The following is a 114,267-nucleotide window of genomic DNA, read 5'->3' on the forward strand; positions in this document are numbered from 1 at the left end:
CGCGGGCGGTGGGTCCGATGCAGTTCTTGCCGGGGACGTGGGGGGTGTATGCGGCGGATGGTAATGGGGACGGGGTGGCCGATCCGCACAATGTGTTCGATGCGGCGTTGGCGGCGGGGAAGTATTTGTGTTCGGGGGGTTTGGATCTGCGGGATCCGGCGCAGGAGTTGCGGGCGGTGTTGCGGTACAACAACTCGATGGCGTACGCGGCGAATGTGTTGAGCTGGGCTCGGGCGTATCGGTCGGGTGGTTCGCCGACGCAGGTGCGGGTGTCGCCGGATCTGGTGGCGCCGGGGTCGTTGCCGCCGGTGGGGCCGGGCACGGACATGACCGCGGTGCGCACCACCACCCCGACCACGGATCCGGCCGGACAGTATCGAGCGCCCCGGCCGCGACCGCAGCCGACGCAGGTGATGATCACGCTTCCCGGTCTGCCGCCGATCCCGTGCGGGATCTTCTGCCCGGCTCCAGCGCCGGTGAATCCCTGTGTCGGGCAATCGGTTCCCGCTCCGATGCCGTTCCCGGACCTACCCGGAACCGCCCGCGTACCGCTCGCACCGCAGCAGCCTTACAGCGCCACACCGGCCGAGCCGCGCAACCCGGGTTCCACCGATCCCGCCGGGGCGGACAAACCCGCGGAGGCCGCTACAGCGGGACAACCCGGCACCGCAGGACAGCCTGCTCCCGCAGGACAACCCGGCACACAGGACCAGCTCGCCGCCGGATGCGGACAGCCGGACACCACGCTCGCCACCGCCGAACCTGCCCCCATCCCGGGTGACCTACCCGCCCGCGACAACGAGTCTCGCCGCGAATCCGAACCCGCCGCCACCACCACACCACCCGCACCGGAACCCGAATCGGCGACCGCCGCCGAACCCACACCCACGCCGCCGCCCGGAATCACCCTGCCGTTCGGCATCGTCATCCCCCTTCCCGCGCCACCCGCGCCCCAGCAGTGATTCAAACCTGGCATCAGATCACGAAGCAGTAACAAAAAGATCTCGGATGCGGTACCCTTCCCCTTGGTTCCGTAACAAAGGGCTCACAGCGAGCCATGGGAGGGTCACCACACCGTGGGGCGTCATCGAAAACAACCGCCTGCCACCGTTCGACGGAGTTCCGTCATCGCGTTGACCGGATTGGTTCCCGCAGGGCTCGTATCCGTCACGGCCGCCTCCGAGGTAGGCGAGGCAGCGCCGCTCGCGACCGCCGTCCATACGCCGGAGGGCCAGGACGTTCAGGGCGCCGCGCAATCGATGGTCGAGCCCGTCGCCGGGACCGAATTCCTCGCTCACGCAATGGCCAAGGCCGCGCCCACGGCGACGCCCGTGGTGAAAACCGTTGCGCTGCCCAGTGGTCGGCAGGCCGCCGCCATGCAGGCCGGGCCGCTTGGTGTCCCCGGCATCGCCGTCGCCGCCTATCAGAACGCGGAACGGGTCCTGGCCGCCGAGAACCCGGTGTGCGGCATGCCGTGGTCGCTGCTGGCCGGTATCGGCCGGGTCGAGTCCACCCACGCGTACGGCGGCAAAGCCGACGCCGACGGCAACCCGCTCAGCCCCGTCTACGGGCCCGTGCTGGACGGTTCGCTCAACGGCAACCACGTCGTCCGGGATTCCGACGACGGCGCGCTGGACGGCTTGGACAGCTACGACCGCGCGATCGGCCCGATGCAGTTCCTGCCCGACACCTGGAAGCGCTACGGGGCCGACGGCAACGGCGACGGCATCGCCGATCCGCAGAACCTCTTCGACGCCGCGCTGACGGCGGGGAGGTACCTCTGCGACGGCGGCCTGAACATGCGCGACCTGGCGCAACAGTCCAAGGCGATCCTGCGCTACAACCACTCCATGGCCTATGTCGCGAACGTCATGGCATGGGAGACCTCCTACAGCACGGGGGTCGCACCCCGGGCCGGAGACCTGCCCAAAATTTGACACGCCTAAAATTCCGGCCATGCCAGTGGTTACGGAATCGGATGTGCGGGGTGCCCTCGCGAAGGTCGACGACCCGGAGATCCGCAAGCCGATCACCGAACTGGGCATGGTGAAAAGCGTCGTCATCGGCGCTGATAGCGATGTCCACGTGGAGATCTATCTGACGACGGCGGGCTGCCCCCTGCGCACCGAGATCACGCAGCGGGTGAGCAAGGCCATCGCCGACGTGCCTGGTGTGGGCGCCGTCAGCGTCGACCTCGACGTGATGGACGACGAGCAGCGCACCGCACTGCGCAAGCAGCTGCGCGGCGACTCCGCCGATCCGGTCATCCCCTTCGCCCAGCCCGGCTCGCTGACCCGCGTCTACGCCGTCGCCTCCGGAAAGGGCGGCGTCGGCAAGTCCAGCGTGACGGTCAACCTTGCCGCGGCCATGGCCGCGCGTGGCCTGTCGGTCGGCGTGCTGGACGCCGACATCTACGGTCATTCCATCCCGCGCATGCTCGGCACCGACGCCAGGCCGACGCAGGTGGAGCGGATGATCATGCCGCCGGTCGCGCACGACGTGAAGATGATCTCGATCGCGCAGTTCACCCAGGGAAACACCCCCGTGGTCTGGCGCGGCCCGATGCTGCACCGGGCGTTGCAGCAGTTCCTCGCCGACGTGTTCTGGGGCGACCTCGACATCCTTTTGCTGGATCTGCCGCCGGGCACCGGCGACGTCGCGATCTCCATCGCACAGCTGATCCCGAACGCCGAGATCCTGGTCGTCACCACCCCGCAGCCCGCCGCCGCGGAGGTGGCCGAGCGGGCGGGCGCGATCGCGTTGCAGACCCGGCAGCGCATCGCGGGCGTGGTGGAGAACATGTCCTGGCTGGACCTGCCGGACGGCACCCGGATGGACCTGTACGGCTCCGGCGGCGGGCAGGCCGTCGCCGACCGGCTCACCCGCGCCGTCGGTGCGAGCGTGCCGCTGCTCGGCCAGATCCCCATCGAACAGGCGCTGCGCGAAGCGGGCGACGAAGGTACTCCGATCGTGCTGCGCGATCCGGAGAACTCGGCCGCCAAGGCCCTGCTGGAGGTCGCCGACAAGCTCGCCGTCCGACGTCGCGGCCTCGCGGGCATGTCGCTCGGCATCGACACCACCCGGCATTTGTAGGGCCACGCGCGAGCCCGACTGTCGGTGCTCGCTAATAAGCTCGGTCCCATGCTCACCATGCTGTTGTACGTGCTGATCGTCGGCTTGGTCGCCGCGGTGCTGTTCCTACTGGCCAGTGCGGTGTTCGGGCGGGCGGAGGAACTCGGGCCGCTGCCGGAGGGTACGACGGCCACCGTGCTGCCGGTGGAAGGGATCACCGGGGCGGACGTGCGCGCGTTGCGATTCCAGCAGGTGGTGCGCGGCTACAAAGCCGGAGAGGTGGATTGGGCGCTGGCCCGGCTGGCCGCGCGGATCGATGAGCTCCAGCACCAACTGGCCGAGGCGCAGGCCGCGCGATGGCAGACGCCGATCGCGCCGGAGTCGAAATGAGCGCCCTCGCCGACGACGGACTGATCCGCTGCGCGTGGCCGTTGGATTCCCAGCTCTACCGGGACTATCACGACTACGAGTGGGGCAAGCCCCTGCACGGCGACGACGCGTTGTTCGAACGGCTCTGCTTGGAGGCGTTCCAATCCGGGTTGTCCTGGCTGACCATCCTGCGCAAACGCCCGGCCTTCCGCGCGGCGTTCGCAGATTTCTCGATCGCGCGAGTCGCGGAGTTCGGTGCCGACGACGTCGCCCGGCTGATGGCCGACGCCGGCATCGTCCGCAACCGCCTCAAGATCGACGCGGCCATCGCCAACGCACGCGTCGCGCGTGACCTCGACGTCAGCTTGGACGAGTTGCTCTGGTCGTTCGCCCCGCGGCCGCGCCCGCGCCCGCGCTCCGGCGCCGAGGTGCCCGCCACCACGCCCGAATCCACCGCCATGGCAAAAGAATTGAAACGGCGTGGATTCCGGTTTGTCGGACCGACCACGGCGTACGCCCTGATGCAGGCGACCGGAATGGTCGATGATCATGTGGCCGACTGCTGGGTGGGCAGCGCCCGGCCCGAGACAGGCCGACCGGTCACTTTTTGAACTCAGCTATCCGTCCCTATCGGCGATAGGGAAGAATGGGACGGGTGTAGCTCGCCAAACGCCGGCGAGCTCGCTGGTTGGTGACAACTGGAGTTCCAAAAAGTGCGCAAGGACCGCGCAGATCTGGAGGGAGCAGAGGATGGCGGCCATGAAGCCCCGTACCGGGGACGGTCCCCTCGAGGCAACCAAAGAAGGGCGTGGAATCGTCATGCGGGTTCCACTCGAGGGTGGCGGGCGTCTGGTCGTCGAGCTCACGCCGGACGAAGCAGCGGCGCTCGGTGACGAACTGAAGAGCGTCACGAGCTGAGTGGCCCCGGCTGAGCACTCGGCCCTCGCCGACGCGGCCGACGTCCTGGCCTGCCCGGAATGCCTGCGGGCGCACCGGGATGCCGCGTCGCTCGCGCTCGAACCGCGGGATCGAGCACTGCGCTGCGGTCGCGGCCACAGTTTCGACGTCGCCAGGCAGGGCTACGTCAGCCTGCTGACCGGTGCGTCGACCAAGATGACCGGGGACACCGCGGCCATGCTCGACGCCCGCGCCGCCTTCCAGAGCGAGGGCCACTTCAGGCCGATCGCGGACGCTGTGGCGCGCGCCGCCACGGCGCGCCGGACGGACGGTCCGGTGCTGGAGGTCGGCGCGGGCACCGGCTACTACCTCGCCCGGGCACTCGACGCCGCTCCCCCGGCTGTCGGCATCGGGCTGGACGTGGCCAAACCCGCCGTCCGGCGATGCGCCCGCGCGCACCCGCGCGCCGCGGCGGTGCTGGCCGACGCGTGGCGCGGGTTACCGATCCGCGACGGCGCGCTCGCCTGCGTACTCTCCGTCTTCGCCCCGCGCAATCCCGGCGAGATCGCCAGGGTGCTCACCGAGGACGGTCGCTTCGTTGTCGCCACACCCACCGAGCGCCACTTGGGCGAACTGATCGAGCCGCTGGACATGGTGCGGGTCGACCCCGACAAGAACAGCAGGCTCGACGCCGCGATGACGGGACATCTCGAACCCGTGGACCGGACATTGATCGAGTATCCGATGACGCTCGCCAGAACCGATGTCGTACATGTGGTCGGCATGGGTCCGTCCGCGCATCACGCGGCCGCCGGAGCGGAGCGTCTCGCGCGGCTGCCGGAGACCGTCGAGGTCACCGCGTCGGTCGTCGTCGGCACCTACCGCCGGGCGGCATGATCGCCCGGCTCAGCCTTTTCTGACCTCGTCGTAGACCGCGACCGTGCGCGCCGCGATGCGTGACCAGTCGAATTCGGAGATCGCGCGCTCGCGCCCCGCGGCGCCCAGCCGAGCGGACAGCTCCGGATCACCGGCCACTTCGTTCACGGCGGCGGCGAGTCCGTGCTCGTAGTCCTCGGCTGCGCCCGCGTCGTAGTGCACCAGTCGGCCGTTGCGGTCGTCGACCACCTCGGGGATGCCGCCCACGTCGGAGGCGACCACCGCGGTCGCGCAGGCCATCGCCTCCAGATTGACGATGCCCAGCGGCTCGTACACCGACGGGCACACGAACAGTGCCGACGCGGCGAGAATCTGCCGGATCCGCTCGGTCGGCAGCATCTCGCGCACCCAGAACACCCCACCGCGCCGCTGTCGCAGCTCCTGGACGGCCGTGGCGACCTCGTGCTCCAGCTCCGGCGTGTCCGGCGCGCCCGCGCACAGCACGAGCTGGATGTCGGGGTCGAAGTCGCGGGCGGCCGCCAGCAGGTGGCCGACGCCCTTCTGGCGCGTGATGCGGCCGACGAAGGCGACGAGGGGAAGGTCGGCCCGCACGCCGAGTTCGGTGAGCACCGACGGCTCGCCGCCCGCCGGGGGGCCGGGATGCCAGACCGCCCCGTCGATGCCGTTGTGCACCACATGTACACGGTCCGGGTCCACCGCAGGGTAGGCGTCGAGCACGTCGTGGCGCATGCCCTCGCTCACCGCGATGACGGCGTCGGCGTGCTCGACGGCGTTGCGCTCCGACCAGGACGACAGCCGGTAGCCGCCGCCGAGCTGCTCGGCCTTCCACGGCCTGCGCGGCTCCAGGGAATGGGCGGTCAGCACGTGCGGGACGCCGTAGAGGGCCGCGGCCAGATGGCCGGCCAAGCCGCTGTACCAGGTATGCGAGTGCACCACGTCCACATCGCCCACCGCGTCGGCCATCCGCAACTGGGCGGACATCATCTGCAGCGCGGCGTTGGCGGCGTAGAGCGACGGATCCGGTTGGTGGACCACGGCATCGGCGCGGTCGACACCCATGCAATGCACGGTCACCTCGCACAGTTGACGCAAATGCGCCGTCAACTGCGTGACGTGCACCCCGGCCCCCCCGTACACCTCGGGCGGATACTCGCGGGTCAGCATCGCGACGCGAAGCCGGTCCCGTTCGCCGGAATCCACCGGCGAACGTCCGCCATCCGTGCCGAAACTCACCGATCCAAACTAAACGTTCGCGTCCGCGGCGGCCACTCACGGGCGCTTCACCCGGTAGTTTGGCAGGTGTGAGGAGCCAGCCGCACGTACTCGGAATCGTGCTCGCCGGTGGTGAGGGCAAGCGACTCTTTCCACTCACGGCCGACCGCGCCAAGCCCGCCGTCCCGTTCGGCGGCGCCTACCGTCTCATCGATTTCGTACTCAGCAATCTGGTCAACGCGGGTTTCCTGCGGCTGTGCGTGCTCACCCAGTACAAGTCGCATTCGCTCGACCGGCACATCTCGCAGACCTGGCGGTTGTCCGGTTTCGCGGGCGAGTACATCACCCCCGTGCCCGCCCAGCAGCGGCTGGGACCGCGCTGGTACACCGGCAGCGCGGACGCGATCCTGCAATCACTGAACCTGATCTACGACGAGGACCCGGAATACATCGCGGTTTTCGGCGCCGATCACGTCTACCGGATGGACCCGGAGCAGATGGTGCGCCATCACATCGATTCCGGTGCCGGTGTAACCGTGGCCGGCATCCGGGTGCCGCGCAGCCAGGCGAGCGCGTTCGGCTGCATCGATAGCGACGAGTCCGGCCGCATCACGCAGTTCCTGGAGAAGCCCGCGCATCCGCCCGGCACCCCGGACGACCCGAACGTCACCTTCGCGTCCATGGGCAACTACGTCTTCACCACCAAGGTGCTGGTGGACTCGATCCGGGCGGACGCGGACAACTCCGACTCCGACCACGACATGGGCGGCGACATCATCCCGGCCCTCGTCGCGGCGGGGCAGGCCGGTGTCTACGACTTCGCCGACAACGACGTGCCGGGCGCCACCGACCGCGACCGCGGCTACTGGCGCGATGTCGGGACCATCGACGCGTTCTACGACGCGCACATGGACCTGGTCTCGGTGCATCCGGTGTTCAATCTCTACAACCGTCACTGGCCGATCCGCGGGGCGACCGAGAACCTTCCGCCCGCCAAGTTCGCCCAGGGCGGCCTGGCGCAGGAATGCATCGTGGGCGCGGGCAGCATCCTGTCGGCCGCCACCGTCCGCAATTCGGTGCTCAGCGGCAACGTCATGGTCGACGACGGCGCCACTGTCGAGGGGTGCGTGCTCATGCCCGGCGTGCGGATCGGGCGCGGCGCGGTGGTACGGCACGCCATTCTGGACAAGAACGTCGTCGTCGGCGAGGGCGAGATCATCGGAGTGGACCTGGCGCGCGACCGCAGCCGCTTCGCCGTGAGCAACGGCGGTGTCGTCACGGTCGGCAAGGGCGTCTGGGTGTAGTACCGCCTGGATCGGGCTAGGGCGCGCCCGGCTCGGGCGCGGGCGAATTGATGCAGAACGGCGCGCAAGGGCCCGGGGTGCGTGGCACGGTGGATTTCGAGGCGCCGCCGAAATCGGCGGTACTCACCAAATAGACCACCAGCACGGCGAACAACAGCACCGCGGCGAAAGCGATCATGGTCCGGCCCCAATGAATCGGCTTCGGACGACGCTCGTCTTCGTCCCAGAGAAACATCATCATCACCATGCCGCACCCGCCTCCGGATCCACTCGGAACATGACTTCCACCAGTATCGGGGATCTTCGGTCTTTCGCGGCATCATGCGCCGAACCGTGCTCGTTCGGTGGCTGTTTCGCGAACGCCGGCGGGTGGTGCGGCTGCGATGAAGAAACGGCACGGCGGCCAGGAATTCCGGAAAAACTTCGGCGGCAGGCCTATTCGGCCGGAGTACGCGCGCGGTCGACAGCGGGATTACGGGGCGGGCGGGGCGACGTTCTGGGTGCAGAACGGCTCACAGGGACCGGGGGTAGGCGTGGTTTTCGCCGGGCCGGTGTCGAAATCGGTGTTGCTCACCACCACCATCACCAGCACCGCTCCCAGAATCACGAGCAGCAGGGCCATCATCGTCGGCCGCAACCAACTCGTGCGCCGTTCGGTCACGACTTCCCCCATAGCCGCTACTTCGAGGGGTGTTAGTTCACGCATAACTGTTTTCCTCACTGAGTTCTTTCTCAGCGCATACCCCGGATTCCGGGGTGGAATCAGACTGCTCCGCGAATCGCTAACCGCGTGAGGCGCAAAGCAATCCGTCGCCGACCGGAATCAGCACGCAGGTGAGTTCCGGATTCTCCGCGACGGCGCGGGTGGCGGCGCGCACCGCCTGCGTGGCCGGATCACGTTGCGCCGGATCGGGTACGCGCCCGCCCAGCAGCGCGTTGTGCAGCAGGATGGCGCCGCCGTCGCGCAGCAGCCGCACGGCCTGAGCGACGTACTCCGGGTGCTCCAGCGGCGCGGCGTCGATGAAGACCAGGTCGTAGGCGCCGTCGGCCAGCCGGGGCAGCACGTCCAGCGCCCGCCCGTTGATCAGGCGGGTGCGCGCGGGCGGGATGTCGGCGGCGCGGAACGCCTCCTTGGCCGCGCGCTGGTGTTCCGGCTCCGAATCGATGGTGGTGAGCGTGCCGTCCTCGCGCATGCCGTCGAGCAGCCACAGGCCGCTGATGCCCGCGCCGGTGCCGACCTCGACCACCGCGCGCGCACCGAGCAACTGCGCGTACATGCTCAGCAGCGCACCCACCGAGGGCGGCACGGGTATCGCGCCGAGTTCGGTGGCCCGTTCCCGCGCGCTGACGAGGATTTCGTCTTCCACGACGGATTCCTCCACATAGGCGAGATTCCGCTCCAGATTCGATGCCACGGGTATGAGGCTAACGCCGGGCGGGTGATCTCGGCGTTCCGGACAACACGCGCCGCCCGCCATTTCCGCCGCCGGTTTTCTCAGGTGACCCTCAGCATCTCCATAACCCGGCCATATCAGGACCAGAAAGAGTATGGGCATCGCAAGACCACCGACCGTGCATTAACACGGGACGCGGGAACAACGACATACCGGTTGTCGGTTGTATCCGTACGTGACGGACCGTAGACCCGGCCCCGAGCGAGTTCCCGACGTTTGCGGTCCCTAGTAGGAGGTAGCCCCATCCACATGGTCGATGCGGCGCGCGAATACGCCACCCTGCCCGAGCAGATCCTGCCGGTCGAGGCCGAGTCCGCCGAGGACGCGGTCGAGCTGACCGGGACTGCTGCCTTCGATGCCACCGGCGACCGGTCGGCGATGCCCACGTGGGACGAACTCGTCCGCGAGCACGCGGACCGGGTCTATCGCCTGGCCTACCGACTCTCCGGCGACGCACAGGACGCGGAGGACCTCACCCAGGAGACGTTCATCCGGGTGTTCCGTTCGCTGTCGAATTACCAACCGGGCACCTTCGAGGGATGGCTGCACCGCATCACTACCAACCTGTTCCTGGACATGGTGCGCCGCCGCAACCGGATCAGGATGGAAGCGCTGCCCGAGGACTACGACCGGGTGCCCGCCGAGGGCCCGGGGCCGGAGCAGGCCTACCACGACGCCCGGCTGGATCCCGACCTGCAATCGGCTCTGGATTCGCTCGCGCCGGAGTTCCGCGCGGCCGTGGTCCTGTGCGATATCGAGGGGCTGTCCTACGAGGAGATCGGCGCTACGCTCGGCGTGAAACTGGGCACTGTGCGCAGTCGGATCCACCGTGGACGCCAAGCCCTGCGCGACTACCTTGCGCATAATGGAAGTGAGCAGCGGTTCGCCGCTGACGCGAACATAGGGTGATTCGTCGGAAGCCGGCATCGCCCGAACATCGGTCGATGTCGGTTGGAAGGGTGAGCACCGAATGAGTGGCGACTTCAGCACGTCCGGTCGTCGTCCGCCCCGTTTTCGCCCCACCGAGCATTTGGCGAGCGAGGCGATCGCGGCGTACGTGGACGGTGAGTTGCGGATGAACGCCTACCTGCGTGCCGCTCAGCACCTCTCGCTGTGTCCCGAATGCGCGGCCGAGGTCGATGCCCAGCAACAGGCGCGCATCGCACTGCGGCACGCAGGCCAGGTCGCGATTCCGACCGGGCTGCACGACAGCCTGACCAAAATTCCCCTCGCGGAGTTGCCCGGCGGCGCGTCCAGTGGCCGGACGCCCGCCCCGACCTCCGGTCAGTCCGGGCGTAACGACGCGGTTTTCGGGTTTCTGACCGATTCGTTCACCGCGACCCGGTGGACCACGTGGTGGCGCAAGTAGAGTTTCCCGAGTGACCACCGAATCGACGAATTCCGGATCGGCCGACACCTCGGATTCGGCGGCCAACCGCGGGAATCTCCGTCCTCCGGACGCACCCGTGCTCGGTCCGCGCCCGGTCTACCGGCCCCATGTCGACACGCACACGGCGCGGGCCTTCCGCAGACCGTCCGGCCTGTCCGGTTCGTTCGCCGAGCCGCTGCCGCTCCGTAAGGCGGGCGCGGCGCCGCAATCCGGTCCCGAACTGCAGAACCGTCCGCCCGACGCGGTGCTGGCCGAGGCTTTCGGCCGTCCAGAAGGCTCCAGCGAACTCCTGCAGCGCGATCCCGACGCGGCCGGTGGCCAGGCTCCCGCTGCCGGACCGGCCGATCCATGGCGCGACCCGGAGGCGGTCGCCCGCCTCGGAGCCCCCGCGGTGCCCACACCCAAACCGCAGGCGCTGCCGCAGGCCGAGAAGCTCAGCGCCCGCGAAGTGCTGTTCGGCTCCCGAGTCGCGCCCAAGGCGCTGGCCCTACTCGCGCTCGTCGCACTCGTCATCGGCCTGCTCGGCGGGCTGGTCGGCCGCCTGACCGCGGAAACCGCCTCGACGCTGACCTCCCGCAAGGTGGCCCTCGAACAGGGCGGCGACGGAAACCGCCCGCACGGCCTGATCGCAAAGGTCGCCAACGCCGTGTTGCCCTCGGTCGTCTCCATCCGCGTGACCGTCGGTGAGAACGGCGCCACCGGCTCCGGCGTGGTGATCGACGGCGGCGGCTACGTCGTCACCAACAACCACGTCGTCTCGATGGCCGCCCAGGACAAGACCAACCGATCCGCGATCCAGGTGCAGTTCTCCGACGGCACCAGGGTGCCCGCCCAGATCGTCGGCCGCGACCCGAAGACCGACCTGGCCGTCCTGAAGGTCGATGTGAAGAATCTCACCGTCGCTCAGCTCGGCAAATCCGGCAACGTACAGGTCGGCGACGACGTGCTGGCCATCGGATCGCCGCTCGGCCTGAGCAAGACCGTCACCTCCGGCATCGTCAGCGCCTTGCACCGCCCGGTGAAACTGGAGGGCGAGGGCAGCGACACGAAGGCCGTGATCGACGCCGTGCAGACCGACGCGTCGATCAACCCCGGTAACTCCGGTGGCGCTCTGGTGGACATGGACGGCCGGGTCATCGGCATCAACACCGCCATCCGCAGCGAGACCGGCGGCTCGGTCGGCCTCGGCTTCGCCATCCCGGTGGACAAGATGACCGAGGTCGCGCAGACCTTGATCCGTGACGGTGTGGTGCACCATCCGACCATGGGTCTGTCCCTCCGCACCAAGACGGTCGCCAATGACGTCATGAGCGGAGCCGCGGTGGCCGACGTGTCGCCGAACGGCCCGGCCGCGCGGGCGGGCATCGTCGAAGGCGATGTCATCGTGCGCGTCGGCGATCGGGAGGTCACCAGCTCCGACGAGTTCACGGTGGCCGAACAGTCCAGCAAGATCGGCCAGACCGTGGTCGTCCAGCTCATCCGCGACGGCCGCCGAGTCGACGTCCCGGTGACCCTGGAATCCGACTAGCAGTTCCCCGCGCCAACTAATAACGCAGAACCCCAATTATTTTCGCTAGACGCCGCAAAACCGCGGCGGATAGAGTCACGCTGTCGAAATCCAGCAGCACGGGGAGGGCTGTGATGCGTCATCTCGCCATTTTCATTCTCGGATCCACTATGGCGGCGGTCGCCACCGTGGGGCTGTCCGCGGCACCGGCCGGCGCTACCACGAACGACACTTACGTCGACTGGTTCGACTGCCGCCCGGGTGGAGGGCACACCGCGGTCGCGACGGACGGCGTGGAGTACTGCTACGGCGGCATACACAACGGCAAGACTGTGATCTACCCCACATAGATTCCTTTTCTTGTACGTGCGGTGGGTGCTGTACGGCCTGGAAAAGCCCGGACAACACCCACCGTTCATTTCCCGGTCGGCTATCAATGGACGACCCGCTGACCGGGCCAGGTAGCCTGGTTACGTGTTCAGCAACATCGGCTGGAGCGAGATGGTCATCCTGCTCGTCGCCGCCCTCGTGATTCTCGGCCCGGAGCGCTTGCCCGGTGCCGTGCGCTGGACCACGCGCAGCCTGCGGCAGGTGCGTGATTACGCGAGTGGCGCCACGTCTCAGCTGAAAGAGGAATTGGGGCCGGAGTTCGAGGATCTGCGTAAACCGCTGGCCGACCTGAACCAACTGCGCGGTATGACGCCGCGGGCGATGGTGACCAAACATCTTCTCAACGGCGATGATTCGCTGTTCCGGGATTTCGACAGCGCGCTGCCCGATCCCAAGGACCTGTACAGCACGAACAGCGGGATGCCGGACTATCCGATGCCCAAGTTGGATAAGCCGTTGGAGCGCAACGAACGTCCTCCGATCGACACCGACGCCACCTGAACGTCAAGAAGACTAGACACATTGAGCTGTTCAGCTGTCTAGACTTCGCACATGTCGGCCGATGACGTGGCGCGCGTGTTCGCGATCGAGGACAAGGTCGAGCGACTGAAGGCGGCCACCGACGGGGTGGCGGCGGCCCAGCAGACCATCAACGAACTGACCAGGATTCGGCGTGCCGTGATCCGGGAGCTCCATGCCGAAGGCTGGACGTTCGCCAGAATCGGTGCGGCGGCCGGGCTTTCCCGGGCCCGTATCCACCAGGTGAGTACGCAGGGACCCGCGCCGGAAGGACTGTTCTTCGGGCACGGCTCGCTCACCGTGCTCGTCCCGGAGGTGCGCGCAGGGCGGGTGATCGGCGCGCCGGATCCCGCGGCGCCGCAACGATTGGCCGAGCTGCTACGCGAACTCGGTTTCAGCGTGGCGGTCGAGCATTTCCTACCGGGCCGTCCGGTCGATTTGCGGCGGGACGGCTTGATCGTGCTGGGCGGGCCGGAACTGTCCCCGAGCTTGCGTCAGTTGGTCGCCGCGGACCCACGATTGCGCCGCGCCGTAGCCATAATGGGTGACGCGCGCCGGGGCATCGAGGACCGGGCGGCCCGACGGGTCTACCGGCCGGGCGGACCCGAACCGCACGACATCGCCTACCTGGGCAGGCTTCCCAGGCCCGACGGGCGGGGCAGCGTATTGATGATCGACGGCATGCATCCGCCGGGCTCGCTCGGCGCGATCCGGCTGCTCGCCACCCGGCTGGCCACCCTGCACGAACGAGCGAGCAATCACCTGTTCTCCGTGCTGATCGCCTGTCGCTTCGACCGTGCCACCGGCGAACCGCTGGAGGCCGAGCTGCTCACGCCGGTCTACCGCCACGATCCCGAGAACAGATCGCCCGCAACGGGTCTGCGCCGCTGAGCCGCGACCCGGGTGAAGGCGCTGCGGATCCGCCCCGAGATGCCCGGCGCGTCGGACATACTGAGACAACGGATTTCAGCAAATATCTGGTCATCATGACCGAGCGCAGAACGCGCGCAATCAGCGCAGCAGAAAATGACTCGAGCCGCCGAACGGGCACCACTAGCTCTGCTGATCACCTGTTCACAGCGACTCTCTCGACTTAAAAAGCAGCCGCACATTATGTGCCCCAGGTCACCACCCCTCCCCCGAGTGCGTTCATACGCGGATGATTGAATAGCTGGACGATAACCGCTCTCCGAGAAACGGCCGCGTGAGGCGTCCGGCAAGGAGGAAATCGTGAATCCGCTATTGCTGATCGGCGGGGCCGTCCTGGCGGTGGGCCTGGTCGGCCTGATCATCAGTGTGCTGCTGCGGCCGACCGGGTCGAAGGCTCATGTGACCGTCGCCGATCTCCAGGCCCGGCTCGCGCGGGAGCAGTCGGCTCCGTCACCCGAGGCGGACGGCCCGGTGGACGGTGAACCGGAATCCGGCTCGCCGAATACCGACGCCGAGTCGGTCGATCCCGGGCGCGAGGAACGCGAGCAATCCGGCACCGAGGCCGACGAGCCCCGTGACGCTGCCGCGGATTCGGCGACCGAGGACGATGCGAACCAGGTACTGCTGCCGGATCATCGTCGCCGCAACCAATAGCCTTCGGTTAACCAGCGGCCGGCACAGCGGAAATTCACCGATTTCTCGGGCTCAACGCGCTGCGGCCGGACCCGATGCGCGAAGCGCCGGCGCCAAGCGCGCGGCACTCGGGTAATTGCTCACCCTGCTGTCACACGAGTCGGTCACGTCGGCACACGTGGTGGAACGATCAGCCCCGGACCCCGGGAGTTCGAAGCCGCGTTGACCGGTCCAGCGTCCACGGCCACAGGCCGTCGGATACGCCGAGGCAGTCGTCCTGACGTCGGGGCATACAGTGCGGAACAGCGACGGGGACTCGGCGCGCGGACGAGACGGCCACCTCCCTCGTCGCCCAGGTTCCGGCCGAGCGCGGCGGCACTCCACTTCCCCGATGCAGCGCATCGAGGGGACCCATTCGCCGGCTGATCAGCTCGAAGTTCGTACGTGTGGCGGATTGGACCGCCGGTCGGCGGGAATACCGGCCCCAGAGCCGCACATACCGGTCGGCGGCGCGTCCAATCCCACTTGCACGACGCGCTCACTCGGCCCACACTTGATTTGCTGAAAATTAACTGCACGTTGGTGACGGTGCGTTGCGCTTCGGCCCCGCCACGTTCTGCCCGGCCCGCCCCACCGAGAGGAGAAATGCGCCGTGACCGCCACCCAGATCGCCGTCCTCTGCTCGCTCGTCGGCGCGGCGAGCCTGCTCGCCACCATCGGGTTGCTGCACGGACCGGCGAACCGGCGGCGCCGGGTCGGCGTCACCGAGCACGTGATCGCGGAACAACTGCCCGCCCCCGCGCTCCCGGTCTGTCCGATCGGCAGGCCGCAGCGACTACCCGTCGAGCCCTTGACGGTGGCGGAGGCGCACGAACTCATGCAGCGCCACCGGATCTGTGAACCCTCCGAGTGCGTCTACAAGTACGCGGCCTTCCGGACTCTGATCGAGGCGGGATACATGCGCGACCCGCATGCGGAAGGGGCCTGACCGCATCCGCATGCGGCGCGAGAACGGATCAGGCCGCGGCGCAGGCCGGCCGGAGGGTGTTCATCGGCGGGCGGTCCAGCAGGGAGACCTCGGTGCGGTGCGCGGTGAACTCGTCGCCGATCAGCGGGAACTGGGTCAGCGCGGCGCCGGAGTCCTGGATACCGCTGCGACCGAGCACGGTGCCGAGGATCTGGCGGCTCATCACCCCCAGGTCGGCCAGCGGACGGTTGCGATGTGTGCGCACACCCAGGTTGACCTGGCCGATCGCGGACATGCCGAGCCGGTCGTAGGTGTCGAGCAACAGCCCGATCTCCACCCCGTAGCCCGGGGCGAACGGCACCGAGGTGAGCAGTTCGCGGGTGCCCGCGTACTCGCCGCCGAGCGGCTGCAACACCTGCGACAGCTCCGGTCGCAGCGCGGCCAGGAGGGGCCGGGCGACCAGTTCGGTGACGCGGCCGCCGCCATGCGCGTCCACCGCGCCGCCTTGCCGCAACGGCCTGCGGTAATACGCTTTGGCCAGGTGCATGTCGTCCACCGTGAGCAGCGGACCGAGCAGCTTCGGCACGAAGGCGGGATCCGGGTCGATGAGGTCGGAGTCGACGAAGGCGATCAGATCGCCGCTGGTCACCGCCAGCGAGCGCCACAGCACTTCGCCCTTGCCCGCAACCGGCTCCAGCTCCGGAACCGCCTGCTCGCGGCTGATCACCTCGGCGCCCGCGGCGCGGGCCCGCTCCGCGGTGGCGTCGGTCGAGCCGGAGTCCAGCACGATCAGCTCGTCCACCAGTGTGCCGAGCAGCGGCCGGATGCTGGCCACCACGTCGGCCACGGTCCGTTCTTCGTTCAGCGCGGGCAGCACCACCGACACGGTGCGCCCGGCTTTAGCGGAGACGAGTTCGTCCACGCGCCAGTTCGGGGTGTCCCAGGTATTGGTCGTCGCCCAGGCGGGCTCACGGTGTTGAAATGTCATGCCAGACCTCGCAAGGTTCGTGCGGGGGGCCGGATGCCCTGGATAGCGGCGATCATGTCCACGACCCGCCGGGTCGCTGCGACTTCGTGGACACGAAAAACTCTGGCGCCTGCCGCCGCCGACCACGCTGTCGCCGCCAAAGTGCCCTCCAGCCGTTCGGAAAGACCGACACCTAGAGTCTCCCCGATGAAATCCTTGTTGCTCAGCGCCATCAAGACTGGCCATCCGGTTTTTACAAGAACGTCGACTCGGCGCAACAGTTCGAGACCGTGATAAGTGTTTTTGCCGAAATCATGCGTCGGATCGATCAGGATCGAATCCCGGCGCACTCCCGCGGCGAGCGCTTCCTCGGCGGCCCGCACCACGGTTCCGGTGACCTCCTCCACCACGTCGGTGTATCGGACGCGGTGCGGCCTGGTGCGCGGCACCGCGCCACCGGTATGGCTGCACACCACACCCGCACCGTGCGCGGCGGCCACCGGAACGAGATCGGGGTCGGCGCCGGCCCAGGTGTCGTTGATCAGATCCGCCCCCTCGCCCACCGCCGCCAACGCAACATCGGCGCGCCAGGTGTCGACGCTGATCAGTAGCTCCGGGTACTTCGCGCGAATGGCCGCGACGAACGGCACCACCCGGCGCGTCTCCTCGGCCGCGTCCACCGAATCACCCGGCCCGGCTTTCACCCCGCCGATGTCGACGAGATCGGCGCCCTCGTCCACCGCGCGCGCCACGGCATCCATGGCCGCCGCATCGGTGAACGTGGCGCCGCGGTCGTAGAACGAGTCCGGGGTGCGGTTCACGATCGCCATCACGAGCGCCCGATCCGTCGCCACCGGCCGCCCGCACAGCGTGGGAAGCGGGGCCGCGGTCGAGCTGAACATGTCGCTCTCCCGCCTCTCCGCGAATCAGGCCGTACAAATCAGGAGACAGGGATCGCGGACAGGTCGTGTCGCCGGGGCTTGGGCGTACCCCACGAGTGACCCGTGTGCTCACGAAACCAGTGGTCTCCTAATTCTCAGACCGTACCAGTCGAGTGCCACAAGATCAGCCAGCAGTCCTCTGGCGGAGGTGGGGGAACCACCGCCACCAGCTCTTTTCCGCAGATGGCCGTCAGTTCTTCGGGGCGCGGCCCGCGGCTACGTCGGCGGCGTAATCGGCGTAGGCGGGGATGTATCCCTCGGTGCGGCCCGCGAGCACGTACAGCGTGCTGTCGGGATCGTCGGCGTAGCCCTGCTTGCGCAGGTCCACCTTGCGGCTCTTGAACGTCGAAGTCTGTTCCAGCTCGTGCACGATGCGAATGAACAGCGGCACGGCGTAACCCGGCAATTGGTCGTAGGCCAGCTTCGCCACCGCCGCACCGTCGAATTCCGCGCCCGGATGCAGCGTCACCGCGGCCATTCCCGCCTTGCCGTCGGTTCCGGGGATGTCCACGCCGTAGACCACCGCCTGCTCGATCGACTCCGCCTTGCTCAGCGCGCCCTCCACTTCGGTGGTCGCCACGTTCTCCCCCTTCCAGCGGAACGTGTCGCCGAGCCGGTCCACGAACGCGATGTGGTGCCAGCCCTGGTCGCGCACCAGGTCGCCGGTGTCGAACCAGACGTCCCCGGATTCGAAGCCGTCGCGCACCAGCTTGGCCTCGGAGGCGGCCTTGTCGGTGTAACCATCGAACGGGGAGCGGTCGGTGACCTTGGCCAACAGCAGGCCGACGCCACCGGTGCCGACCCGGCGCAGGCGGCCGTTCTTGTCGCGCTTCGCCTTTCCGGTCTCCTCGTCGTACTCCACGACGGCATACGGCAGCGGACCGAAACCCGCCGTCCGGTCCACGCCGAATGCGTTGACGAAGGCGATGTTCGCCTCGCTCGCACCGTAGAACTCCACGATGCGCTCGATGCCGAACCGGGACTTGAACTCGTCCCACAATTCCGGACGCAATCCGTTGCCGACGGCGAGCCGGATCAGGTGCTGCCGGTCGGTCGGCTCGGCCGGCTGGTTGATCAGGTAGCGGCACAGTTCGCCGATGTAGATGAACGCCGTGGCCTGTTCGCGAATGACCTCGTTCCAGAACCGGGACGCGGAGAAACTCCGGCCGAGGGCGAACGTGCCGCCCGCGGCCAGGACCGCGGACAACGCGACCGTGAGCGCGTTGTTGTGGTACAGCGGCAGGCAGCAGTACAGGGTGTCGTTGCCGCGCAAGCGGATTCCCAGGCCACCGAGTCCGCCCATGCTCTTGGTCCAGCGCAGGTGGGTCATCACGCTGGCCTTCGGCAGTCCGGTGGTGCCGGAGGTGAAGATGAGGAACGCCCGCTCGCGCGCGGTGACCTCCGCACAGCTCGGCGGGTCGCCGTCGTCGGCGTCGCGGGCCGCGTCGCGGAGTTCGTCGGCCGCGAGCACGTTGGCGGGCGGTTCGGGCAGCGAGTCGATCGCCTCGGCACACTCCGCGCCCACCACGTTCAGCACGCTGTCGAGCAGGCCGAGGCTGTGCGCCAGCACCTGGTCGCGCTGATGATGGTTGAGCAATCCGACGGTGGCCCCGAGCTTGACCGTCGCCAGCACGACGAACAGGGTTTCCGGCCGGTTGGTCATCAGCACGCCCACCACGTCGCCGCGCCGCACCCCGCGCGCGGCGAGCACGCTCGCGTACCGGTTCACCTCCGCGTTGGCCTCGCCGTAGGTGTAGCTCGCGCCCTCGAACCGCAGGAACAAGCGGTCCGGATGCCGGTGGGCGTTGCGCTGGAAATACAGCCCGACCGACGACTTGGATTCCGGCGTCACGAGCATGTTCAACGCGTTGCGGAGCATGCCGGGCGCGTCAAGCGCCATCGCGGGGAGATGCCGGGCGAGGTCGACCAAACTCACCGTCGAGCGGGCATCGGTGCTCACGTCTTCAGCTCTCCTCACGGGGTAGGCGCGCCTCCAACGCCGCGAAAGCGGACGGGAGATCGGTCACCACGGTAATCCGGGACAACGCTGTCTGGGGCACGAACTTCCGCTCGTACAACTCGTCCAGCCAGGAGAACAACCCGCGGAAGAATCCATTGGGATCCAGCACAACAACGGGTTTCTCGTGCTGTCCCAGATATCCGCCGGTCCAGGTTTCGAAGAACTCCTCGAGTGTGCCGATGCCGCCGGGCAGGGTGAGGAAGGCGTCGGCGCGGTCCTCCATCACCTGCTTGCGCTGGCGCATGGTGTCGGTGACGACCAGTTCGTCGGCGTCGACGTCGGCGACCTCCCGGTGCACCAGGTGCTTGGGGATCACACCGATGGTGTTCGCGCCGCCGGCGCGCGCCGCGGTGGCGATCGCGCCCATCATCGAGACGTGACCGCCGCCGGACACCAGTTGCCAACCGCGCCGGGCGATCTCGGTGCCCACCCGGGCGGCCAGCGAAAGATAGTCCTGGTCGGTCGTGCTCGCCGAACAGTAGACACAGACGGCGAAAGGCCGCTCGCTCACCACTGATCCTCCGTCCCGATCGCGTCCTCGGCGCCGCCCGCTATCGCGGCCGCCTGAATGATGTTCACGACCTCCTCGACGCTGTCGGTCACGTGCAGCAGTCCGAGGTCGCCCGGAGAGATCTTGCCGGACCCGCCCAGCGAATCGCGCAACCAATCGACCAGCCCGGACCAATACCTGGTGCCGAACAGGATGATCGGGAACCGGGTGATCTTGTGGGTCTGCACGAGCGTCAGCGCCTCGAACAACTCGTCGAGCGTGCCGAAGCCGCCGGGCAGGCAGATGAACGCCTGCGAGTACTTCACGAACATCGTCTTGCGGACGAAGAAGTACCGGAAATTGATGCCCAGGTCGACCCAGTCGTTGAGGCTCTGCTCGAACGGCAGCTCGATGCCGAGACCGATGGAGTAGCCGCCCGCCTCGCATGCTCCTCGGTTGGCCGCCTCCATCGCGCCGGGACCGCCGCCGGTGATCACCGCGAAACCCGCCCGCGCCAGCGCGGCGCCGATGGCGAGTCCGGCCTGGTACTCCGGGTGGTCGGCGGAGGTGCGCGCCGAACCGAAGACCGTCACCGCTCGGGGCACCTCGGCGAGAGCGCCGAAGCCCTCGACGAACTCGGCCTGGATGCGCAGCACGCGCCACGGATCGGTGTGCACCCAGTCCGTGTCGCCGCGCTTGTCCAGCAGATTCCGGTCGGCGGTGCTGACGCCGTCGGCACGGTCGCGGCGGAACATGATCGGCCCGCGGAACTTCGGTCTCGACTTCGGTTCGGGGGCGACCTCACGGTCCGCGGCGTCGGTGGACATGCGTTCCACGCTACCGCCCGGCAAGAGGGACTCACGGGCCGGACGAGAGAAGTCGTCCGACGTTCAGCCGGACGCAGGCAGGGCGAGACACCATCGCAATCTCGGCGCTCGAGGCGCACGTCACCGTGCGAATCAGGCGGGCGGCGAGTCGGAGTCGGGCACCCGCGATCGCGGCCATCAGCGGGAATCGGGCCGCGTGGCCGGGTCGGCAGCAGCCGAACCTCCAGCCGCGCCGCTGCGCGCCCGAAGCCATCCAGGTGCACTCGGACGGGCTCGCCGGACCTCTTCGACCTCTGATCGACGCCGTCGCGGAGATCGCCACGAACGAGATCACGCGGACGGACGGGCGCGGGAAGTTCGTGCCCGGTCGATCACGCGCGCGGCGGCAGTACGGCGGTCGCGACGATCCCGGGCCGGATGCGGCGGCACCCGCGGGTCCGCACCCGCCGTTCAGTCCGGAGTGCCGCTCAGGTAGCCGCGCAGCATGGCGGTGACCGCGCTGATCTGGTCGACGGGAACGTGTTCGTCGCGCTTGTGCGCGAGGTTTGGATCGCCCGGACCGAAGTTGACGGCGGGGATGCCGCGGGCCGCGAAACGCGAGACGTCGGTCCAGCCGTACTTCGCGCGCACACCGCCGCCGCCGTGGCGCTGTACCGACGCGATCAGGTCCTTGGCCGCCGGAGCCGTCAGCCCCGGCAGCGCGCCCGGCGCCGAGTCGGTCACTTCGAAGGACAACTCGAGCCCGGCGAAGACCTCGCGCACGTGCTCGACGGCCTGGTCGACGGTGCGGTCGGGCGCGAAACGGAAGTTGACGTCCAGTTCGGCGGCGTCCGGCACCACGTTGCCCGCCACGCCGCCGGCGACCCGGACCGCGGACAGTCCCTCGCGATAGACGCAGCCGTCGATGTCCACTTCCCGGGCGCGGTAGTCGGCGAGCCGCTGCAAGACCGGGGCCAAGCGGTGAATCGCGTTGTCCCCCAGCCATGCTCGCGCCGAGTGCGCGCGCACGCCCGAGGCGCTCAGCCGCACGCGCAGCGTGCCCTGGCAACCGGCCTCGATCCAGCCGCCGGACGGTTCGCCGAGCACCGCGAGGTCGCCGCTGAGCCAGTCGGGCAGGTCGCGTTCGATGTGCCCGAGGCCGTTGAACTCGGCGGCGATCTCCTCGCCGTCGTAGAAGATCAGGGTCAGGTCGTGCACCGGATCGGCGACGGTGGCGGCCAGATGCAGGAAGACCGCGTCGCCGGATTTCATGTCCACCGAGCCACAGCCGTAGAAGACCTGTTCGCCTGTCGGGCCCACCGCGAACCGGCCGGGCACGTTGTCGGCGATCGGCACGGTGTCCAAGTGCCCGGCCAGGATCACCCGGGTCGGCAACCCGCGGTGGGTGCGTGCCAGCACCACGTTCCCGTGCCGGAGGATCTCGAAGCCCGTCGTCTGCTCCACCAGTGCCCGCTCCACCGCGTCGGTGATGGCGGCCTCGTCGCGCGAGACGCTCGGGATGTCGACGAGGGCGGCGGTCAGTGTGATCGGGTCCGCATGCAGGTCGATGGTCACGCGCTTCACCCTACGACCGGTCACCCGCGAGGCCCGCCGGTACCGGTCGGTGTGCCGCCGCATCGTCCGGGACCGTCATCGTGCGCCGGCATCTCGCCGGAGTCGTCCAGGCGATGGTGCGGTCATTCTCGGCCCAGACACTGTTCGGCGTGCGACAGTGCGGCCACCGTCGCGCGTATCTCCGGTCGGCGCAGTGGTCTCGTTGATCGGGCGATCGAGCGTCGGCGCGACTGCTGACCAGGGCACTCGGCCGACCGGTCCTGGAGCTGGACGCGTATCGAGCCTGGTGATCGCGGGTCTCCGGAGCAGCCGCACCATTGCCGGTCGCGGGTCGGTAACCTCTAGGCCGTGAGTATCCAGGGAGCAGCAGCAATCGGTATCGCCAACGTGACCGCGGACGGGACCGTGCTGGACACGTGGTACCCGAACCCGCAGCTGGGCGAGTTCGCCGAGACCGGCAGCAAGCGGCTGGACGAGGCGCCCGCGGAGTACGCGGCTCTGCTCGGCTTCGACGACGCCCGCGGGGTCGACGTGATCGCGGTGCACACCACGATCGCCGACCTGTCCGCCGCCCCGGTGGACGCGCACGACGTCTACCTGCGCCTGCACCTGCTCTCGCACCGCCTGGTCAAGCCGCACGAGGTGAGCCTGGACGGCCAGTTCGGCCTGCTCACCAACGTGGTGTGGACCAACCACGGCCCCGCCGCGGTGGATGGCTTCGAGGCCACCCGCGCCAAGCTGCGCGCCCGCGGCCCCGTCACGGTGTACAGCGTGGACAAGTTCCCGCGCATGGTCGACTACGTGCTGCCCTCCGGCGTCCGCATCGGCGACGCCGACCGGGTCCGCCTCGGCGCGCACCTGGCCTCCGGCACCACCGTCATGCACGAGGGCTTCGTGAACTTCAACGCGGGCACCCTCGGCGCGTCCATGATCGAGGGCCGCGTCTCCGCGGGCGTCGTGGTCGGCGACGGCTCCGACATCGGCGGCGGCGCGTCCACCATGGGCACCCTCTCCGGCGGCGGCACCACGGTCATCTCCATCGGCGAACGGTCCCTGCTCGGCGCGAACTCCGGGCTCGGCATCCCCCTCGGCAACGACTGCGTCCTGGAGGCCGGCCTCTACCTCACCGCGGGCACGAAGGTCACCACACCCGACGGCACTCTGGTCAAGGCCGCCGAACTCGCAGGCCGCGACAACCTCCTCTTCCGCCGCAACTCCACCACCGGCGCCGTCGAAGTAGTCCCCCGCAAGGGCACCGGCATCGAACTCAACGCCGACCTCCACGCCAACGACTGAACGTTCCGCGAGTGGCACATGGTTGTGCCACTCGCGAAGTTCGGATCAGGCCGAAGGCGCTTCCGAGAGCCCGAAGGCGATGACTCGGTGGGGATGGATGCGGATCATTTCGCGGGAGACGCCGGGGATGTACGGGTCGACGTCGGTGAGTGCTTCGGCGGTGCCGCGGATCTCGAGGCAGCGGACGCGCCACGGTTGGACCGACGCGACGTCGTCGACGACGAAGGCGACGTGGTCGTTGGTGGCGAGGTTGCGGAATTTCCACGAGTCGCCCATGTTCCAGCCCGCGATGTCGATGGTGCCCAGGTCGGCGTTGTAGCGGAAGCCGACGGGGTTGTTCTGCGGGGTGCCGTCGGGCCGGACGGTGGCCAGCCGGCCCAGCCGCTGGGTGTGCAGGTAGTCGATGTGTTCGGTGGTCAGAGTCGCAGTCATGCGCCGACCGTAGAACCTCTACCTAACTCGAGGTCAACCCCGCGGTCAGCCCAGCTTCTTCTTCTGCACCTTGCCCATGGCGTTGCGCGGCAGCGCGTCGACCACGCGGATCTCGCGCGGGCGTTTGTGCACCGAAAGTTCTTCGGCCACATGGTCGATCAACTCACGCTCGGTCGCGGCGCCGCGCAGCACGACGAAGGCGGTGATGCGCTGGCCGAGATCGTCGTCGGGCAGGCCGACCACCGCGGCTTCCGCGACCGCGGGGTGACCGAGCAGCACCGTCTCGACCTCGCCCGCGCCGACCCGGTAACCACCGGACTTGATCAGATCCACCGATTCCCGGCCGACGATGCGATGAAAGCCTTCCGGGTCGATGGCGGCGACGTCGCCGGTCCGGAACCACCCGTCCTCGGTCCAGGTCCGCGCGGTCGCCTCCGGGCGATTCAGGTAACCGTCGAAGAGCATCGGTCCGGACACTTCCAAGCCCCCGATGCTCTCGCCGTCATGCGGCACCGGAGCACCGGACTCGTCCCGGATCCGGGTGCGCACACCGCGCACCGGCAACCCGACCCAGCCCGGCCTGCGCTCACCATCGGCCCGGGTGGACAGTGTGATCATGGTTTCGCTCATGCCGTAGCGCTCGACCGGCGCGTGCCCGGTCAACTCGCGCAATCGCTCGAAGACCGGCACCGGCAGCGGCGCGCTACCGGAAACCAGCAGCCGCGCGTCGGCCAATTGCTTCGCCGCGTCGGGGTCGTCGACCACACGCGACCACACGGTGGGCACGCCGAAGTACAGCGAACCCTTGGCCGCCGCGTACGCCTGTGGCGTCGGCTTACCGGTGTGGATCAACGGACTGCCCACCCGCAGCGGACCGAGCAGGCCGAGGATCAGCCCGTGCACATGGAACAACGGAAGCCCGTGCACCAGCGTGTCACTCGCGGTCCAAGCCCATGCCTCGGCCAGGGCGTCCAGACCCGCGGCGATCGCGCCGCGACTGAGTAGCACGCCTTTGGGCAGGCCGGTGGTTCCCGAGGTGTACAGCACGAAAGCCGTGGTGGCCGGGTCGGGTTCGGGGTAGGTGTGCCATGACCTGGCGTGCCGCCGCACCGGCACCACGGGTAGGTCGGCGTCCTCCGGCGCTTTCCCCAGCCACGCCTGAGCGCTCGAATCGGCGAGGATGTGCGCCCGTTCCGCGGTTCCGGAGTCCGGGGGCACCGGAACCACCGTGACGCCCGCGATCAGGCAGCCGACCACCGCGAGCACGGTTTCCACGGTCGGCTCGGCGAACACCGCCACTCGTTCCGCGCGCGCGACGCGTTCGGCCACCGAAGTGGCGGCGCCCAGCAGATCGCTGCGGGAGAGGGTGGCGCCGTCGATGGTGACGGCGTCGGGGATGTCCGCTCCGCCTGCGACGGCGAGCGGGTTCAGGGAGCTGAGCAGCAGCGGCGGACCGAACGGCATTCGCTCACGCTACTTCGCCGGATCAGCGGCGGTGTCGCGGCATCCCGCGCCGACCGGCGTCGAATGTGACGGTTGACACTCCCGCTGACGTGGTGAGAACGTTGGTGCATAGCTTTCTCGGCACTGCGAGGTCGACGATGACGAGGCCACTTTCCGCGACGCATCGTCCCGAATCGCCGGACTCCTTCGACATCGGGCGACACCTCGACGGCGTGGCCGGCCTGTTCGGCGGCGTCGCGAACGTCATCATGCAGCTGAGCGCCCCTCCGGTCGGTTACGGCGTGCTGGAGAGCACCGTCGACAGCGGAAACGTCATGTTGCATCCGGTCAAACGGCTGCGCACCACGTTGACCTACCTTTCCGTAGCGATGCTCGGCACCGACGAGGAACGCGCCGCCTACCGAGAAGCGATCAACGTCTCGCATCGCCCGGTCCACTCCACCGACTCGAGCCCGGTGCACTACAACGCCTTCGATCCCACCTTGCAACTCTGGGTCGCGGCCTGCCTGCATTGGGGAGCGCGGGATCTGTACGAGCGCATGCACGGCCCGATGGACGAAGCGACGGCCGACGCGTTCTACCGTCTCGGCGCCAGGCTCGGCACCACCCTCCAGATGCCCGCAGCGATGTGGCCTCCCGACCGCCGCGCCTTCGCCGAGTACTGGAGCGCGAATCTCGCGGCGACCAGCATCGATCCGACGGTCCGTGCCTACTTCGACGACCTCATCGACCTACGCATGCTGCCGCGACCCGCGCAGCTGGCTTTCGGGCGCCTGCACCGCTTCTTCGTGACCGGATTGCTGCCCCGGCACCTGCGCGACGAGATGGGTATGACCTGGACCGACCGCGACGAACGCGTACTCGGCCACCTTCTGCGCGCCGTCGGGGCCGCCGAATCCCGGCTACCGCGAACGATCCGCGCTTTCCCGCTGAACGCCTATCTCCTGGATATGCGCATCCGGCGTCGACTCGGCCTTCGTCTCGTCTGAGCCAACCCTCGTTTCATTCCAGTTACTGGTGGGCAATCGCATCTCGTATTGCTGATCGTGCCTGCACAGCGCCGTCCGACGCGACGTGACGCCACCAGCCAGGAGGAAACGATGGGCTACCGAACGACGTTGACCGCGCTGATCGCCTGCGGGTTCCTGGCGCTGGCCGCGCCGGTCGCCCGTGCCGATGAATCCGCCGAAACGGAAGTGGCCGCGGTGCCGCCGCGCACGGCGATCTCCGTACGCACCTCGGTCGGCATCGGCTGGGGAACACCGAACGAACACGAGTCGCGCTCCAGCCTGTCGCTCTCCAAGCTCTTCCTGGCCGACTACGCCCTGCGCCACGGCGACGGCTCGGCCGAGGACCGCATGCTGGGCGAGCAAATGATCCGCTACTCAGACGATGGAGCCGCGACCGTGATGGAGGCCAAGTATCCACAGGCCATCGCGGCCATCGCCGCCGAATACGGCCTCGCCCAGACGGTGCCAGGACCCAGTTGGGGCGCGGGGGCGACCAGCACGGCGAACGTGTCCGACTTCCTCGCCACCAAATTGCGCACCGATCCCGGATCACCGATCTTCGGATGGATGGCCGGAGCGGGATCGACGGCCCGAGACGGCACCGAGCAGAACTGGGGCACGGCACGATGGCCCTTCGTCCAGGGCAGCAAATGGGGCTGGTCGGATTTCGGCGAGCCGGAGGTCGCCTCGACGTCCTACGGCCCCGGTTTCGCGGTGACCGCGCACACCCACGGCACCGCGGCCGAGCAGACCGCGGATGTCATGGCCGCGCTCGGGGCGATGCTCTTCGGCCTTCCGCAGCACCGCTGAAGTCAGCGCACCCGGAAGGACACCACGACGTGGTCGCGGGCGAACTGCCGGATCGATGCGTCGTCGCCGAGCGGGATCACGGTCTGCGGGGTCAGCGCCAGTGACAGCGCGGTGCGAGCGATCATCTCGGCCAGCGGCTCCGGATCGTATTCCGGCAACTTGCCTTCCCGCTGCAACCGCGTGACGAACTCGGCCAGGTAATCCCGGCCGAGTTCGATGACCGGCGCGCCCTGGGTGGTGAGGTACGGCAGCACGAGTTCGGGCTCGGTGGCCAGCAGCCGGTGGATCAGCTGGTTTCCTCGTAGGCCGTTGATGAACGCGGCGAAAAGTTCGACGATCTGGTCCTCGGCGCTCGCGTCGCGATCGACCTGACGCTGGAGCGCGGCGTCGACCTCCTGGATGAAGTCGCGCGTCTGCCGCAGTCCGACGGCCCGGATCAGATCGGATTTGCTCGCGAAGCGGCGGTAGAGCGTGGCCAGCGACAATCCGCCGCGACGCGCCACTTCCACCATGCTGGTGCGCTTGATACCGAAGTCGAGGAACGCCAGCAGCGCCGCGTCCAGTACCCGCGCCTGGTTGCGATCCTCCGGGGCGGCGCTGCGCACCAGCGGCAGCAGCCTGGTCAGCCTGGCCATACCTCAACCCTATCCGCGACAGCGACACGATGACACTTTCAGCATTGCACACCATCACCGCCTACCCGCGGCGATTGACAGCTCACCGAGTCGATGAGAAAGTTAGGGCATTATCTTCTCATCGACCGATTCTCTGGGATCGGGCGGACACGAAAGACGAGGTCGACGATGACCGCGCCGCTGCGCACCGCCGAGCACGAACCGGATCCGAGCCAGACCCTCACCCCCGAGACGGTCGCGCAGTACGTCGACGGCGTCGCCGCGTTCCTCGGCGGCGCGGCGAACGTCATCATGCAGTTGAGCCTGCGCCCGGTCGGCCGCGGCGTGCTGGAGAGCACCGTCGACAGCGGCAAGGTCACACTGCACCCGATCAAGCGGCTGCGCACCACCCTCACCTACATCGCCGTGGCGCTGCTCGGGTCGGATGACGAACGCGACGCCTACCGGGAGGCCGTCAACGTATCGCACCGGTCGGTGCGCTCCACCGCCGCGAGCCCGGTCAAGTACAACGCCTTCGACCCGAATCTCCAGCTGTGGGTCGCCGCGTGCCTGTACTGGGGCATCGATGACCTCTACACGCGGATGCACGGCCCGATGGACGACGCGACCGCCGACGCCTTCTACACCTACGCCGCCCGCCTGGGCACCACCCTGCAGATGCGGCCGGAGATGTGGCCGGTGAATCGCACGGAGTTCCAGCGGTACTGGGACGAGAACCTGAAGCAGCGCGGCATCGAGCCGGAGCTTCGGGACTACTTCAACGGTCTGATCGACCTGAAGATGATGCCGCGACCGGTGCAGGTGGTCTTCGCCGGATTGCAGCGCTTTATCGTCACCGGCTTGCTTCCGCAGCACCTGCGCGACGAGATGGGCATGACCTGGACCGACCGCGACCAGCGGCGGTTGGACCGGCTGCTGCGGATCCTCGGAGCCGTGCACGGTCGGCTGCCCGCGGCGGCACGCATGTTCCCGCTCAACGCCTATCTGTTCGACCTGCGCAGGCGCCTGCGGCAGGGAAAGCCGCTGGTCTGATCACCTCTCCATGTGCGGGTAGCGGAAGTCGACGGGCGGCACGAAGGTCTCCTTGATCGTCCGCGGCGCGACCCAGCGCAGCAGGTTCAACGGCGAGCCCGCCTTGTCGTCGGTGCCGGAGGCGCGTGCGCCGCCGAACGGCTGCTGCCCCACCACCGCACCCGTGGGCTTGTCGTTGACGTAGAAGTTGCCCGCCGCGAAACGCAGTGCGGCGTCGGCCTCTTCGATCGCGTACCGGTCCTGCGCGAACACCGCTCCGGTCAGCGCGTAAGGCGCAGCCGACTCGACTTCGGCGAGTATCGCACTGTAGGAGCCGGGTTCGGCGTCGTCGTAGACGTACACCGAAAGGATCGGGCCGAAGTACTCGGTGGCGAACGATTCGTCGTGCGGATTGTCGGTCAGGAATACGGTCGGCCGGACGAACCAGCCTTCGCTGTCGTCGTAGGTTCCGCCGACCGGGATGGTGACGCCCGCGTCCGCGGCGCGCCGGATGGCCGCCGCATTCTTGTCGTACGCGCGCCGATCGATCAGCGCTCCACCGAAATTCGACAGATCCGCGACGTCGCCGTAGCTCAGCCGGTCGGCGTCGTGCAGGAACTCGTCGCCCATCGCGCGCCAGACCGACCGCGCGATGTAGGCACGTGAGGCCGCCGAGCACTTCTGACCCTGATACTCGTAGGCGCCGCGAATCAGGGCGGTGCGCAGCGCGCCGGGGTCGGCCGAGGAGTGCGCGACGATGAAGTCCTTGCCGCCGGTCTCCCCCACCAGGCGCGGATAGCCCTGATACCGACCGATATTCGCGCCCACTTGCTGCCAGAGGTACTGGAACGTCTCGGTGGAACCGGTGAAATGGATACCGGCCAGCCGCGGATCGGCCAAGGCCACCTCCGACAGTTGCACCCCGTCGCCGGTGACCATGTTGATCACGCCGGGCGGCAAGCCCGCCGCCTCCAGCAGCCGCATCGTGTGGAACGCCGACAACGTCTGCGTCGGCGACGGCTTCCACACCACCGTGTTGCCCATCAGCGCGGGCGCGGTCGGCAGATTCCCGGCGATGGCGGTGAAGTTGAACGGTGTGATGGCGTAGACGAACCCTTCCAGCGGCCGATAGTCCATCCGGTTCCACACCCCGGCGCTGGAGCCGGGCTGTTGCTCCAAGATCTGCCGCGCGAACGCGACGTTGAACCGCCAGAAGTCGACCAGCTCGCACGGCGCATCGATCTCGGCTTGCTGGGCCGACTTCGACTGCCCGAGCATGGTGGCCGCGGCGATCGTCTCCCGCCACGGCCCGGCCAGCAGGTCCGCGGCGCGCAGCAGCACCGCGGCGCGCTCCTCGAACGGCAGCGCCCGCCACCCCGGGGCGGCGGCCATCGCGGCGTCGATGGCTCCGTGCGCTTCCGAATGGGTGGTGTCGGTGTAGGTCCCCAGCACGTGCCGATGCCGATGCGGTGTGACGATGTCGTGCCGTTCGCCGAGGCCGGGTCGATGCTTGCCGCCGATGACCAGCGGCACGTCGACGGGTTCCGCGGACAGCTCGGCCAGCTTGCCGAGGAGTAACTCCCGTTCGGGGCTTCCCTGCGCGTAGGAGTGCACCGGCTCGTTGCCGGGCGTGGGGACAACCGTGACAGCGTCCATACCTCAGGCTAGCTCGCCGGGCAGGGCGAGCGCGGGCGCCGACACGCCTCGCTGTGCCCGTTGCGCGACCGCGGCCTCGAGCGATGGCCGCGCCCGCGCGCAGCGACGACGAAGGTGTCAGCCCGCGGCGAGCCGTTCGGCCGCCGCCGCGATCCGCTCGTCGGTCGCGGTCAGCGCGATCCGCACGTGCTCGCTCGCGCCGGGGCCGTAGAAGTCGCCGGGCGCGGCGAGGATGCCGCGATCGGCCAGCCATTCCAACGTGGTCCGGCACGGCTCACCACGCGTCGACCACAGATACAGGCCGGCCTCGGAGTCATCGATCCGGAAACCCGCGGCCTCCAGAGCCTTTCGCAACACGTCGCGCCGGGCGCGGTACCGCTCGCGCTGGCGCGCCTCGTGCGCGTCGTCGCTGAGCGCGGCGGTCATCGCGGCCTGGATCGGCAACGGCACCATCATGCCCGCGTGCTTGCGCACTTCGAGCAGTTCCGCGACCAGCTCCGGGTCGCCCGTCACGAATCCGGCGCGATAGCTGGCCAGGTTGGAGGTCTTGGACAACGAATGCACGGCCAGCAGGTTGGTGTGGTCGCCGTCGCATACCTCGGGGTCGAGCAAGGAGACGCCGCGACCCTCCCAGGTCAGTCCCAGGTAGCACTCGTCGGAGGCGACGATCACGCCGCGCTCCCGCGCGAAGGCGACCACCTTGCGCAGATGTTCGACGCCGAGTATCCGGCCGGTCGGGTTGGACGGCGAGTTCACGTAGATCAGCGCGGGCGTCTGCGGACCGAGCCGGGTCAGTCCGTCCGCGCGCAGCACCTGCGCGCCCGCCAGCAGCGCGCCGACCTCGTAGGTGGGGTAGGCGACCTCGGGGATGACGACCAGGTCGCCCGAGCCGAGCCCGAGCAGCCGGGGCAGCCCCGCGATCAGTTCTTTGGTGCCGATCGCGGGCAGCACCGCCGCTGGCTCGAGTCCGGTGATCCCGTAGCGCCGCTTCAGCGCGTCGACCGCGGCCGCGCGGAGCTCGGGGGTGCCATGCGTGGTCGGGTAACCGGGGACCGCCGCGACGGAGTTCAGCGCCGTCCGGATCAGCGGGTCGACCGGGTCGACCGGAGTGCCGACGGACAGGTCGACGATCCCGCCGGGGTGGGCGGCCGCCTTCACCTTCACCGAAGCGATGGTGTCCCAGGGGAAATCGGGCAGCAGACTGCTGACCCGGCCACGCGGTGACACGTCAGGTCTCACTCACTCGCCATCGGGGGCAGTTCCTTGATGAACGGCGGGTCGTAGTCGACCTTGCCGACCTTGGTCGCGCCGCCGGGCGAGCCCAGCTCGTCGAAGAAATCGACGTTGGCGTTGACGTATCCGCTCCACTGGTCCGGGGTGTCGTCTTCGTAGAAGATCGCCTCCACCGGGCACACCGGCTCACATGCACCACAGTCCACGCATTCGTCGGGATGGATGTACAGCATGCGACCACCCTCGTAGATGCAGTCCACGGGGCATTCCTCGATGCATGCCTTGTCCTTCACGTCAACGCACGGTTCAGCGATGATGTACGGCACTGCCGCTCTCCTAGTCTGTCCTCGCCTGCGGGATAGTCCGCCCGGCGAAACCCTATCCCGGCAACCACACGTTACTACTGGTCAGCCTGCCCTAACTTCGGGGATCGCGCACGCCGACGCGAGGCCCGATTCGACTCCGCCACCCGAGGTACGCGCTGGGGGCCGCGTTGTGGGAGGTAGCGCCGGAGCGTGCCACGGCGGGTCCGGTATTGCGCCGGTCCCGGCTGCCCGCGGCCGACCGGAAATCCGATCGCACCGCGGGCTGGAACCTATCGCCGTCGCCGCGCCGCCCGGCGCAGCTCCCTCGTCAGTCGACCAATACCGCCTGAAGCCCCGGAGCGGCCGACAACCGCTTGTGCTTCGGGACGCCGTAGGTCGTCGTCCGTTCCCGGGCCGGTCGTCCGATGCCGGAGGCGATCTCCACCAACTCGGCGACCGTCTTGGCCGAGCCGTGCTGCGAGCCCGCCATCCGGGAGATGGTCTCCTCCATCAACGTGCCGCCCAGATCGTTGGCGCCACTGTTGAGCATCACCCGCGTTCCGGTGGTGCCCAGCTTGACCCAGCTGGTCTGGATGTTGTGGATCCGGCCGTGCAGCATGATCCTGGCCAGGGCGTGCGCGGCGCGGTTGTCCCGGTTGGTCGGCCCGGGCCGCGCGGCGCCCGCCAAGTACAGCGGCGCGCTCTGGTGCACGAACGGCAGCAGCACGAACTCGGTGAAACCGCCGGTCTCGTCCTGGATTCCACGCAGCACCCGCAGATGCCCGACCCAGTGCTTCGGGTTGTCCACGTGGCCGTACATCATGGTCGAACTGGACCGGATGCCCACCTGGTGCGCCGTGGTGATCACCTCGATCCACGCCGAGGTGGGCAGTTTGCCCTTGGTGAGCACCCAGCGCACCTCGTCGTCCAGGATCTCCGCGGCGGTGCCTGGGATGGTGTCCAGGCCCGCCTCCTTCAGGGCGACCAGCCACTCCCGGACGCTCTGGCCGCCGCGCGAGGCGCCGTTCACGATCTCCATCGGGCTGAAGGCGTGCACATGCATCGACGGCACCCGCTGCTTGACCGCCCGCACCAGATCCGCGTACCCGGTGACCGGCAGGTCGGGGTCGATGCCGCCCTGCATGCACACCTCGGTGGCGCCGTCGACATGCGCCTCCCAGGCCCGGTCGGCCACCTCGTGCGTGCTCAGGGTGAACGCGTCCGCGTCGCCCTTACGCTGGGCGAACGCGCAGAACCGGCACCCGGTGTAGCAGATGTTGGTGAAGTTGATGTTCCGGTTCACCACGTAGGTGACGTCGTCGCCGACGGTGTCGCGGCGCAGTTGATCGGCCAGCGCGGCGACCGCGTCCAGCTCCGCGCCGTCCGCCGTGGCCAGCGCCAGATACTCGGCGTCGCCGAGCCCGGCCGGATCGCGTTCGGCGGCGCGCAGCGCGGCGAGCACGTCGGAGTCCAGCCGCTGCGGAACGGCGACGGCGAGATCGCGGGCCTGTTCACGAATGGTGTCCCAGTCGCCGAAGGCGCCCACGATGTCCTGCCCGAGGGCAGCGTCGCTGCGGGCCTCGGTGTTGCGGCCCTCGGTGTCGATGGCGGTGTTGAGGTCGACGCGTCCGGCCGACTCCCAGGACTCGTCCGGCTCCTGCCAGGGCAGGCCGACCGGGATCGCGTCCGGATTCGCCAGCCCCGTCACCGGGTCGGTGAGCGCGGCGACGTGCGCGCCGATCCGCGGATCGACCCACGGATTACCCGCTCGCACGTACTTCGGGTGCGCGGAAGTCCGCTCGACCAGCTGATAGCCCGCCGCCTCGGTGATCTCCCGCAACGTGTCCAGGTTCGGCCACGGCCGCTCCGGGTTCACGTGGTCGGGCGTCACCGGCGAGACGCCGCCCCAGTCGTCGATGCCCGCGTCGATCAGCGCGCGGCACTCGGCGTGCGAGACCAGGTTCGGCGGCGCCTGCACCGGCACGTCCGGCCCGAGCAGCACGCGGGTGACCGCGATGGTGGCGAGGAATTCGTCCAGGCCCGCGTCCGGCACGTCCCGCATGGCGGTGTCGTCCTTGGCGCGGAAGTTCTGCACGATGACTTCCTGGATGTGCCCGAAAGCCTTGTGCTGCTTGCGAATCGCCATGATCGACTCGGCCCGCTCCGCCATCGTCTCACCGATGCCGACCAGGATCCCGGTGGTATAGGGCACCGAGAGCCGTCCCGCGTCGGTGATCGCCCGCAGCCGCACGGCCGGGTCCTTGTCGGGGCTGCCGTAATGGCAGTTGCCCTTCTCGGTGAACAACCGGGCCGAGGTGGTCTCCAGCATCATGCCCATGGACTGCGCCACCGGCTTGAGCCGCGCGATCTCCTCCCACGACATCACGCCCGGGTTCAGGTGCGGCAGCAGGCCGGTCTCCTCCAGCACCATGATCGACACGGCGCGCAGGTAGTCCAGCGTGGAGTCGTAGCCGCGCTCGTCGAGCCACTGCGCGGCCTCCGGCCAGCGATCCTCGGGCCGGTCACCCAGCGTGAACAGCGCCTCTTTGCAGCCGAGGGCAGCGCCCCTGCGTGCGATGTCGAGCACCTCGTCGGGTTCGAGGAACATGCCCTTGCCCTCGGCGCGCAACTTGCCGGGCACCGTGACGAAGGTGCAGTAGTGGCACTTGTCCCGGCACAGCCTGGTCAACGGGATGAAGACGTTGCGGGAATAGCTGATCGTCTTCGGACGCCCCGCGGACGCCAGCCCGGCGTCGCGCACCCGCGCGGCGCTGCGACAGAGGTCGGCCAGGTCGTCGCCGGTCGCGTGCAGCAGCACCGCGGCCTCGTCCACGTTCAACGTGACACCGTCGCGGGCCCTGCGCAGCGCCCGGCGCATGGCCGATGGACTGGGCGGCGCGGATGGGACGCTCGGGTTCGGTAGGTCGGTCACGCCCTCGATCATGCGCTACACATCCGGAACTGTCTCCCTCCAGTGCTGGTTGCGACGAAGCGGACGAGTCACGGCTCCGCTCGCCACGGAGCCCACACGGGGACGTGGAGCACCGTTGAGCGTTGACAACTGTGCGGTACCCGAGGCTATTCCGGGGCACCCGCGCCGCGCGGCCCGCGTTCGGTCGTCGAGCGTGGCCTCGGTGAGCGCCGCCGATTCGACCGTTCCGGCACACCAGACCCTCGCAGGTGAGGCCGGGGGCCAACTCCTCGGCGACCGCCCGATGCGCCCGAAACGGTTGTCACACAACGAGGCTCATTCCCGGTAGAAAGCCCTCTGCGACCCTCGCGCTCACCCGTCCGCCGGGTCCGCGCCGTCGCGGTAGGCCGCTCACCATCGACCGCGACGGCGACCGCGTGATCGTGCAACGATTGGCGGCATGTCGCAGCCGCGCACGATCATGGCCGATCCGGCCTGGCGCCCCAGTCCGAAGGCGAAGCTTCTGTGGACTGTGCAGGCCGTCCTGACGTGGGTGATCCCGTTCGCGGCCCTGCTGGTGTGGGCGGTGGTCGACTCCGCGCATCGCGGGTGGCAGCTGGGATTCTTCCTGGTCGCGCTCGTGCCCGCCGCGCTGAACATCGGTGTCGCGCCGTGGTGGCGGTACGCGGTGCACCGCTGGGAGGTCACCGACGATGCGGTCTACACCCGGGTCGGCTGGCTCACCCAGGAGAGCCGGGTCGCGCCGATCTCCCGCGTGCAGACCGTCGACACCGAACGCGGTCCGCTCGAACGCCTGCTCGGATTGGCGACCGTCACCGTGACCACCGCGTCCTCCGCGGGCGCGGTGCAGATCGGCGCGCTCGACCTTCCGGTCGCCGAGGAAACCGTGGCCCGGCTCACCCGGATCGCCGCCCAGCACCGCGGAGACGCGACATGAGCCCCGAGACGACCGGCGCCGAGCAGGACGGGCCGCCCTGGCAGCGGCTGGACAAGCGGATGCTGCTGGTCCATCCGATCACCGAAGTGGTGAAGTTCATCCCGGTGCTGATCGGTTCGGTGATCCTCGGGACCAGCAGCGGCAACCACGTGTGGAGCGTCATCCCGCTCGCGTTGATCGTCGGGTTCGCGCTGACCCGCTGGTTCACCACGACGTATCGGGTCGGGCCCACACACGTGGAATTGCGCACCGGGCTGCTGGAACGCAAGAAACTGTCGGTGCCGCGGTCGCGGATCCGATCGGTGGACATCGAAGCGGACCTGCTGCATCGGGCTCTCGGCCTGGCGGTGCTGGCGATCGGGACCGGCCAGCATGCCGAATCGGGCGAGAAGTTCAAGCTCGACGCCCTGGATGCCCGCGTCGTCCCGCCGTTGCGCGCCGCGCTGCTCGCCCATACGGCGGCCAGGGTGGGTCCGGACGAAGAACGAAAAGAGCCGCAGCAGAACAGCTCCGGTGGTTTCACGGCCCCGCGTACCCGGGCGGGAGAGATCGGGCACTGGAGTCCGGCGTGGGTGCGCTACGCCCCGTTGTCGCTGACCGGGTTCGCGATCATCGCGCCGATCGTCGGCTTCGCGCTGCAATACGGGCTCGGTGAGATCGTTTTCCGGTCCGACGCGGTGCACGACGTGGAAGACGGCGGCGTGCTCGTCCTCGCGCTCGCCGCGGCCGCGCTGCTGGGCGTCATCGTCGTCGTGGTCAGCGCTGCCGCGTGCGCGCACTATCTGACCACCTATTTCGGGTTGCGCGTCCGCGACGACGGCAAGACCTTGCAGCTGCGCCACGGCCTGTTCACCACCCGCCAGATCACCCTCGATCGAGCCCGGCTGCGCGGAGCGACGGTCTCCGAACCGCTGCTGCTGCGCCTTGCGGGCGGCGCCGAACTCGAGGCGATCATGACCGGGCAGAACCCGCGGCAGCGAATCCTTCCGCAGGCCCCGCGTAGCGCCGTGGAGCACACCCTCGGCCATCTGCTCGCCCCAGAGGAAGTGCGAGACAACGAGTTTCCTGTCCAGCCGGAGGCGAGGCCCACCGGTTCGGGCGCGGCGGACGCGCACACCGTCCCGGCGCCGGGCAGCGCCCCGCTGATCGCACACGGTCCGGCCGCACGGCGACGCAGGCATACCCGCGCGCTCGCGCCGGTCGTGCTCATCGCCGCCGCGCTGGTCGTCATCTCCCTTGCTGGACAGCACTATTCGCCGTGGTGGTGGCTACTGCCGGGCCTCACGCTCGCCCTCGCGCTCGCCCTCGCCGAGGACCGCTATCGCGGCCTCGGACACGCGGTACTGCCCCGCACAACCACCAGCCCAACCTGGCTGATCACCCGGTCCGGATCACTCGACCGCGACCGCGACTGCCTCGAGGCCCCCGGCATCATCGGCTGGACAGTGCGTCGAACCTTCTTCCAACGGCGTGCCGGGGTCGCTACGGTCGTCGCGGCCACCGCGGCGGGCAAGAAGCACTACTCCGTGGTCGACCTCCCCGCCGACCGAGCATGGGAACTCATCCAAGCCGTCACACCAGGGCTGCCCGGCACCCGCTGAACCCGCCCCCAGTGTCGCTGATCGGTTGCCGAGCGGCGGCGGAGTTCAATGGACGCTGTGGTGACCAAGACCGAGCCGCACCATACGGAGCCGCGGATCGCCGACCGCCGGGTTCGGCAGATGCAGCGAGCGGACAAGTTCCGTTTGACCGCGGTGGGCGGGCTCGCCGCGCTCTCCCTGGACGCGTTGTCCAGCGTGGCCTACGGACCAGAGGCGATCGTGCTGGTGCTGGTCGCGGCGGGCGCGGCGGCCGTCTCCTGGACGCTGCCGGTTGCCTGCGCGATCGCCGCGCTGTTGCTGGTACTGGTGCTCTCCTACCGGCAAGTGATCGCCGTGCACCCGGACGGCGGCGGCGCGTACGCGGTCGCCAAGAAGCAGCTCGGCAGGCCCGCCGCGCTGCTCGCGGCCGCCAGCCTGGTCGTGGACTACGTGCTGACCGTCGCGGTGAGCCTCGCCGCCGGCGCGGCCAGCCTGGCCAGCGCCTTTCCCGCCCTGGCCCACGAACTGCTACCGATGACGCTGATCGGCCTCGCGGCGCTGACCGTGATCAACCTGATCGGAGTGGCGGAATCCGCGCGGGTGCTGATGGGGCCGACGATCCTGTTCGTCGTCCTGATCGGCGGTGTGATCGTTGTCGGGCTGCTTCGGCCGGAGCCGGTCGCGATGATCGGCGGCGACCCGGGTCCGATCGAGCCGGTCGAGGCGCTCGGAATCGTCCTGCTGCTCAAGGCCTTCGCGGCGGGATGCTCGTCGCTGACCGGTGTGGAAGCGATCGCCAACGCCGTGCCCGCTTTCCGCACCCCCGCGGTGCGCCGCGCGCAGCACACCGAGGTGGCGCTGGGCATCCTGCTCGGCGCGATGCTGCTCGGCCTGGCCGTGCTGATCCGCGAGCACCACGTCACGCCGCGCCCGGATGTGACCATCTTGGCCCAGCTGGCGGCGGCCGCGTTCGGCACCGGCTGGCTGTTCTACCTCACCAATCTCGCGGTCACCGCGGTGCTGCTGCTCGCGGCGAACACCAGTTTCGGCGGGCTCCCGGTGCTGCTGGCGCTGCTGGCCAAGGACCACAGGGCGCCGTCGCTGTTCGCGCTGCGGTCGGAGCGTCCGGTCTTCCGGTACGGGGTCACGGCACTCGCCTTGCTGGCCGGGCTGGTGCTGCTGGCGGTCGACGCCGAAACCCACCGGCTGCTGCCGGTTTTCGCGATCGGCGTCTTCATCGGGTTCACCATCAGCCAGACCGGTCTGGTGCTGCACTGGTGGCGAGTGCGCGACCGCGGGTGGTTGCCGCGCGCACTGCTGAACGGATTCGGCGCGACGCTCACCGCCGTCGCGGGCGTCGTCTTGCTCGCGGAGAAGTTCACCGAGGGCGCGTGGCTGCTGCTGCTCATCATTCCCGCGCTGGTTGGCCTCTTCTTCCGGATCGAGAACTACTACGCCGGCGTCGCGCGTCAGCTGCGACTGCGTGAAATCCCGCCGCCGCCGAGACCCGCGCCGGAGGCCAAGGAGTTGGTGGTCGTCCCGGTGGTCACCATGAGCGAGGTGACCTATCGCGCCTTGGAAGCCGCGCTGCGCATGCGGGGCGAGATCGTCGCGGTGGCCGCGGACATCGATCCGGCCACGACCAAACGGCTCAGCGCCCAATGGAAGGAGTGGGATCCCGGTGTGCCGCTCGCGGTGCTCCCCTGCCCGCATCGCAGCCTGGTGTCGACGCTCGTCGGCTACGTCCGCAAGCAGACCGCCGCCGGGCTGGGTGTCACCGTGCTGCTGGCGCATGTCGAAGCCCGGCACTGGTGGCAACGCCCGCTGCACAATCCGCGCGGACCGGTGCTCACAGCCGCGCTGCGCGTTCGCACCGAGGCCGTGATCGCGACCCTGGCGGTCCGGCTCGCGTGAGTCAGCGGCGGCCGAAGACGTGCGCGTTCGCCTGGATGTAGAGGTAGGCCAGCGGCGGCAGCAGCCCGGCGAACAGCAACAGCGCCGTCCGCCAATCACTGCCGAGCAGAATGTCACCGCCGGGCCCGGCGCTCGCGCAGACCAGGAAGCCGAACGCCCATGCGACCAGCGGAAGGCCCAGCAGCGCGGGACGCCGGGTCACTGTTCGCGCACCCGCGACGAGCAGCACGTTCACCACTCCCGCCACCGCGGCGGAGACCGGGAAAACGACCGAGCCCAGATAGGTCGGCAGGTAGAGCACCTCGAGCGCAAGGGTGAGCAGAGCGTCCACGATCAGGATCGCGAGGATCACCGAGCCGAGGAGGCCTACGGGGATACGGGTGGCGCCGGATGCCACGGGAGCGCGATCGCCTGCGTGGTCGTCGATCTTCGTCGTCACGGCACCGGCGGGTAGCCGAGGAGGGTCAACAAGTGGCTCTGCATGTCGGCGAACGCGTACAGCACCGTCATATACAGGTCGTGCTGCTCCTGCCAGTGCGGCCGCATGCTGTCGACGAACGCCGCGATCGCGTTCTGGACCTCCCAGTTGTACATACTGCCGAGTCTATTCCGGCGCGATCGGGCGCACGATCAGTTCTCCCGGTCGGCAGGCAGGGCGGCGACCACCGGAGGTTCGCCGGTCGGGTCGCCACGCTGCGCCGCTATGGCCAGCACTCGTTTACGCGCGGCGAACCAGCCGACGATCAGCGCGGGGACGATCAGGGCGATGGTCGCGACGGTCCAGGTCCCCACCGGATAGTCGAACCCCGTCAGCACGACGACGAAGAACAGGAACACCAGCGTGAGCAAACCGGTGTAGGGCGCGCCGAACATGCGGAAGGCGGGCCGCTGGATGCGTCCCCGGGTGGACCAGCGCCACAACTGCAGCTGGCACAACACGATGGTGGCCCAGGAGGCGACGATGCCGAGCGACGCCATGTTCAGCACGATCTCGAACGCCTGATCCGGGACGATGCCGTTGAGCGCGATGCCGACCAGCGCGATCAGGCTGGTGAGCAGGATGCCGCCGTAGGGAACGCCGTTGCTGCCCATCACCCCGGTGAATTTCGGCGCGCTGCCGTTGATCGACATCGACCGCAGGATGCGGCCGGTCGAGTAGAGGCCGGCGTTCAGGCTGGAGAACGCCGCGGTCAGCACCACGAGATTCATCACGCTGCCGATGCCAGGGACGCCGAGCATGGTGAAGAAGGTGACGAACGGACTCTCGTCGGCCGTGTACCGCGTGTACGGCAGCAGCAATCCGAGCAGGACCAGCGAACCGACGTAGAAGACGGCGATCCGGACGATCACCGAATTGATCGCCCGTGGCATGACCTGCTCCGGATGCTCCGTCTCCCCCGCCGCGGTGCCGACCAATTCAACAGCGGCATAAGCGAATACGACACCGGACACCACCACGACCAGCGGCATGACGCCGGTCGGGAACAGGCCGCCGTGATCGGCGATCACGCTGGTCCCGGTCGCGGCGCCCTGCACCGTGAAGCGGCCGAGCAAGAAGATCGTGCCGACGATCAGGAACGCGCTGAGCGCGAATACCTTCACCAGCGCGGCCCAGAACTCCATCTCACCGAACCACTTCACCGAGATCAGGTTGACGCCCAGCACGAGGACCAGCGCGATCAGCGCGAGCAACCATTGCGGAACGGCGGAGAACCCGGACCAATAGTGGAAGTACTGCGCGATCGCGGTGGTGTCGGCGATGCCGGTCATCGACCAGTTCAGGAAGTACATCCAGCCCGCGACGAACGCCGCCTTCTCACCGAAGAACTCGCGCGCGTAGGAGACGAACGACCCGGACGACGGCCGGTGCAGGACCAATTCGCCGAGCGCGCGCAGGATGAGGAACGCGAAGAACCCGCACACGCCGTAGACCAGGAACAACCCGGGTCCGGCACTGGCCAGCCGCCCACCGGCGCCGAGGAACAGGCCGGTGCCGATGGCGCCGCCGATCGCGATCATCTGTAGCTGGCGCGGCTTCAGACTCTTGTGGTATCCGTGGTCCTCGATGCTGAGGTGGGCGTTGTCGCCGCGCGCTGTCATGAACCGACGGATCCTCCGTTTCGATGTGCCGAGATCACGCCGAACCGTACCCGCCGCGCCGATACCGCCAACTGCCAGCCCTGGGGGTACAGGAGCTCGCTGCCCGGACAAGTTCCGAAAACGGCGGGCGAATTATGTGAAATGTCCGGAAATCGCGGGTAGCGGCCGCACCGCCGCCGGCGGGATCCGTCACTCCGGGGCGGCGAACAAATCGTGCTCCCGCCCGTCCGGACCGAGCGGACCGCGCCGACCCCGCACCAGGATGAAGTGCTCCTCGGGCAACACCGGCTGAGCGATACCGTTCGACAAGGCGAATTCCCGGCCGGACGGCGCGACCGTGACCTGTGTGGCGTGCGCCCGCAGCGCGGCGCGCTTGGCCGAAAGCACCTCGGAGACGTCGATCGTGGTGGTCACCGCGTCGCTGGGCACGCTCGCCAGTTCGCCCTCGGCGGGCAGTCGCCAACCGGGCGGCAGCGCGCCGGGCAGGCCCGCGGCCGTGCGCCGGGCCAGCGCCGCGGTGTGCAGACGCAGCATGTCGGCGTCGGTGACGGTCCAGTAGTACTTCGGGACATCCCAGCCTTCGCCGGCGGCGGCGTGCACGGCGGCCGTGGTGATCTCGTGCGCCCGGATGTGGTCCGGATGGCCGTAGCCGCCGTTCGGGTCGTAACCGACGACCACGCGCGGCCGCAGACGAAGGACGACGTCCGTGAGAGCCCGCACCGCCTCGTCTCCGGAGCGCACGAAGACGCGCGGCTTGTTCGCGGCGGGTGTGCCCGCCATTCCGGAGTCACGCCAGCGTCCCGCGCCCCCGAGCAAGTGCGGCGGACCCGCGCCCAGCGCGTCCAGCGCGCGGGTCAGCTCCAGAATGCGATAGCCGCCGAGCTGGTCGGCGTGATCCGCCGCGAGCAGCGCCCAGTCGTCGCCGATCACCTCGCCCTCCTCACCGAGGGTGCAGGTGATCACGGTGACCGGCACGCCGCGACGGCGGTAGTGCGCGATCGTGCCGCCGGTGGTGATGGACTCGTCGTCCGGGTGGGCGTGTACCAGAAGCAGCCCACCGGTCTCCGCGGTCACGGGATCCTGCGCCACATGGACGCGTCGCCGAAGATCCCGACCTGGATCGCGCCGCTGAGCGAGGCGCCGTCCAGCCGAGGACCGGACGCGGCGACGGCGTTGTCCTGCACGATCGGCAGCACGGTCGCCATGGCCCACAGTTTGGGTTCGGCCTCGGCGAGCACCCGTCCCACGTCGCCGCCCCGCAGGGCGTCGTCGATCGCGGGTTGCAGGGTCGGATCGCACACGCCGGACAGGTTGCTCGGCGCCCGCTGCGCCGCCTCGGCGATGGCCTGCGCCGGGCCGGTGACTCCTGGCAGCGCGGGCGGCGGGCAGCCATACCTGGAAGCCAGCACGGTCGCCGGATCGGAACCGGCCACCTCCCAGCCGACGATCGCGTCGACCGTGCCCTCGAGCAGTTCCTTGCCGTACAACTCGTCGGCGGCGACACTGCGCACCGTGGCGTCGATGCCCGCGCTGCGCAGCTGGTCGGCGGCGGTATTGGCCACGGCCAACGCGGTGGCGTCCCGGTCGACCGCGCCGATGCGCACGGCCAGCGGCTTGCCGTCCTTGCCGACGGTGCGCGGCTGCGGGGCGGGCGAGGTCGGGGAGGTCGCCGGCGGCGGCTCCGGCGCCCGGCCGTACCCCGCGGCGGCGAGCAGCGCGAACGCCTCCTCCGCCGATGGACGCGGCGGAGCGGTCGGGGCGTATCCGGGATCGGATGGTGCGAGCACCTGCGCGCGCGCCGGTTCCACCCAGTTGCCGGTCTGCGCGCCGACCGTGGCCAGCAGGGCAGGGTCCAGCAGGGCCAGCACGCCCGAGCGGACCCGGGGATCGCTCAAGTCGCCTTTGCGTCCGTTGAGCGCCATCTGCAGCACTCGCGACTGCGGCATGATCGTGGTGCGCACGGAGGGAATCGCCCCCAGTTGCGCCTGGGTCGCCACGCCCCCGTGGACCAGCGCCATCTGTACGTCGCCGGTGCGCAGCGAGCCCGCCAGCTGCGCGGTGGTGCCGCCGCGGCGGAGCAGGATCTGGCCCGGCATCGCCGGTGTGCCCCAGAAGCGGTCGTTGCGTTCCAGCAGCATCTCGTCACGGCCCGGGTCCGCCGAGCGGATCCCGAACGGCCCCCCGGACACCCGGACACCGCTGACCTGACCGTTCATCCCCCTGGCGAATCCGCCGGGCGCGTCCTTGAGCAGATGAGACGGCAGCAGATCGGTGAACAGCTCCCGCCAGCCGGGGTAGGGCTGCGTCATCACGACGGTGACCGTCTTGCCGCCCGCCGACGAATTGACGTCCGAGATCATCCGGTAGCCGGCCGGGTCGACGACGCCCGGCTCGGAGATCATCTCCTGCCACAGGTAGCGGAAGTCCTCGGCCGCGATCGGCGCGCCATCCGACCAGGACGCTTCGTTGCGCAATTTGTAGGTGATCGTGAACGGTTCCTGCGCGGTGACTTCGGCGGAGACCAGCAGCGACGAATCCGGCACCCAGGCCGTCGTCCCCGGCCGCGCCGGATCGAGCACCGGCCGGAACGGACTCGGCAGGACCAGGGAGGCGATCGCCGAGGTCGCGGCGGATTGGTCCGAGCGCAGATGCGGGTTGAACGCGGTGCCGATGGTGTCCAAAGCGACGACGACGGTCGTCTCCGCGGGCTTGACCGGTGTGGTCTTCGGACTGTCGGTGCTCTCGATGGGCGGCGGCGGATTCGCCGCACAGCTGCTGATCAAGGTCAGCACTGCCACGGCCGGCAACAACGTGCGCCACGCTGCGCGTTTTCCTGCGCCCACTTTCACGCTCGGGAACTCTACCGTACGGTCGAGTCCGTTCCCAGATTCCTGCTGACCAGCGCGGAAACAACGCGGTCGAACGGATATGCGTAGCGCGGAAACACAGCAGCGTCGCAGGGGCGTGACATCACCCATACAAACCGTGTCGAACCTCGGCAAATATTCGGCGTACCGTCGCGGCACAATAGCCCGACGCACCGCAATCCGTATGCGCATCGGTGTCGTTTACGCAACCACACGCGCTGCCGACTCGGACATGAAGTGAACATTTGCGCCGACACGCCGAACGAGAGACGAATTCTTTTCGTCGACCATCCGGCCGACACGGCCGAAAACCCACACAGGTGCTGGCCCAACCACGCGTCGAGGCCCCTCGGTAGCATCAGAAAGCTCATTGCGCGCACAGCTCTGGATGACCACGGGTGCCGACAATATAAAACAGGCGAACGGCACAGCCAATTATTTCCCCCGGCACCACTACCCTCATGACGGGTAGTGGTCGACAATTACCACTTTTTCAAATAGCCGTCGCCTCGGAAACTTATTCCACGAGAACGAACCGATTTCGGACCCGCATACCAAGGGCCGAGACGATCACAAATCGAAATTACCGACAACGAAACCGATCAGCCCTCGAATATGTGGCACCGGACTTCACCAGCGCACGCATCACGGGGCCGTCTCGAATTTCTCCCGATTGCCACCATGCCTGGTGATGCGAGGAATTGCGATCACACCCGAGGAGCCCGAGTCGAACGCGAGGCTGGCGGTACACCCGCACGATGCGAGCGCCCGCGACTGCCCGACCAGCGGTTCTGCCCGGTATTCGGCGCCACCCGCGGTGACACCGAATACCGTGGCACACAAGTTGTTACAGCGCCGCGCGGTCGCGCGCCTTGCGCCGGGACAGTTCCCGTGCGCGCTCGTTCTGCCCGAGGACCACCTTGCGCACCCGGACCACCTCCGGGGTGACCTCAACGCACTCGTCGGCGGCGCAGAACTCCATGGCGCCTTCGAGATCCAGCTGCAACGGCTTGGCCAAGGTCTCGATCACGTCGGCGGTGGAGCTGCGCATGTTGGTCAGCTTCTTCTCGCGCGTGACGTTGATGTCCAGATCCTCCGCGCGCGGATTGACGCCGACGACATGCCCCTCGTAGGTGTCCGCGCCCGGCTCCACGAAGAACTGCCCGCGGTCGGCCAGCTGGATCATCGCGAACGGCGTCACCGAGCCCGACCGGTCGGAGACCAGCGAGCCGGTGTGCCTGGCCCGGATCTCGCCCGCCCACGGCGCGTAGCCGTGCGACACGGCGTTGGCGATGCCGGTGCCGCGGGTCTCGGTGAGGAAGTCGGTGCGGAAACCGATCAGGCCACGGGAGGGAACGATGAACTCCATCCGCACCCAGCCCGCGGCGTGGTTGCTCATCTGCACCATCTTGCCCTTGCGGGCGGCCAGCAACTGGGTGATCGCGCCGAGGTACTCCTCGGGGCAGTCGATGGTCAGCTCCTCGTACGGCTCGTGCACCTTGCCGTCGACCTGCTTGGTGACCACCTGCGGCTTGCCGACGGTCAGCTCGAAGCCCTCCCGGCGCATGGTCTCGACCAGGATGGCCAGCGCCAGCTCACCGCGGCCCTGCACCTCCCAGGCGTCCGGGCGCCCGATGTCGAGCACGCGCAGCGACACGTTGCCGACCAGCTCCTGGTCCAGGCGCGCCTTCACCATGCGGGCGGTCAACTTGTGCCCTTGCACCCGGCCGACCAGCGGCGAGGTGTTGGTGCCGATGGTGACCGAGATGGCGGGCTCGTCGACGGTGATGCGCGGCAGCGCGACCGGATCATCGATGTCGGCGAGGGTGTCGCCGATCATGATGTCCGGAATGCCCGCGATGGCGACGATGTCGCCCGCCACCGCCAGCTCGCCCGGCTTGCGCTCCACGCCGACGGTCTGCAGCAGTTCGGTGATCTTCACCTGCTTGACGCCGTCGGCGTGCATCCACGCGACGTTCTGCCCCTTGCGCAGTTCGCCGTTGTGGATGCGGACCAGCGCGAGACGACCCAGGAACGCCGAGGCGTCCAGGTTGGTGACGTGCGCCTGCAGCGGCGCGGACGCATCACCCTTCGGCGCGGGGATGTATTCCAGCAGCACGTCGAACAGCGCGTCCAGATTCTCCGCGGCCGGGGCGTTGCCGTTCTCCGGACGCTCCTTGGACGCCTTGCCCTCACGACCGGAGGCGTACAGCACCGGAAGGTCGAGCGCGAGCTCGGCGGCCTCGGCGGCGGCGTCGTCGAGATCGGAGGCCAGGTCCAGCAGTAGGTCGTGGCTCTCCTCGACGACCTCTTCGATGCGGGCGTCGGGGCGGTCGGTCTTGTTCACGACCAGGATCACCGGCAGCGACGCGGCCAGCGCCTTGCGCAGCACGAACCGGGTCTGCGGCAGCGGCCCCTCGGACGCGTCCACCAGCAGCACCACGCCGTCCACCATGGACAGGCCGCGCTCGACCTCGCCACCGAAGTCGGCGTGGCCGGGGGTGTCGATGACGTTGATCACGGTGACCGAGCCGTCCGGGTGATGCCGGTGCACCGCCGTGTTCTTGGCGAGAATGGTGATGCCCTTCTCGCGTTCCAGGTCGCCGGAGTCCATCACCCGATCGACGGGCTCGGCCCGCTCGGCGAAGGCGCCCGACTGGCGCAGCATGGCGTCGACCAGGGTCGTCTTGCCGTGGTCGACGTGAGCCACGATGGCGACGTTGCGAAAATCGCGTGCAGACGACACGCCTGAATCCTCCTGCTGTTCGGTGTTGGAGCCGACGGTGCTCGGTGTCCGGCGTGCACGGACTCTCCGTGATTACGCAGGCTGCCGCCTCCGGGGCCTGACGCACACGCCGGTCTCCCTGCGAACAGGTGGAGAATCGAAACTCACCAGGCATCGCGGCGAGCTATACCCTACCGGCAGTCGGTTCGAGGCACCGTTTCAGCCTTTGTACTAAGGGTATGCTAACCGCCGTGGGCAAGGTCAAAGCCAAGAAGGTTTCGAGCCTGAAACCGAAGAAGAAGTGCTGTCGGAAGAAGACGCGCTGCGTGAAGTGCCCCGTGGTCATCATGCGGATGAAGAAGTGCGAAGCGGCCGGTGTCACCGGCAAGGATCTGAAGAAGGCACTCAAGCAGGCGCGCGCTGCCTGACCCCCGCCGCCACCCTTTCCGGGGCGGCCCGAGGCGAGTAGTAAGGAGTGTTATGGCGCAGCAGGCACTGCTCTCCGAACCCGAAATCGTAGACGCTCTCACCGAATTGCCGGAGTGGTCCAGGTCAGGGGACAACCTGACGCGCACCGTCGAGGCGGCCACCTTCCCCGCGGGCATCGAACTGGTGCGCCGCGTCGCCGAAGTCGCGGAGGAGGCGAACCATCACCCCGACATCGATATCCGCTGGCGCAAGGTCACATTCAGCTTGTCGACACACTCGGCGGGCGGGCTCACCGCGCTGGATGTAGCACTGGCACATGAAATAGACCGGCTCTGTTGATTTTGCAGCGCCTTCGGCGCTGCGTGTTCGCGGCCCTCTTATGGCTCGCGTCCGAGCGACCGCCGCTGGCGACTGCGTCGCGGAGGCGGCGGCCGCTCGGACGCGAGCCGGGCCGCGAACGGGGCATGCTCGGTCTCGCTTCGCTCGAAACCGGGAGCCGGGCCGCTGTGTCGCGTTCCAGCCAAAAGTTCGAGTCTGCGCTGATCGCCGCTCGAGGCTGATCAAAGCAGAGTCGGACGAGTGCGGACGAGTACTTATGTGGTGCGCGCGGGGCCCTCGGTGGTTGCGCGCGCTTCTTCGTCCTCGGCCGATCGCGTGTACCTGGCTCCGAAGCGGATCACCCAGAGGTAGAACGCCAGAACGCCGAGCACGTCGACGGCGCCGAGCCAGGCCAGTACGCCCGGGCGCGAGATGGTCCAGATCGAATCCTGGAAGAACGACAGCACCCACGGCACGCCGACGAGCATGGTCACCAGCCAGTACCCGGCGATCACCCGCGCGCCGGGCGCCCGGCGCAGCGGCCCGTACACCACCCAGAGCACCGTCGGCAGCAGCCACACCCAGTGATGCGACCACGAGATCGGCGAGACCATCAGCCCGAACAGTTGCACCACGATCAGCGTGCCGAGCCGGTCGTCCGCGCCGAGCGCGCGCCAAGCCAGGAACGCCAGCACCGCCACGACGAGCACGGCCGCGATCCACCACGGGCCGGACTCGACGTCGTAGCCGAGGATGCGGCTCAGTGTGCCCCGCAGCGACTGGTTCCACACCGACCCCACCGGACCGATCCGGTCGGCGTCACCGAGCAGTGTGCCGAAATACCGACGCGCCTCGACCGGCGCGATCAGGAAACTCAGCCCTACCGTCGCGCCGAAGACCACGGCCGACCAGGCCACCGTCGCCCAGCGCTTGCGCGCGACGAAGTACAACCCGGTGATCGCCGGCGTCAGTTTGATGCCCGCGACTATTCCGACCAGTCCACCGGACAGCCACCACCGCGAACTGCGAACCGCGAGCATCCCACCGAGCACCAGGAAGACATTGACCTGGCCGTAGTCCATCGTGGTTCGGACCGGCTCCAGCCACAGCCCGAGCGCGGTCCACCCGACGGTGGCGGCCCGCCACTGCGGCGTGCGCAGCCGCTGCGCCCCGAACAGCAGCTCGAGACTGATGTGCACCACCGCGTACAGCGCCGCGGCGATGGCCAGCAACCAAGCCACCGCGACCAGGGTGAACGGCAGATAGTGCAGCGGGAAGAACACCAATGCCGCGAAAGGCGGATAAGTGAACGGCAACGGGAAGTCCGGAGTCTTCTCCGCATAGGTGAAGTCGTAGAGCTGATCGGTCAACAACGCGGCCGACCCGCCGACGTAGACATGCAGGTCGACGAGGTTCATCCCATTCGGGGACAGCAGCATCCAGAGCAGCCGGGCCAGCACGGACAGGCCCAGCACCGACACGGCCCATCGGAGGTGACGATTCAAATCGCTGGCTTTCGGCTCGGGTGCGGTGCGTCGGTTGGCGCGCCCGGAGTTCGATGTCGAGGCGACAGCGCGGACGGCACCGATTAGATTAGCCGCAGCGCGAATCCGGTCGGTTCCACCCTCGAACCACCGATAACATTTGCATCAACTTTCACATCAGTAACATCTGGGCGCGGTATCTTCTGCTAACACTGATCGTCCACGGCGCTTTCCGGACGCCGCAGCTGTACACATAGCCGCAATGTCCCTAGAGTGACCCCCGAAACGATGGCTTTTAGCAATCGAACCCAGATGTACCCCGAGGTAAGGACGGCCAGACCAGTGCTTCGCACCCGAGGATCGCGGATCGCATTGTCCGCACTCGCCGTCGCGGCGAGTGCCACGCTCGCCGCGCCGACGACAGCAATCGCGGCCCCCGCGACCGCCCCCGTGGCGACTACGAACAGCGTTCCCATGGTGCCCGAAGGCGTTCCCGTGGATGCGCTGGCCGCGCTCGCCCCAGCCATCGTCGGCGCCGTCGCGGGCCCCGCGGATATCGCGAGCCCGGCCGGCGTCGCGGGTCCGCAGTCGGCCATCCTCGATCAGGCCCGCAGGCTGCTGGCCACTTTGAACCTTCCGCCGCAGATCAAGTCGACGCTGGAACGGATCATCACCTTCCTGGACGGCAGCGGCGGCGGAGGCCCCGAGGTACCGCAGGACGGACCGGTGATCGCCCAGTTCCTCTACCCGAGCATCGGCAAGGGCTGCATCGGCCCGTCCGCCGACTCGGTGGGTACCGCCCTCGCCGTGCCCGGGCCCGCCACGCTGCCGCCACCCGGCCCGCAGGCGGGCCAGACCGGGTTCGTCTTCACCGCGCTCGGCACCAAGGGGCCGACGCCGGTGCAGAACCCGCCGATGACGGTGCAGTGGCTGAACCTCGACACCCGCCAGTCGGGCGTCCTGCCGCTGACCGACGAGGCCAAGATCAACCCGGACGGCCCCGCCACGCTGTCCGCGATCGCCGACACGGGCAACGGCCGCGTCGTCGCGGTCGTCTCCGGCTCGCTGACCACCCAGTCCGGTGACGCGGAGGCGCGGACCTGCTCCTTCCTGCCGACGCTCGGATTCTTCACCGTAGGCTGAGCTTCCGGTCGAGGGCGGCGACTCCATGGGGGTCGTCGCCCTTTCGGCGTTGCGGTGACTCGGCGAATACCTCGTATCGATCTGCCGCGCAGCCACACGAGGTGGCCGGACTGTGGTAGACCGCTATCTATGGCGACCACCGTTTTCTCGAAATCCGCGGACTGTTCGAGACAGCCGGGTCATTCGATCCGGAGCAGGCGCTCGCACCGTTCCATCCTGTCGATCCGCTCCGAGGGTTCCATCCTCTCGATCGGCTCGGCCTACTCGGTCCTGTCCATCGGCAGCGTGGGCTCGGTGCTGTCGATCGGATCCGTGGGATCGTTCGGGTCGGCGATCTCGTCGTTCTCGTTCGCCAGCCTCGGCTCCGCGTTCTCCGGCCTGTCCCGGTGGTCGCTGCTGTCCTGGCTCGGCGATCACGAGGCTCCGGACAGCCGCCCCTCCCTGCGGGTCGTTCCGGACGACGAGCCCGATCTGCGCGTCACCCCGATAAGCCACTGCCAGACGTAATATTCGGCAGCTGCTCGGTCTCACTTCGCTCGAAAAGCGGGGTGGAGGCGAGCAGGCACGTACCGCGGCAGCTGCTCACCACTGCCCGTATTCGGGCGTGAGCACGTTGTTCACATCGATCCCCACACCGTCGATGGATTGCTTGTCGATCTCGACCTGGTGCAGGTTGGCGGCGGGGTGCACGAAGCCCTTGGGTGTGCCCCAGTTGTGCTGCCAGTACCAGGAACCCAGGCTCGCGGTGCGGGCCAGCTCGATGGTCGGGGTGTTCGCGTAGACGCCGGTGTTCTCCGTGCCGAGCACTGCCTGCCAGCCCAGTAGGTAGGGCGCGATCATGGTGGCGAAGTCGACCGGGGAGGGGTTGTCGTCGATGGACGCGTAGATGGGCACGTTGTCCGGGCCACCGGCGGCGCGGTGCAACGCGAGCCCGCGCTCGGCGTGCCGCTTGCCCGCCTCCAGCCCGCCACGCCAGTCCGCGGTCGGTCCCTTGCCGAATTGGTAGCACGAGACGATCTGCAGACCAGCCGCTTTGAGATCGTCGACTTCCGGGGATCGCAGCGGTTTGCCCGCCATCCACTCGGCGCCGGGCCTGCGATCGGACACGTAGCGGATCACGCCGATATGTCCGGCGTCGCGGATCGCCGCAGCGGAGGGAACGCCTCCGGCGTAATCGATGAGGGTGCCGAGCGCTGGCCGCGCGGACGCGGGAGCTGCCGCGGCGGTCATGCCGACCACGGCCGCGGCGGCCGTGTAGGCGAACAGATCACGCCGGGATACCGAATTGGAACGCATCGTCGACTCCTTCGCGCAACCCGACATGGATGGCAGCGTGCCCGGCGCACCTTCCCCAATCCACCGCGCGCCGGGAGCCTCGAACGTGAACTCATTTCACCATATTCACACTGGAACCGCTAGACCCAGGAGAATCACGTTTCACATTCGCCACATACGCTCGACGACGCTACCGGTCACACAATGCCGTCGATGCGCGCGGCGACATCGATGGTGCGCATCGCTGGATCGGCCAGTTCTTTGCGGATGACCGCCGCCACCTGCGTCACGACCTGCTTCTTTATCCCGGCGAGCGCACCGAGCGCGGCCGCGCGGGCACCCTGCGCGGTGAATTCCATCCGAATGTCGGCCGGGTCGGGCGGCGGCACGTCGATCACCACCCGCAAGGGGTCGGCAGCGCGGGCGGTGAGTACCAAAGGCACCTCGACGTCAGCGCGATAGCGATTGGCTTTCAACACGTCGACCGTGATGTCCAGGCTCACCGGCAGGGTCAGATCGAACGCGACCGGCTCCGTCGACCGGTCCGTCAGCCGCGGCATCCGTACCGTTCCCCGAACGGTCACGACGGCGCTCGCGCGCGGTCCGGTCCGCAGCGGACCGACCTCGATCAGCCTGCCCGCCAGCCGTTCCACCACGTCCCACACTCGCTCGCGCGTCACGATGCGGGAGAAGAACCGATGCCCGAACTCGTCGTAGCCGATCCAATCGAACGCGAGCTCGTCCCGATACGGCGAACGCTTGCCCGCGACCATGGCCTCGAGGTCGAACACCAGCCCCCTGCGGGTCTGCGGGTCGGCAAGCATGGCGTTCACCCGGGAGGCGACCTCTCGCTGCACCACGCCCGCGATCGGGTCGAGCAACCATTCCCACGCCGAATCCACCGCCTGGGCGCGCAAGACGAAACTGATGTCCCGCTGGGTGATCGGTGGGATATCGATGACGACGAGCACGGGTTCGGCGGTGCGGGCGTGCAGGGTCAGATCGATCTCCACCCTGGCCTCCAGCCGCAGTTTCCGGCCGCCGAGCAGCACCTTCAAGGTGAGCGACACCGGAACGGTGACGTCGAAGGTGACCTTCGGGCCGCTGCGCAGTACGCGCGGGGCGCCGACCTTCCCCTCGGCGACGAATCCGGCGAGCCCGGCCGGGCCGATCGAGACCGGGCCGATGGTCATGCCGCGGCCCGCCATGCCGGAGACCGCGGACTCGATACGAGCGGCGTTCACGGCGTGCGTGACGAAACGCTCGCCGAACTCGGCGTAGTCGATCCAGCCGGGCGCACTACTCGGTTCGTCGGTCGGATGCATCGCTAGTTCCGCAACCCTCACCTCTCGATGGACACCCGACACGGTACGCGACCGATCTCGTCCCACCCCGGAACGCACTGCGGCCCGAGATCCCCGTCCTGCCGATGAGGGGGAAGCAGGGCGGGGACCGGCGGCGGCGCTGCCGGGCACCGCCACCTCCCATCGTAGGACTATCCGGCACCCCGTTTCACCCGCATATCGGTCGAATCCCGTTCGACGGAAGTGATCTTCACAATCGGCCGAACCCGACCACCCCGGTTATGTCGCCCAGCACGAACCGGTGGATGCGCACCGCGCCGTACTCGTTACCGCCGATCGTGGTCACCTGGCCGCCCTCGACTCGCAGGACGATGTTCGTGTGCTGTCCGAACGGACTGGGCTCTCCGTACAGCAGCACGTCACCGGTCCGCGGTCGATAGTTCGAGCCGCTCGGGACGAACCGGCCGATGCTCTCGTAATACTCCTGCAAGGTATAGACGCCGGGAATCCGCCACGAACCCGAATTCGGGTTGGCCAGCGGCACACCGGCCTCGCGCAGCACCCAGCTGACGAAATCGGCGCACCACGCCTCCTCGGCTCCTTCCGCGTATTTCGTCCCCGCGCCGGGATCGGCGAACTCGCGCTCGGCGACCGCGACGATTCCGGCCTGGGCCGCGTCGAGTGCCGAACGGTCCAGCGCGGGGAACTCGGTGAGGCGCTCGCCCGCGATCGCCCGGTGGTCCGTACGGTCCTGCCACCAGAGACCACCGGCGATCCCGGCGGCGACCACGCCGAGCACCACCAGTGCGAGCGCGACCCACCGCCTCGATCGCGATCCCCGTTGTTGTGTCATTCGCTCCCCCGATTCGTTCGTGTGACGTTGTTGTCGAGCTTATGGAATTCGACGCGCGAGCACGCCGAACGGTTCCACGCGCTGTCCGCCTGGTTTCGGCGACCGAGCGGAGGGGCAACCCGGTGGAGCCGAAATCATGGACGGCACCGGGAAAACCGCGCTAGTCTCCGGAGAGACCAGCCGATGGGGAGGTACGGCCCTGGACACGCTGTGGACATTCATCGTGCACCGGCGGCACCAGTTGCTGGTCGACTCCTACCTGCACGTCTCGGCCGTGGTGCAATCGGTGCTGCTGGCGACGGTGGTCTCGGTTCTGATCGGAATCCTGGTCTACCGCAGCCCGTTCGGCTCGTCGATCGCCTCCGCGCTGGCGGGCGCGGTGCTCACCGTTCCGTCGTTCGCGCTGCTCGGCCTGCTGATCCCGGCGCTCGGTCTCGGTGTCGCACCGACGATCACCGCGCTCGTGGTGTACGCGCTGCTGCCGATCATGCGCAACACCATCATCGGACTCGCCTCGGTGGATCCGGCCGTGACCGACGCCGCCCGCGGCGTCGGGATGAACCGGCTGCGGGTGCTCGCCCGGATCGAACTGCCGCTGGCGTGGCCCGCGATTCTGGCCGGTATGCGGGTGAGCACCCAGCTGATCATGGGGATTCTCGCCCTCGCGGCATACGCCAAGGGCCCCGGACTCGGGAACCTGATCTTCTCCGGACTCGCGCGCCTGGGCAGCCCGAACGCGGTGCCACAGGCGCTGGTCGGCACGATCCTCGTCGTCGTCCTCGCACTCGTCCTCGACGGGATCTACGTCCTGGTCGGGCGGCTCACCACTTCCAGGGGAATTCGTGACTGAAACCGAAACCAGCGACGGCCGCGCGGAATCCGTCGTCTCCGGCGTCGAGATCGTGCTGCACGCGGTGACCAAACACTATCCGGGACAGCGTGATCCGGCTGTGGACAGCGTCTCGCTGACCATCCCGGCCGGCGAGATCGTGGTCCTGGTCGGGCCGTCCGGTTGTGGCAAGACCACCACCATGCGAATGATCAACCGGCTGATCGAGCCCACCTCCGGAACCATCACGATCGACGGCCGCGACGCGGCCACGATCCAGCCCGACCGGTTGCGCCGCGGCATCGGCTATTCGATCCAGCAGGCGGGACTGTTCCCGCACCTGACCGTCGCGAAGAACGTCGCGACCGTACCGGGCCTGATCGGCTGGGACCGGCGGCGCGTCGCGGCACGGGTCGACGAGATGCTCGAGCTGGTCGGTCTCGATCCAGGCACCTTCCGCGACCGCTATCCCCGCCAGCTGTCCGGCGGCCAGCAGCAGCGCGTCGGCGTGGCCAGGGCATTGGCGGCAGACCCGCCCGTGCTGCTGATGGACGAGCCGTTCGGCGCGGTCGATCCGATCACCCGGGGATTGCTGCAGGACGAGTTGCTGCGGCTGCAAGGCGAACTCGGCAAGACGATCGTCTTCGTCACCCACGATTTCACCGAGGCGGTCAAGCTCGGCGACCGCATCGCCGTGCTCGGCGACCGGTCCAGGATCCTGCAATACGACACACCCGCGGCGATCCTGGCCGACCCGGCCGACGAGACGGTCGCCGGTTTCGTCGGCGCGGACGCCTCGCTCAAACAGCTCACCCTGACCCGGGTCGGGGATGTCGAACTCGGCGACTGCCCCACCGCCACCGAACAGGACACCGTCGACGAGTTGCGCGCCGCGCTCGCGGACCGCGACTGGCCGTGGGCGCTGGTTCTGGACGGTCATGGCAGGCCACGCCGCTGGGTCTCGGCCGAACAACTGGCCCACGCCGATTCGCTGCGCGATCTGGGAACGCCGGTGCCGGAGACGCTGGCGCTGAAATCGACGCTGCAGGACGCGCTCGAAGCCCTGCTCACCCATCAGAGCGCGACCGCGGTGGTGACCGGCGCGCGCGGCGAGTACGCCGGGCTGATCACCATCGACACCCTGGTCGGCCACCTGTCGGCCCTGCGCGCCGAGCACGGAGCCGGGCGTTCCGCGACGGACGGCGCACCATGACCACCGCCGCCGCGTCACCCGCCACCCAGCGCAGGGCCGAGCGCATCCGGTTGGTCGTGCAGCCGGTGGTCGTGCTCGTGCTCACCGCGGGCGTGCTGGTGTGGGCGTTCGCCCGCGACCTGACCGTCACCCAGCAAGCGAGCCTGAACGCGGGCAACGTCGCGACCGTCACCTGGCAGCACGTGCGGATCACCGCGACCGTGGTGCTGATCGTCGTCGCGGTGGCCGTCCCGCTCGGAACCCTGCTCACGCGACCGGGATTCCGGCGGCTCACACCCGTTTTCGTCGGTATCGCGAATATCGGCGCGGCCGCACCGGCCATCGGCCTGATCGTGCTGTTCTACCTGGCCACCCGTACCACCGGCTTCTGGATCGGCGTGGCGCCGATCGCGTTCTATTCGCTGCTTCCGGTGCTGCGCAACACCATTCTGGGCTATGAGCAGGTGGACCGGACGCTCATCGATGCGGGGCGCGGCCAGGGCATGTCGGCCGTGACGGTGTTGCGGCGCATCGAATTCCCGCTCGCGGTGCCCTACATCCTGGCCGGGCTGCGCACTTCGCTGGTGCTCGCGGTCGGCACCGCGACGCTGTCGTTCCTGGTGAGCGCGGGCGGGCTCGGCATTCTGATCGACACCGGCTACAAGCTGCGCGACAACGTCACCCTGGTGGTCGGCGCGGTGCTCGCGGTGGCGCTGGCCCTGCTGGTGGACTGGCTCGGCGCGCTCGCCGAAGCGTTTCTCGGGCCGAAGGGGCTGAAATGATCCGGGCGTGGCGCGCGCTGACCCTCGGCCTGGGCTTGACGTTGCTGGCCGCCTGCGGGCTGCAATCCGGCGGCGCGGTGCCGCTTCGAGTCGGCCCCGGCAGCATCCGGCCCGTGCCCGAACTGGAGGGTGTGCAGGTCACGGTGGGTTCCAAAGACTTCACGGAGCAGAACATCCTCGGCTATCTGATCGAGTTCGCTCTCTCGGCGGCGGGCGCCGAGGTGCGCGACCTGACCAACATCCAGGGCTCCAACAGCGTGCGCGATGCCCAATTGCACGGGCAGATCGACCTCGCCTACGACTACACCGGAACGGGCTGGATCAACTACCTCGGCAACGAGACACCGGTGCCGGACGAGATCGGCCAGTTCCAGGCGGTGCGCGACGCCGACCTCGCCGCGCACGGCATGCTCTGGACGGCGCTCGCGCCGATGAACAACACCTACGCGCTGGTCATGAGCGCCCGCACCGCCCAGGAGACCGGTGTGCGCACGCTGTCGGACTACGCCAGACTGGCCGCCGCCGATCCGGCCGCCGCGGCGATCTGCGTCGGCACCGAGTTCAACGTCCGCCAGGACGGATTTCCCGGCCTGGCCCGCAAGTACGAGATCGACGCGAGCAAGGTCCGCAAGCAGATCGTGCAGGACGCCGTGGTCTACCAGGCGACCGCCGACGGCAGGCAGTGCCGCTTCGGCTCGGTCGCGGCCACCGACGGACGCATCCCAGCGCTGAATCTCATTCTGCTGCAAGATGATCGCGGCTTCTTCCCGAAGTACAACGCGGCGCTGGTGATGCGCCGGAGTTTCGCCGAGGCGCATCCGCAGGTGGACACGATCCTGACGCCGATCTCGCAGCGCCTCACCAACGAGGCCATCACCGAACTCAACCGTCAGGTCGACGTGGACGGACGCGAGCCCGCGGAGGTGGCCAGGGACTGGATGGTCACCCAGGGATTCGTCACCGCGCGCTGATTTCCGTCGCGTGGAGAGCGACGCCTCCGAACAGCTGATCGGAGGAAACCGCTGTCCCTGAGGCGTTTGGACGCCGCATCGCTGGATCAGGCTCCGGTACGCCGTCCGCTGGGCTCACCAGGTGAGCCCAGCGTCCTGCCAGGCAGGTTCAGCGCGGATCGCGGCCCAAGTAGCGCAAGAGTTCTCCGAGAGCGCCGTCGGCCGGACCGTCGACGATCGCGGCGAAAGCACCCCACTGACGCAGCGGCTCGATGATCTCGGCCGTCTCGCCGCTGCCGGGCGCGGGGTGAGCGGCCCGCGCGGCGATGAGCAGGGCGGCGGCGAGTTCGTCGGTCAACGGCGACGGCTGGCCGGTCGCGATCGCGATGTCCCAGGCGTGCACCCCGGCATCCAGCGCGCACATGACCGCGGCCACCGGAGTGGCGAGCGCGCCGTGCGGCAGCGGCGTCGGCACGGTCTCGGTGGCGTCGTCGACCGTGGTCCAGGCGAAGGCGGTCTGCTCGACCGCCGCACGCACCGCGTCCCCGGGGGAGCCGTCGATCGTGCCGGAAGGCGCGAACGGGTTGTAGGCCGGACCCTCTCCGATGCCGAGGGCCTGGGCGTAGGCCAGCTGGTCACCGACGGCGTGCTGCAGCACCTGCGTCACATCCCAATCCGAGCACGGGGTGGGCAGGTGCCACTGATCCGCTCGCACACCGGCGACGACGCTCTCCAGCGCGCGGTAGGAATCGGCGAGCACGTCCCGCCAAACGGGGAGCAGAGTCGCGGCGGCGGTGGCGGTGGCGTTCATGTCGGAGCCTTTCGGTCGTTCTCGCTGATGACACAAGCCTATTCGGCAATTAGGCTACTTTCGTTCCTAATCAGCGAGGAGGGCGAAAGTGGCATCGACCACACCGCGTCTGCTGCGATTGCTGGCCCTGCTACAGGACCGTGCGTACACCGGCCGGGAGCTGGCCGAGCGCCTCGGCGTCACCGATCGCACACTGCGGCAGGACATTCAGCGGCTGCGCGAACTGGGCTACCCGGTGCATGCCGGACGCGGCGCGGTCGGCGGCTACCGGCTCGGCCGCGGCGCGACCATGCCTCCCCTACTGCTGGACGACGACGAAGCGGTGGCCGTGGCGGTCGCGGTCGGCCTCGCCGAGGACGGCTCCACCGGCATCGCGGACATCGCCGAGCACGTCACGAAGGCACTGGGCAAACTGGATCAGATCCTGCCCAAACGATTGCAGCGCAAGGTATCCGCACTGCGGGATGCGACGGCCATCGGCCCGGCCACGACGGGGTCGCGCGAGCCGGACGCACCGGTTCCCGCCGCCGTGCTCACCACCCTCGCAGGCGCCATTCGCGACGGAGCGACGGTCCGGATCGCCGAAGCCGGGGCCGCGTCGTCCGTCGAGATCGAGCCGTACCGGCTGATCAACTGGCAACGCCGCTGGTACCTGGTCGCCTACAGCCTGGAAGACCACTCCTGGCGAGCGATACCGGTCGCCCGCGTGTTGCGCGCGGAGACGAGTTCCCGTCGTTTCGCCGCGCGTTCGCTTCCCGACGACGACCTGGTCGCCTTCGTCATGCGCCACATCGCCACCACCGGGTGGCGGGTGCAGGCCCGGGTGACCGTGCTCGCGCCCGCCGAGACCGTCATCGCCAGGATCAATCCCGCCGTCGGCGTGGTCGAGCCGGTGGACGCGGACACCTGCGTGCTCTACACGGGCGCGGACGCGCTGGAGACGATCGCCATCTACCTGTCCATGCTGATGATGGACTTCCGCGTCGACGGCCCGCCGGAACTCGTCGCCCATATCCGCACCCTGGGCCGCCGGTACACCGAGGCCGTCGCGAACGCTTGAATCCCAGGCGTCAGGAATGCCCGGTGGTGGTCGCCGCGTCGGCGGTCTTCCGCATCGGGATCACGGCGGTCAGACCGATCGCGACCAGCGCCGCGGCCATCGCGATGAGGAAGGTGGTGTGGAAACCGTCGCGCGAGGGCAGCAGGTGCGGGCCGAGCCGCATGGTCATGTGCGCCAGCACCACGCTCATCACCGCGGCCGAGGTCGAGGTGCCGATCGAGCGCATCAGCGAGTTGAGGCCGTTGGCCGCGCCGGTCTCGGTGATCGGCACCGCGCCCATGATCAGCGCGGGCATCGCCGCGTACGCCAGGCCGACGCCGCCCGCGACGATCACCGCGGCGAGCATGATCTCCCAGACGCTGTTCATCAGCACCACCGCGCACAGATAGCCGACCGCGATCACCGCGGAGCCGAGCGCGAGGGTGACCTTGGGCCCGCGGCTGGCCGACAGCCGCGCCGACACCGGTGACAGCAGCATCATCACGAAGCCGGTGGGGGCCAGCGCCAACCCGGCGGTGATCATGGACAGCCCGAAGCCGTATCCGGTCTGCTCCGGCGCCATCAGCAGCTGCGGGAAGGTCAGCGACATGCCGTAGAGCGAGAATCCGACGGCGATCGAGGCCGCGTTGGTGAACAGCACCCTCGGCCGCGCCGAGACCCGCAGGTCCACCAGCGGTGAACGCTGCCGCAGTTCGAAAGCGCCCCAGCCGAGAAACACCACCACCGACACCGCGAACAGGGTCAGGATCCGGGCGCTGGCCCAACCCCAGTCCGCGCCTTTCGTGATCGCGACGAGCAGTGCGAGCAGCGCCACCGACAAACCGACGGCGCCGCCGAAGTCGAAGCGGGCGGGCGTGCGCACCGGCGACTCCGCGACGAACACGAAAACCAGGACGGCGCACACGACGCCGAGCGCGGCGGAGGTCCAGAACAGCACGTGCCAGTCGGCGTTCTGCGCGATGGCCGCCGCGACCGGCAGGCCGATCGCGCCGCCGACGCCGAGCGTGGCGCTCATGATCGCCATCGCCGAACCCACCCGCTCGGCGGGCAATTCGTCGCGCATGATGCTGATGCCGAGCGGGATGGCGCCGACCGCCGCGCCTTGCAGCGAGCGACCGACGATCTCGGGCACCAGGGTGGAGAAGGACGCGCAGACCACCGAACCGGCGATCAGCAGAAGAAGATTCGCGAACAAGACGCGCCGCTTGCCGAACATATCGCCCAGACGGCCGCTGATCGGGGTCGCCACCGCGCCGGCCAGCAGCGTGGCCGTCACGACCCAGGAGGCGTTGGACGCGGAGGTGTGCAACAGCGTGGGCAGCGACGGAATGATCGGGATGACCAGCGTCTGCATGAGGGAGACGACGACACCCACCATGCCGAGCGTCGCGATGAGCAGTGCCGACGAGGGACGGGGCCGGTCGCCGGATTCAGAGACGCTCGAGGACGCGTCGGCAGCTACAGTCACATGTGCACGGTACATATGGTGTGTATGCTGCACAATTTGGAAAGTACGTGATCCTCGCGACATAGTGTGGTATGTCCGAATCCGGCCCCGGCGACAACGCGGCGCTGTACCGCCTCGTCTTCGAGCTGTCACTGCTGTCAAGGCACTTCCCCGCCGCGGTGCTCCGGCGTCCCGGCTTCCAGCTCGACCGCTCGGCGTACCTGATCCTGACCAGACTGGAACTGGACCATCCGCTGAGCCTGCGTGAGCTGTCCGAAGCGTTTCAACTGGACGTTTCGACGATCAACCGGCAGGTCGGAGCCATGCGCAAGCAAGGGTTGGTCGACCGGGTGCCCGACCCCGACGGCGGCATCGCCCGCAAGATCCGCGCCAGCGCCAAGGGACTCGATCTTTTGGCCTCCGACCGAAAGCAGAGCCGTCAAGGCATCGGCGCGGTGGTTGCCGAGTGGACCGAGGCCGACATCGACCAGTTCAGCAGGTTCATCGCGCGTTTCAACCAGTCGGTCGAGGACAAGGAGGACAACCCCTGGCCGCGCCCAGCCGGGCTGGAGTGACGCACGATCGGCCGGGACCCGGGCTGCCCGCCGCACGGCTACGCACCTCCGGTCGAACCGGAGGTCCGCCATTTGCCCTTGCCCCAGGGACCACGGCGTCAGGCTCCGCGGTCCCGACCTTGGGCGAGTGGAAGAAGCGTCATGCGGTGTAGGGATGGTCGGCGCGGGCCGACCGCAGCGCGCGGCCCCACCAGACCAGCTGGCCGAGCAGCTGATCGGCCGCGGCCACCGGCATTTCCGGATCCGTCGGCTGCCCCGCGGCATCGAACCGCCCGCCCGCGTCGTGGAAGCTCACCGTATCGCGCACGGTGACCGCATGCAGCTCGGCGAACACCTGCCTGAGGTGCTCCACCGCGCGTAAGCCACCGGAGATGCCGCCGTAGGACACGAATCCCACCGGCTTGGCCCGCCATTCGGTGTAATGCCAGTCGATGGCGTTCTTGACCGACGCCGGATAACTGTGGTTGTACTCGGGTGTCACGACGACGAACCCGTCCGCCGCGGCCAGGCGGGGGCCGACCGCTGCCAGCGCCCGCGCCGCCTCGGGTTCGGGGTGATGGGAAAGCCGTTCCGGCAGAGGCGTTTCGGCCAGGTCGACAACGTCGACGTCGACGTCGTCGCGCCGCTCGGCGTGAGCGGCGAACCACTTGGCGACGGTCGGCCCGAAGCGGCCCGCTCGAGTGCTGCCGACGATCAGGGCGAGCTGGATCGGATGGTCGGACATGGTGGATTCCCTTCGACGTGTTCGGTGTCCAGAACAGCGTCGAACCTGAACAACAGTTCAGGTCAAATCGGCTCGATCGCCGATCAGACCTCCAGATCCTCTTCGATCCCCCGCAGGCGGTGCCGGGCCATCGCCAGATTCGCCCGTCCCCGGTCCAGGGCCAGGTAGAGGAACAGGCCCTTGGACTTGCGGCCGGTCATCGGCCGGATGATGTGATATTGCCCGGACAGCGTGATGAGGATGTCCTCGATGTCCTCTTTGAGCCCCAGCTGGTCCATGGTGCGCAGCTTGGCGCGCACCACCTCGGTGTTGCCCGCACCCGCGATCTGGAGGTCCAGGGACTTGGAGCTGCCGAGCATGCCCAGCGCCATGCCGCTGTTGTAGTCGACGACGGCGGCGCCGATCGCGCCGTCGATCACCATCATGTCTTTGAGGGCCAGATCCATATTGGACATATGCTTTCCTTTCAGTGGGTTTTCGTTGCTTGTTCGCTTCCCGCGTCGGTGGTCACCGACGTCAGCAAGTCGGCGATCGCGCGGGCCGCCGGACGGGATTCCAGATGCAGCCTGCCGATGTTCACCTCGGGGGCGGCCAAAACGGTCAGCGACGTCCAGCCCGCCGCGTAGATGACCACGTGCCCTCCGGTGCCGTGGACCACGACCTCGCTGAACCCGCCGCCGTGCGCGGTGGTGGCGAGCCGGTGGGACAGCGACAGCTGCGAGGCGGCCATGGCGGCCATCCCGTTCGGCTCGATCTGCGCAGGCAGATCATGGGCGACCAACAGTCCGTCGTTGGACGCGACCAGCGCGCCGGTCAGTCGCGGAACTCGATTGCGCAGCGCTTTCAACTCCGTGAGCACCGCCGCGTTCGGTTCGGGTCCGGACATCGCCACCTTGGTCAACCTTCCCATCCAATCGCCGAGCAGTTTCTTCCGCGTGGTCACGCGAGCTCCTCCAAAGCCGCTTGCAGGCGGACGAGCAGGTCCCGGTCGGGCGGCTCCAACCGATCGGCGACCGGGACCGGTGGCGCCGAGTGCCTGCCACGGCGGCGGGGAAGCCGGCCCGGCTCGGCGAGCACAGGCGCGACCGCTACGGGCTCGGGGCGCACCGGCTCGAGCCCGACCGGCCCGGCCGCCACCGGGACCGGCGTCGCGAGGGGCGGCTCGATCAAGCCCGCCGCGGTCAGATCCCGCACCGCCACCAGACATCCGTAGGTGGTACGGCCGAGTTCGCGACCGATCTCCGCGACGCTGCGCCTGCCATCCGCGGCGGCCAGCACCTCCGCCTGCCCTCCGGTGAGCACCAAACGCCGTCGCCGCACTCGGCGGACCGGCACGACCGGGACGCGATCGACCAAATCGGCGGGCCACGGCCCGGACTCGGGATCGCCGCGCCGCGCGCACTCCTGCACGAGAGCACGGGGCGTGATGTGACAGACGGGGGCCAGCCAGTGCGGTGGGGCCGGGCGGAACTCCGGGACGGCGGGCGAGGCCAGCAAGAAATAGGCGGCGTCGAAGACCGAGAGCATCGCGAGGGTTTCCAGCCGTGGCCGTCCCAGCACACGGCCTGGATCGCCCGCATCGGCGCGCCGCCAGTCCTCGGCGGTCGCCACGCCCGCCTCGACGACCAGCCGGTCCAGCCCGGTGGTGCGACGACAGTCGGCGGAAACGATCGCGCCTTCGGCGAGATGGAAAGCACCGTCGCCCGCGTGCAGCACCCCCGTACGTCCTTCCTGCTCCAACCGCCGCAATTCGACCGCGAGTTCAGGACTCATGCGCGTCCTCGGCCAATTCGTCGAGAATTCCGTGCAGTTGGTATCGCGCCATCGCGAGATTTCCGGCGTCCTCGTCGAACAGCACGTGCACGAAAAGCCGTCCGTCGAAGTCTCCGTTCACCAGGTTCAACAGGTGATATCCGCGGGTGCCGTAGACGATGATCTCGGTGACGTCGTCGCCGTCGGTCGACAAAGCCGGACAGGCGAGCACCGCGCGCACCACATCCGTTGTGGCAGCGGCATCTTCGTGCTCGTCCACCAGGTCGTGCCTGCCGTCGGCGGCGATCGCCAGACCGCTCGCACCGTCCACCAGCGTCACGCTGCGCGCACCGGGAATATCCATGATGCGTTTCAGACAACCGTCGATTCCGATCACGCGCCACCACTTGTCATGTGAGGGGGTTTACGGGTTCCAGACGCTACACACGGGCACCGCGCGATGTACAGCAAATCGGTGAGAAATTTCCGGTAAAAAACGTCGTCCCTGGAAACGCACGATAAATACCTTTCGGTATCAAATACCTATTGGTATTCATACCCTTCGGTTTTCGTTTTCCGACACGCCGACCCGGCCACAATAAATCCTCGATACGGCCGCTCGACGGCCCCCGTGCCACTTTCCCGGCACGCCTGCGTCCGCGCACGCACGAACGTGTACCGCCGAAACGACACAGCCGCGCGAGTCTTCTCGCTGTGCGCGGCGCACGGCGGCAGGGACCTGCCCGGAGACGGCAAGGGCAAGTAGTGATCTCGCAGCAATCACCAGATCGGCCGCACTGCCCGCCCGCGAAGCCGCGACTTCAGCGCCTGCCACGCAGGTAGTCGCTGACCACGGCGGCGCCCAAGCCGTCCAGGCCGGGCGCCACCACCCGGCCGCCGCTGCGGCGGGCCACCAGGTCGACGAACGCGGCCAGGCGCGGGTCCTCGCCGAGCATGAACACCGTCACCGACGCACCCAGCTTGGCCAGGGCGTCGACCTGCGCCATCGTCACTGCCAGCGTGCGTTGCGCGGGTGGCCAGTTGAAGTAGGTCTCCCCGTCCGGCTCCAGGTGCGCGGTCGGCTCACCGTCGGTGACCACGAGCACGACCGGCGCCGCGTCCGGGTGCCTGCGCAGGTGCGCCGCGGCCAGCAGCAGTGCGTGGTGCAGATTGGTGCCCTGTTCCCAAACGCCTTCCAGCGCGGTGAGTTCGCCGATGTCCACGGTCGTCGCGTGCCTGCCGAAGGTGATCACGCTCAACGCGTCGGAGCGGAACCGGGTGCCGATCAGATGGTGCAGCGCGAGAGCGGTGCGCTTCATCGGCACCCATCTGCCGTCCTGCACCATCGACCAGGACGTGTCGACGCACAGCGCGACGGCGGCCCTGGAGCGCTGCTCGGTCTCCATGATCTCGACGTCGGAAACGTCCAGCCGCACCTGGCGATTACCCGTCGACGCCGACCGCAGCACGGCATTGCGCACGGTCCGCGACACGTCCCACGGCTCGGTATCACCGAAGCGCCAGGCCCGGGAGCCGCCGGTCGGCTCGCCCGCGGCGCCGGCCGCGGCGGTGTCCCGTTCGCCGCGCCGAGACCGCAAGCGCCCGACGACATCACGCAGCGCCACCTCGCCGAGACGCCGCAAAGCCTTGGGCGTCAACCGGAGCGAGCCGTCCTGCGCCCGTTCGAAGATGCCTTGCCTGCGCAATTCGCGTTCCAGTTCGGCCAGCCGCGCGGCGTCCACGCTCGCGTCCGCGCCGAGGTGGCGCTCCAGCGCGTCCAGATCGATGTCCTCCAGCCGGGCGCCCGCGTAGGTCTGGCCGAGTTGCTCGGCGAGCGCGTCGAGTTCGGCGAGATCTTGCAGGGCCTGCGCGCCCGCGCCGAGGCCGAGCGGATCCTCGCCACGAAACCGCCGCGCGGAGTTCCAGTCCTCACCGGGACGCAGCGCCCGCAGATGCGCGTCCAGCGCGGCGACCTGCTGGGCGATCGCCGGATCGCCGAACGCCTGGCCGATCAACTCGGACAGCTCCGCGCGCTGCTGCTCGGTCATCGAATTCATCATGCGCTGCGCGGCGGCGGCTCGGGCCGCGAGCGCGTCGATCAATTCCTCGGTGTCGCGCGGGTTCTCGGGGAAGAACTCGCCGTGCTCGGCCATGAACTCGGCGAACCGCTGCTCGGTGTTCTCGCCCCTGGCATGGGCGGCGAGCAGGTCGTTGAGGTCGGACATCATCCGTCCGACCCGCTCGACGTCCTCCGGGGTGGTGTTCCGCAAAGCCTGTTTCATGCCCTGGAAGCGCGATTCCAGCAGCTCGCGGCCGAGCAGGTCGCGGATCTTCTGATAGTTCTCGCGGCCGGTCTCCGATCGCCAGGCGTAGTCGGCGAGTTCGGTGACGGCGGCGGCCGTGCTCGACGGCAGGGCGTCCAGCTGCGCTTCGGCGAACCTTGCGTCGTCGGAGGGGTCGGGGAACAGTGCGCCGCGCTCGGCTTCCAGCGCCTCCTCCAGCAGTTCCCGGACCTGCTGCAACGTGCCGTCCAGCCGGTGGCTGCGAGCGATCTCCGCGCGGCGCTGCCACAACCGGCGAGTCAGCTCCTCCAATCCCGGCGTGCCGCGGGTGCCGCGCCGCAGCAGCTCTTGCAGGGCGTTGCGTGGCGAGCTGCCCTCCATCACGTCGCGACCGATCCGGTCCAGTGCCTCGCGCAGGTCCAGCGGGGGCGCCAAGGGATCGGGCCCCTCGTGGTAGGGGCCGTAGGAGTAGCGATCGGGGTTGGTCACGATGCCTCGCCGGGAACAGCGGCGGTCATCGGCCGTACACCGCCAGACCGTCGTCGGAGTCCTTCGCGATCTGCCGGGCCAGGTAGAGCGCCTCCAGCGCGAACTCGACGGCCGAGGCGATCCGCGGCGGCGGATCGGCAGCGTCGACGCCGAGCCGTCCGGCCACCTCGTGCAGGACCGGCAGTTCGGGCAACGCCGAGAGGACCTCCGCGCCGGGCACGCGTTCGCCGGTGGTGACCAGATGCCCGTCCCCGACCGCCTCGGCCAGCGGCCGCAGATTCAATCCGCCGAGCAGGGCCCGCGCGGTCTCGGAGAACGAGCGGCGCAGCAGATGGGTGAGATGTTCCTGCTCACGCCCCTCCTCCCCGGACTCGAATTCCAGCTTGCCGCGCAAGACGGCGGGAACGGATTCCAGGTCGACCGGACGCGCCACGGCGGGGCTCTCCCCCGTCACCGCGGACCTGCGCAAAGCCGCCGCGGCCACCGTCTCGGCCGCGGCCACGGCGAAACGAGCGGATACGCCGGACCGCTGGTCGATCGCGGACGACTCGCGCAATTGCCGCACGAACCGGGCGAGCACCTCGATCAGCGGGTCGCCCACTTCGGCAACGAGCTCGGCCTCTTGGCGCACCAGCGCCACCTCGGCCTCCACGCTGAGCGGGTAGTGAGTGCGAATCTCCGCGCCGAAGCGGTCTTTCAGCGGCGTGATGATCCGGCCGCGGTTGGTGTAGTCCTCCGGGTTGGCGGTGGCGACCAGCAGCACGTCCAGCGGAAGGCGCAGGGTGTAGCCGCGGACCTGGATGTCGCGTTCCTCCATCACGTTCAGCAACGCGACCTGGATACGTTCGGCGAGATCTGGCAACTCGTTGATCGCAACGATGCCGCGATGCGCGCGCGGGACGAGTCCGAAATGGATGGTCTCGGGGTCACCGAGACTGCGGCCCTCGGCCACCTTCACCGGGTCGACGTCGCCGATCAGATCGCCGACGGAAGTGTCCGGCGTGGCGAGCTTCTCGGCGTACCGCTGCGAGCGATGCCGCCACGTGACGGGCAGCTCGTCGCCGAGTTCGGCGGCCAGCCTACGACCGGCGGGGCTGATCGGGTCGAGCGGATGTTCGCCCAGTTCGGCGCCCGCGATCACGGGCGTCCATTCGTCCAGCAGGCCGACCAGGGTACGCAGCAGCCGGGTCTTGCCCTGGCCGCGCTCACCGAGCAGCACGACGTCGTGTCCCGCCAGCAGGGCGCGTTCCAGCTGCGGCACGACCGTCCGGTCGAACCCGACGATGCCGGGCCACGGGTCGCCACCGGAACTCAGCAGGGTCAGGAGGTTCTCGCGGATCTCGGTCTTCACGCCACGCGGCAGGTAGCCGGCCGAACGTAGCTCGCCCGCGGTCGTGGGCAGGTGTTCGGGAACTTTCACGAATTCGACGCTACGTCCATTCCGCCATCGGGTCGACCGAAAGAAATCGATGGACGCTAGATTGCTAGCATGCTAGCTTGGATGGCGCGCCGATCAAGACGACATCCCGGACAACCGAAGCAACCCGAGGAGAGAGCGATATGACGACGAAGGGCATCGAGGGCGTCCACGTGGAGACGCACAACTGGGGCGCGACCGCGAGATTCTTCCTAGCCCTCGGCTATGAGCCGGAATTCACCACCGACCACAACTCCGGGCTGTTCCGCAACGGCGAGGGACCCTATGTCTTCATCGCGGAGATCCCGCGCCATCAGACGCCCCGCACTCAACTGGTCCTGACCGTCTCCGATGCCGACGCGTCCCAGCCGAACGCCGATATCGACGTGGTCGCGCCGTTCGAGGCAACGCATTACGGCACAAAGGAAATGACGGTGCGCGATCCCGACGGGCGCATCTGGAGTCTGCAGGCTCAGGGCTGAGAACGCCCCAGACACTGTGCGCCGATGCGCCGCGCCGCAATTCGGTCCACGCTCCGGCACGCCGTCCGTCTGCAGGCGGGCGACAAGACAGTCCGTAAACGAACTCCCCGAGTCGGCCGGACTCGCTGAATAGTGCTGTTGCCGAACCGATTACGGCCCGTTCAGGTCATCGCGTGGTGAGTTGCGGTTCGTTGGACGCGTGCGGCGCGGTCGCGACGGGGTCCTCCGGTTCGTGCACGACCGGAGACGGGTGCACGGCACCGACCGGCGTGACCTGTTCCATCCGCGGCGCGTGGTCGTTGCCATCGGGTGCGTAGTGCTGGGCCATGCCCGGCTCCAGCGCACGACCATTCGACTCCGAACGCGTCGCGGCAGCCTCCGAGAGCGCGACGTGCCCGGTGGGCTCCACCGTGCCAACGGCGTTCGACTCGGGGGACACCTCAGGGGCCGCCGAGAGCGCGATATGTTCGGTGACCGCCTCGGCCGCACTGTGAGCCGTCGACTCGGGATGCGCCTCGGCGGTCTCGCCGCGCGCACCATGCTCGTTGGCCGCCTCCGCGAATCCGGGGGCACTCGGCTCGGGCACGGCCACGGAAGGCTCCACCGGCTGCTCGCCCGGCTCCGCCTGCCTGCCGGTGCGAATCCGGTCGAGCGTCTGTCGCACCGCCGCCGCCAGACGTGCGTCCAGGACAGCTTCATCCGGACTGGCTGCGGCAGGCGCTTCCGGACCGCCCGCGCCGGCCGCGGACGGCCGTTCGATCGCGGGCAGCGGCGTCGTTGCCAGCCACAGCTCGGTGAGTTCGGCCGCCGCGGCGGCGGGCGTGGCGATCGGGGCTTCGACGGCGGGCTGCTGCCCCGCCGCAGCGGCCTGTCCGTGCTGCGGAGCCGCGGGGGCCGCGCCCTCCCGGCCGGGTGCGGGCGGCTCGCTCGCGGCGGATTCGCTCGCACGGCGAGCCGTCGGCTCCATGAGGATGCTCGGCAGGATCTGGTTCCCGGCGCCGCCGACCTGGGTGAGCGCCGCCAGTCGTTCCTGGAGATCTTCGTGGTCGGGGACGGCGGCGGTCGCCTGCTCGATCGCGCGCCCGTATCGCTCGGCGACGAGCCGGTGGGTGACGAGCGCGACGCCGATCATGATGGGCGCGATCGCGTGGATACCGATCCCGGCCACCTCGCCCGTCCTGATGTAGGGAAACGTGTTCAACGCGATACTCGCCGTCAGCAGGACGCCCTCGACGGTGTAGACCTGCCACAGCCGATCGATCACGCCCCACTCGGCGGTGTCCCCGGTGGACAGCATCAGCGCGACGAGTACCGCGCTGATCAGCGCTTCCAGACCGTAGGACAGCCAGAACATCGGATTGCTCGCACCGCCGGACGGCGCGATGTTCTGCTGCACCGTCACCGCGGAGAACAGCATCGAGAACGCGACGACTCCGGCCAGCAATCCCAGCACCCGCGGCTTGCGCTGATGCAGGCGGGCGACTTTCGCGTGCGGGCTGCTGCTGTGCCGCTGCTCACCGATCGCCTGGGCGGCCCGCAGCAAGTCGGCGGCTTCCCGTTCGGCCAGCTCGGCGGCCGTGCGCCGCACCCGCTCCGCGGCGTCCGCGGCCGCCTGGATGCGCGCCCGTTTCTCGTGGCGTTCATAGTCACGCACGAGCTCGGCCAACTCGCGGGAGGCGGCGAGCTCACGCTCAGATAATGCTTCGAGCAGCGCCGGATCGTCCTGGTGGGCCAATCGCTCATGCGCGATCTGCACCCGATCCGGCAGCGCGCCTGCCACCAGATCATCCATCGGCGACGCCCCGGCGGGCGCGTTGGTCGTGAAACGACGGAACATCAGCAAAGAACCTTTCCGACGGTCGAGTGTTCCAGACGCAGCGCGCCATAGCTGCCTCGGCCGTCGAACCGGACGACCGACCCGGCCGAGAACGAAAAGATAACTCGTCATCGAAATCCGTTCGACCCGACGAGCAATCGGAGCCGCTCAGTGGCAGCGGAACGAATCCCGCAGGACAGATCGCAGATCCCATCCGGATCGCTTCCGTACCCGGGCTCAGTAGCCCTTCGGCGAACGATTCGGATCCGCTTGCTGAACCTTCGCTTGCAGGTCGTGGCCGTCGCGGGAGACACCGTACCGCTCCATGACGTAGTTCATGCTGGCGGCGACATTGGCCACCGGATCGTGAATGTTGCTGGAGGTTCCAGCGGCATGGTAGCCAAGGAAGGTGCTGGGGATCGTCTGGGTAAGTCCCCTGGACGCGTGTCCGGCGGCCGCGTTGCTGTCCCAATTGTTCACGGCGTTGGGATTTCCGCCGGATTCTCGTTCGATCAGAACCCGGTAGCCGCGCTTCCAGTACTCGCGGGCCACCGGATCGGTGATGCCGAGCGCGTCGAGCGCGCCGTCGATCGCGGCGTCGACCGAGACGTTGCCCTGGTAGCGGGCGTAATCAGCGCTCGTCGCGGCAGGCACGAAGCCGGGGCCGGGTGAATAACTGCGCTGCATGTAGTTGCTCGGCACGTAGTTGCCTGCCGCCGAGGCGGGGCTGTACGTGGGCGCGGAGCCGTCGATGTTCTTCGCGTGCGCTTGGACGCGGTCGGTGGCCTTCGCGATCTCGTCGTGTACGTCGTCGATCGTCTTCAGCACGGCGTTCGCCAGCCTGATCTCGATGTCCGTAGCGATGTACTGCTTGCCCGGGCTCGCCCCGGGAGCCGCGTCCAGTGTCGCCTGCAGATCTTTGACATGCTGCCTGATAGCGACGAAGGTGCCGCTGGAGATGTCGTAGGTGCCGTAGGCGGACAGATCGACGTTGTCGTCTTGCTTGCGGATGTCGTCCTTGATGTCGTCGAACTCCTGCGCCCGGTTGGCGTAACCCTCGGCCAAGACCGACTTCTTCTCGTCACCGGTGACGAGCTTCTCGTCGCGCAGCAACTTGACCACATCCGGCGCCTGCGAAGGCGAACCCGTCGCCAGCAGATCCGCCGACGTCTGGATCGTCTGGCGGCCCACTTCGATGACCGCCTTCAGGCCCGGGCTCGCGTCCGCGGGCGGGTCCAGCTTCACCACCCAGCGCTCGGTGCTCATCGAGACCCCCCAGCCCTGGTCGGCCGCGGCCTTGCGAATACCAGCATCATCACCTCACGCCTGACAACGCTCACCAGGCCGTGCGTGGCCTACCAGTCCGACGCCGTCGAGTATCCCGCAACGCCCCATGCCCCTTTCCCGGCTGTGGGAGTAGCGGCTTCGAGCAGCCGATCGCCACGGGCGCGCGCCGGCGCGGCGCGCGAAGACGTCAGATCGTTGCGGGGCGGCGGGCGCCGCGGCGCCGTGGACGCAGTTGGTAGAGGCGATACCAGGCCAGCGCGAGGAAGATGGCTCCCAGACCGGCGACCACTCCCATATCGAGCAGCCAGGTGCCGATGGTGTGTTTCCACAGCGGGTCGGGGCCCCCCTCATGCGGGGAGAGGGTATCGAGGTCGAGAGTGGCGGCTCCCGCGGCGAACCCCCACCGAGCCGGCGCGATGTATGCCAGCTGCTCCAGGACGGGAGTGCCGGGCAGCCGCACCAGACCGCCGGTGAGCACCAGTTGCGCCATGGACAGCACGATCAGCAACGGCAGCGTCTTCTCCGAGGTGTTCACCGATACCGACACCAGCAAGCCGAGTGCCAGCGACGAGATGCCGAGCAACGCCATCATCAGCATCAATTCCAGCTCGACCGAGGTGAACAGCCCCGTGGGCGGCATACTGACCCCGATGGTGCCGATCAGGACGAGCACTACCGCCTGCAGCGTGGTGATCACGCCGAGGACCAGCAGTTTCGACATCAAATAGACGCCGGCCGACAATCCTGCCGCGCGTTCTCTGCGATAGATCGTCTGTTCCTTGACGATCTCCCGGATCGAGTTGCCGGTGCCGACGAAGCATGCCGCGAACGCCAGGATCATGAGCTTGGTCGCGGCATCGACGTTCGTTCCCGGCGCACCGGTGAATCCCTGACCGGCCGGCACGGCGGCGATCAACCCACCGAGCAGCAGGGGCATGACACCGAGCAGCGCCAGATAACTGCGGTCCGAGGCGATCACCGCGAGGTAACGCCTGCACAACGTGCTGAGCTGGCTGAACTTGGACTGCGACGGTGGCGGCGGCGTCGGTGTGTGCACTTCCGCGGGGACGACATCATCGGTCGGGCCGACCGACACGTAGCGGTCGTAGCGTGGCGACTCCCGGAACTCACCGGCCCAGTCCCGCTCTTCCTCGCGGTCGAAAGCCTGGAACACCTCGGCCCAGCTCCCCGCGGCGAACTGCAGCAACCCTTCCGCGGGCGGACCGTAGTAGGCCAGCCGGCCGCCGGGCACCAGGACCAGCAGGCGGTCGCAGGCATCGAGGTTCGCGACGCTGTGGGTGACGACGATGACCGTACGCCCGTCGTGCGCCAGTCCCGACAGCATTTCCATGACCGTCTTGTCCAGGCCGGGATCCAAACCGGATGTCGGTTCGTCGAGGAACAGCAAGGAGGGTTTGGTCAGCAGTTCCAGTGCGACGCTCACGCGTTTGCGCTGCCCACCCGAGAGCCGATCGATGCGGGTGTCGGCGTGCCGCGCCAAGCCGAGCTCGTCGAGGACCTCGTCGACCCGCTGCTCGCGCTCCTCGCGGCCCGTGTCACCGGGGAAACGCAGCTCGGCCGCGTAGAGCAGCGCCCGGCGCGTCGGAAGCTGGTTGTGCAGGATGTCTTCCTGCGGTACCAATCCGATGCGGTGGCGGAGTTCGTCGTAGTTGGTGTACAGATCGCGGCCGTCGTAGAGCACCGTCCCCTCGGTCGCGGGCCGCAACCCGGTGATCGCGCCGAGCAGTGTCGATTTGCCCGCCCCGCTCGGCCCGATCACCCCCACGAGCGATCGTCCCGGGATGGGGAACCTCACGCTGTCCATCAACACCTTGCCCTCGGGTGTCCGGACGGTGATGTTCTGCACGCAGACCGATACGTCACCGGTGTCGACGAACTCGCGCAGTTCGTCGCCGACCAACCGGAAGGTGGTATGGCCCATTCCGATCAAGTCGGATTCGGACAGATCGGCGGCGGCGACGCGGGCTCCGTTGACGTAGGTGCCGTTGTGGCTGTCGAGGTCGACGATCCGGTATCTGCCCGCACCGATCGTCCGCAACTCGGCGTGATGGCGGGAGACCATGAGATCGTGCGCGACGATGTCGTTGTCCGCGGCGCGCCCGATTCGGAGAGTGGGCGACGTTATCCGGACCACCGCGCTGGGGTGGTCCGCCGGAGGCGCCGACCGCGACACCCGCCGGGGCAGGCCCGGATGGAACTTCGTGACCGTTGCTTCGTCGTCGAGAGCGTAGCCGGGGTTCGGCACGATCATCGTGTCGCCGCCGGCATCGCCATCGGGTTCCTGCTCGGGTGGGGTTTCCACCGAGCAAGCCAATTTCTCGCCGTCCACCGCGTGTCCGAGCTGGAACGTCTCGTCGTGATCGATCACCATCCGATCGACGCGGTGACCGTCGAAGAACGTGCCGTTGAGACTGTGCGCGTCCTCGATTTTCCAACCGTCCGCACCACGCTCCAGAACGGCGTGCAACGACGAAACGCGGGGATCGGAGACGACGATATCGGCCGCCGGATCGCGACCGACGTTATAGGCACCACCAGCGCGGAGCCGATAGACGCGTTCCCGTGTCTGGACCACGAGAACCGGCGCCTCGGGCAATTCGGTGGAGGATGATCCGTCCGCCATAAAGGGAGTATACGACCGCGCCACACGGTAGCCGCAATAGTCGCGACCGCCCGATCTCGCCACGAGTCTCACCGCCGCGATCTCGCTCCATCACACGAACCCCGGCTGAGCAGTACAAATAGGCGTGGAAGACAGTGGGGCAGCCTCGTCCGCAGCCACCTGCTCACGCCGGATTCGAGAAACGGCAGTCGAATCCAAGGAATCACAACCGATCGTGCCGTTACAGCTCGGATCGATAGGTGAGTCCCGCCTCGTCGCGATATTTCCGCATTCGGCACCGGGGTCAGCTAATACGGTCGCGGCAATACAAATCGTTCAATGTTGAAATCATCCTCGATCGCCCCGGGAGTTGTTCCGAAAACGTCCGACCGCCGCAGCCCGATTGCGTTTTCTTGCAACGAAACCGGCTTGCCACCCTGCCTTCCTTACCTATACAGCGTCGGCCGACCCCGTACCGGTTCCACTCCAGATGTGCACACGACTTCGCCTGTGCCGCAATGCCGAAAGGCTAGGCCGGCCGCCGCGACCGATGATTTTCGGTCGGGGGGTCCGTCCTGACACACATGACCGATCTGACAGGAGACAGCCGCATGCAGATCCGCGCACGCCTGTGCATGAGTGCCGACGGTTATGTGACCACTCCGAACGGCTGGCCGCCCCAGGTGCTGGATCCGCTCCACGGGCCTGGCAGCCATGGCATCGCGGAATTCCTCGAGCCTGTCGAGGCGGCGCTGATGGGCCGGACCACGTTCGAACCGGCGCTCACAAACGACCGGTGGCCGTGGCCGGGCTTGCGGGTGTTCGTGCTCGGCTCGTGTCGTCCGGAGGGCACGCCCGACGATGTCATCGTCGAAAGCGATCCGGTTCGACTGCTCGAGCGCTTGCGCGCCGCCAATCGCGGTGGCGATGTCCATCTCATCGGCGGTCCCCGCACGATCGACACCTTTCGTGCGCTCGGCGCGCTCGACAAGCTGGAGCTGGTGGTCCTGCCGTTCCTGGTCGGCGGAGGAATGCGCCTCACTGATGCCCTGAGCGTCGATACGGGCTTGGAATTCGAAGCCTCGCGCGCGCTGCCGCGCGGGTCGGTCGAGATCGCCTACCGGGTACGGACCGACGGAGCCGTCCCCGCGGCGCAGGAGCCGGACTGGGCGCCTGACTCGCAACGTCGACGCGGGAACTGACCCGAGCACGAGTCTGCCGATCACCGCCGCGCATCACCCGAGCACAGCCGGCGTTACACACTCCATGCCGCGCGCTTGGACAAACAGGCAAGCCTGGGTCTGAAGTGCCTGCGCCACAGCATATTCGCGACTTCACATGGTGCACGAAGCGGCTCTCTCGAGCAGCGCGCAGTCGTGCTCGCGTGCTGAGCAGTTCAGCTGATCAACGGCGGGGAACAAACGGGCGCTATTGCGTGTTGTCGCTGATGCCGCTACCGTGAGGCGGTCTCCATCTTGTGGATGTAGGTGTCGACCCCCTCCCACAAGAATCCACAGTCGCCACGGCGGTCTCGTATACCGTGCGCCGGCAGCACGTCCGGAGCAGACAGCGCCCAGCCACCTAATGGCGCATGCAACGAGCGTCATTCCCGTAGGCGGCATTCATCGGCAACCCGCCACATTCATTGCCCCCCGTAGGAGAAAACCATGCAAGACAACACTATCCACAGTGAAGACAGCCCCACCGGGGAGAACCGGACTACATCGGTCACCGGCATCCTCGACATCACGCACAACCACGCCTCGCTGCACGTCGACGGTTATCTGCCCGGACCGCGGGACGCTCATGTGCCCGCGCGTTTGATCCGCGAGCACGGCCTGCGCCGCGGCGATACCGTCACCGGCACGGTCGGACCGAAACGTGAAGGCGCCAAACTCGCACCGCTTGTCGGAGTGGACAGCATCAACGGCTTGCCACCCGGCAATACCAGAGCGCGACCGCACTTCGCCGACTTGATCCCCATCTATCCCCAGGACCGGCTACGGCTGGAGACCGAGCCGCATGAACTGACCACCCGCGTCACCGATCTGGTCATGCCGATCGGCAAGGGCCAGCGCGCGCTGGTCGTCGCACCGCCTAAGGCGGGCAAAACCTCTGTGCTGCAAGCCATCGCGCACGGCATCGCCAAGAATCATCCCGAATGCCAGCTGATGCTGGTATTGGTCGGGGAACGCCCGGAAGAGGTGACCGACCTGTCCCGAGCGGTACCGGCCGAGGTCGCCGCCGCGACCTTCGACCAACCGGCCCAGGACCACATCGCACTCGCCGAACTGGCCATCGAACACGCGAAACGCCTTGTCGAAATGGGTCACGACGTCGTCGTGCTGCTGGACTCGCTGACCCGGCTTGCCCGCGCCTACAACCTGGCGGCCGCCGGGTCCGGCCGCATCCTCTCCGGCGGCGTCGATGCCGGGGCACTCGCGCCACCGAAGAAATTCCTCGGCGCCGCACGAAATATCGAGCACGGTGGCTCACTCACCATCATCGCCACTGCCCTGGTCGAGACCGGCTCGCTCGCCGACACCGTGATCTTCGAGGAATACAAGGGGACCGGAAACGCCGAACTGAAGCTCGATCGGCACCTCGCCGACCGCCGTCTGTTCCCCGCGATCGACATCGACCGCTCCAGCACCCGCAAAGAGGAACTGCTGCTGTCCGCCGACGAGCTCACGGCCACGGGGTCCCTGCGCAAGACCCTCTCGGGCCGCGACCCGCAGCAAGCGCTCGAACTGCTACTGACCGGCCTCCGCCAAACCGGAACCAACCCGGAATTCCTGACCCAGATTCGCAACGCGGGCTGACAAGGGTCTACTGCGCCTGGAGACCGGCGTCTACCCCACTCGCCGCACCGAGCGAGTCGACACAGTCCTCGCGGCTCCGCGGATTGTGGATCATTCCCGGGGTGTGCGATCGAGCATCGTGAGGTAGGTATCGAGCTGGGCCGCGCCGGCGAGCAGGTTGCGGCTGCGCGCGGTCAGCCGGTCCTGCCAGGAGTCGAGGAAAGCCCGCAGCGCGTCCGCCCCGCCTGCCTCGCGCAGTGACTCGATGAACTGCGCGACCTGGGACAGCAGGTAGCCGCCTCGGCGCAATTGTCGCGCGATCTCGGCGTCGCGTATGCAGTCCGGTCCGTATTGGCGATAGCCCGTTGCCCGATCGCGTTCGGGGCGCAGGATGCCCTGGGTCTCCCAGGTGCGCAGGGTCGCCGGGTGCACGCGGATTCGGCGTGCGAGTTCACCCACGGTCAACGGTCGACCGTGGACCGGAGTCGGCATCGCGGTGGACAGACTGCCCAAGGCCTTGGCGACCTCGGTGCGTGTGTCGCGTTCGGTGAGCAGCGCGACGTGGGAGGCGTCGATGAGCCGGTAGGCGGACTCGGTATCGCCGCGATTGGCCGCGCGCATGATCTCCATTGCCTGCTGGTGCCCGTGGCCACCGCGCAACGCCAGGAAAGCGCGTAGCGCCTGCGCGTGCAGGAGCGTGTAGCGCCGGTAACCGGTCTCGCTGCGCTCGGTCGGCGGGAGGATGCCCGCGTCGTCGTAGTTGCGGATCGCTTGTGCGGACAACCCGTGTTCCCGGGCGAGGTCGATGGGCCGCAGGTTGCACCTCCGATCAAGTCTTTGCTCTCTGGCTTCCAGGTAAAAGCGGTAGAAGTCCCTGCGCGCCGCGCTTCCCCCATGGGCTCAGCGGCCCGCGGCGATGAGCTGGTGATCCGCTTCGAGCAGCATCCACCCGCTCAGCTGTACCGAGAGATCGCTGCTCAGGTTCGCCGACGAAGCGGCGGACGAGTGGGTGAACTGGGGAAAGGTTTCCGGATGCGCCGGCACCGTGACCGGGCGGGTCCAGTCCACACCGAACAGTGGTAGCCCATCCACCTCGGCGCGGTGTTTCCAGGCCGCCTGGGCGGAAGCGTGCACGATATTCGCCGCGGTTGTGTCGCCCAAGGACAGTGCGGCCTCCGCGAGATATCTGGCGAGGATGCCCATGAACAGCCCGGAGTCGTCGCCGGAGGCCGCGACGATCACCCCGGCGTCGGTGAGCCTGTCCCCCGCCGCGGCGACGAGATCTGCCACGCGCCTGCGATGGTGCGATTCACCTGTGCGAAGCGCCAGCTCGGTTTCCAACCCGATGGCCACCCCCTGGCAGTAGGTGTGGACGGTCCGCTCTACTCGTCCGCCGGGCTCATGGACACCGTCGAGAACCAGGCCACTGGCGGTGTCGCGCAATCGGGTGTGCAGGAAATCGGCGAGTTGTCCGGCGCGCGAAAGTTCGCCCAAACGCGCCATAGCGATGCCGGTCGGACCGATCGCGGGGGTGTTGTAATACTCGTCGCCGGACCGCCAGGGCACCGCACCGACGTCCGGATTCCATCCCTCGATCAAACCGGCTCGCAGCTCGCCGACGGCGTCGCCGAAGCGGACGCCGAGCAGCCGGTCGGCGCGTTCGAGTGCCAATACCAACCAGGACATATCGTCGTAGTACCGGTTGGTCCAGCCGGTGAGGTTGCGGGTACGGATACCGCGTGCGATGGCGACGACCCGGTCTATGCGTTCGGGCGTGCGGGCACGATACGCGGCGTCCACCGCACAGTCGAGAAGGTGGGCTTGCCACCAGTAGCACCATCGCGCGAACGACTGGTCCAGCAAGGACCCTGGCCAGACGAGCGTGCCCAGCCGCATCTGCGGCTGACCCCAGAGCGTGCGCACGTGCCGCTGCACGATCGCCTGTTCCGCCAGGTCCGCCCGCCTCCCCGGCTCCTCCGGGCCCGGGGACACTTTCCGCGTGATCGTCACCGCCTGCGCGGGCTGGGCCAATGCGGTGAGTGCGATCGCTGCTCCGGCCGCCAGCAACACACCGCGCCGACTGATTTCCTTCTTCCGGCGATCCATCCGCTCGGACTCCCTTTACTGAACAACGATCATCGGGGCCGGAAACCGGGCAGCTGGATCCTATCGCGCAACGACCATTACGGCGCGGCGGCGACGGCTCCCCCGGTGCGGGCGGCAACGCTCAGCGCGGCTCCTGCCGGTCCGAGATCGGGAACGCTGCCCACACCGCCGCACGGATGCCCGAACATCATCGACCTGACCTTCGAACGCGCTCCAATGGGCAGCCGCATAGGGAGCCTCCCACCGGGCACCTGGGACTCGATCCTTGCCGGGATCAAGCCCTGCCACCAGTCTTATGCAGCCGCATCCCGCGCTGGCCAATTCGGTCAGCGCGGTATTCCCGATATCGACGGTGCTGAGGGAATCTCAGGGATTCATTCGGCGACCCGCGGCGGTTGGCCTCCGCTCTTTCACGCGGCGTGCAGAGCCGCAGCCACCTTGCGGGTCATTTCGTCGACGACGGGGCCGGGCTGACCGTTGCGGCTCGTTGCGGCAGCGGCTTCGAGGGCGACCAGCACGGTGCTGCGGAAGTTGTCGGCCTCGGCGGGATCCTGCTGGTCGAGCAGAGCCACCGCGGCAGCCAGGGCCGGCAGCACTTGGTCGGCGAGCTCGGCGACGGTCCTGCCGGTCAGGTGGATGTCCTTGGACTTCGCGTTCAGCACGTGCCCGACCCGACCGGTCGCCGACGTCAACGCGATAGAGCCGGCGGTGGCGGCCTTGTGGGGCTTGTCGGAGGCGGCGGCGAGCAAGGAAACCGCGCCGTAGGCGGCAGAGCGGACGGTGGCCTTGTCCTGGTCGGTCAGGGTGAGGGTGGCGGACATTTTGTGCTCCTTCGAAAACCGTTGTGGCAGTGGCCCGAACCGGTGTCGATCCGGGCCCGTTTTGTTCGATGGGCATACTTTGTCCGGAGCGGCTGACAGCGCACTGATGCCGACCTGACACGGTGACTGACACAGCGTCCGACCCGTTACCCCACGATGATGGTCACCGCTGACGGGTGCTGATGGTTGGGTCGACGCGGTATGCGGGCACTACGGCTCGTTCGGCCTACCGAAACCACCTCCGACGTGCCGACTTGCGGGGCTCCATCTGGACGACGATCCCGCCGAAACGTGCCTCCTGCATGGTCGCGGGGTGTCCGTCGATAAAACATGCACCGGTTCGAGTGGTCTCGACGCATTCCTCCTTCTGGGAGCCGGAGCCGTCCGGGTGCTCGAGCGTATCCGCGTAGTAGCAGATCATCCCGCCACTCATACTGGTGTTGAAACCCCTGACCCGGCGCCCGGCGTGGTCGGTGGTGCGGCCCAGGCAGTGATCGCAGACCGCGCGGGGGTAGCGTTCCTCATAGATCGTCGGCCGGTCGCAGCGCGGGCAGGGTTGCGTGTATCGACGCCCAGCGGCCGGACTTTGCATCAGGAAATCATTGCGGGCGAAGATGCTGCGTGCCGAGTCTCCTCGGACGCCCCTGCGCCGCAGTCCGATTAGAAGGAACTCGGCGTAGTCGGCTACCTCGGGAGCGATCGCTCCGCTCCGGGGTATCTCGCCTATGCGTGTGAGGCCGCCGTCGTAGGCCTCGAGCGCCAGGCGGTGCGCCACCGACAGTTCGCTGTCGGGGATGTGTCTGTTGGCATGTTCGGCTTGGGACAAGTGTTCGGCGATTACCGATTCGATGGTGTCTCCGCTCGCGGACAGTAGCCCGCTGCCGTAACTGGTCGTGGTCACCAGGACGTAGCCGTCCATCTCGCCGCGGTCGGTTCCGATTGTCTGTAAGAACGCGAAACCTTGCCCGTAGCGAGCATTCTCCAGCCCCTGGTGGGGGTATGGGACAAGAGTGTCGGGATCCCGCACCAGATCGCGCGCGATTCGCAGCGCTTCATCGTAGGTCGGCGGAGAGCTCTGGTCTGGCCGCTTCATGACCGAAAGCCTATCGCGCTGAACTTCTCTGACCTGAAAGCGAATTCGGCAGTACAGGATGCTCAGAACCGCGGTCGAGGCGAGGGCCCGATCACTCCGCGACAGTCCCATAAGACGCACGACAGAATCTGGAGTTCCGAAGGTTATCCTTCGGTCGCCCTGGACGTTTGGGTCCCAGTGGAATCAGTGGCTGCGATCGCGAGAGCGGCCAGGTCGAGGTGGATGTCGTCCAGCGGGACGGTGGAGCATTCGGCACGAGCGATGATCATGGCACCCTCGACCGCTGACAGCATGAGTGCCGCGAGCCGTTCGGCGCGCGCCGCCGGAATGCCGTACCGCACCAGCGCCTGGGTCAAGGCGGTGCGCCATTGCCGATAGGCGTCACGGCAGGCGAGGGTGAGTGCGGTGGAGCGGGGAGCGGAATCGAGGGTGACCGTGCTGACCGGGCACCCGCCCAGATAGCCCGATTCGACGAGTCCGCGGCTCAAGTGCAGGGCGAATTGCTCGCAGAAGGAGCGCACATCCGGCGCGTGGGCGGCAGTTTCCCGAATCAACCGGGTGAACTCCTCCGCGGATTCCTCGATCGCCGCGACCGCCAGCTCTTGCTTCCCGCCCGGGAACAGGTAGTACAGCGAGCCCCGGGGGGCGCCGCTGGCAGCGACGATCTCACTGAGCCCGGTGGCCTGATAGCCCTGGCGTTGCAGTAACTCGCGGGCGGCCGCCACCAGGCGCGGCCGGGAATCGGACGGGGGACGAGGCATGTCTCCAGAATACTATGCCGACCGGTCAAGCTACGATCATACTATGATGACTGGTCAAGTTACTTTCGAGAAAGGACGATAGGGATGAAGGTGCTGCTTACGGGTGCGACCGGGTTTTTGGGGCACCGTGTGGTGCATCGGCTGGTGGCCGACGGACACGACGTATCGACGTTGGTCCGGGGCACGGGCAGGCGCATTCCGCAGGTAACCGTCGTGCCGGGCAGCCTCGAGGACGTGGCGGCCTGGGAAGATCGGCTGGCCGGTATCGACGTCGTCGTTCATGCGGCGGGATTGGTGTCGACGTGGGCTCCTCAGCGTGCCCTCGATGAGGCGATCGTGGAGGGCACGCGCGATGTGCTGGCTGCGGCCGTGCGGCACGGTGTACGCCGATTCGTCTATATCAGCAGTGAATCAGTGCTGCAGGATGGCCGGCCGCTGCTCGACATCACCGAATCCCAGCCCACCCCGGCCGTGCCCAGCTCGCGCTACGGCCAAGCGAAACTCGCCGCCGAACACCTGATCCGCGCGCACGCGGATGTGATCGAGACGATCGTGCTGCGGCCCACTTTCATCTGGGGTCCGGGTTCGGGGCAGCTGGCCGACCTGGCCACCCGCGCCCGCGCCGGCAAGCTGCCGCTGATCGATCACGGCATGGCAAGTTTCGAACATGTCCACGTCGACAACGTCGCCGCCGCTGTCGCCGCCGCGCTGAGCGAGGGCACGCCCGGCGGCACGTACCTCATCACCAACGCCGAGCCGATGCCGGTCCGCGAGTTTCTGACCGGCGTGCTCGCTGCCCAGGGCGCGTCGACGCCGACTCGGTCGGTCCCGTCCGGGCCGCTATTCGCCCTCGCCCGTGCCGCCGAATGGCTCTGGTCCACCCTGCCGCTGCCCGGGCGTCCGCCACTGACCCGATTCGAGATCGAATTCCTCGCCCTGCCAAGGCGATACGACATCACCCTGGCCCGCCACGAGCTGAAGTACGAGCCCGCCGTCGGCTTCGCCGAGGGCATCGCAGGTCTCGACGAAACCCGCCTGCCCATCTAGCCGCGGCGCGGATCGGGCGGAGCCGCCCCATCACTGATAGAAGTTCCGCTTTCACGTGTCTGGCTCTAGTCGACTCGAGTGCGCGCTCATGCCGATGAGCGGATGTCAAGAAGCGAACTTGGCGACGGCTTGCGCGGTGACCGGTGTGAAGAGGTTGATCAGGTTGCCGTCGGGATCGCGGAACAGCAACGACCGGTTCCCCCACGGCATCGTCGTGGGCTCGTTGACGAAATCCTCGACCGCATCCCGCAACCGTCGGTAATCGGCATCGACATCGGGGACCAGGAATTCGATGATCGCGGTGTGGTTGTCGGCTGGGCGCGCGCTGCCTGCCGCGAACAGCGCCACGGTGCTGGTGCTTCCGATCGCGAGTGCGCCGGCCGGTGTGACGATTTCGGCGAAATCCGGTGTAGCCCAGGTTGCTTCGACACCGGTCACGTGCTGATAGAAGCTGACCAACCGCTGGATGTCATCGGTGATCAGGCGGATCGAGACTAGCTTCATTGTGTGCTCCTGCTGTCGGATCAGGCGGAAGTTCCGCCGCCGCATGCCACCGTAGAGTCGATACCGGACAGTTTCCGCCCGGTATAGATGCGAGAATTTCCCGATGACGCGCCCCACCGCCCGCGTGCTGGCCCTGCTCGAGCTGTTGCAGGCCGGCGGTACCCATACCGTCGGTGAACTGGCCGGACGGCTGGGCGTCGATGAACGCACCGTCAGGCGATACGTCACCCATCTCACCGACCTGGATATCCCCGTCCGATCGGCTCGGGGCCGCTACGGGGGCTACCAGCTCGCCCCCGGGTACCGAATGCCGCCGCTGATGCTGACCGACGACGAGGCGGTGGCGGTGTTACTCGGACTCCTCACCAACCGCGGCGCCGACCGATCGACAGCTTCCGCCCGCGCAGCCGACAGCGCGACGGCCAAACTCCGCCGCGTCCTGCCCGCCCGCCTGACGGCCCGGCTGGACGCATTGATCAACACCGTCGAGTTCACCGCCGACGCTCGCCAGGAAGTCGCTGTCGAGACCGCCGTCCTGCTCCGCCTCGCCGAGGCCACCCGCGAGCACCGACCGGTCGCGATCGACTACACCGACCGAAACGGGCGGCCCAGCGAGCGGACCGTGCACCCCTACGGGCTCGTCGACCACTCCGGCCGGTGGTACCTCACAGGGCAGGACAGCAACAGCGACGAACTACGCCAGTTCCGGCTGGACCGGATCACCGCGGTGACCACACTGCCCGGAACGTTCACTCCGCCCACCGGATTCGAGCCGGCAGCTCACCTACTGTCCGCATTTGCCACGGCGCCCTACCGGCACGAGGTATCGATTCGAGTGCAGGGCACGCTCAGCCAGGTCCGCCCGCTGCTCCCCGCGACGATCGCGACCATGCACGAGATCGACTCACCGCCGGCCGACACCCGCCCGTGGGTCCGGGTCCGAATCCGGGCCGAACAACTCGACTGGATTCCCCCAGTCCTCGCCGGCCTGAATCGCCCGTTCGTCATCGAACACCCCGACACCCTCAAAGACGCCGTACGCGCCCTGGCCTACCGACTCACCGCGGCCGCCGACGGCCATAGGTAGCCCCCACCGGGCACCGAGACTCGATCCTGGCCCGGATCAAGCCCTACCACCAGTCTCGAGTAGCCGCATAGCGCGCTCATCGAAACCGGCTAGCGGGCTGGATACGGGGTGCTCCGGCTCGCCTGCTGGAACGCACACATGAACGCGGACATCGCCGCGGCGATCGGCGCGTACCGGGTGATGACCGTGGCGGCCTGCCCAGGGACGCCCTCCGGCGGCTTACTCTCGGCGAACTCGCACACCATCGCGGCACGTGCCTCCCGGTCCTCCCGCCGGAGCCCGTACAGCGCGGTGACCAACCAGTTCACCAGGTGGGTAGCGGTGAAGCCGCGGCCGTAGCTTGGTTCTGGAAGAACGTGGCGCCCTCCGGCGAGAGGTCGAACCCACAGGAGAGCGCGAGGGCGCGATACACCCTGCGACGGGCGGCCCTCATCCACATCGGCGGATGAGGGCCGTCCAGTCAGTGCGGTGGCTGGTTCACGCCGCGGCTCACTGGGAAGGCGCCAGTACCGGGCTGTTGTGATAGGCGGCGATCAGCCACTGATGGTTGCGCTTCTCGAGGACCCACGTCGCGTTCACCTTGCGCTCGTCGGTGGGAACTTCGGTCTCGCCGGCGAACAGGATGGCGGATTCGCTGATGACGATCGCGGCATCCTCGCCGATGAAGCGGACGCTGAGCTGTTTGTTGTAGGTTGAGCTGCCCGCGAGCGGCCCCGCGAAGGCCAGCGCCATGCTCTGGCGGATCACCTCACGACTGTCGCGGAGCGAGCCCGCCATGATGGCAGTCGCGTCCACGGTGTAGTTGGCGACCATGGCGTCGGCGTCGCCCGCCTCCCACGCCTTGTAGGAATCAGCCAGCACGGCCTGGATCGCGGCCTCGTCCGCGGCGCGATGGTTCGACATCGGAGTCTCCCTTGGTGGTCGGATCGCCTGCAGTGTTCCGGCGACCTCGGGAATACATACCGGCGGCGGCATCAGAACTCATCGCGCCGCTGGAAGGAAACTCTCGGGTCTAGGCGTCGAGTCGGGCCGCCAGGCCGAAAGCCGCGAAGATCTCGGGATCCTGGAACACCGAATTCCGGCTGATGCCCTCGGGGGTGACTGTGAAGATCTGGAGCGTGTGCAGTTCGTACCGGCCACCGACGCGCTGATAGGCGGCGAATCCGGGTTGGCCCCCGTTGGCGGCGACCTGCTGGAGAACCCAGTCCTTCCCGGCCGCCTCGAAGACCCATTCCATGAACAGGCCGTAGTTGCCGCGGCCGGAGAACCAGTTGAGCATCGGCGGCATCTCCATAATCACGTCCTCGGTGAGCAGACGCTTGAGGCCCTCGATGTCGGCGTGCGCGAACGCCGTCATGTAGCGCTCGACCCAGGCGCGCTGCTCGGTCGTGGACGGTTCGCGGACCCGTTCCAACCCGACCCCGATCTCTTTCAGGCGGGTCCGCGCCCGCTGCAGGGAGCTGTTCACCGATACGACGGTGGTGCCGAGAATTTCCGCCGTCTCGGCCGCGGAGAAGCTGAGCACCTCACGCAGGATCAGCGCACCGCGCTGACGCGCCGACAGGTGCTGCAGGGCGGAAGCGAATGCCAAGCGCAGGCTGCTGTGATCGATCACGGTCGCGGACGGATCGGCGTTGTCCAGCAACGAATCCGGTAAGGGCTGCAGCCAGGCGGCGTGCTCTCCCCGCACGAACGGCCCGACCGGATCCGCCGCGGCCACCAGTCCCGATGGCAGCGGTCGGCCGCCGCGAGTCTGCAGCGCGGTCAGGCAGACGTTGGTCGCGATCCGGTAGAGCCAGGTGCGCAGTGAGCTGCGCGTTTCGTCGTACTGCTCCCGCGCCCGCCACGCCCGCAGATACGTGTCTTGGACCAGGTCCTCAGCGTCGTGCGCCGAGCCCAGCATCCGGTAGCAGTACGCCAGCAGCTCCGTCCGGAACGGTTCGATCCGACGATCGAAGCCTTCTTCCCTCGTCATCACGCCTCATCTCCACGACCGTCACAAGCACCAGATCGGCGACTGCGGTGGTCATCCGCTGCGGAAGGGTCGACCACCACGCGGGTCGTCAACAGCCCGGCCATGGCCGACCTCTCGGCCATCCGCTTCAGCCGCATACCGCGCTGACCGAACCGCCCGGCGCGCAGCCCGGCCGTCCGGCTGGGCCCCCACCCGAGATACCGGACGGGGGCCCAGCAGAGTCTCTACTAGCAACGATGTGCGCGCTACCCTACTTCTTCGCAGCGCCTCAGACGTTGAAGCGGAACTCGACCACGTCGCCGTCGGTCATGACGTAGTCCTTGCCTTCCATGCGGACCTTGCCCGCGGCTTTGGCGGCGGCCATGGAGCCTGCATCGACGAGGTCGGCGTAGGCGACGACTTCGGCCTTGATGAAGCCGCGTTCGAAGTCGGTGTGGATGACGCCGGCGGCCTTCGGGGCGGTGTCGCCCTGGTGGATGGTCCAGGCGCGGGCTTCTTTCGGGCCCGCGGTGAGGTAGGTCTGCAGGCCGAGGGTGTGGAAGCCGGCGCGGGCCAAGGCGTGCAGGCCGGGTTCGGTCTGGCCGATGGATTCGAGGAGTTCGGTGGCGGATTCCTCGTCGAGTTCGAGGAGTTCGGCTTCCACCTTGGCGTCGAGGAAGACCGAATCGGCCGGGGCGACGGAAGCTTTCAGCTCGGCGACCTTCGCCTCGTCGGTGAGCACCGACTCGTCGGCGTTGAAGACGTAGAGGAAGGGCTTCGTGGTGAGCAGCGAGAGCTCTTTCAGCAGCTCGGTGTCCACCTTGTCGGCCGCGGCGAACAGGGTGGTGCCGTTGTTGAGGATCTCCTGCGCGGCCTTCGCGGCGTCGGCGACCGGCTTGCGGTCCTTCTTGACCTTCGCTTCCTTCTCCAACCGCACGACCGCCTTCTCCAGGGTCTGCAGGTCGGCCAGGATGAGTTCGGTCTCGATCACCTCGATGTCGGCGCCCGGGTCGACGCGGCCGTCGACGTGCACCACGTCGTCATCGGCGAACACCCGTACCACCTGGCAGATGGCGTCGGCCTCGCGGATGTTGGCGAGGAATTTGTTTCCCAGGCCCGCCCCCTCGGACGCGCCCTTCACGATGCCGGCGATGTCGACGAACGACACGGTGGCGGGCACGATCCGCTCGGAGGAGAAGATCTCGGCCAGCTTGTTCAGCCTCGGATCGGGCAGGGGCACCACGCCGACGTTCGGCTCGATGGTCGCGAACGGGTAGTTCGCGGCGAGCACGTCGTTCTTGGTCAACGCATTGAACAGCGTCGACTTGCCGACGTTGGGCAGACCGACAATTCCGAGGGTGAGACTCACGAGGAACAGAGTCTACGCGGCGCGCCGACCCCGCTCTCCCGCGAGTGGCACATGGCGGAGGGGTCTCTCGGACTTCGCCGCAGCCATGTGCCACTCGCGGCCCGTTTCAGGGGATGAGGACGACTTTGCCGAGGTTGGCGTGGGCTTCGATGGCGGCGTGGGCTGCGGCGGCTTGGTCGAGGGGGTATTCGGCGTGGACGGCGGGGCGTAGTTGGCCGGAGGCGAAGTATTGCCAGAGTTCTTGGCGCCAGTGTTCGTAGACGTCAGGCTGGGTTTTCGCGATGCGGGCCATCTGGAAGCCGATGACGGATTTCGCGCCGACGAGCAGGTCGTAGGCCTGAATGGTGCCGCCACCGGAACTGTAGGCGACCAACCGGCCACCGGGAGCCAGCGCCGCGATCGCGGGTGAGAGCAGATCGCCGCCGACGGCGTCCAGCACGTAGTCGGCGGGAGCGCCCCAGGACTCCTGGCCGTACTCGACCACGTCGTCGGCTCCGAGTTCCCGCACGAACTCCGACTTCGCGAGATCCGACACCGCGCCGACCACCCGCGCCGCGCCACGGACCCGCGCCAACTGGACCGCGAGGTGACCGACGCCGCTCGCGGCGGCGGTGATCAGGGCGGACTCCCCTTCCCGGGGCGATGCGGCGCTGAGCGCGCCGAGCGCCACCAGGCCGCTGCGCACCAGCGCGACCGCGTCCACCGCCGACGCACCGTCCGGAATCGGCGACGCCATGGCAGCCGAGAGCAGGGCGTAGTCGGCGTAGCCGTGTCCGAACACGAGACCGGTCACGCGGTAGCCAGGCCCGTATCGGTCGACGCCCTCGCCCACCGCGACCACCTCGCCCGCGATCTCGCCGCCCAACGCGATCGGTTCGCGCTGCTCACGCATCTTCCGCACCACCGGCAGGGTCACCCCGACCGCCTCGACACGGACCAGAAGCTCACCCGGCCCTGGTGTCGGGACTTCGACCGAGACGAGCTCGAGCACCTCGGGACCACCGCTGCGCTCGTACTGCACCCGCCGCATCACACCTCCAGAAATCGTCAGGAGGCGCAACGGTAACCGGATCGCGGGTGGTGATCACAGTCCACTACACGCTGTAGTGGTACATCTCACCGCTGGTCGAGACCGGCGGAGAGCAGCCGGAGCGTTGGGTCCGCGCCGATGCCGTGCGGTCCATCGTCGAGGCGATGGCTATGGCGGACCTCGCGCGGATGGTCATCGTCAGCAACAGCGCCCGAGTCGCCGCACCCGGCGACGATCGGTTCCCCCGCTTCGTGGTGAAGCCGCTGATCCTGTGCCCGCTGTTGCGGCACAGCCTGGCCGGCATGTCCGCGGCGGAGCACGTCGTCCGTGATTCGGCGCTGGACTGGACGATCGTCCGCGCGCCTCAACTCTCGAGGCACTCCTGTCGGTCCCCCGGCGTAGCGTGACCGCATGGAGCCGACCTCCGAGGTGGTGACGGCGCGTCCGGCACCCACGCTCGCCGCGTTCATCGACCGGTACGTCGGTTATCGCATGTCCGGGTTCGCGGCGGGGATGCATCGTGGGTTGCCGTCGCGGCACATGACTTTCATCGTCGCGATCGGGCCCACGATCGACGTCGTCGAGCAGACGGATCCACGGCAGTCGCCCCAGAACTATCGGTGTGTGCTGAGCGGCCTGCAAGCGAGCACGGCGCTGATCGCGCACGACGGTCGTCAGGAAGGTGTGGCCGTGTCACTCACGCCGCTGGGTTGCCGCACCTTGTTCGGCATGCCCGCGGCGGCGCTGTGGGACACGTCGGTGGAATTCGCCGACGTCGTCGGACCTGTCGGATCGGAGCTGTGGGAGCGATTGCAGTACGCGCCGAGCTGGCCGGAGCGTTTCGGTGTCTGCGATCGGGTGCTCTCGGCGCTGGCCGATCCGGTCCGTGCGGTCGGTCCCGAACTCACCTGGGCGTGGCGTGCGGTGGTCGGTTCCGGCGGCGGAATCGCGGTCGGCTCGCTCGCCGCGGAGGTCGGGTGGACCAGACAGCATCTGACGCGCCGGTTCAAGCGCGAGTTCGGCCTGAGCCCGAAACTCGCGGCCCGGATCACGCGCTTCGAACAGGCGCGCCGGATGCTGGCGCACACGCCCTCCTACGTCACCATCGCCCAGGTGGCCGCCACGTGTGGGTATTACGACCAGGCTCATCTGGATCGGGACTTCGCCGACCTCGCCGGAACCAGCCCGACCGCGTGGCTGGCCGAGGAGATTCCATCCGTCCAAGCCCCGGACGAGTCCGCCGGATGACGATGAAGGCATGACGAATCCGACAGAAGTCAGCACCCGCACCGCCGTCTGGCCCACGCTCGTTTTCCGCGATGCCCGCGCGATGGCCGCCTTCCTGATCGAGGCGTTCGGCTTCCGGGAGGCCGCGCTCTACGCCCGCGAGGACGACCCATCGATCGTCGAGCACGCGGAACTGCGCTGGCCGCTGGGCGGCGGTGTCATGTTCGGCTCGGCAGGTAAGGACGACAGCCCGTTCAGCACCCGCCCGACCGGCACCAACTCGGTCTATCTCGTCTGCGAGGAGCCCGACGCGCTGTTCGCCCGCGCCACCGCCGCGGGGGCCGAAGTGGTCCGTGGCCTGCGCGACGAGGACTACGGCTCACGCGGCTTCACGGTCCGCGACCCGGAAGGCAATCTCTGGAGCTTCGGCACCTACTGGGGCGCTTGATCGGCCTGAGGACGAAGCGCGGGGCGTCACCGAAGAGCACCGGCAACCGGAAAGGCGCGCGAATCAGGCGAACCGAGCACACCCGCTCAGCGCCCGCCGAAGCCCGACATCGCGATGCCGCGGATGAACGCGCGCTGGGCTATCGCGTAGATGAGCAGCAGTGGGAGCAAGATGACGACCGCGGCGGCCATGAGGATGGGCCACTGGGTGTAGTACTGGCCTTGCAGCCGGACCAGTCCCAGTGTCGCGGTGGCGACGTCGTCGCGCTGGATCATGACCAGCGGCCAGAGGAAGTCGTTCCACACGGTGATCCAGGTGAGCACGGCGAGCACCATCAGGGCCGGACGGGTGTGCGGCAGCAGCACCCGCCAGTACACCTGCCAGGTGGAACAGCCGTCGAGGATGGCGGCCTCCTCGAGTTCCTCGGGCAGCGTGCGGAAGAACTGCCGCATCAGATACGTGCCGAACGCACTGCCGAACAGGCCGGGCACGATCATCGCCCACGGGGTGTCCACCCAGCCGAACGCCCGCATCAGCAGGAACTGCGGAATCACCGTCACGGTCAACGGCACCATCAGCGTCGCGAGGTAGGCCAGGAACAGCATGTCGCGCCCACGGAAACGCAGACGCGCGAAGGCATAACCGGCCAACGAGCAGAAGAAGACCTGCCCCGCCGTGACGCACAACGCGTAGATGGTGGTGTTGAGCAGCATCCGCCCCATGGGCAGCAGATCGAAGACCTTCCCGTAGTTCGACCACTGCGGCCGCTGCGGAAGGAACGCCGCATCGGCGATCTCGCCGTCCCGTTTCAGCGAGCCCGACACCGCCCACAGGATCGGCAGCAGCGCGCACCACCCGATGCCGACCAGCACCGCGTATATCGCGGTTCCGCGCACCACTCGCCGCACGATAGCCCGGTCGACGCGGCCGATCGCGACGAACGCGCGGTCGCGTCGAACCGGCAGCGCGCGCCGCACCGCCTCGTAGGTGTTCACTGTTCCACCTCCGACCGCCGGGCCATCCGCAGTTGCACCAGTGTCAACAGGAACAGGATCGCGAAGATCACCCAGGCGAGCGCGGAGGCGTACCCGACCTCGTAGAAGCCGAACGCGTTCTGGAACAGCATGATCCCCAGCAGGTACGTACCCGTCTCCGGCCCCCCGTTGCCGCCGGTCAGCGCGTATGCCTGGTCGAACGCCTGCACGGAATTGATGATCGTGATGATGAAGACGAACGACAGCGGCCCCCGGATCAGCGGCACGGTGATCGCGAAGAATCGCCGCAGCGCCCCGGCTCCGTCGATCTCGGCGGCCTCGTAGAGCGTCTCCGGTACGCCTTGCATGGCGGCGAGCAGGATGACCGTCGCGAACGGCACGCTCTTCCACACGGTGACGATGCTGAGCGAGACCAGCGCCCAGTCGGGGTCGGTCAGCCAGGGCACCGCGTCGATGCCGATCCAGCCGAGCGCGACGTTGAGCAGCCCGTCGTCGGTGAACAGGAACCGCCACACCACGGCCATGGCGACCGCCGAGGCGACCAACGGCAGAAAAGCGATGGTGCGAAATAGGCCTATGCCGGCCAATTTTCGATTCAGCGCGGCGGCGACGGCGAGTCCGATCAGCACTGTGGGCACCAAGGTCAGCAGCGTGAAAACGGCCGTGTTGCGTAATGCGATGAGAAACAACGGGTCCGAGGCGAACAGCCGCCGATAGTTGTCCACACCGACAAATCGCATGGGGCTGAACAGGTCCCACGAATGAAAACTCAGATAGAGCGAAAAACCCAACGGGAACAACAAGAAAACCGCGACGGCCGCCACGTTGGGCGCGACGAATGCCCAACCGGCCCGCTCGCGCCGCCGCGCCAATCGGGAGGCGACCCCCGCTTTGCCCGATGTTTGCGATCGCCGCGCTGCCATCATGGCGTCTCCAGCAGCGCGTCGACGTCGGAGGCGAAACGGCCGTCCAACGAGGCGGCGGTGGCGGCGCCGCGCAGCACTCGGTTGGAGCCGCGTTCGAGCAGGGCGGACACCTTCCCCCAAGCGGGGGTGATCGGCAGCGGGCGGGAATTGGCCGGACCGGCGGTGAACACCTCGAGATTGCGGATCTCCCGGTGCGCGGCGGCGAACCCCGGTGAGTTCATCGCCGACTGGAGCACGGGGACGAACAGCCCGGACGCGGCGATGATCTCCTGACCCACCGGTCCGGTAGCGAATTTGACGAATTCCCAGGCCTGTTCGACACGCGGGCTGCCCGCGGCGATGGCCAGGCCCGTGCTGCCGACGTCGGTGATCGCGCCGGGACCGCCGTGCGGGCCCACCGGCAGCACCGTGATGTCGATCGGGAGATCGTCGTGCCCGGCGAATTCGGAATACAGCCAATGCCCGCCCAGCGCCATCGCGGACCGGCCCCGCCGGAACAGGTCTGGGGCCGAGACGGAAAGCGTGTCGGCGGCTTTCGGCGCCACGCGGTGGCGTACGGCGAGGTCGGCGTAGAACTGGAATCCTTCGGCGAACCGCGGATCGCCGAGGTTGGTCCTGGTCGGACGCACCGAGGGCGAGAACCATTCGGCGCCGTTGTTCATGCCGAAGCAGGCCGCCGAGAAGTACGGCACCCAGGCGTCGGCGAACCCCCACCGGGTGCGAGACGAGTCATGCCTGGTCAACGCCTCGGCAGCGGCCAGGAACTCGTCGAAAGACCAGGCGTCGCGCCAGCGCGCGGGCGGAGTGATCCCGGTTCCGTCGAACAGCTCCCGGTTGTAGTACAGGAAGACGCCGGACCACTGTTCGGGCAGGGCGTACTGCCCGCCCGCGTAGGTGAAGGTGTCGTACAGCGCCGGATAGCTGTCGGCGCGCAGCTGGGCGGCGTACCGCGGATCGCGGTCGAGCAGGGTGTTCAGATCCAGCAGTACCCCGCGCTCGGCCAGCCCCGCGTAGGTCAGCTCCCACGCCATCAGCACGTCCGGGCATTTCCCGCCCGCGCAGTAGGTGAGCATCTGCTGGAGCGGGTCCGGACCCGACATGATGGTGCGAATCCTGATGTCGGGATGCAGCTTCCGGAACTCGTCGATGATCGTCAGCCGGACCCTGGCCTCTTCCGGCCTGGCCTGGAAGAAGAAGGTCAACGCGTCGTCGTCGGAGCCGCAGCCGCCGCTCGCCAGTAGTGGCGCGGCCAGCGCCGACCCGAGCAGCGTCCGGCGACGGACCCTGGCGACGGGATTCGCACGCAACACAGCCCTCCTCCAGGGCGGATGTGGAGCTTCTCGAACGGCATGGCAGCATACGTTCGGCAATCACATGGTGACGGCCGACACATGAACAATATTTCACGGTGCGCGTCCGACGTCCGGAATCGGCACGACGGCGATCATCGATCGGTTACGTTGTCACGTGTTTGAGCAAGATCCTGCGCGTTTTACAGGAGAGTAGGCAGATGGCGACAATCGAATATCTGCGGACCGATCCCGATCTGCCGCCCGTCGGCGTGGTCGACAAGTCCCCGATCACACCGGCCAAGAAATTGATCTTCGCGGGGATCGCCGCACTCGGCGCCATAGCGTGGGCGGTGCTCGCCATCTCACGCGGCGAATCGGTGAACGCGGTGTGGATCGTGATCGCGGCGGTGTGCACTTACATCATCGCGTACCGGTTCTACGCCAGGTTCATCGAACGCAAGATCGTCAAACCACGCGACGACCTGGCCACACCCGCCGAAATCCTGGAGAACGGCAAGGACTACATGCCGATGGACCGGCGGGTGCTCTACGGGCACCACTTCGCCGCCATCGCGGGCGCGGGGCCGCTGGTCGGTCCGGTGCTGGCCGCGCAGATGGGCTACCTGCCGGGGACCATCTGGATCGTGGTCGGCGTGGTGCTGGCCGGCGCGGTGCAGGACTACCTGGTGCTGTGGGTCTCGATGAAGCGGCGCGGGCGCAGCCTGGGGCAGATGGCGCGCGACGAGCTGGGCGTGATCGGCGGCTGGTCGGCCATCGTGGGCGTCCTGGTGATCATGATGATCCTGCTGGCGGTGCTCGCGCTGGTGGTGGTCAACGCGCTCGCGCACAGCCCGTGGGGCGTGTTCTCGATCGGCATGACCATTCCGATCGCACTGTTCATGGGTGTGTACCTGCGGTTCCTCCGGCCGGGCAAGGTCGGCGAGGTCTCCGTGATCGGGTTCGCCATGTTGCTGCTGGCCATCGTCGGCGGCGGTTGGGTGTCGGAAACCGAGTGGGGCGCGGACTGGTTCACGCTCTCGCCGGTGACCATCTCCTGGCTGCTGATCGCCTACGGTTTCGTCGCCTCGGTGCTCCCGGTGTGGCTGCTGCTCGCCCCGCGCGACTACCTGTCGACGTTCATGAAGGTGGGCACCATCGTGCTGCTCGCGGTCGGCATCCTGGTCACGTTGCCGGTGCTGCACGCGCCCGCCGTCTCGTCGTTCGCGTCCAGCGGTACCGGACCGGCGTTCGCGGGTTCGCTGTTCCCGTTCCTGTTCATCACCATCGCCTGCGGCGCGCTGAGCGGCTTCCACGCGCTCGTTTCCTCCGGCACCACGCCGAAACTGCTGGAGAAGGAATCGCACGCGCGGATGATCGGCTACGGCGGCATGCTGATGGAGTCGTTCGTCGCGGTCATGGCGATCATCACCGCCTCGATCATCGACCAGCACCTGTACTTCGCGATGAACGCGCCGCTCGGTCTCACCGGTGGCACCGCGGAGAAGGCCGCGGCCTACACCAATAGCCTCGGGCTCAGCGGTCCGGCGATCACTCCGGCGGAGCTGAGCCAGGCCGCGAGCGATGTCGGCGAATCATCGATCATCTCCCGCACGGGCGGCGCGCCGACGCTGGCGGTCGGCATCTCCGAGGTGTTCCACCAATTCCTGGGCGGCGCGAGCATGAAGTCGTTCTGGTACCACTTCGCGATCATGTTCGAGGCGCTGTTCATCCTCACCACGATCGACGCGGGCACCCGGGTGGCCCGGTTCATGCTGTCGGACGCGCTGGGCAACTTCGGCGGCGCGGCGAAGAAGTTCCGTGATCCGTCCTGGCGGGTGGGCGCGTGGCTGTGCTCGGCCGTCGTGGTCGGCGCGTGGGGCTCGATCCTGCTGATGGGTGTGACCGATCCGCTCGGCGGCATCAACACGCTGTTCCCGCTGTTCGGCATCGCCAATCAGTTGCTGGCCGCCATCGCGTTGACTGTCGTGCTGGTGATCGTGGTGAAGAAGGGCCTCGCGAAATGGGCCTGGATTCCGGCGATTCCACTGGTCTGGGACCTCTTGGTGACGATGACGGCGTCGTGGCAGAAGATCTTCTCCGCCGATCCGAAGCTCGGCTACTGGAAGCAGCACAGCATCTGCCAAGCGGCGCAGGATGCCGGGAAGCTGTGCCTGACGGCGAAGACCCAGGACGACATGAACGCGATCGTGCGCAACACCTTCATCCAGGGCACTTTGTCGATCATCTTCGCGGTGCTGGTACTGATCGTGGCGGTGGTGGGCGCGCTGGTGGCCTTCCGCGCCTGGCGCTCCGGGGAGTCGACGACCACCGAGACGCCGGAACAGCCGTCGAAGATCTTCGCGCCCAGCGGATTCCTCGCCACCGCGGCGGAGAAGGAAGTCCAGAAGGAGTGGGACGAGTTGATCGCGACCGGGAAGGCGCGCGCCTCCGGCGCGGCACACGTACACGCGCAATGAGCGACTCCGCGAAGCAGGGCGCCGATCGGTCCGCGCGACCGCTCGGCGCCCGGCTGCGCGCCGCGGCCCGCGCCTGCGGCGACGGCGTCCGAGCGGGCGTCTGGTGGTTCGACTCGATCCTGGGTGGGCAGGACTACCAGCGTTACGTGGAGCACCTGCGGCGCAGCCATCCCGGCTGCGCCATCCCGACCGAGCGGGAGTACTGGCGGCAGCGGCATGCCGAGGCCGATCGCAATCCAGCCAACCGGTGCTGCTGACCGAAAAGATTTTCGGCGCGCGTCACCACATGCCGATTCGGTAGTTTTCACAACAGTTGACCGGGCAACGGCTGTGCGATCTCATCATCGTCGTGCGAGGTCGCGGCTACCCCCAGCGCTGGTGGCCGATTCCCGCTAGCACGGGTTCGCCGCAGCTGCCATTGTGGTGTGCGTGACGATCACGGCATTGGATTTCGAACGTTGCTACCGGGCGGTGTCGACCCGGGATTCGCGATTCGACGGGCAATTCTTCACCGCGGTGCGAACCACCGGAATCTATTGCCGTCCTTCGTGTCCCGCGATCACGCCGAAGCGGGCCAACGTGTCGTTCCTGCCGACCGCCGCCGCGGCGCAGCAGGCGGGTTACCGTGCCTGCCGCCGCTGCCTGCCGGACGCGGCGCCCGGCTCGCCGCTGTGGAACACCAGGGCGGATCTGGCCGCGCGGGCGATGCGGCTGATCGGAGACGGCGTGGTCGAGCGGGCCGGGGTGCCGGGGCTGGCCGCCACGCTCGGCTATTCCCAGCGGCAGCTCACCCGGGTACTGACCACCGAACTGGGCGCGGGGCCGCTGGCGCTGGCCAGGGCGCACCGGGCGCACACGGCGCGGCTGCTGATCCAGACCACCGCGATGCCCATGTCCGACATCGCGTTCGCGGCGGGTTTCGCCTCGATCCGCCAGTTCAACGACACGGTGCGCGAGGTGTTCGCGGTCAGCCCCACCACCATGCGGCTCGAAGCGCAGCGCGCGAGAACCGGAGCCCCCGCGCGTCCCGCGCCGTCCGGCAGCGGCTCGCTCACGCTGCGGCTGCCCTACCGGGAACCGCTCGACCGGGCCTGGTTGGAATGGTTCCTGTCCGCGCACGTGGTGCCGGGCATGGAATTGTGGGAGGACCGCGCCTACACCAGGAACCTGCGCACGCCACACGGGCACGCCACCGCGCGGCTGAGCTTCCAGCGCGACCATGTGCGCGCGGATTTGTCCCTGCACGACATGCGCGATCTCGCGCCGACGGTGACCAGGCTGCGGCACCTGCTCGACCTGGACGCCGACCCGGTCGGCATCGACGAAGCACTCGGTGTCGGGCCCACGGCGCACGGCGGCTCCCCGAAACGGCCGCGTGAGCAGGCCGCCGAATATCTGCCGGACGCGGGGGCGGGGTCACCGCCGGAGAGCGAAGCGCTGACCGAGATCGACCCGGTCGACGTCGGTCGCCCGTCGTTCACCCCCGGTATCCGTGTGCCCGGGTGCGTCGACGGCGCAGAACTATTGCTGCGCACCATGATCGGGCAGCAGATCTCGGTGGCCGCCGCCGCCACGCACACCGCCCGACTGGTCGAGGCACTCGGGGAACGGGTGGACGGGCCGATCCCGCTGCTGTTCCCGACGCCGGAGGTGATCGCCGAACGCGGCGCCGATATTTTGACCGGACCGGCGCGGCGCATCCGATCCATCACCGCGGCCGCCGAGGCGCTCGCCTCCGGGGAGCTGGCGCTGCACCAAGGGCGCACCGCCGCCGACCTGCGCCGCGACCTGCTCGCGCTGGACGGTGTCGGGCCGTGGACGGCCGATTACGTGACCATGCGCCTGCTCGCCGATCCGGACGTCCTGCTCGGCACCGACTTGGTCGTCCGCCGCGGCGCGAGCCTGCTCGGCATCGATCTGACGGACACCGCACGCTGGGTGCCGTGGCGATCGTACTTGTCCATGCACCTGTGGAAAACGGCACTGACCAGCCGCGCCACACCTTCCGTCGTCCCCGCGCTCGCCACTACGAAAGGCAGTGTCGAATCATGAACGCCAGCTTCGCCGTCCGCACCGACGTCGGTAGCACCCGCACCGTCACAGCGGATTTCGCCGTCACGGAGACACCGATCGGCCCGTTCACCACGCTCGTCGACCCCGACGGCGCGGTGCTGGCCTCCGGTTGGACCTCCGACGCGGAAAACCTGCGCGGCCTGATCCATCCCGCCTTGCGGCCCGGCCGACTGCGGCAGCGGGATTCGCTGGGCGAGGTGACCGGTGCCGTCACCGCCTATCACGAAGGCGATCTCACCGCGATCGACCCGATTCCCGTTCGCCAGCAGTCCGGGGAATTCCTCGTGCACGCCTGGGAAGTGCTCCGCGCCGTCCCGGCGGGGAGCCCACTCACCTACACCGAATTCGCCGCCCGCGCCGACCGCCCCGACGCCACGCGCGCCGCGGCCAACGCCTGCGCCCGCAACGCCGCCGCCCTCTTCGTGCCCTGTCATCGGATCCTCCGCATCGGCGGCGCACTCGGCGGCTTCCGCTGGGGATTGCCGGTGAAACGGTGGCTGCTCGACCACGAGGGCTGAGGTCTCGCGACTCGCCGCGCAGGGTATCGGCCACGAACAGGAAAAGACCTACAGCGACGGCGTGCGTCACGTCGGCGTGCTGGCCCGAGACGGCAACAGCCTGTCGTTCGGCGAGGCCGTAACGTGCTGATCGCCGACCGTCAGTCCTCGACGCTCAGTCAAGGGTGCGCCCGGGCAGCTCAGCGTGCCCCCGCGCGGCCTGCACGGTGCCGCTCATCCGGGTAGGTCGCGCGGACGCCTACGGTCGCCGTGGCCCATTCGCGCGGCTGATTTCCAGCCGGAAGCGTGCACGTCGTTTGGGCGGTTGCGAGGCGAACACGCCCACGCTCCGCCGCCTACGGGCCGGCTCTCGCGGGTGAGGACGTGATGCGCTGCGTCCGGACAGGCCGCTCGGCAGTGCAGCCGATATGTTCACGTCCGGTACGCAGCGGCCGGTAAACCGTTCGGCAGCGTGTCGCCACGGCCGGGTGCACCCACCGCCTGCAGGGCTCAACCGCCGAGCAGCCGGAACCGCCGAGCAGCCGGAGTCCGCGCTCAGGCGATCGTCGCCTGGAGGTGGGAGCCGTCGCGGCCGCGTACGACGTGCAGGCGGCTGGGGATACGCTGGCGCATCTCGTCCACGTGGCTGACCACGCCGACCACGCGGCCGCCCGCGCGGAGTTCGTCCAGCACGCCCATCACGGCGTCCAGGGTGTCGGCGTCCAGGCCGCCGAATCCCTCATCGATGAACAGAGTGTCCAGCACGAGGCCACCGGATTCGGCGGCGACGGTGTCGGCCAGGCCGAGCGCCAGCGAGAGGGAGGCCATGAAGGTTTCGCCACCGGACAGCGTCTTGGCCGGGCGGATGGCTCCGGTGTAGTCGTCACGGATGTCCAGGCCGAGGCCGCCTCGGCGACCACGCGGTCCTGCCTTGTCCGAGTGGACGAATTCGTAACGGCCGCCGGACATTCTGCGTAGCCGCAGCGAGCCCGCCTGCGCGACTTCCTCCAAGCGTGCGGCCAGGACGTAGGAGTGCAGGGACATGCGGCGGTTGTTCGCACCGCGCCCGGCGACCAGGTCGGCGAGACCGTCGAGTTCCTCGAACGCTCGTTGTGCCGGGGCGATCCGATCCACAGCGGCCCAGAGTTGGCCGCCGAGCTCCTCGAGCTGACTCGCTCGCCTGCTCGCCTCGGCATGGGCGGCCACAGCGGCGTTGAGCGCGGTCTGCGCGGCCGTCACCAGCGCGTCGAGTTCGGCGGGATCGCCGGGCTCCTGCTCCGACGCCGCTCGGATCTCCGGTTCCGCCAGAACCGCTTCCGCCGCGGCACGGGCACGGTCGGCGGCCACGAGTTCCGCTTCGATCTCGGCCTGCCGCCGAGAGTCACGCGATGCGGCGTTGACGACTTTCGCGTAGGCGGTCAAGCGCGCGACATCGTCTCCCAACGTGTCGCGAGTTCGAGTGCCGACAAGCGCCGGTTCCTCGGCGCCGACGGAGTCCGAAGCGGCCGTCTCGGCGGATTCCGGGAGCTGAGCCGGACCGCCGGACAGAGCCGAGCCTTCAGTAGTGACCGACGCGGAGCCCGGAGCCGACGACGAACCGCCATACTCGCCTTCCGGCACGAAACCCGCGACGCCGGCGAGATTTTCCACCCGATCGGCGATCCGGGACACCTGCTCACGCGCCGCCACCGCTTCGGCGCGGGTTTCGCGCAGGGCGGTCGCCTCGGCGACGAGAGCGGCGAGCCGGGCACGGCGGCGGTCGATGGTCAGGTCGGCGCCCGCCGCGCTCCGCAGCCGGTCGGTGAGCTCGCCGAGGCGCCTTTCGGCGGAGGCGACGGTGGCGGCGACCGCGCTGCGGCGCGCCTCGGATGCGCGCAGCTCGTCGTGCAGGCGCGCCTCGTCGCCGCGCAGGCGCGTGAGTTCGGCTTCCAGCCCGTCGGCGTTGGCGGCCAATTCCGAAGTGTCCTCGTAGCGGTCGGTCGCGGCGCGCAGGGCCGCGGCGAGTTCGACGCGGTCGGTATCGCCGCCGCGAGCGACCAGCGCTTCGATCTCGCGTTCCAGGCCGGTGATGCGAGCCAGCGCGCGATCGCGGACGTCCTCCGCGGCGCGCTCGGCCGCCACCGCGGCTTCCTCCTCGTCCTTGGACACCGCGGTGTCGGTCGGCTGGGCGGGTGCGGGATGCTGCGCGGAACCGCAAACCGCGCAGGGGCTTCCGTCGACCAGCTCGCCGGCCAGTTCGGCGGCCATTCCGCTCAGCCTGCGCTCACGCAGATCCAGCACGAGTTCTTTGGCGTCGAGGTGCGCGGCGCGGGCGGCGTCGAACTCGATGCGGGCGTGATCGAGCGCGGTGCGCCGGGCGGCCAGCTCGACCGCGGCCGTGGCGGCCGCCTGCAACCGTTCGGTCTCCGCGGTGATGCCAGGCAGGGCGGCGACCGCTTCGGCGGCCTCGCGCAGCCTGGCCTCGGCCGCGGTGAGCACGGCGGGCAGTTCCTCGCGCCGTGCGGCGAGTTCGGTGACGCGCCGGGCCAGCGTCGCGTCCTCGGTGCGCAGGGCGTCGAGTTCACCACCGAGCCGGGTGGCGGTGGCGGCGTCGGTGCGCACTTCGTCCAGCGCACCGATCTGCGCGCTCCAGCGCTGGACCGCCGCGTCGATGTCGGCGTCATCGCGTACCCGGTCGCCGTCGACCAGTTCGGCGCCGCCGAGTTCGGCGCTCTCCGGTTCCAGCAGGCGGGCTGCGAGCCGCTCTGCCGCCGTGCGCTTTTCGCCCTCGCGCCTGCGCTGGGTTTGCACCGCCGTACGCGCTTCGTCGATGGCGGCGACGACCGGCGCGGCCCGGCGAGCGAGGTCGAGTTCGGCTTGCAGTGCGGCGCGCCGATCCGCGCCCGCCACGTAGTCGTCCAGTTGCGCGCGTGCCGAGCTCATGCGGCGACGCAATTCGCGCAGCCGACGCTGCTGTTCGGCCTGCTCCCGGACGCGCGCCGATTCCGCCTGGCAGCGTTCGACTTCTGCCGCGGCCGTGGCCAGGTCGACGCGCGCGGTGGACAAAAGATCCTGCGACCACCCGACGCATTCGCCCGTACCGACCGAATCCGCTACCCCCGCGGCCATGCCCACCTGCGTGATCAGCCGCTTGATGCCGTCGGTACGAGCATCCAGATCCGCTTCGGCGGCGCGGCGCTTGTCGGCGAGCCACTGCTCGGCGGTGCCGAAACGCTTCGTGTCGAACAGTTTTTCGAGCAGCTTCTCGCGATCTTCGTTGTCCGCGCGTAGGAAGCGGGCGAAGTCGCCCTGGGGCAGCAGCACCACCTGGAAGAACTGGTCGGCGCTCATGCCGAGCAGGCGCAGCACCTCCTCGCCGATATCCGGTATCCGGGAGAGGTTCTCGCCTCGGCCGTCCAGCCAGGCCAGCGTCGCCTTCGGATTGATCGTGCGCATGCCCGTGCCGTCCCGCTTGGGACGCTGGAACTCGGGGCTTCTGGTCAGACGCAGTCGCCGCCCGCCCAACGTCGCCTCCAGCATCACCTCCGGTGGTGTCTGCTCCGGTGCGTGATCGGAATGCAGGCGCTTGCTCTCCCCGCGCGCACCGGGCACCCGGCCGTAGAGCGCGAACGCGATGGCGTCCAGCACCGTGGTCTTGCCCGCTCCGGTCTGGCCGTGCAGCAGGAACAGCCCGTCGGCGCCGAGCGCGTCGAAGTCGACGACCGTGGTGGCGGCGAACGGGCCGAAGGCGGTCATCTCCAGCTTGTGCAGCCTCATGCCGCCGCGCCTACGCCCGGCCTGGACAGGGCGCTCATGCGGTCAGTTCCTCGGCGGCGGCCACGGTGGCCACCTGCTCCGGTTCGGCGACGGCGGCGGACAGCGCCCGCTCCAGCCAGGTCATCTCGCTCGAGCTGGGTGCGCCGCGGACGTCGGTGAGGAAGCTGTGGGCTACTTCGATGTCGCGGCGGCCGTGCACTCGCTCACGGTAGCGCAGGTCCGGGCTGCCCTCGGGCCGCACCCATTCGACGTGCACCGCGTAGGGGAACCGTTCGCGCAGCTTGCGCATGGCGTCGACCGGGCGGGCGACGTCGGTGAGCATCGCGGACACGTAGTGCTGTTCGGCCGTGCCGTACTCCGCGCCGCTCAGCAGTTCGTCCAGGGTGCCGGTCAGCTTGCTCAGGCCCCGCACCGTCGGTAGGTCCCGGCGGCGCACCGCTCGCAGGCCGGACGCATCCAAGTCGACGATCCAAACCGCTTTGCGATGCGCGTTCTCGCCGAACGAATACGGCAGCGGCGAGCCGGAGTAGCGCACCGCCTCCGCGAGCGTCTGCGGTGAATGCAAATGGCCGAGGGCCACGTAGTCGATGCCGTCGAAAGCGGCCAGCGGAACCGTCTCCACGCCGCCGACCGAGATGGAGCGCTCCGATCCGGTGGCTTCCCCGCCGACCACGAAGGCGTGCGCCAGCACGACCGTCCGCACCCCGGGCCGCCGCGCGATGTCGGCACGTACGCGAGCCATGGCCGCGTCCAGGATCTCGGCGTGCGAGCGCGCTTGCGGCACTTCGAGTTCCGCGCGGGTGATCTCCGGTTCCAAGTACGGGATGCCGTAGAACGCCACCGGCCCGTGCTCGTCTTCCAGCAGCACGGGCCGATCGGCGTCGGCCACGGTGGTGCGCAGATGCAGCCCGCCCGCGGCGGCGAAGCTCGCGCCGGCGCCCAGCCGAGCGGGCGAATCGTGGTTCCCCGAAGTGGCTACGATCCGCGCCCCCGCACTGCGGATCGCCTCGAATCCCCGGTTGCACACCGCGATCGCGTCGGCGCTGGGAATCGACCGGTCGTACACGTCACCCGGCAGCACCACCACATCGACCGATTCCTCGGCTACCAGCTCCGCGATGGCGGTCAGTGAACGAGCCTGGTCGGCAAGCAGATCGACCCCGTGGAACGTGCGCCCGATGTGCCAGTCCGAGGTGTGCAGCATCCGCATGCCGCGAAACCGTAGGGCAAGGCACCGACAGACTTCAATCGCCCCGCCCGCCGTGTCGGGTTCGCCCAGCCGGAACCCGGCGTGTCCAGCGGACGTGTCCGAGTCGGCGGATCCCGTTCGGCGACGAGCCGAAACCTCACGCACCTCTTGACCTCCCGAATCCACGGCGTCGGCGATTCCGGATGCCAGAATCCGAACAGCTATGTGAAATATGCGGCAACGCACTGGCCGAGCCGGTTTCCGACGCGATGCCGGGCAGTTGCCAGATGCTCGTTCCTGTCGGTGACGTACGGCACTATCTCCGCTATGACCGCACCGATGCTCGTCGCCCTCGTGCTGGTGTTCGCCGCCGGTCTCGGCCTCGGCTGGCTGGGTCGCGCCGCGCGGGACGGGCATCGCGCGGCGGCGGCCCAGGCGCGGCTCACCGCGGCGGCGGACAACGAACGGCTGCTGCGGCAGTCGCTCACCGCGGCCAACGAGGATGCCGCGCGAAGGCATTCGCACGCCGTGGGCGCGCTGGTGGAACCGCTGCGGGCGGCGGTCGGAGCGCTGAACGAGCACATCCAGCAGGTCGAGCGGCAGCGGCTCACCGCGTATTCGAGCCTGCGCGAACAGGTCGCGAGCATGCAGCGCACGTCGCATCAGCTCACCGGGGAGACCGGCCGGCTGGTCGCGGCGCTGCGCGCGCCGCAAGTACGGGGACGATGGGGCGAGATCCAACTGGAGCGGGTGGTCGAGCTGGCCGGGATGACCAGGCATTGCGATTTCCGGACCCAGGTGAGCCGCACCGGTCACGGCGAGGACGACCGCACGGTGCGACCCGATCTGGTGGTGCGCCTGGCGGGCGGCAGGCACATCGTGGTGGACGCCAAGGTGCCGTTCGCCGCCTACCTGGACGCCTGCGGCTCCGACGACCCCGACGTGCGCGCCGAGCTGCTCACCAGGCACGCCAAACATCTGCGCGCGCATGTCGACCAGCTGTCGGACAAGGCGTACTGGGCCGCCTTCGACCCCGCACCCGAATTCGTGGTGCTGTTCGTGCCCGGCGATCCGTTCCTGGACGCCGCCCTGACCACCGACTCCGAGCTGTTGGAGTACGCGTTCGGCCGCAATGTGATCCTCGCTACACCGACCACCCTGATCGCGTTGCTGCGCACCATCGCCTTCGGCTGGCGGCAGGAGTCGCTCTCCAAGGACATGGCCACCGTGCAGCGGCTCGGCCGTGAGCTGTACCAGCGGCTCGGCATGACGGGGAAACATCTGGACCGGCTGGGGGCGCAACTCGGCAGAGCTGTCGAGGCTTTCAATTACACGGTGGCCTCGGTGGAGTCACGAGTGATGGTTACCGCGCGCAAACTGCACGAGCTCGAGATGGCCGAGCAGGAAGTGCCCGAGATCGGGCGTGTGGATTCCCGGCCTCGCGCGGTGAGCTTCGCCGACGCGGGCGAGTAACCGGGACTATGGCCGTGCCGCCACGCCGCCGAGAGCGGCGGCAACTAATGTGCATATCGTGGCTGCTTCCGAACGTGTGCGATCCCGGGTGCCCGCGCCGCAACGCTCGATCCTGCCGTCGGTGCCGGGGATCCCGGTCGGCGCGGCGATCCTGATCGCGGTTGCCTGCACGTTTCTGGGATTCCTGATCGATGCCAGCGGCGGCAGTGCCGAGCTGACCGGCACGTTCGCCGCGCTGTACATCGTGGGCTGTGTGGCGGCCGTCGCCGCCGTTCGCTACCGGGGCTTGTTCAGCACGATGGTGCTGCCGCCACTGCTGCTCTTCGTCGCCGTCCCGCTGGCCTATCAGCAGCTCACCGGTCGTGGCTCGACCTCGATGAAGGACATCCTGCTGAACCTGGCGATCCCGCTGGTGAACCGGTTCCCGACCATGATGCTGGCCACGGTGGTGGTCCTGCTGATCGGTGGCGCCCGGATCTACCTGCACCGCCGGGAAGAGGGGGACGACAAAGCGCCACGCCGTGGCGGCAGCTGGGGCAAGTCACCAGCGAAGAAGACCAAGCCCGGCCGGTCCTCCCGTGGCCTGCCGGACGCCGCGCGCCGCAGAACCCGCCGCCCGAAGGACGAGCCCGCCGAGCCGGAGTCGGCCGATGCCGAACAGCCAGCTCCCCGACCGGCCCGCCGACCCGCGGCGCAGGTCGCGGATACGCCGCCGCGCGTCGCCCCCTCCCGTCCGCGCGAAGGGCGGGCTCCCGCCCGGGGCCCTGCCCGCCCGACCGGGGCCATGCCGCGGGCCGAAGCCGAACCACCGCGCGGCGCGGGCCGCCGCCGAGAGATGCCGCCGCACCCCCAGCCCAATGTGCGCTATCGCGAACGCGATTCGAACCGCCCGGAACGGCGCAGGCCAGAGAATCTGTAGGCGAGGTCGCTCGGTGCGGTCGGAGCTGGATACCGCACGCTCGGTGCGGGCCCGGCGTCAGCGCCGGGCGTCGCGCAGTTCGCGGGGAAGGGCGAAGACGAGGGTTTCGTTGGCCGTGGTGACCGGCTGGACGTCGCCGTAGCCGTGCTCGGCCAGGCTGTCCAGCACACCGCGGACCAGGATCTCGGGCACCGACGCGCCGGAGGTGATGCCGATCGTGCGGACGCCGTCGAGCCAGACCGGGTCGATCTCGCGGGCGAAGTCCACCAGATACGCGGCCTTGGCGCCCGCACCGAGCGCCACCTCCACCAAGCGCACCGAGTTCGACGAGTTGCGCGAGCCGACCACGATCACCAGATCGCATTCCGGAGCCATCGCCTTCACCGCGACCTGGCGGTTCTGCGTGGCGTAGCAGATGTCGTCGCTCGGCGGGTCCTGCAGGGCGGGGAAGCGCTCGCGCAGCCGCTGCACCGTCTCCATCGTCTCGTCCACGCTCAACGTGGTCTGCGAGAGCCAGATCACCTTCGACTCGTCGCGCACGCTGACCTGGTCCACCGCGCCGGGCCCGTCGACCAGCTGGACGTGTTCGGGCGCCTCGCCCGCGGTGCCCTCGACCTCCTCGTGGCCCTCGTGACCGATCAGCAGGATGTCGTAGTCGTCGCGGGCGAACCGCTTCGCCTCCTGGTGCACCTTGGTCACCAGCGGGCAGGTGGCATCGATGGTGTGCAGATTGCGCTCGGCGGCCGACGTGTGCACCGCGGGGGACACGCCGTGCGCGGAGAACACGACGACCGCGCCCTCGGGGACCTGGTCGGTCTCGTCGACGAAGATCACACCGCGGTCGCGCAGCGTCTCCACGACGTGCCGGTTGTGCACGATCTCCTTGCGCACGTAGATGGGCGCGCCGTGCTTCTCCAGCGCCTTCTCGACGGTTTCGACCGCCCGGTCCACGCCGGCGCAATACCCGCGCGGCTCCGCGAGCAGCACGCGTTTTCCGCCGTCGGCGACGGCGCTTCCGGCACCTGCCGAGCGAGCGATTCCGACGTTCAAGGGAATGGCCGAAGACATGCCCACAGGATACGTGCGGCCCGGGATCCCGCCACGTCCGGGAGTTGCCCGTCACATTCCCGCCGCAACCCGCGGATCGGAATCGTGAGCCGGGTCTACGACCGGGTGCGCCGATTGTTTCGGACGGCCCGCCGGGTTCCCGCGCGCATTTCCGCGATATGAGTGCGGTCCCGCCCACCGGCCCCGACCCGCGAATACCCGAACCGCGCGCCCCTCCTTTGCATAACACACCATTTCCGGCAGGCTAGGACCATGTTTCGACCACCCTTTCTGGCCCGGGTCGCCGCAGGCGCGGCCGTATACGCCCTCGAGGAATCCCGTCGGCTACCCACGGCGGCAATGAATTTCCCGATCACGGCCATCAGTCAGGTGCTGCAGACGACGATGCACGTCCAGCAGTTCGTCACCAGTCTGGCCCTGAAGGGCGACGCGGTTTTCGACCGTTTGTCCAACCGCCCGGTCGAGCAGCCGGAGTGGGCCACCTTCGACGAGGACCTCGCCGACGACCCGAGCCCCAGCACGCTGCGCGCCAGCCGATTCGACCTCTACACCGCCGCTGATCCCGACGCGTCCCCCGCGCCCGAATCCTTCGCCACGGACGACAGCCGCGCAGGCGCGACCAACGGCCATGTCGCCTCCGTGACGCCGATCGGCGAGCCACCGGCCGAAGAGCCGGACCCGGATACCGATCCCGAACCCGTCGCGGAAGCGCCCGTCATCGCCGAACCGGAAGTCGCCACCCGCTACGACTACGCCAACATGACCCTGGCCCAGTTGCGCGCCCGCCTGCGCCTGCTGACGATCGATGACCTCACCGCGCTGCTGGAGTACGAGCAGCACACCCGCGCCAGGGCGCCGTTCGTGACCATGCTCACGAACCGGATCGCCACTGTGCAGGCCCAGTGACCGAACCCCGGACACCCTCGTCGCCGACGGCTGGCCGGGAGACCTCCGGCCAACCCGCCGCCGCTCCGGCCAACTCCGCCGAGCATCCGTGGCCGGTGCGTTCGGTCTCCATCAAGGTCGCCCAGTGGATCGACCGGCTCGGCAGCATCTGGGTGGAGGGCCAGATCACCCAGATCAATCTCCGGCCCGGCACCCGCACCGCGTTCCTGGTGCTGCGCGACCCGTCCGCCGACATGTCGCTGTCGGTGACCTGCGATCCCGACCTGATCCGCAAATCCCCCATTCCCCTGCAAGAGGGCAGCCGGGTGGTCGTCTACGGCAAGCTCTCCTTCTTCACCGGGCGCGGCACGATCTCGCTGCGCGTGCTGGAAATCCGCCCCGTCGGCATCGGCGAACTACTGGCCCGCATCGAACGGCTGAAGGCGCTGCTGGACGCCGAGGGCCTGTTCGATCCCCGGCTCAAGCGTCCGATCCCGTTCCTTCCCGGAACCGTCGGCCTCATCACCGGACGCGCCAGCGCCGCGGAGCGCGATGTGCTGAGCGTCGCTCGCAATCGCTGGCCCGCGGTGCGTTTCGAGATTCGCAACACCGCCGTGCAAGGGCCGACCGCGGTATCGCAGATGCTGACGGCGCTGGCGGAGCTCGATCGGCATCCGGACGTCGAGGTGATCGTGCTCGCGCGCGGCGGCGGCAGCGTCGAAGACCTGCTGCCGTTCTCCGACGAGGCGCTGTGCCGCGCCATCGTGGCCGCGACCACGCCGATCGTCAGCGCGATCGGCCACGAACCGGACAACCCGCTCAGTGACTTCGTCGCCGACCTGCGCGCGGCCACGCCGACCGACGCCGCCAAACGGATCGTCCCGGACGCCGCCGCCGAACTGGCCTGCATTCGTGAACTGCGCGAACGCACCGCCGCGGCGTTGCGGGGTTGGGTCGACCGGGAGACCGAGGCGCTCGCCCAGCTGCGTTCGCGACCCGTGCTGGCCGATCCGCTGCGCGAGATCGATCGCCGCCAAGAAGAGATCGAACGCCTGCGCACGGCCACGCACCGCTGCGCCGAGCACTTCGTCCGCACCGAAGCCACGGCCACCAGGCATCTGCGCGAGAAACTCACCGCCGTCGGCCCCGCCGCCACACTCGCCCGTGGCTACGCTGTCGTGCAGCGGGTCACCGGCCGGGAACGCGAGGTGGTGCGTTCGATCGAGGACGCGCCCGCAGGCAGCCAGCTGCGCATCCGGGTCGCCGACGGGGCCGTCACGGCCGCCGCGCTCGGCACCCAGGCCCTCGGCGCCAAGAACACCGACACAGGGAGGAACTGACTTGGCCCAGTCCGGCAAGTCCACCGAAGCCGACGGGACGGGCGCCGACCCGGCCGACGATGCCGCCGAGATCGCCGGTTTCGGCTACGAACGCGCGCGCGACGAACTCGTCAACGTCGTCAAGATCCTCGAACAGGGCGGCCTCGACCTCGATGAATCCCTCGCCCTGTGGGAGCGCGGCGAGGCGCTGGCCAACCGCTGTGAGGAACATCTGGCGGGCGCGCGCAAGCGCGTCGAGGACGCGCTGCACCGCACCGACCTGGAGCGGCAAGAGTGACCATCCGCCGCGCCACGCCCGACATCCGCACCACCGACCTGGCCGCGAGCCGCGACTTCTACCGGCTGCTCGGCTTCCACGAGGCGATGGACCTGGGCTGGGTCGTGACGATGGCCTCGCCGTCCAACCCGACCGCGCAGGTCCTGCTCGTCGGCCCGGACGCCGAACAGCTCCAGCCGGACATGAGCGTGGAGGTGGACGACGTCGACGCCGTACACGCGGCGGTGACCGCCGCGGGCGCCGAGGTCGTCTACTCCCTGCGCGACGAGCCGTGGGGCGTGCGCCGCTTCTTCGTCCGCGACCCGAGCGGGACCATCGTCAACGTGGTGAGCCACCGCTGACGATGGGCCCCGGCCTCGTCAGCGCGATGCGGCCACGGCGCGGAACCGGGCGACGCCGTCCACGCTGCTCACCCGCTCGAATCCGGCCTTCTCCAGCACCCGCGCCGACGGCGGATTCGACAGCTCCACCTCGGCGTGCACCGCACGAACGCCGGGTGCGGTGAGCGCGTGCGCCGTGAGGGCGACGGTGGCCTCGGTGGCGTACCCGCGACCGCGCCGCGAGGCGACGATGCCGTACCCGAGCTCCAGGGCACCGCCGGCGGGCGGCCAGAACAGCCCGATCGATCCGACGACGAGCCCGGTCGAGCGCTCGACGACGAGCCGGTGCCCGAACGGCCCGAGCCAGTCCGGGTGCGCCGCGAGCAGGCCCGCGATGACGCGATCGCCGTCGGCAGGGAAATCCGCCGCCCACTCGGCGTGACGGCGGCCATCGAGCACGGCGGCCGCCGCAGCGGCGGTCCACGACCGCAAGATCAGCCGTTCGGTGCGCAGGTCGGGGGAAAGGGAAACAGACACGTGACACTCCTGGTCGTCGAAGAGAGACCGGTCCGCGTCCGCGGAAAATCAGTGGCGCGCGAACCGGCGAAAGGCATGCGAAAGACGGCTGAGGACAGCCATATTCATCGACCTCCGAAAACCGGTTCGGCACGTGTCTCGTGCCGCGGCAAAATTAACGAACGCGCGCCGCCGAAGACAAGCGGATTTCAGGGCTTCAGCGGTTGCGCCGCCGTGATCGCCTGGGCGAGCGTGCTGAACGCCGCCTGGTTGCCCGCGCCGGTGATCAGCACGCGGGACTGGCCGAAGTCGGCGATCCACGCGGTCTCCGAGCCCTGCTCGGCGTAGACGATCCATTTCTGCGCGCCGACCTGCTCGGTGCCACTGGCGTAGCGCGACCCGAGCACGAACCTGGCCAGCGCCTCCTCGGTCGCGTTGCTCTGACTGAACCGCATGTAGGTGCCCTGCGGCGTGATGTAGCCGACCGTGCTGACCGGCCCGCCCCCGTTGCCGCCGATGGACTCGCGACTGCCGGAGTTCGGCGTCCAGTCCGCGGGCAGGGCCGGGTTGCGGATGGGGAACGGCAGGGAACGAGCGTCGGCGGTGAGCGCGGCGCGCGCGTCGAAATGCGGGATCTGACCCTGCGTCGGACCGTTCGCGGCGAAACTGCATTGGCTGGCCAACCCGGCGAACACCAGCGCGATCAGGACCAACGGGATCAACGACCAGAACAGATCCCGGTAGTCGTTCAAGATGCGCGGCTTTTGGTACGACACGCTCCCAGTATCCACTCGCGCGGCGACGCCGCCCCCTGCACCCCGGCACCACGAGCAGGGGTGTACGGCCGTGCCACATCGAATGAGACAATTGACCGGTACGTACCGACGCACAGGAGGCCCCGCAATGACGGCAACTTCCCCCACACCTAGCCGCCGCGAGGCGCCCGACCGCAACCTCGCACTCGAGCTGGTCCGCGTGACCGAGGCAGGGGCGATGGCCGCGGGCCGGTGGGTCGGACGCGGCGACAAGGAGGGGGGCGACGGCGCGGCCGTCGACGCCATGCGGCAGCTGGTCAGCTCGGTGTCCATGCGCGGCATCGTCGTCATCGGCGAGGGCGAGAAGGACGAGGCGCCCATGCTGTACAACGGCGAGGCCGTCGGCGACGGCACCGGCCCGGAAGTGGACTTCGCGGTCGACCCGATCGACGGCACCACGCTGATGTCCAAGGGCGTGCCCGGCGCGATCTCGGTGCTCGCGGTCGCCGAACGCGGCGCCATGTTCGACCCGTCCGCGGTGTTCTACATGCACAAGATCGCCGTAGGCCCCGACGCTGCCCACGTGATCGATATCTCGGCCCCGATCGCGGAGAACATCAGCCGGGTCGCCAAGGCCAAGAATTCCGCGAAGTCCGACCTGACCGTCTGCATCCTGGATCGCCCCCGGCACGCCGAGCTCATCCAGCAGGTGCGTGACGCGGGCGCCCGCATCCGCCTGATCTCCGACGGCGACGTCGCGGGCGCGATCGCCGCCGCCCGCCCCGACTCCGGCACCGACATCCTGGTCGGCATCGGCGGCACCCCGGAGGGCATCATCGCCGCCGCCGCGATGCGCTGTATGGGCGGCGAGCTGCAAGGCATGCTCGCGCCCAAGGACGACGAGGAGCGGCAGAAGGCCATCGACGCGGGCCACGACCTCGACCGCGTACTGACCACCGAGGACCTCGTCTCCGGTGACAACGTGTTCTTCTGCGCCACCGGCGTGACCGACGGCGACCTGCTGCGCGGCGTGCGCTACTACGGCGGCGGCGCGTCCACCCAGTCGATCGTGATGCGCTCGAAGTCCGGCACGGTCCGCATGATCGACGCCTACCACCGCCTGACCAAGCTGCGCGAATACTCTTCTGTCGATTTCATCGGCGACGAACACGCGGTCCCGCCGCTGCCGTAATTTTGCAGCGCCTCCGGCGCTGGTGTTCGCGGCCCCCTTGTGGCTCGCGTTTGCGCGACCACCGCTGGCGACTTCGTCGCGGACGCGGTGGCCGCGCAAACGCGAGCCGGGCCGCGAACGGCGCATGCTCGGTCTCGCTTCGCTCGAAATCGGGGGCTGGGGTCGGTGGTCCTGCAGGTTGGAAACCGGCAGCACCCGATGCGCGCCGTTGATGGCCCCCCGGCAGCCTCCACCCGTCGCTTCGTGCGCCTCTTGCGGACCGCATGTACCCGCATGTTCGGGACGGGGACACAGCTTTGAGCCGTGTGGGGCGGGGAACCGGACAACAGTTCGTATTCCCGAGCGAAGGCCTGCCGAGGTGTGCGAATGACCTCAGGCGTGGCTGCCCCACGGGCCGCTGCCGCGGCATAGGGTCGGGATCATGAGCGAGGAGACGCAGTACCGCATCGAGCACGACACCATGGGCGAGGTCCGGGTTCCGGTGGACGCTTTGTGGCGGGCGCAGACCCAGCGGGCCGTGGAGAACTTCCCGATCAGCGGACGCGGCTTGGAGCGGGCGCAGATTCGCGCGCTCGGCTTGCTGAAGGCCGCGTGTGCCACGGTCAACCGCGACCTGGGGCTGCTCGATCCCGTGAAGGCCGATGCCATCATCGCCGCGGCGAACGAGATCGCGCGTGGCGAACACGACGATCAGTTCCCGATCGACGTCTTCCAAACCGGTTCCGGCACCAGCTCGAACATGAACGCCAACGAGGTGATCGCCTCGCTCGCCAAGGCGAAGGGCGTCACCGTCCACCCGAACGACGACGTGAACATGTCCCAGTCGTCCAACGACACCTTCCCCACCGCAACGCATCTCGCCGCCACCGAAGCGGTCATCACCGATCTGGTTCCCGCGCTGGAGCATCTGCGGCTGGCGTTGCTGGACAAGTCCACGGAATGGCGCACCGTGGTGAAGTCCGGCCGCACGCACCTGATGGACGCCGTCCCGGTGACCCTCGGCCAGGAGTTCGGCGGCTACACCCGGCAGGTCGCCGCGGGCATCGACCGCATCATGGCCACGCTCCCGCGGCTCGGCGAGCTGCCCATCGGCGGCACGGCGGTCGGCACCGGGCTGAACGCGCCCGAGGGTTTCGGCGCGAAGGTCGTCACGGAACTCGTGCGCGCCACCGACATCGATGCGCTGCGCGAGGCCGAGGACCACTTCGAGGCGCAGGCCGCGCGCGACGGTCTGGTCGAGGCGTCCGGCGCGCTCCGCACGATCGCGGTGAGCCTGACCAAGATCGCCAACGATATTCGCTGGATGGGCTCTGGTCCGCTCACCGGCCTGGCCGAGATCCAGCTGCCGGATCTGCAACCGGGCAGCTCGATCATGCCCGGCAAAGTGAACCCGGTGCTGCCCGAGGCGGTGACCCAGGTGAGCGCGCAGGTGATCGGCAACGATGCCGCGGTGGCGTTCGCGGGCGCGAACGGCGCATTCGAGCTGAACGTGTACATC

At 68.6% G+C, this 114,267-nt stretch carries 111 protein-coding genes (1 of these 111 only partly in view); 53 read left to right on the top strand and 58 right to left on the bottom strand.

The features are described 5' to 3' along the window. The 7 genes from ACL03I_RS24510 to ACL03I_RS24540 form a co-directional block, all read left to right on the top strand. The coding region (locus tag ACL03I_RS24510; RefSeq protein WP_412807036.1) for a lytic transglycosylase domain-containing protein at positions 1-962 on the top strand (962 nt) is incomplete at its 5' end. Between the two features lie 114 nt (positions 963-1,076). After that, the gene (locus tag ACL03I_RS24515; RefSeq protein ID WP_355080424.1) at positions 1,077-1,937 is read left to right on the top strand and encodes a lytic transglycosylase domain-containing protein; all 861 of its coding nucleotides are present in this window, start codon (positions 1,077-1,079) and stop codon (positions 1,935-1,937) included. Positions 1,938-1,956: 19 nt separating this feature from the next. After that, positions 1,957-3,093, top strand: a complete 1,137-nt coding sequence (locus ACL03I_RS24520; RefSeq protein ID WP_412807037.1) for an Mrp/NBP35 family ATP-binding protein — start codon at positions 1,957-1,959, stop codon at positions 3,091-3,093. Positions 3,094-3,141: 48 nt separating this feature from the next. Next, a complete protein-coding gene (locus ACL03I_RS24525; protein WP_039800550.1) occupies positions 3,142-3,462 on the top strand; it encodes a DivIVA domain-containing protein in 321 nt (106 codons plus the stop codon). Beyond that, positions 3,429-4,052 (top strand): DNA-3-methyladenine glycosylase I, encoded by a 624-nt coding sequence (locus ACL03I_RS24530; RefSeq protein WP_412807038.1) that lies wholly within the window; start codon positions 3,429-3,431, stop codon positions 4,050-4,052. Before ACL03I_RS24525 ends, ACL03I_RS24530 begins: the two co-directional genes overlap by 34 nt. 139 nt (positions 4,053-4,191) lie before the next feature. After that, positions 4,192-4,359: a DUF3117 domain-containing protein gene (locus ACL03I_RS24535; protein ID WP_011211259.1), complete on the top strand. Its 168-nt coding sequence runs from the start codon at positions 4,192-4,194 to the stop codon at positions 4,357-4,359. After that, positions 4,360-5,235 (top strand): putative RNA methyltransferase, encoded by an 876-nt coding sequence (locus ACL03I_RS24540; RefSeq protein ID WP_412807039.1) that lies wholly within the window; start codon positions 4,360-4,362, stop codon positions 5,233-5,235. A gap of 9 nt (positions 5,236-5,244) precedes the next feature. On the opposite strand, the gene glgA is transcribed toward ACL03I_RS24540, so the two are convergent. Continuing rightward, on the bottom strand, positions 5,245-6,399 hold the full coding sequence (gene glgA, locus ACL03I_RS24545) for a glycogen synthase (RefSeq protein ID WP_355080430.1): 1,155 nt from the start codon (positions 6,397-6,399) through the stop codon (positions 5,245-5,247). Between the two features lie 137 nt (positions 6,400-6,536). Between glgA and glgC the strand changes: the two genes are divergently transcribed. Continuing rightward, positions 6,537-7,751 (top strand): glucose-1-phosphate adenylyltransferase, encoded by a 1,215-nt coding sequence (gene glgC, locus ACL03I_RS24550; RefSeq protein ID WP_355080419.1) that lies wholly within the window; start codon positions 6,537-6,539, stop codon positions 7,749-7,751. Between the two features lie 16 nt (positions 7,752-7,767). Here glgC and ACL03I_RS24555 read toward each other — a convergent pair whose 3' ends face one another. The 3 genes from ACL03I_RS24555 to ACL03I_RS24565 form a co-directional block, all read right to left on the bottom strand. Then, entirely contained in the window at positions 7,768-7,998 is a 231-nt protein-coding gene (locus tag ACL03I_RS24555) for a hypothetical protein (RefSeq protein ID WP_356966614.1), read from the bottom strand. A gap of 225 nt (positions 7,999-8,223) precedes the next feature. Continuing rightward, complete coding sequence (locus ACL03I_RS24560) at positions 8,224-8,457, bottom strand: hypothetical protein (protein ID WP_356966616.1); 234 nt, start codon at positions 8,455-8,457, stop codon at positions 8,224-8,226. A 76-nt stretch (positions 8,458-8,533) separates the two neighbouring features. Then, positions 8,534-9,166: an O-methyltransferase gene (locus ACL03I_RS24565; RefSeq protein ID WP_412807040.1), complete on the bottom strand. Its 633-nt coding sequence runs from the start codon at positions 9,164-9,166 to the stop codon at positions 8,534-8,536. Between the two features lie 288 nt (positions 9,167-9,454). Here ACL03I_RS24565 and sigE point away from each other — a divergent pair, with 288 nt between their 5' ends. The 8 genes from sigE (at position 9,455) to ACL03I_RS24605 (ending at position 15,562) form a co-directional block, all read left to right on the top strand. Further along, positions 9,455-10,114, top strand: coding sequence for an RNA polymerase sigma factor SigE (gene sigE / locus ACL03I_RS24570; protein ID WP_355080414.1), 660 nt, complete (start codon positions 9,455-9,457; stop codon positions 10,112-10,114). A gap of 61 nt (positions 10,115-10,175) precedes the next feature. Beyond that, entirely contained in the window at positions 10,176-10,574 is a 399-nt protein-coding gene (locus tag ACL03I_RS24575; RefSeq protein ID WP_412807041.1) for a hypothetical protein, read from the top strand. A gap of 10 nt (positions 10,575-10,584) precedes the next feature. Beyond that, on the top strand, positions 10,585-12,123 hold the full coding sequence (locus ACL03I_RS24580; RefSeq protein ID WP_356966620.1) for a S1C family serine protease: 1,539 nt from the start codon (positions 10,585-10,587) through the stop codon (positions 12,121-12,123). A 113-nt stretch (positions 12,124-12,236) separates the two neighbouring features. Beyond that, positions 12,237-12,452: a hypothetical protein gene (locus ACL03I_RS24585; protein ID WP_412807042.1), complete on the top strand. Its 216-nt coding sequence runs from the start codon at positions 12,237-12,239 to the stop codon at positions 12,450-12,452. A gap of 124 nt (positions 12,453-12,576) precedes the next feature. Beyond that, complete coding sequence (gene tatB, locus ACL03I_RS24590) at positions 12,577-12,993, top strand: Sec-independent protein translocase protein TatB (protein ID WP_067804157.1); 417 nt, start codon at positions 12,577-12,579, stop codon at positions 12,991-12,993. Positions 12,994-13,044: 51 nt separating this feature from the next. After that, positions 13,045-13,902, top strand: a complete 858-nt coding sequence (locus ACL03I_RS24595) for a hypothetical protein (protein ID WP_412807043.1) — start codon at positions 13,045-13,047, stop codon at positions 13,900-13,902. 339 nt (positions 13,903-14,241) lie between these two features. Continuing rightward, entirely contained in the window at positions 14,242-14,595 is a 354-nt protein-coding gene (locus tag ACL03I_RS24600) for a hypothetical protein (RefSeq protein ID WP_355080405.1), read from the top strand. Positions 14,596-15,226: 631 nt separating this feature from the next. After that, positions 15,227-15,562, top strand: coding sequence for a hypothetical protein (locus ACL03I_RS24605; RefSeq protein WP_355080404.1), 336 nt, complete (start codon positions 15,227-15,229; stop codon positions 15,560-15,562). 28 nt (positions 15,563-15,590) lie between these two features. Here ACL03I_RS24605 and ACL03I_RS24610 read toward each other — a convergent pair whose 3' ends face one another. The 6 genes from ACL03I_RS24610 to dapE form a co-directional block, all read right to left on the bottom strand. Continuing rightward, positions 15,591-16,529, bottom strand: a complete 939-nt coding sequence (locus tag ACL03I_RS24610; protein ID WP_355080402.1) for a glucosyl-3-phosphoglycerate synthase — start codon at positions 16,527-16,529, stop codon at positions 15,591-15,593. Further along, positions 16,526-17,410, bottom strand: a complete 885-nt coding sequence (gene folP / locus ACL03I_RS24615) for a dihydropteroate synthase (RefSeq protein WP_356966629.1) — start codon at positions 17,408-17,410, stop codon at positions 16,526-16,528. Before folP ends, ACL03I_RS24610 begins: the two co-directional genes overlap by 4 nt. Before the next feature lie 229 nt (positions 17,411-17,639). Then, positions 17,640-19,409: a long-chain-acyl-CoA synthetase gene (locus tag ACL03I_RS24620; RefSeq protein WP_412807044.1), complete on the bottom strand. Its 1,770-nt coding sequence runs from the start codon at positions 19,407-19,409 to the stop codon at positions 17,640-17,642. A gap of 4 nt (positions 19,410-19,413) precedes the next feature. Beyond that, on the bottom strand, positions 19,414-19,983 hold the full coding sequence (locus ACL03I_RS24625; RefSeq protein ID WP_379255965.1) for an LOG family protein: 570 nt from the start codon (positions 19,981-19,983) through the stop codon (positions 19,414-19,416). Beyond that, positions 19,977-20,786, bottom strand: a complete 810-nt coding sequence (locus tag ACL03I_RS24630) for an LOG family protein (RefSeq protein WP_355080394.1) — start codon at positions 20,784-20,786, stop codon at positions 19,977-19,979. Before ACL03I_RS24630 ends, ACL03I_RS24625 begins: the two co-directional genes overlap by 7 nt. Positions 20,787-21,236: 450 nt before the next feature. Beyond that, entirely contained in the window at positions 21,237-22,340 is a 1,104-nt protein-coding gene (dapE, locus tag ACL03I_RS24635) for a succinyl-diaminopimelate desuccinylase (RefSeq protein WP_412807045.1), read from the bottom strand. Positions 22,341-22,688: 348 nt separating this feature from the next. Here dapE and dapD point away from each other — a divergent pair, with 348 nt between their 5' ends. Next, positions 22,689-23,636: a 2,3,4,5-tetrahydropyridine-2,6-dicarboxylate N-succinyltransferase gene (gene dapD, locus ACL03I_RS24640; protein ID WP_355080390.1), complete on the top strand. Its 948-nt coding sequence runs from the start codon at positions 22,689-22,691 to the stop codon at positions 23,634-23,636. 45 nt (positions 23,637-23,681) lie between these two features. Here dapD and ACL03I_RS24645 read toward each other — a convergent pair whose 3' ends face one another. Together ACL03I_RS24645 and ACL03I_RS24650 are read right to left on the bottom strand one after the other, a co-directional pair. Then, on the bottom strand, positions 23,682-24,068 hold the full coding sequence (locus tag ACL03I_RS24645) for a PPOX class F420-dependent oxidoreductase (RefSeq protein ID WP_355080388.1): 387 nt from the start codon (positions 24,066-24,068) through the stop codon (positions 23,682-23,684). Positions 24,069-24,113: 45 nt separating this feature from the next. Further along, on the bottom strand, positions 24,114-25,532 hold the full coding sequence (locus ACL03I_RS24650; RefSeq protein WP_412807046.1) for an acyl-CoA synthetase: 1,419 nt from the start codon (positions 25,530-25,532) through the stop codon (positions 24,114-24,116). 137 nt (positions 25,533-25,669) lie between these two features. Here ACL03I_RS24650 and ACL03I_RS24655 point away from each other — a divergent pair, with 137 nt between their 5' ends. Both ACL03I_RS24655 and ACL03I_RS24660 read left to right on the top strand, forming a co-directional pair. Continuing rightward, positions 25,670-26,521: an oxygenase MpaB family protein gene (locus tag ACL03I_RS24655; RefSeq protein WP_412807047.1), complete on the top strand. Its 852-nt coding sequence runs from the start codon at positions 25,670-25,672 to the stop codon at positions 26,519-26,521. 111 nt (positions 26,522-26,632) lie between these two features. Continuing rightward, positions 26,633-27,352, top strand: a complete 720-nt coding sequence (locus tag ACL03I_RS24660; protein WP_412807048.1) for a hypothetical protein — start codon at positions 26,633-26,635, stop codon at positions 27,350-27,352. 2 nt (positions 27,353-27,354) lie between these two features. Here the strand turns inward: ACL03I_RS24660 and ACL03I_RS24665 are convergent, their stop codons facing one another. After that, complete coding sequence (locus ACL03I_RS24665; protein ID WP_379255972.1) at positions 27,355-27,987, bottom strand: TetR/AcrR family transcriptional regulator; 633 nt, start codon at positions 27,985-27,987, stop codon at positions 27,355-27,357. Between the two features lie 168 nt (positions 27,988-28,155). On the opposite strand from ACL03I_RS24665, the gene ACL03I_RS24670 reads away from it, so the two are divergent. After that, entirely contained in the window at positions 28,156-29,019 is an 864-nt protein-coding gene (locus ACL03I_RS24670) for an oxygenase MpaB family protein (protein WP_379255974.1), read from the top strand. Here the strand turns inward: ACL03I_RS24670 and pruA are convergent, their stop codons facing one another. The 4 genes from pruA to ACL03I_RS24690 all read right to left on the bottom strand — a co-directional run bounded on the left by pruA (position 29,020) and on the right by ACL03I_RS24690 (position 35,136). After that, positions 29,020-30,654 (bottom strand): L-glutamate gamma-semialdehyde dehydrogenase, encoded by a 1,635-nt coding sequence (pruA, locus tag ACL03I_RS24675; RefSeq protein ID WP_412807049.1) that lies wholly within the window; start codon positions 30,652-30,654, stop codon positions 29,020-29,022. A gap of 117 nt (positions 30,655-30,771) precedes the next feature. Continuing rightward, positions 30,772-31,893: a succinyldiaminopimelate transaminase gene (gene dapC, locus ACL03I_RS24680; RefSeq protein WP_412807050.1), complete on the bottom strand. Its 1,122-nt coding sequence runs from the start codon at positions 31,891-31,893 to the stop codon at positions 30,772-30,774. Beyond that, positions 31,890-32,213, bottom strand: coding sequence for a ferredoxin (gene fdxA, locus ACL03I_RS24685; RefSeq protein ID WP_014987978.1), 324 nt, complete (start codon positions 32,211-32,213; stop codon positions 31,890-31,892). Before fdxA ends, dapC begins: the two co-directional genes overlap by 4 nt. Before the next feature lie 307 nt (positions 32,214-32,520). Next, positions 32,521-35,136: a bifunctional FO biosynthesis protein CofGH gene (locus tag ACL03I_RS24690; RefSeq protein WP_355080373.1), complete on the bottom strand. Its 2,616-nt coding sequence runs from the start codon at positions 35,134-35,136 to the stop codon at positions 32,521-32,523. A gap of 427 nt (positions 35,137-35,563) precedes the next feature. Here ACL03I_RS24690 and ACL03I_RS24695 point away from each other — a divergent pair, with 427 nt between their 5' ends. Genes ACL03I_RS24695 through ACL03I_RS24705 form a run of 3 tightly spaced genes read left to right on the top strand, consistent with a single transcriptional unit; the run spans position 35,564 to position 39,555 of the window. Further along, on the top strand, positions 35,564-36,061 hold the full coding sequence (locus tag ACL03I_RS24695) for a PH domain-containing protein (RefSeq protein ID WP_355080371.1): 498 nt from the start codon (positions 35,564-35,566) through the stop codon (positions 36,059-36,061). Next, complete coding sequence (locus tag ACL03I_RS24700; RefSeq protein WP_412807051.1) at positions 36,058-37,662, top strand: PH domain-containing protein; 1,605 nt, start codon at positions 36,058-36,060, stop codon at positions 37,660-37,662. The genes ACL03I_RS24695 and ACL03I_RS24700 overlap by 4 nt, the downstream gene beginning before the upstream one ends. Positions 37,663-37,722: 60 nt before the next feature. After that, positions 37,723-39,555 carry an APC family permease gene (locus tag ACL03I_RS24705; RefSeq protein ID WP_412807105.1) on the top strand — a complete coding sequence of 611 codons (1,833 nt, stop codon included), beginning with the start codon at positions 37,723-37,725 and terminating at the stop codon, positions 39,553-39,555. 1 nt (position 39,556) lies between these two features. Here ACL03I_RS24705 and ACL03I_RS24710 read toward each other — a convergent pair whose 3' ends face one another. The 6 genes from ACL03I_RS24710 to typA form a co-directional block, all read right to left on the bottom strand. Next, on the bottom strand, positions 39,557-39,994 hold the full coding sequence (locus ACL03I_RS24710) for a hypothetical protein (RefSeq protein ID WP_355080365.1): 438 nt from the start codon (positions 39,992-39,994) through the stop codon (positions 39,557-39,559). After that, on the bottom strand, positions 39,991-40,149 hold the full coding sequence (locus ACL03I_RS24715; RefSeq protein WP_169332723.1) for a hypothetical protein: 159 nt from the start codon (positions 40,147-40,149) through the stop codon (positions 39,991-39,993). The genes ACL03I_RS24710 and ACL03I_RS24715 overlap by 4 nt, the downstream gene beginning before the upstream one ends. Positions 40,150-40,185: 36 nt before the next feature. Continuing rightward, on the bottom strand, positions 40,186-41,655 hold the full coding sequence (locus ACL03I_RS24720; RefSeq protein WP_355080363.1) for an amino acid permease: 1,470 nt from the start codon (positions 41,653-41,655) through the stop codon (positions 40,186-40,188). Between the two features lie 189 nt (positions 41,656-41,844). Next, positions 41,845-42,729, bottom strand: coding sequence for an N-acetyl-1-D-myo-inositol-2-amino-2-deoxy-alpha-D-glucopyranoside deacetylase (gene mshB / locus ACL03I_RS24725; protein WP_355080361.1), 885 nt, complete (start codon positions 42,727-42,729; stop codon positions 41,845-41,847). Then, the gene (locus ACL03I_RS24730; RefSeq protein ID WP_397280294.1) at positions 42,726-44,504 is read right to left on the bottom strand and encodes an ABC transporter family substrate-binding protein; all 1,779 of its coding nucleotides are present in this window, start codon (positions 44,502-44,504) and stop codon (positions 42,726-42,728) included. The genes mshB and ACL03I_RS24730 overlap by 4 nt, the downstream gene beginning before the upstream one ends. Before the next feature lie 865 nt (positions 44,505-45,369). Next, complete coding sequence (typA, locus tag ACL03I_RS24735) at positions 45,370-47,268, bottom strand: translational GTPase TypA (RefSeq protein ID WP_355080358.1); 1,899 nt, start codon at positions 47,266-47,268, stop codon at positions 45,370-45,372. A gap of 230 nt (positions 47,269-47,498) precedes the next feature. On the opposite strand from typA, the gene ACL03I_RS24740 reads away from it, so the two are divergent. Both ACL03I_RS24740 and ACL03I_RS24745 read left to right on the top strand, forming a co-directional pair. After that, positions 47,499-47,675 (top strand): hypothetical protein, encoded by a 177-nt coding sequence (locus ACL03I_RS24740; RefSeq protein ID WP_356966658.1) that lies wholly within the window; start codon positions 47,499-47,501, stop codon positions 47,673-47,675. 52 nt (positions 47,676-47,727) lie between these two features. Continuing rightward, positions 47,728-48,015, top strand: a complete 288-nt coding sequence (locus ACL03I_RS24745) for a 4a-hydroxytetrahydrobiopterin dehydratase (RefSeq protein ID WP_355080355.1) — start codon at positions 47,728-47,730, stop codon at positions 48,013-48,015. 254 nt (positions 48,016-48,269) lie between these two features. Here the strand turns inward: ACL03I_RS24745 and ACL03I_RS24750 are convergent, their stop codons facing one another. Then, on the bottom strand, positions 48,270-49,499 hold the full coding sequence (locus ACL03I_RS24750) for a mannosyltransferase (protein WP_412807052.1): 1,230 nt from the start codon (positions 49,497-49,499) through the stop codon (positions 48,270-48,272). Between the two features lie 321 nt (positions 49,500-49,820). Between ACL03I_RS24750 and ACL03I_RS24755 the strand changes: the two genes are divergently transcribed. After that, the gene (locus tag ACL03I_RS24755) at positions 49,821-50,621 is read left to right on the top strand and encodes an Rv1157c family protein (protein WP_355078659.1); all 801 of its coding nucleotides are present in this window, start codon (positions 49,821-49,823) and stop codon (positions 50,619-50,621) included. Positions 50,622-50,750: 129 nt separating this feature from the next. Further along, positions 50,751-51,128, top strand: coding sequence for a hypothetical protein (locus ACL03I_RS24760; protein ID WP_355078658.1), 378 nt, complete (start codon positions 50,751-50,753; stop codon positions 51,126-51,128). Positions 51,129-51,203: 75 nt separating this feature from the next. Here the strand turns inward: ACL03I_RS24760 and ACL03I_RS24765 are convergent, their stop codons facing one another. The 3 genes from ACL03I_RS24765 to ACL03I_RS24775 form a co-directional block, all read right to left on the bottom strand. Next, a complete protein-coding gene (locus ACL03I_RS24765; protein ID WP_355078657.1) occupies positions 51,204-51,917 on the bottom strand; it encodes a DUF1906 domain-containing protein in 714 nt (237 codons plus the stop codon). 176 nt (positions 51,918-52,093) lie between these two features. Further along, positions 52,094-53,221 (bottom strand): hypothetical protein, encoded by a 1,128-nt coding sequence (locus tag ACL03I_RS24770; protein ID WP_355078656.1) that lies wholly within the window; start codon positions 53,219-53,221, stop codon positions 52,094-52,096. Between the two features lie 229 nt (positions 53,222-53,450). Continuing rightward, positions 53,451-54,053, bottom strand: coding sequence for a CHAP domain-containing protein (locus ACL03I_RS24775; RefSeq protein ID WP_412807053.1), 603 nt, complete (start codon positions 54,051-54,053; stop codon positions 53,451-53,453). 199 nt (positions 54,054-54,252) lie between these two features. Here ACL03I_RS24775 and ACL03I_RS24780 point away from each other — a divergent pair, with 199 nt between their 5' ends. From ACL03I_RS24780 to ACL03I_RS24795, 4 genes are read left to right on the top strand one after another with little or no spacing between them, the layout of a single operon-like run. Further along, positions 54,253-54,903, top strand: a complete 651-nt coding sequence (locus ACL03I_RS24780) for an ABC transporter permease (protein WP_412807106.1) — start codon at positions 54,253-54,255, stop codon at positions 54,901-54,903. Further along, positions 54,896-56,095 (top strand): ABC transporter ATP-binding protein, encoded by a 1,200-nt coding sequence (locus ACL03I_RS24785; protein WP_412807054.1) that lies wholly within the window; start codon positions 54,896-54,898, stop codon positions 56,093-56,095. Before ACL03I_RS24780 ends, ACL03I_RS24785 begins: the two co-directional genes overlap by 8 nt. After that, on the top strand, positions 56,092-56,856 hold the full coding sequence (locus ACL03I_RS24790) for an ABC transporter permease (protein WP_356966667.1): 765 nt from the start codon (positions 56,092-56,094) through the stop codon (positions 56,854-56,856). The genes ACL03I_RS24785 and ACL03I_RS24790 overlap by 4 nt, the downstream gene beginning before the upstream one ends. Further along, positions 56,853-57,827 (top strand): glycine betaine ABC transporter substrate-binding protein, encoded by a 975-nt coding sequence (locus tag ACL03I_RS24795; protein WP_355078652.1) that lies wholly within the window; start codon positions 56,853-56,855, stop codon positions 57,825-57,827. Before ACL03I_RS24790 ends, ACL03I_RS24795 begins: the two co-directional genes overlap by 4 nt. A 148-nt stretch (positions 57,828-57,975) precedes the next feature. Here ACL03I_RS24795 and ACL03I_RS24800 read toward each other — a convergent pair whose 3' ends face one another. Beyond that, complete coding sequence (locus ACL03I_RS24800) at positions 57,976-58,617, bottom strand: TIGR03086 family metal-binding protein (protein ID WP_355078651.1); 642 nt, start codon at positions 58,615-58,617, stop codon at positions 57,976-57,978. Between the two features lie 88 nt (positions 58,618-58,705). Between ACL03I_RS24800 and ACL03I_RS24805 the strand changes: the two genes are divergently transcribed. Then, positions 58,706-59,677: a helix-turn-helix transcriptional regulator gene (locus tag ACL03I_RS24805; RefSeq protein WP_397280281.1), complete on the top strand. Its 972-nt coding sequence runs from the start codon at positions 58,706-58,708 to the stop codon at positions 59,675-59,677. 10 nt (positions 59,678-59,687) lie between these two features. Here the strand turns inward: ACL03I_RS24805 and ACL03I_RS24810 are convergent, their stop codons facing one another. Continuing rightward, positions 59,688-61,145, bottom strand: coding sequence for an MFS transporter (locus tag ACL03I_RS24810; protein ID WP_412807055.1), 1,458 nt, complete (start codon positions 61,143-61,145; stop codon positions 59,688-59,690). A 71-nt stretch (positions 61,146-61,216) separates the two neighbouring features. Between ACL03I_RS24810 and ACL03I_RS24815 the strand changes: the two genes are divergently transcribed. After that, positions 61,217-61,699 carry a MarR family winged helix-turn-helix transcriptional regulator gene (locus tag ACL03I_RS24815; RefSeq protein ID WP_355078648.1) on the top strand — a complete coding sequence of 161 codons (483 nt, stop codon included), beginning with the start codon at positions 61,217-61,219 and terminating at the stop codon, positions 61,697-61,699. A 139-nt stretch (positions 61,700-61,838) separates the two neighbouring features. Here the strand turns inward: ACL03I_RS24815 and ACL03I_RS24820 are convergent, their stop codons facing one another. From ACL03I_RS24820 to ACL03I_RS24850, 7 genes are all read right to left on the bottom strand, one after another. Continuing rightward, the gene (locus tag ACL03I_RS24820; protein ID WP_355078647.1) at positions 61,839-62,423 is read right to left on the bottom strand and encodes an NADPH-dependent FMN reductase; all 585 of its coding nucleotides are present in this window, start codon (positions 62,421-62,423) and stop codon (positions 61,839-61,841) included. Between the two features lie 83 nt (positions 62,424-62,506). Continuing rightward, the gene (locus ACL03I_RS24825; protein ID WP_043729685.1) at positions 62,507-62,878 is read right to left on the bottom strand and encodes a hypothetical protein; all 372 of its coding nucleotides are present in this window, start codon (positions 62,876-62,878) and stop codon (positions 62,507-62,509) included. Positions 62,879-62,889: 11 nt separating this feature from the next. Then, a complete protein-coding gene (locus ACL03I_RS24830; protein ID WP_355078646.1) occupies positions 62,890-63,366 on the bottom strand; it encodes a roadblock/LC7 domain-containing protein in 477 nt (158 codons plus the stop codon). Then, complete coding sequence (locus tag ACL03I_RS24835) at positions 63,363-64,196, bottom strand: hypothetical protein (protein ID WP_355078645.1); 834 nt, start codon at positions 64,194-64,196, stop codon at positions 63,363-63,365. Before ACL03I_RS24835 ends, ACL03I_RS24830 begins: the two co-directional genes overlap by 4 nt. Next, complete coding sequence (locus ACL03I_RS24840; RefSeq protein WP_355078644.1) at positions 64,186-64,539, bottom strand: roadblock/LC7 domain-containing protein; 354 nt, start codon at positions 64,537-64,539, stop codon at positions 64,186-64,188. Before ACL03I_RS24840 ends, ACL03I_RS24835 begins: the two co-directional genes overlap by 11 nt. A gap of 457 nt (positions 64,540-64,996) precedes the next feature. Then, positions 64,997-66,946 carry a vWA domain-containing protein gene (locus ACL03I_RS24845; protein ID WP_412807056.1) on the bottom strand — a complete coding sequence of 650 codons (1,950 nt, stop codon included), beginning with the start codon at positions 66,944-66,946 and terminating at the stop codon, positions 64,997-64,999. Between the two features lie 25 nt (positions 66,947-66,971). Next, positions 66,972-68,366, bottom strand: a complete 1,395-nt coding sequence (locus ACL03I_RS24850; RefSeq protein ID WP_355078642.1) for an ATP-binding protein — start codon at positions 68,364-68,366, stop codon at positions 66,972-66,974. A gap of 140 nt (positions 68,367-68,506) precedes the next feature. Here ACL03I_RS24850 and ACL03I_RS24855 point away from each other — a divergent pair, with 140 nt between their 5' ends. Continuing rightward, positions 68,507-68,845 (top strand): VOC family protein, encoded by a 339-nt coding sequence (locus ACL03I_RS24855; RefSeq protein WP_412807057.1) that lies wholly within the window; start codon positions 68,507-68,509, stop codon positions 68,843-68,845. Between the two features lie 166 nt (positions 68,846-69,011). On the opposite strand, the gene ACL03I_RS24860 is transcribed toward ACL03I_RS24855, so the two are convergent. The 3 genes from ACL03I_RS24860 to ACL03I_RS24870 form a co-directional block, all read right to left on the bottom strand. Beyond that, on the bottom strand, positions 69,012-70,682 hold the full coding sequence (locus ACL03I_RS24860; RefSeq protein ID WP_412807058.1) for a hypothetical protein: 1,671 nt from the start codon (positions 70,680-70,682) through the stop codon (positions 69,012-69,014). Between the two features lie 216 nt (positions 70,683-70,898). Next, positions 70,899-71,927, bottom strand: a complete 1,029-nt coding sequence (locus tag ACL03I_RS24865) for a transglycosylase SLT domain-containing protein (protein WP_355078639.1) — start codon at positions 71,925-71,927, stop codon at positions 70,899-70,901. 208 nt (positions 71,928-72,135) lie between these two features. Next, a complete protein-coding gene (locus ACL03I_RS24870) occupies positions 72,136-74,592 on the bottom strand; it encodes an FHA domain-containing protein (protein ID WP_355078638.1) in 2,457 nt (818 codons plus the stop codon). 563 nt (positions 74,593-75,155) lie between these two features. On the opposite strand from ACL03I_RS24870, the gene ACL03I_RS24875 reads away from it, so the two are divergent. Together ACL03I_RS24875 and ACL03I_RS24880 are read left to right on the top strand one after the other, a co-directional pair. Next, positions 75,156-75,773 carry a dihydrofolate reductase family protein gene (locus ACL03I_RS24875; protein WP_412807059.1) on the top strand — a complete coding sequence of 206 codons (618 nt, stop codon included), beginning with the start codon at positions 75,156-75,158 and terminating at the stop codon, positions 75,771-75,773. Between the two features lie 465 nt (positions 75,774-76,238). Continuing rightward, positions 76,239-77,393 (top strand): transcription termination factor Rho, short form, encoded by a 1,155-nt coding sequence (locus ACL03I_RS24880; RefSeq protein WP_364435236.1) that lies wholly within the window; start codon positions 76,239-76,241, stop codon positions 77,391-77,393. Between the two features lie 90 nt (positions 77,394-77,483). Here the strand turns inward: ACL03I_RS24880 and ACL03I_RS24885 are convergent, their stop codons facing one another. The 5 genes from ACL03I_RS24885 to ACL03I_RS24905 form a co-directional block, all read right to left on the bottom strand. Further along, complete coding sequence (locus ACL03I_RS24885) at positions 77,484-78,188, bottom strand: MerR family transcriptional regulator (protein ID WP_412807107.1); 705 nt, start codon at positions 78,186-78,188, stop codon at positions 77,484-77,486. Between the two features lie 84 nt (positions 78,189-78,272). Further along, complete coding sequence (locus tag ACL03I_RS24890; RefSeq protein WP_412807060.1) at positions 78,273-79,478, bottom strand: glycoside hydrolase family 76 protein; 1,206 nt, start codon at positions 79,476-79,478, stop codon at positions 78,273-78,275. Between the two features lie 410 nt (positions 79,479-79,888). After that, a complete protein-coding gene (locus ACL03I_RS24895; RefSeq protein ID WP_364435242.1) occupies positions 79,889-80,299 on the bottom strand; it encodes a hypothetical protein in 411 nt (136 codons plus the stop codon). A 226-nt stretch (positions 80,300-80,525) separates the two neighbouring features. Continuing rightward, a complete protein-coding gene (locus ACL03I_RS24900; protein ID WP_412807061.1) occupies positions 80,526-81,503 on the bottom strand; it encodes a hypothetical protein in 978 nt (325 codons plus the stop codon). A gap of 32 nt (positions 81,504-81,535) precedes the next feature. Beyond that, positions 81,536-82,153 (bottom strand): TetR/AcrR family transcriptional regulator, encoded by a 618-nt coding sequence (locus ACL03I_RS24905; protein ID WP_355078632.1) that lies wholly within the window; start codon positions 82,151-82,153, stop codon positions 81,536-81,538. Positions 82,154-82,237: 84 nt separating this feature from the next. On the opposite strand from ACL03I_RS24905, the gene ACL03I_RS24910 reads away from it, so the two are divergent. Next, positions 82,238-83,200 carry an NAD-dependent epimerase/dehydratase family protein gene (locus ACL03I_RS24910; RefSeq protein ID WP_412807062.1) on the top strand — a complete coding sequence of 321 codons (963 nt, stop codon included), beginning with the start codon at positions 82,238-82,240 and terminating at the stop codon, positions 83,198-83,200. Positions 83,201-83,305: 105 nt separating this feature from the next. Here ACL03I_RS24910 and ACL03I_RS24915 read toward each other — a convergent pair whose 3' ends face one another. Further along, positions 83,306-83,704, bottom strand: a complete 399-nt coding sequence (locus ACL03I_RS24915; protein ID WP_412807063.1) for a VOC family protein — start codon at positions 83,702-83,704, stop codon at positions 83,306-83,308. A 103-nt stretch (positions 83,705-83,807) separates the two neighbouring features. On the opposite strand from ACL03I_RS24915, the gene ACL03I_RS24920 reads away from it, so the two are divergent. Continuing rightward, entirely contained in the window at positions 83,808-84,791 is a 984-nt protein-coding gene (locus tag ACL03I_RS24920) for a helix-turn-helix transcriptional regulator (RefSeq protein WP_412807064.1), read from the top strand. An 89-nt stretch (positions 84,792-84,880) separates the two neighbouring features. On the opposite strand, the gene ACL03I_RS24925 is transcribed toward ACL03I_RS24920, so the two are convergent. The 5 genes from ACL03I_RS24925 to ACL03I_RS24945 form a co-directional block, all read right to left on the bottom strand. Then, positions 84,881-85,099 (bottom strand): hypothetical protein, encoded by a 219-nt coding sequence (locus tag ACL03I_RS24925; RefSeq protein ID WP_412807065.1) that lies wholly within the window; start codon positions 85,097-85,099, stop codon positions 84,881-84,883. 181 nt (positions 85,100-85,280) lie between these two features. Next, complete coding sequence (locus ACL03I_RS24930; RefSeq protein WP_364435262.1) at positions 85,281-85,694, bottom strand: SgcJ/EcaC family oxidoreductase; 414 nt, start codon at positions 85,692-85,694, stop codon at positions 85,281-85,283. A 109-nt stretch (positions 85,695-85,803) separates the two neighbouring features. Continuing rightward, positions 85,804-86,766 (bottom strand): RNA polymerase subunit sigma-70, encoded by a 963-nt coding sequence (locus tag ACL03I_RS24935; RefSeq protein ID WP_412807066.1) that lies wholly within the window; start codon positions 86,764-86,766, stop codon positions 85,804-85,806. A 268-nt stretch (positions 86,767-87,034) separates the two neighbouring features. Further along, a complete protein-coding gene (gene ychF / locus ACL03I_RS24940) occupies positions 87,035-88,114 on the bottom strand; it encodes a redox-regulated ATPase YchF (RefSeq protein ID WP_355078626.1) in 1,080 nt (359 codons plus the stop codon). A gap of 106 nt (positions 88,115-88,220) precedes the next feature. Continuing rightward, positions 88,221-89,144 (bottom strand): quinone oxidoreductase family protein, encoded by a 924-nt coding sequence (locus tag ACL03I_RS24945; RefSeq protein WP_412807067.1) that lies wholly within the window; start codon positions 89,142-89,144, stop codon positions 88,221-88,223. Positions 89,145-89,236: 92 nt separating this feature from the next. Between ACL03I_RS24945 and ACL03I_RS24950 the strand changes: the two genes are divergently transcribed. Genes ACL03I_RS24950 through ACL03I_RS24960 form a run of 3 tightly spaced genes read left to right on the top strand, consistent with a single transcriptional unit; the run spans position 89,237 to position 90,819 of the window. Further along, the gene (locus tag ACL03I_RS24950) at positions 89,237-89,551 is read left to right on the top strand and encodes an NAD(P)H-binding protein (RefSeq protein ID WP_412807108.1); all 315 of its coding nucleotides are present in this window, start codon (positions 89,237-89,239) and stop codon (positions 89,549-89,551) included. Positions 89,552-89,555: 4 nt separating this feature from the next. Continuing rightward, a complete protein-coding gene (locus tag ACL03I_RS24955) occupies positions 89,556-90,392 on the top strand; it encodes a helix-turn-helix domain-containing protein (protein ID WP_355078624.1) in 837 nt (278 codons plus the stop codon). A 10-nt stretch (positions 90,393-90,402) separates the two neighbouring features. Then, on the top strand, positions 90,403-90,819 hold the full coding sequence (locus ACL03I_RS24960) for a VOC family protein (RefSeq protein WP_355078623.1): 417 nt from the start codon (positions 90,403-90,405) through the stop codon (positions 90,817-90,819). An 86-nt stretch (positions 90,820-90,905) separates the two neighbouring features. On the opposite strand, the gene ACL03I_RS24965 is transcribed toward ACL03I_RS24960, so the two are convergent. From ACL03I_RS24965 to ACL03I_RS24975, 3 genes are read right to left on the bottom strand one after another with little or no spacing between them, the layout of a single operon-like run. After that, a complete protein-coding gene (locus ACL03I_RS24965) occupies positions 90,906-91,751 on the bottom strand; it encodes a carbohydrate ABC transporter permease (protein ID WP_355078667.1) in 846 nt (281 codons plus the stop codon). 59 nt (positions 91,752-91,810) lie between these two features. Continuing rightward, positions 91,811-92,686, bottom strand: a complete 876-nt coding sequence (locus ACL03I_RS24970; RefSeq protein WP_364435335.1) for a carbohydrate ABC transporter permease — start codon at positions 92,684-92,686, stop codon at positions 91,811-91,813. Between the two features lie 50 nt (positions 92,687-92,736). Continuing rightward, complete coding sequence (locus tag ACL03I_RS24975; RefSeq protein ID WP_412807068.1) at positions 92,737-94,047, bottom strand: ABC transporter substrate-binding protein; 1,311 nt, start codon at positions 94,045-94,047, stop codon at positions 92,737-92,739. 203 nt (positions 94,048-94,250) lie between these two features. Here ACL03I_RS24975 and ACL03I_RS24980 point away from each other — a divergent pair, with 203 nt between their 5' ends. The 4 genes from ACL03I_RS24980 (at position 94,251) to ACL03I_RS24995 (ending at position 99,100) form a co-directional block, all read left to right on the top strand. Next, the gene (locus ACL03I_RS24980) at positions 94,251-96,509 is read left to right on the top strand and encodes a carbon starvation CstA family protein (protein WP_379255262.1); all 2,259 of its coding nucleotides are present in this window, start codon (positions 94,251-94,253) and stop codon (positions 96,507-96,509) included. 53 nt (positions 96,510-96,562) lie between these two features. Further along, positions 96,563-96,766 carry a YbdD/YjiX family protein gene (locus ACL03I_RS24985; RefSeq protein WP_379255412.1) on the top strand — a complete coding sequence of 68 codons (204 nt, stop codon included), beginning with the start codon at positions 96,563-96,565 and terminating at the stop codon, positions 96,764-96,766. Positions 96,767-96,929: 163 nt separating this feature from the next. Then, positions 96,930-98,561, top strand: coding sequence for a DNA-3-methyladenine glycosylase 2 family protein (locus tag ACL03I_RS24990; protein WP_412807069.1), 1,632 nt, complete (start codon positions 96,930-96,932; stop codon positions 98,559-98,561). Further along, complete coding sequence (locus ACL03I_RS24995) at positions 98,558-99,100, top strand: methylated-DNA--[protein]-cysteine S-methyltransferase (protein WP_412807070.1); 543 nt, start codon at positions 98,558-98,560, stop codon at positions 99,098-99,100. The genes ACL03I_RS24990 and ACL03I_RS24995 overlap by 4 nt, the downstream gene beginning before the upstream one ends. Before the next feature lie 534 nt (positions 99,101-99,634). On the opposite strand, the gene ACL03I_RS25000 is transcribed toward ACL03I_RS24995, so the two are convergent. Then, positions 99,635-102,835 (bottom strand): AAA family ATPase, encoded by a 3,201-nt coding sequence (locus tag ACL03I_RS25000; protein ID WP_412807071.1) that lies wholly within the window; start codon positions 102,833-102,835, stop codon positions 99,635-99,637. A gap of 34 nt (positions 102,836-102,869) precedes the next feature. Beyond that, the gene (locus tag ACL03I_RS25005; RefSeq protein ID WP_355078618.1) at positions 102,870-104,045 is read right to left on the bottom strand and encodes an exonuclease SbcCD subunit D; all 1,176 of its coding nucleotides are present in this window, start codon (positions 104,043-104,045) and stop codon (positions 102,870-102,872) included. Positions 104,046-104,351: 306 nt separating this feature from the next. On the opposite strand from ACL03I_RS25005, the gene ACL03I_RS25010 reads away from it, so the two are divergent. Next, entirely contained in the window at positions 104,352-105,497 is a 1,146-nt protein-coding gene (locus ACL03I_RS25010; RefSeq protein WP_412807072.1) for a DNA recombination protein RmuC, read from the top strand. 58 nt (positions 105,498-105,555) lie between these two features. Next, entirely contained in the window at positions 105,556-106,416 is an 861-nt protein-coding gene (locus tag ACL03I_RS25015; RefSeq protein WP_355078616.1) for a DUF6542 domain-containing protein, read from the top strand. Between the two features lie 57 nt (positions 106,417-106,473). On the opposite strand, the gene ACL03I_RS25020 is transcribed toward ACL03I_RS25015, so the two are convergent. Further along, a complete protein-coding gene (locus tag ACL03I_RS25020) occupies positions 106,474-107,484 on the bottom strand; it encodes a 4-hydroxy-3-methylbut-2-enyl diphosphate reductase (protein WP_412807073.1) in 1,011 nt (336 codons plus the stop codon). A 252-nt stretch (positions 107,485-107,736) separates the two neighbouring features. On the opposite strand from ACL03I_RS25020, the gene ACL03I_RS25025 reads away from it, so the two are divergent. The 4 genes from ACL03I_RS25025 to ACL03I_RS25040 are packed head-to-tail and all read left to right on the top strand — an operon-like array spanning position 107,737 to position 110,327. Continuing rightward, positions 107,737-108,390, top strand: coding sequence for a lipid droplet-associated protein (locus tag ACL03I_RS25025; RefSeq protein ID WP_412807074.1), 654 nt, complete (start codon positions 107,737-107,739; stop codon positions 108,388-108,390). Further along, the gene (xseA, locus tag ACL03I_RS25030) at positions 108,387-109,709 is read left to right on the top strand and encodes an exodeoxyribonuclease VII large subunit (RefSeq protein WP_397280227.1); all 1,323 of its coding nucleotides are present in this window, start codon (positions 108,387-108,389) and stop codon (positions 109,707-109,709) included. Before ACL03I_RS25025 ends, xseA begins: the two co-directional genes overlap by 4 nt. Position 109,710: 1 nt before the next feature. Next, positions 109,711-109,986, top strand: coding sequence for an exodeoxyribonuclease VII small subunit (locus ACL03I_RS25035; RefSeq protein ID WP_379255277.1), 276 nt, complete (start codon positions 109,711-109,713; stop codon positions 109,984-109,986). Then, on the top strand, positions 109,983-110,327 hold the full coding sequence (locus ACL03I_RS25040) for a VOC family protein (RefSeq protein WP_355078613.1): 345 nt from the start codon (positions 109,983-109,985) through the stop codon (positions 110,325-110,327). Before ACL03I_RS25035 ends, ACL03I_RS25040 begins: the two co-directional genes overlap by 4 nt. 18 nt (positions 110,328-110,345) lie before the next feature. On the opposite strand, the gene ACL03I_RS25045 is transcribed toward ACL03I_RS25040, so the two are convergent. Further along, positions 110,346-110,843, bottom strand: a complete 498-nt coding sequence (locus tag ACL03I_RS25045; RefSeq protein WP_412807075.1) for a GNAT family N-acetyltransferase — start codon at positions 110,841-110,843, stop codon at positions 110,346-110,348. 188 nt (positions 110,844-111,031) lie between these two features. Then, positions 111,032-111,598, bottom strand: coding sequence for a DUF4245 domain-containing protein (locus ACL03I_RS25050; protein ID WP_412807076.1), 567 nt, complete (start codon positions 111,596-111,598; stop codon positions 111,032-111,034). Positions 111,599-111,725: 127 nt separating this feature from the next. Here ACL03I_RS25050 and glpX point away from each other — a divergent pair, with 127 nt between their 5' ends. Further along, positions 111,726-112,769 carry a class II fructose-bisphosphatase gene (gene glpX, locus ACL03I_RS25055; protein ID WP_355078610.1) on the top strand — a complete coding sequence of 348 codons (1,044 nt, stop codon included), beginning with the start codon at positions 111,726-111,728 and terminating at the stop codon, positions 112,767-112,769. A gap of 421 nt (positions 112,770-113,190) precedes the next feature. After that, positions 113,191-114,267: the 5' portion of a class II fumarate hydratase gene (locus ACL03I_RS25060; protein ID WP_412807077.1), read on the top strand. Its footprint extends 327 nt past the window's final position; 1,077 of the gene's 1,404 nt are visible here — the first part of the coding sequence; its start codon is at positions 113,191-113,193; its stop codon lies beyond the right edge, outside the window.

The sequence above is a fragment of the Nocardia sichangensis genome (assembly GCF_047200615.1).
GTDB lineage: Bacteria > Actinomycetota > Actinomycetes > Mycobacteriales > Mycobacteriaceae > Nocardia > Nocardia sichangensis.

Excerpts from the sequence above, each read along its gene's own strand:
- ACL03I_RS24520 (WP_412807037.1), top strand. The coding sequence starts at position 1,957 with ATGCCAGTGGTTACGGAATCGGATGTGCGGGGTGCCCTCGCGAAGGTC.
- ACL03I_RS24525 (WP_039800550.1), top strand. The coding sequence starts at position 3,142 with ATGCTCACCATGCTGTTGTACGTGCTGATCGTCGGCTTGGTCGCCGCG.
- ACL03I_RS24530 (WP_412807038.1), top strand. The coding sequence starts at position 3,429 with ATGGCAGACGCCGATCGCGCCGGAGTCGAAATGAGCGCCCTCGCCGAC.
- ACL03I_RS24535 (WP_011211259.1), top strand. The coding sequence starts at position 4,192 with ATGGCGGCCATGAAGCCCCGTACCGGGGACGGTCCCCTCGAGGCAACC.
- glgA (WP_355080430.1), bottom strand. The coding sequence starts at position 6,399 with ATGCTGACCCGCGAGTATCCGCCCGAGGTGTACGGGGGGGCCGGGGTG.
- ACL03I_RS24555 (WP_356966614.1), bottom strand. The coding sequence starts at position 7,998 with ATGGTGATGATGATGTTTCTCTGGGACGAAGACGAGCGTCGTCCGAAG.
- ACL03I_RS24560 (WP_356966616.1), bottom strand. The coding sequence starts at position 8,457 with ATGCGTGAACTAACACCCCTCGAAGTAGCGGCTATGGGGGAAGTCGTG.
- sigE (WP_355080414.1), top strand. The coding sequence starts at position 9,455 with ATGGTCGATGCGGCGCGCGAATACGCCACCCTGCCCGAGCAGATCCTG.
- ACL03I_RS24575 (WP_412807041.1), top strand. The coding sequence starts at position 10,176 with ATGAGTGGCGACTTCAGCACGTCCGGTCGTCGTCCGCCCCGTTTTCGC.
- ACL03I_RS24585 (WP_412807042.1), top strand. The coding sequence starts at position 12,237 with ATGCGTCATCTCGCCATTTTCATTCTCGGATCCACTATGGCGGCGGTC.
- ACL03I_RS24595 (WP_412807043.1), top strand. The coding sequence starts at position 13,045 with ATGTCGGCCGATGACGTGGCGCGCGTGTTCGCGATCGAGGACAAGGTC.
- ACL03I_RS24610 (WP_355080402.1), bottom strand. The coding sequence starts at position 16,529 with ATGACATTTCAACACCGTGAGCCCGCCTGGGCGACGACCAATACCTGG.
- folP (WP_356966629.1), bottom strand. The coding sequence starts at position 17,410 with ATGTTCAGCTCGACCGCGGCCCCGCTTCCCACGCTGTGCGGGCGGCCG.
- ACL03I_RS24630 (WP_355080394.1), bottom strand. The coding sequence starts at position 20,786 with ATGTCCACCGACGCCGCGGACCGTGAGGTCGCCCCCGAACCGAAGTCG.
- ACL03I_RS24645 (WP_355080388.1), bottom strand. The coding sequence starts at position 24,068 with ATGACTGCGACTCTGACCACCGAACACATCGACTACCTGCACACCCAG.
- ACL03I_RS24650 (WP_412807046.1), bottom strand. The coding sequence starts at position 25,532 with ATGCCGTTCGGTCCGCCGCTGCTGCTCAGCTCCCTGAACCCGCTCGCC.
- ACL03I_RS24655 (WP_412807047.1), top strand. The coding sequence starts at position 25,670 with ATGACGAGGCCACTTTCCGCGACGCATCGTCCCGAATCGCCGGACTCC.
- ACL03I_RS24660 (WP_412807048.1), top strand. The coding sequence starts at position 26,633 with ATGGGCTACCGAACGACGTTGACCGCGCTGATCGCCTGCGGGTTCCTG.
- ACL03I_RS24665 (WP_379255972.1), bottom strand. The coding sequence starts at position 27,987 with ATGGCCAGGCTGACCAGGCTGCTGCCGCTGGTGCGCAGCGCCGCCCCG.
- ACL03I_RS24670 (WP_379255974.1), top strand. The coding sequence starts at position 28,156 with ATGACCGCGCCGCTGCGCACCGCCGAGCACGAACCGGATCCGAGCCAG.
- pruA (WP_412807049.1), bottom strand. The coding sequence starts at position 30,654 with ATGGACGCTGTCACGGTTGTCCCCACGCCCGGCAACGAGCCGGTGCAC.
- ACL03I_RS24690 (WP_355080373.1), bottom strand. The coding sequence starts at position 35,136 with ATGATCGAGGGCGTGACCGACCTACCGAACCCGAGCGTCCCATCCGCG.
- ACL03I_RS24695 (WP_355080371.1), top strand. The coding sequence starts at position 35,564 with ATGTCGCAGCCGCGCACGATCATGGCCGATCCGGCCTGGCGCCCCAGT.
- ACL03I_RS24700 (WP_412807051.1), top strand. The coding sequence starts at position 36,058 with ATGAGCCCCGAGACGACCGGCGCCGAGCAGGACGGGCCGCCCTGGCAG.
- ACL03I_RS24715 (WP_169332723.1), bottom strand. The coding sequence starts at position 40,149 with ATGTACAACTGGGAGGTCCAGAACGCGATCGCGGCGTTCGTCGACAGC.
- ACL03I_RS24720 (WP_355080363.1), bottom strand. The coding sequence starts at position 41,655 with ATGACAGCGCGCGGCGACAACGCCCACCTCAGCATCGAGGACCACGGA.
- ACL03I_RS24745 (WP_355080355.1), top strand. The coding sequence starts at position 47,728 with ATGGCGCAGCAGGCACTGCTCTCCGAACCCGAAATCGTAGACGCTCTC.
- ACL03I_RS24760 (WP_355078658.1), top strand. The coding sequence starts at position 50,751 with ATGGCGACCACCGTTTTCTCGAAATCCGCGGACTGTTCGAGACAGCCG.
- ACL03I_RS24765 (WP_355078657.1), bottom strand. The coding sequence starts at position 51,917 with ATGCGTTCCAATTCGGTATCCCGGCGTGATCTGTTCGCCTACACGGCC.
- ACL03I_RS24770 (WP_355078656.1), bottom strand. The coding sequence starts at position 53,221 with ATGCATCCGACCGACGAACCGAGTAGTGCGCCCGGCTGGATCGACTAC.
- ACL03I_RS24775 (WP_412807053.1), bottom strand. The coding sequence starts at position 54,053 with ATGACACAACAACGGGGATCGCGATCGAGGCGGTGGGTCGCGCTCGCA.
- ACL03I_RS24790 (WP_356966667.1), top strand. The coding sequence starts at position 56,092 with ATGACCACCGCCGCCGCGTCACCCGCCACCCAGCGCAGGGCCGAGCGC.
- ACL03I_RS24795 (WP_355078652.1), top strand. The coding sequence starts at position 56,853 with ATGATCCGGGCGTGGCGCGCGCTGACCCTCGGCCTGGGCTTGACGTTG.
- ACL03I_RS24800 (WP_355078651.1), bottom strand. The coding sequence starts at position 58,617 with ATGAACGCCACCGCCACCGCCGCCGCGACTCTGCTCCCCGTTTGGCGG.
- ACL03I_RS24815 (WP_355078648.1), top strand. The coding sequence starts at position 61,217 with ATGTCCGAATCCGGCCCCGGCGACAACGCGGCGCTGTACCGCCTCGTC.
- ACL03I_RS24820 (WP_355078647.1), bottom strand. The coding sequence starts at position 62,423 with ATGTCCGACCATCCGATCCAGCTCGCCCTGATCGTCGGCAGCACTCGA.
- ACL03I_RS24825 (WP_043729685.1), bottom strand. The coding sequence starts at position 62,878 with ATGTCCAATATGGATCTGGCCCTCAAAGACATGATGGTGATCGACGGC.
- ACL03I_RS24835 (WP_355078645.1), bottom strand. The coding sequence starts at position 64,196 with ATGAGTCCTGAACTCGCGGTCGAATTGCGGCGGTTGGAGCAGGAAGGA.
- ACL03I_RS24840 (WP_355078644.1), bottom strand. The coding sequence starts at position 64,539 with ATGGATATTCCCGGTGCGCGCAGCGTGACGCTGGTGGACGGTGCGAGC.
- ACL03I_RS24855 (WP_412807057.1), top strand. The coding sequence starts at position 68,507 with ATGACGACGAAGGGCATCGAGGGCGTCCACGTGGAGACGCACAACTGG.
- ACL03I_RS24860 (WP_412807058.1), bottom strand. The coding sequence starts at position 70,682 with ATGTTCCGTCGTTTCACGACCAACGCGCCCGCCGGGGCGTCGCCGATG.
- ACL03I_RS24865 (WP_355078639.1), bottom strand. The coding sequence starts at position 71,927 with ATGAGCACCGAGCGCTGGGTGGTGAAGCTGGACCCGCCCGCGGACGCG.
- ACL03I_RS24870 (WP_355078638.1), bottom strand. The coding sequence starts at position 74,592 with ATGGCGGACGGATCATCCTCCACCGAATTGCCCGAGGCGCCGGTTCTC.
- ACL03I_RS24875 (WP_412807059.1), top strand. The coding sequence starts at position 75,156 with ATGACCGATCTGACAGGAGACAGCCGCATGCAGATCCGCGCACGCCTG.
- ACL03I_RS24880 (WP_364435236.1), top strand. The coding sequence starts at position 76,239 with ATGCAAGACAACACTATCCACAGTGAAGACAGCCCCACCGGGGAGAAC.
- ACL03I_RS24890 (WP_412807060.1), bottom strand. The coding sequence starts at position 79,478 with ATGGATCGCCGGAAGAAGGAAATCAGTCGGCGCGGTGTGTTGCTGGCG.
- ACL03I_RS24895 (WP_364435242.1), bottom strand. The coding sequence starts at position 80,299 with ATGTCCGCCACCCTCACCCTGACCGACCAGGACAAGGCCACCGTCCGC.
- ACL03I_RS24900 (WP_412807061.1), bottom strand. The coding sequence starts at position 81,503 with ATGGGACTGTCGCGGAGTGATCGGGCCCTCGCCTCGACCGCGGTTCTG.
- ACL03I_RS24905 (WP_355078632.1), bottom strand. The coding sequence starts at position 82,153 with ATGCCTCGTCCCCCGTCCGATTCCCGGCCGCGCCTGGTGGCGGCCGCC.
- ACL03I_RS24910 (WP_412807062.1), top strand. The coding sequence starts at position 82,238 with ATGAAGGTGCTGCTTACGGGTGCGACCGGGTTTTTGGGGCACCGTGTG.
- ACL03I_RS24915 (WP_412807063.1), bottom strand. The coding sequence starts at position 83,704 with ATGAAGCTAGTCTCGATCCGCCTGATCACCGATGACATCCAGCGGTTG.
- ACL03I_RS24920 (WP_412807064.1), top strand. The coding sequence starts at position 83,808 with ATGACGCGCCCCACCGCCCGCGTGCTGGCCCTGCTCGAGCTGTTGCAG.
- ACL03I_RS24930 (WP_364435262.1), bottom strand. The coding sequence starts at position 85,694 with ATGTCGAACCATCGCGCCGCGGACGAGGCCGCGATCCAGGCCGTGCTG.
- ACL03I_RS24935 (WP_412807066.1), bottom strand. The coding sequence starts at position 86,766 with ATGACGAGGGAAGAAGGCTTCGATCGTCGGATCGAACCGTTCCGGACG.
- ACL03I_RS24945 (WP_412807067.1), bottom strand. The coding sequence starts at position 89,144 with ATGCGGCGGGTGCAGTACGAGCGCAGCGGTGGTCCCGAGGTGCTCGAG.
- ACL03I_RS24955 (WP_355078624.1), top strand. The coding sequence starts at position 89,556 with ATGGAGCCGACCTCCGAGGTGGTGACGGCGCGTCCGGCACCCACGCTC.
- ACL03I_RS24960 (WP_355078623.1), top strand. The coding sequence starts at position 90,403 with ATGACGAATCCGACAGAAGTCAGCACCCGCACCGCCGTCTGGCCCACG.
- ACL03I_RS24980 (WP_379255262.1), top strand. The coding sequence starts at position 94,251 with ATGGCGACAATCGAATATCTGCGGACCGATCCCGATCTGCCGCCCGTC.
- ACL03I_RS24995 (WP_412807070.1), top strand. The coding sequence starts at position 98,558 with ATGAACGCCAGCTTCGCCGTCCGCACCGACGTCGGTAGCACCCGCACC.
- ACL03I_RS25000 (WP_412807071.1), bottom strand. The coding sequence starts at position 102,835 with ATGAGGCTGCACAAGCTGGAGATGACCGCCTTCGGCCCGTTCGCCGCC.
- ACL03I_RS25005 (WP_355078618.1), bottom strand. The coding sequence starts at position 104,045 with ATGCGGATGCTGCACACCTCGGACTGGCACATCGGGCGCACGTTCCAC.
- ACL03I_RS25010 (WP_412807072.1), top strand. The coding sequence starts at position 104,352 with ATGACCGCACCGATGCTCGTCGCCCTCGTGCTGGTGTTCGCCGCCGGT.
- ACL03I_RS25020 (WP_412807073.1), bottom strand. The coding sequence starts at position 107,484 with ATGTCTTCGGCCATTCCCTTGAACGTCGGAATCGCTCGCTCGGCAGGT.
- ACL03I_RS25025 (WP_412807074.1), top strand. The coding sequence starts at position 107,737 with ATGTTTCGACCACCCTTTCTGGCCCGGGTCGCCGCAGGCGCGGCCGTA.
- glpX (WP_355078610.1), top strand. The coding sequence starts at position 111,726 with ATGACGGCAACTTCCCCCACACCTAGCCGCCGCGAGGCGCCCGACCGC.